Consider the following 115343-nt stretch of genomic DNA (forward strand, 5'->3'; position numbering starts at 1 on the left):
CAACCCTAAACAGAAGCAGCCGTATTGACCATTTTTCAGCTGCATTCGTTCGCTTCATCCCATCCAAAGAAATCACCTCCCACTGGAAGCCCTCGCTTCTTATCTTGTGTGGGACGACCATCAGCGCCACCCCCCGAGCTGCGTTCACATCTGCTCAGACCAAAAAAAGAAGCCACAATAAAAAAGGGACCAGGCCACAGCCTAGTCCCCTTCAACAAGTAGTGGCCAACGCCACATTCGCCAGGCCTCACCCCAGCCTGCACAACTCCATGTTTACCTTGACGAGCTCTGACTCGTGAACCCACCCGAGGGTGGAGTTCGGACCAAACTCGGCGTCATGGACTCCCTTCAACTGCACCCACTCCTGAAACCGCCCCACCACCCGCAAGGTAAAGCCCTTCATCAGGATCATCTTGGGCTTGGTGTCCTCGTACGGCACAGCAGTCTCAAATACCCGCGTGCCTACAAACACCGTACGGTTCTTCACCTCCTTGCTCAGCGGCCGCACGCAAGCCGAAGTCTCCGGCTGTGGTGACTGCGCCCATGCGCCTTGCACCAGCAACGCACACAAAAGGCTGCCAGCTAACAATAGGGCAGGGCAGGTAACTCCCTGGAGGTGCCTAGGAATTGCATTCGTTCCAACATCTTGAACCTGCTTATTTTTTGTTGTCTTCATTGCATATCTCCTTTCCGCGCCAGATCAGCGCCCGTGTTTCTCAACACACTCGATCAAAGCCTTCGCAAAATCTGCCTGCAGGGTCTGCAGCGGAATCCCGCCCCGGCTCTCCGCAAACTCATCCAGGTTCTTGAGGTCGTAGCGCTCGCCCATCTTGTCCACCGCGCACTGACAGGTCTTCTTGCTGCTGCCCCCATCAGTGCAGCCCTTGACCATCATTCGTTCCGTCTTGGAGCCAGAACACCCCACCAAAGCCAGCACGGCACCCAACGTGAGTGCTGTGATCACACCCCTGGACCCACGGATCCAGCTTTGCAGACCCACTAGCTGCGCCCCCGTCATTCCGAATCGCATAACCCCTCCTTGTGTAAAAAAACGCACGCCCAGCCCTCCAGGCGCGCTCATCGTTCTGTTCCCAACTCAAAGCCCCTCACCGCTTTCCACTGTTGGCCATCCCAATCAGCAGCCAGAGCACGATCACTCCCAGCCCGAACCAGAAGCCCAGCGAGGCAAAGAACAGGTAGACCATCAAACACACCAAAATCACCTGTGCCAAAAACGCCATGGTGCTTTCTCCTGTCCAGCCTTAACTGGCCATCACAAACGCCACCATGGCAACGATCAGCAAGCCCCCAATGAACTTGCCCAGTCCTGGCAACACCATCACAGGCCACACCAACCCCTGGCCCAGGTGGTACGCAAAACTTCGGTAGGGCTCATCCCCCCAGTTGTTGGCATAGATCGCATACAGCAGCCCGAACAAGAAATACCCCACCACCACCCAACGACCCCAAGCAAACCGCTTCATGGCAATTCCTCCTAAAGTTGAAGCACTAACCACTCAAAATTCCCACGGAGCGCACAAATAGTGATGCAAACTCCGTAGATGCAAAGAAGGCAAAACCGCATCCTCCTGCGGTGTCTGCCAAACCCACGCCCCCGACCCATCTGCCCGACCCGGGCAACGTGCGCGAAATCCTCGCGTACTGGATTCGGCTACTGCGTGTAGAAAAAGGCTGGTCCCAAGAGCGCCTGGCCCACGAGTGCGAACTCGACCGCACCTACGTCTCTGCCGTAGAGCGCTGCCGCTGGAACATCGCCCTGGCCAATATCGAGCGCCTGGCACAGGCCCTGGGGGTAGAGCCCTGGACCCTGCTCAAACCCCCAGAGCAGGCGCTCAAGCCCGCCCGCAAAACCCCCAGAAAACCCCCTGTCAAGACTTGAGACTGCAGTCGAACGCAGAGGTACACGCACCTTCATTGCGAAGTCACCGGCTTACCGTCCCGCGTGAGCGACCCCTGCTGGTACACAAACTCCACCAGCTTCTGAGCCGCCTTGCGCTGCTCTTCCTCGGGTTCGAACGGCCCCGCAAACCCCAGCATCCGAATGGACAGCTTGGGAGCCATATTGGGCTTGTCCTCGACCACCGCAAACACCCGATCCGAGCAAGACCCAAACTTCGGCGACACCTGCACCCCCTGCGCCGACACCGCCAGCACCTGGAAGAGGGCAGGGCAGGCAGTCCCCGATCCACTTTGCAGCAACAGCACATCCTCTGCACCTACCGGCGCATTGCGCACGATGCGCACGGATTCCTCCTGAGGCGATAGAACGGTTTGCCCGTTTAAAACAACCGAAGAATCTCCCTCCTGCACAGCCACAACCCCAAACCGGGTCTTGACCTGCATCTCAGGCTCCTCCAGCGCAGACTCCACGCGGGCATCTCCCGCGTCAATCATCCCCAGCCAAGCCGACGGCGAAACACTGAACCCCAACTCACCCAAGACCTTGGTGGCCGGTGCCTGACTGTCCAGCGGCCTGGCCCGCACCCCCTCGACCAGACACGGCATGTTCTGCACACACTGCGACAAAAGCCGCTGGCCCAGAGCACTCTTTGGATCGAACACAAACGCCACCAGATCCCCCGTCTCCGGGCTCACCTCGAACACAGCCCCCTGTTCACCACGGCGATCCAGTACCCCAGCGATCTCCAGAAAGCCCGAGACCGTTTGCACCGGCAACTCAGGCGCTTGCACCTCGGCCTCCTTGCGCTGGCAACCGGCCAGCGACCCAGCCAGGCCCAACACCGCTAACGAAACAACCACCAGGCTTGGCGCAAGCCGCACCCTTCTTCTCATGGACTGCATAAAACTCCCTCTCTGTTAGTAAATGATATGTGATGCAAATGCATCAATTGAACGCCAACCAAAGACCATCGGTTGACCGATTGCTGAACGGGCAGGGATGGGGAAGTGGCTGCGAGATCTTTGCCGCAGCTCAGCCGCTACCGTGTGAGATGTTCCATATGGAGCGAGAACATCCCTGCCCGTGACCAGCTTCCCCCGTGGACCTGCACAAACTCCGTTGCCTTGGTACGATCCCAAGCGCACGCAACGAAGACCCCCACCAAGAACAGATCCCCTGAGTGAAGAACCTGAGCGCCTCCATCTCGATGAACCCGTCCACCGCCAGGAACTGCTGCGGCTACTGCCGGGCCACCAGCTACCACCGCGTGCTCGCACGCGATGACGCCGGAGTCATGCGCTACACCGAAGCCCTGCGTTGCACCGGTTGCGGCCGGGAATACGCCAACCTGCAGGTATGGCGCCAGGGCGACACCCAAGACGCCACGACTCCCCCCGTTGCAACTGCCAACTGAGCATTCCTGGGCTCCGGTTCGCGTAGAGTGCTTCCTGTGTCTAAAAGGTCCTCCTTGGACCCAATCACAACACCCCAGCACTCACTCCCAACGCACCCCCATGCCCAGCTACGCCGAACTCCTCGCCCAGAAAAAACTCCTCGACGAACAAATCGCCAACGCCAAGAAGGCCGAGTCCGAACAGGCCCTCCAAACCGTCCTGCAACTCGTTCAGGAATTCGGCTTCACGGCCCAACAGGTCTTCCCCTGGAAGCCCCAGCCCAAGAAGGTCGCTGCCAAGTACCGGGACCCCGACACCGGTGCCACCTGGTCCGGCCGAGGTAAGCCGCCCCAGTGGATTGCAGGCAAGGACCGCACGCCCTTTGTGATTGCCTGATCGGTACGGAATGGGAGCCAGCCAGTGCGGATGCACTGTCTGAGCTCCCGCCAGATCACTGGGGGCTCTGGCCTTTGCCGGGAGACAGTGCGATCGCTGAGAGGACCATCCCGCAGTCCAGGTTGCCCTCCAATGTACGCGCCGACCAAACAGCCCTAAACTCCGCCACCCGCATAGCCGCCTCATGGCGCGGATCGGTTCCAGGAACCAGACTCTGGTTGTGCCCCAATCCCCAGCCAGGATGCACCTGGGTGTCCAAGACCAAGAGGCCGGTAGCCACTGTGCACACCACACTGCCTGATTCATCCCCCACTGGACTCCAAGGCCCCTCCACACCGACCACGAGCATCCAGTGAGGCGCAGGGCTGGGTTGCCTGGTAGCTCCCCGTACCTCCCTGGCAATCGACTGCCAGAGCAGGAGCACCAGGCCACCCAGGTGAACCGCCTCGTGGCACAGCGCCAGCAGGTCCGAAGGCGCTTGCTCCCAGACCAACTGAGCATGGAACCCCGGCAGGAGTCGCTGCGCATGGCGCAACACCCCGGCTGCAATGCTTACAGTTGGTACAGCCACCCGCTGGCCAGTGAGCAAGGCCACTGCTTGCTGAAGTGCCACCCCCCCTGTGCGATGGGGTGGTGCTCGATGCCTCACCAGAATCCCGGGAAGCACCTTGGCGCTTGGTTCTGAATCCGGCCCACTCCGATAGCAAGGCACCGTCTCCATCACCAACCCCACCACATAGCGCCGAACCAGCCCTTCAGGCCCCCGCATGGGAAGCCCCCGGATCACCTGTTGCGATGCCACGCACTCCCAGCGCTTCCTGCTTGCGATGCAGCTTGCCGCGCAGAGAAATCGGCGGAGATGGCTCTCTGGTCCTCCGAGACTCAGAGCCGTCAACATCCCCAGCCCCCGCATGCTCTCCTTCCATGCCAGGCTCAGGATAGAACTCCTCGACAACGCCCACCCCTTCCTCTTCCGACTCCTCGAACTCCCCCAGCGCCAAACCCTGCCGCGCCGCCTCATCCAGCGCCGCCTGATCCAGCCCCAGCGCAGCCTGTTGCTCGCGTTCCTGCCGCGCCAACGCCACGACCTGGGCCAAGCTGCTTCCCGCTCTCAGCGTCAGATCCACGTAGTAGATCGGCGTACGGTGCGACAGCGTGGTGGACTTGCCCCGCAGCCGAAGCTCCAAAGGCAACCCGGCCAGCAACCCACCCGACACCGCAGACAGATACCGCAGTCGGGCTGACAACGTCCGAATGCTGTTGAACCCCGTCGTCCGAAACACAAAGCTGCCCAGTTCATCGCCACTCATATCCGCCATACCCGCTTCGGTATTCCCCTCAGCTTCCACACGCACATGCAGCCGCCCATACGGCTTGCAGTTCCCATCCTGAGCGAGCGGACACACCGCAGGAGAAGGGCAGGGCAGGGACTGCATCCCGGAGATCGTCACCCGCTTGCAGCTGTCTCCATCCCCCACACACAACGGCCTGCCGGTCGCCCGGTCAAACATCGTGTAGTTCGCCCGCAGGCTCAGATCCGGATCGTCAAACAGCAACCGCACCGGAATGCTGCGCAGCTTGGCCCCTGGCTCCTTGCGCAACTGGGCATCCACCGGATGGGGAACCCATCCCTCCTTGTTCTGGACCTGGCTGGTCAGGGTGAACTCATCGTCCTTCTCGGGAAGACGGCGTCCTGCCTTCTCCACCACCCGCCCAATTGCAATGCGCCCGATCACGGGCGGTGTCAAAGCCAAACCTTTGAGCATGTGAATCTCCTTGTTGAATGTGAAAACACCCCTCAAAACACAACGGGCCTCACCGTCACCGATGAAGCCCGTCTGGGGATGCGTGTATGAAAAAATGAATTGAATGAACCTGGGCCCCGATGTCCCCGGCCCACCTCAGGTCTGCACCAGAAACCTCCGACTCCCAGGCTTGGGTACCGTGTAGGCCTTCACGATCTCCGGCTGCTCCTTGGCCAGTCGCGCTGTATCGAGCTGCGTCCCATCCCGGCTGCGTTTGAAGCTCACCTCGCCGTTCTCAAACACCGCCCGGCTGGAGTCCCCCATGCGCTGCTGAATCGCCTGCTTGAGCTGGGCTTCCAGCGCCGTGTTGGTCGCCAACACCTCCCGCACTGCCAGCAGGTCAGAAAACACCGCCCCCATCACCAGGTCATGCTTGAGGTTGAGGGTGAAACCCGTGTCCTTGGGATACAGCGCTCGCAAAGCTCGGTCTGCCGAATCCGACCCATCGGCCGGCGGCGCCTGGCCCCGCTCCACATAGCCCCAGAACTCCCGCTCCAAGGTGATGAGTTGGGCAATCAGCTCCTCATCCCGCTCGATCTGGAAAATCTGCAGTTCCTGACCCCCGAGCAGCACCGCGACATCCGCAGCCTGCTTGCCCGTGACAGCCAACTGGTGCTGCACCTGCAACTGCACATACTCCGGCACCCCATCGCGCCAGAGCCAGGCCCCCTGAATGCCAGCGGTCTTGCATTCCAGCAACTGGACATCCGGGGCCCCCATGACCTCCCGGTCAATATTGGCCAGCATCCAGGGATGCTCGGGATGCTGCAGCACCGCGTTGATGCGCCGTACCCGGTTGCCCGTGCGGCGGGTGTAGTGCGCTGCCACGATGGGTTCCAAGAGCGAGCCCCAGTACATCGGACTCAGATCGTCCGCACCCCCGTCCCCTGGTGGGGCAACAGGGGCACGACCGGTCTTCTCCATCCAGAGCTCCAGCTGCGACTGGTAGGGATTGAGCCCCACAGCAGCCGCAGCATCCGAACTGCCAATGCCTCCCTTGCGCACCTGCAACCACTGATCGCGATCCAGGTCCTGGGTCTTGACAAGTCGAAGGGCAGGGCGGGGTTTGGTGAGGGATGTCCCCACCGGTGAAACAACAGGTTGAACCATGCTGACTCCTTGAATGTGAAAGAAACGAATACCAGCACCGCCCCCAGAAAAACAAAGACCCCGGTCCACTGATGGAGCCGGGGTCTATGCCGTGAAGGGCGATGGCGGTGAATGGATAGAGCGCCGGATGAAAGCCAGGACAAACCGCAACAGCGGCAGACCCAGTCACGACGCCAACTGCAAGGCCTGCTCCAGCGCCCGCTGCTTGAGCGTGGCCCCCTGACCAAACCAGGCACTGTCCAGGCGGTACTCCTGGCTGCGCGCCCGGCGCTCGTGGTCCACGAACTCGGTGACAGCGCACAACAGGCCCCAGGCCGTGCCCTTGGCGGCAGCCAATTCCGCACCCCGGCCCTGGCCCTCGTACATGGCCTGCACCTTCTTGAGGGCGCGCTCATTGGTGAGACCTGCAGACGCATCGGCATGCCCATCCGTCTGGCACAGCACCTTGAGGAAGTAGTTCATGGACTCATGGCTCTTGACCCTGCGCTCAGACAAGGTCTTCATGCGGTACATGAAACCATCCCATTGCGAGACGGCAATGCCCAACTGCTTCTTGACCGCCTGCGCATCGAAGCTGGTGCTGTGGGGCACCTTGATCGCACTCGATGTTCCGGACAGGGCAATGGAGAGGGTGTTGTTGCAGACCACACGCACGGTGGTGGGGGTGGCCGTGGTAGCCAAGGTCCCATCGCAGGACGTGGCCAACAGCAGATAGCCATTGACCACATCGTTGCCCTTGAGGGCTGAGGACTTGCCAGTGCGGGCCAGGGCCCAGAACTTGCGCCCAGCCTTCAGGACTCCGGCAGTCTCCAGCTCATAACCAGAGACTTCCGTCAGATCCCGATAGAACTCCAACACCTGCTTGGGCTGCACGACCTGGTAGCGGGCACTGACCACTGACAGGGGTGCCTTGGTATCACTGCGATAAAGCACCTTCTGATCGGTGAACTCCATGGGTTCGCCATAGAGGTCCGAGACAGAAGACGCAGCACTGGACCCGGAACCGGAACCAGCACCCGCCTGTGTAGCCATGTAGCGCACAGGGGTCTCTTGGATGGTCCAGTCCATGCCTGCTTCACGGGCCCAGACATCGATGGGTTGTTTGGCGGGCAGTTGCTGACCCAGGTTATGCCAGGGGGTCTCACCGACATAGGCCATGGTTTGAACGAGATGTGCCATTGAAATACTCCTTGTAGAAATGGAAGAGAGAACAAGAAAACAAAAAACCGACAACACGAAAACCACCCGCCCACGGCTGCGCCACTGCGCGACTCCAAAGAGCACACAGCTGGAACAAGGAACCGGGGCAGGGGAGTGAGAAAGGGAGAGGGAGAGAGAAACGGAAAGCCAAAGAAGCGCGAGGTCGAGGAACCAGTAGGACGACTACCGCCCATGCACCTCAGTCGCGCGGAGGACCAAAGGTGTGACCGCACTCCAGACAGCGGTAGTTGTCCAGGCAGTTCTGATCGACGGCTTCACCGATCTTGCTGCCGACCTCACAACCGATGGCGCCGCCAACCAGGCCACCGAGGGCGGCACCGGCGAGACCGCCCAGGACGGATCCTGCAGGACCGGCGAATGCGCCGAAAGTAGCGCCCAGTCGGGCACCGCGCAGCGCACTCGCTGCACCGCTGGCAGCTCCTGCGATAGCGCCGACAGCACAGCCGGCATTGCGACCGAGGTCGCGGGATTCCAATCGTGGGGATTGGCATTGGGGACAGGTGAGCATGGAAATCTCCTTGAAAGAACATGCGGGTGAAAGAACCAGAAAACCAAGATAGACAGACCAACAGGCAGCCCCAAAAAGCAAAAGCCCCGGGTGCGTGAACACACGGGGCTGAGAGGGCGCGAGATCGCAAAACCGAGAACCAGAAAGACAGAGAACTCCGACCAGGACGGCATAAAGCCCGGCAACTCGAGATGAGCTTGCCGGGCTTTATGGGCGTTGTGCGACTGCCAAGGGGCAGACGGTGGTCAGGTCACTGGGGTGATATGTGACTGAAGAAATTTAGGATCGGGTACCCGAATTGCATTGAGTCCCACGGGGCACAACCGGAAAGATGTCCGATATGTTTGCATCTGCCCCCCATCTTCTGAAGCAGAATCGTGGCCTCATCAACCCGTGGAGAAACGTATGAAACCAGAACTTGCCGGCTCTGTCAAAGTGACTTACTTACGGCGTGATCGAGATGAAGACGGGGAACTGATAGAGCTCAAGGAAGGGGAGGAGCAATACAGGGGTGAGACGTGTACAGACGTTGTTGATGCCTCCGACTTCGTTTGGGAGAGCGGTGCGGGGCCGCACCTTGACGAGGACGGTACATGGTCGGGTTCCGCGTTGTTCAAAGCGTATTGCGACGGCTATTGCGTCACCTGTGAGATCAATATCGCCACCAAGGATCGTCTGCCCAAAAAGCTCACATTGAACGTCGAGAGTGAAGCGCTGGTCGACTTTGTTTGGGTCGACCAACTCACCGTTGCGTTGGTCCCTACGTCTGGTGTCGGTGCGTTTTAGAAACTCGTCGAGTAGTGACGTCGGGTGAGGCTCCGCGATCGTGCTGGAAACTGGGGTGATCTCGGTTTTTGTGCCGGATCGGAAGGTTATGGAGAAATCTCTTTTTAGAACAACTACTTAGCGTTGCGCAAAGGTGTTCCGCGAGTTCGAAATTCTTCCAGCGTTTTCCCGCGCGCGATGGCTTCGTTCAACCAAGAGGGTCGCCGCCCCTTTCCTGCCCAAGTATTCCCAACTGCATCCTCGTACAGGACAGGTTTGCCGGCTGGGGGTCTCCCGGTCTCTGAGGTCAAAGATTGAATCTTTCTTGCGTTGGCAGTGGTTGCTTCGAACAGATCGGCTGGCTCCAATTCGAACTTGGCGATTACCTCTTTCAACAGTGGAATGATTTCCTCGGCTTCACGGACTTCGCTCATCGCCTCTTCAAGGCGTTTCTTCATTTGAGTGAGTGTCTTGGGCACTGGGATCTCCATAACGGAAGCTTGGACGCAACTTTCTCCATTGTGATGGGGAGCGCCGATGAGAGATAGACCGCCTCTGGCAGTCTTCAACACAGTCTTGCGGTCATGCGTTGGTGTGGCTTTGCGGCGCCTGCAACGTATCCAGGCGGCGCATCAGATCCGCCGTCAGCTGCTGGCGCGCCGCGTCAGCCGCGCTTGTTGCTGCGAGTTGCCGCTCCAGCTCCAGATTGCGCTGAGTGGCCTGAAGCAGATCCGCCTGCAGACGGGCGAGGTCTTGCTCTCGACTCAAGGCCTTCGCAGTCAAATCTTCAAGTTGCTGGGGTACTTCGGCAAGGCCGAGGGCAGTTTGCTGCGCCGCCTGCAGCTGCGTTTCCAGGCTCTGGAGTTGCGACCTGGCCTGACCCAACTCCCGCGCGAGTGCCTGGTTCTGCTGGTGGTCGTTGCGCATCTGCTGCTGATTGGCCGAGACAGCCGCATTGGCCTTAGTCAGTTCCGTCTGCAGGTACTGCAGTTGCTGCTCGTGCTGGCGTAGCTCGCGCTCGCGCTGCTCCTTGGACGCTTCGCGGAAATGCTCCAGAGCCTCCCTGGCATGGGTGTGCTTCTCTTCCAGGGACTGGCTGTGTGCTTGGGCACTCTCAAGCCGGGTCTGCAGCTGGGTCGTTTGCTCGACCAGTTGGGCCTGCTCGATCGCCTTGAGGGCCAACTCCCTGTTGGCGTGCTCGAGGGATTCGCGTTCCCTGGCCAACTCCAGTTGGGTCTGCTCCAGCTGCCGCCTGGCCGCGGCTGTTTCGCTCTTGGAGGTCTCCAGGCTGGCCTTGTACTGCGCTTCCTTGGCGTTGAACTCCTCCATCAGTGCAACGACCCTCGCATTGGCATCAAACTCCAACCTGGTGGACAGGCGGCCTACCAATTCCGCGAGCTCATCGCTGATGCTGATTTTCGGTGCCGTAGCGGCGGCTTCCTCGTCCTCGATTTCCTTGAGGTACCTGTGGATGGTCACCTTGGAGCCGGTATTGCCCAACTCGACGCGCACCGCATCGATGGACGGGTACTTGCCTTGGCTGATCAGCCTATCCCTGGCTCGCAGCACCTCAGACTTGTAGATTCCGGCTCTGGCCATGGCATCCTCCGATTTTTTCGTACCGTATTACATACCATGATATTACATACTGGGTGTGGCAATGAAAAATTGGGATTTCACGAAAAATTCAGACTAGTTAATAAGGGTTTATCTGTTGTGATCACTTCAAAGCCCGCAAAAATGGGGGGGCCGCAGCATGTAACGCGATGGGAGGGGTGGTTTTTCAGTTGCGCGGTCGCGCGTTAAAAATCAGACATGGGGCCGTGGCATGCTATCGATATGAGCATCACATGCGATCTAAGAACCTGGGCAAGGCGGATCAAACGCGATGGAGTGACGCTGTGGTTTGCAGGAAAGAATCCACGCACCCCCTGGTACGCAAAGGCCCTTGGAGTGTTTGTCGTGGCGTACGCGCTCAGCCCGATCGACCTGATTCCGGATTTCATACCAGTGCTGGGGTACTTGGATGATGTATTGCTGCTCCCCGGCCTGATATGGGTCGCTATCAAACTTTTGCCGGCGGACGTCCTGGCTGAATGCAGAACACAAGCCGATGAGTGGATGGCTTCCAAAGCAGCAAAGCCGACCAGCAAAGTCGGCGCAGTCGTTGTTGTACTACTGTGGCTCGCTGCCTGCTTGGGCGCCTGGTATTGGTGGAAGTCGGGCATGACTGGCTGAGGGACGGACTTGCGCGAATCGCCTCGGGAAGGCGCTTGTCCGCCGCAGGCTTTGCGGCATAGGCCTTTGTGAACCTCCGTGGCTACGCTTAGACACAGTGCTGTCAAAACTGTAATGCTGCGGTCAGCGGCATGTGGGTGCCGGATTTCTAGACTTGTCTCCGAGGTGCAAGAAGGTTGTGCCTCCTGAATTCCCACCCGGGCGTTCAGTGCTCAAGGAGACCCCATGAAAGCTCGTTTCGCCCTCATCGCATTCAGCCTGGCAGCCACTGCTACGGCGTCTTTCGCTTCGACCGCGTTTCACACCAGTCCTAGCCAGGAAGAAGGTGCCACTTTCGTGCCATCTCACCTGGGCCGCACCGTCAGCCGTGAAGACGTCCAGCAAAACGTGCTCGTTGCGCAGCAAAACGGTTCGTTGCACTGGATCAGCCGCGGCTACCCCGCCACCTATCCACTGGTCAAAGCACCGGTGTCAAACAAGAGCAGGCAACAGGTTCTGGATGAACTTCAAGCTGCTCAAAAGGGCCCCGCCACTACGAATGGCGTGCGCGACCTGGGCGGCGAGATCGGCTGGGTCGAAGCCCACCAGGCGCCGTGACCGGCTGAGGGCCCTCGGGCCTGGCACACGCAATGCAATCGACTCCGCCCATCCAAGGCACAAATTTTCGCTTCCAACCATTGACCTTAAGGACCAACATGAAACTCAAGACCACCCTCATCATCCTCGCGCTGAGCGCAGCCCCTGCATTCGCTTTCGATGCCAGCCATGGCGCCCAGTCCAAGACACGCGAGGAGGTCAAAGCCGAGCTCTCGCAAGCCCTGCGCAGCGGCGACATCATGGCCGGCGGGGAAATCGGCGCCAAAGTCAGTGAGCTCAACTCCGGTGGCTACCAGTTGAAGACCCCGGTGCTGGGCAAGACCCGGGACCAGGTGCGCGCGGAACTGGAGCAGGCTGTTCGCAGCGGTGACATGCTTGCCGCCGGGGAATCCGGATCACGGCTCAATGAACTGCAGCCCAACCTGTATCCGTCCAAGATGGCGCAAGCAGGCAAGACACGCGAGCAGGTCAAGGAGGAACTGGCAGAGGCTATCCACACCGGGGACCTGATGGCCGCCGGCGAGGACGGCCGCAAGCTCAATGAAATCTACCCTGGCCAATACCACCAGCACCACGCGGGCTCGACGGCCGCGCAATCGGGCCACTCCAATGGCCGCGATCTCTGAACATCAGATCCAGAGCCCAGTCGCGCTGGGCTGGCCCGCCCTCACGCTCCGTGGTGGTGGGCACCAGCGCCGTTCACTCGTGCACACCGGGTGCGACCGGTGAGGTATCTGAATCGGCCGACTTGAGCTCGCCTGTGCTCTAGTTCATCTCACGTTTGACGAGGGCTGCCGAGCAATCCCAAACCTTGACGTAGACCGGCTCTCCAGCAACCACGGCTACATCTGCAGGCAGACGCGCAACGGTCCAGCGCGACCGACCCACCTCTCTCCACTGAACAATGGCGAACCGCTCTTGCGCACGATCTAACTGATCGGCCTTGCACCGGCGCTTGTAGAACGCCAGGTCCTGAGCAGTGGCTTCAACCCTGCTGACTTTGCCCACGCGCCAACCCTCCGCCCACGGTAGGGAGTTTTCATACACGGGGGTGGCGCAGCCGGCGGCGAGCATGGCCACGACACACAGCGCTGGCAGGCGCCACCTGTTTGCCCAGCGCTGTGCAAAGCAGGAACGGAGGGTGGTCGTCCACGCGGAAATCACACGGGTGCTTTCCAGTGATCCGCACCAGCATTCGAAGTGCCGGCGGCAGCCGTACCGCAGGCTTGGGTTTCCAACTGAATGGTGGTGTGGGTGATCTCGAATTGCTTCGCCAGCAACTGGTTGACGGCGGCCAGCATGGTGCCAGGGTCTGCCGCTTGCGGGTTGTACACGACGTGAGCGCTCAGGCTGGTCTTGGCGCTGCTGACCGCCCAGACATGCAGTTCATGCAAGGACACCACCCCTGGCAGGTCCAGGAGCGCACGCTTGAGCTGAGGCAGATCGATGCCTTCGGGGACGCCTTCGAGCAGGATGTTGAGCGTCTCTTTCAGGAGGATCCAGGTGCGCGGCAGCACCCACAAGCCGATGGCCACGGCAATGACGGTGTCGACCCAGTTCCACCCTGTGAACAGAATGACCAGCGCCCCCACGATGACCCCAATCGAGCCGAGCAGGTCGCTCCAGACTTCAAGGTAGGCTCCTTTGACGTTGAGGCTGGAATCCTTGCCTGAGGACAGAAGGCGCATGCTCACGAGGTTGACGATCGTGCCCAGTACAGCGATCACCAGCACCCCAGTGGTCTGGACTGCCGGCGGGTTGCTCCAGCGTTGCCACGCCTCATAAAGGATGTACGCCGCAACGCCAAACAGGAGTAAGGCATTGAACGCGGCGGCCAGGATCTCAAATCGGTGGTAGCCAAAGGTGCGCCGGTCGTCGACATCCCGGCGCCCGACCCGAATGGCCGCCAGCGCAATGGCCAGCGCCGCCACGTCGGTGAACATGTGTGCGGCATCGGACAGCAGAGCCAGGCTGTTGAGCATGACGCCGCCAATGACCTCTGCCAGCATGAAACCGCCGGTGAGCATCAGCGCGTAGCGCAAAGCCTTTTCGTTTCCTGCCGCTGGCAAAGCGTGGTCGGAACCTTTTCCCATGGTCTGTCTCCTCAGATTCAGTCTGGTGATGTCATCGACCGCGTTCAGTCCGCGGTCCTCGTCCGGCCTTGGCGCTCAGTGACGTCGCCGGTGCCGAGGCTTACCCGTGGTCCGGCACTTCAAGCGCGTTATTTGCCGGTCCCTCAGTCTCTTGGCCAGTCGCCGGCTGTACTTGGTTCGAACGTCCATCGGGGGATGGCGCTTGAGCCACATGTGCCGCAGCCGCCAGAACACAAACACAGAGACCAACAAGCTGATCCAGATCCAGAACAGCTTGGCGAAAAGCCCACCCTGGGCCGCCTGCATTGACATGGATCGCTCCTTTTTGCCTCTAAGGGCAAGGACATGCACAGCGCCGAGGGGCGGTACGGACCCGCCACTGCGGTGTCGTTCGCATGGACTGGAGCGATGCTTCGGGCGGCGTTGGTGTTACTTCAGCGTGAAGCGGACCGAGGCGACCGACTTGCCGGCCTTCGAGACGGCGACCACGGCTTTGGTACCGGCGGGGACCTTGAAGCTACCCGCGGCTTCCAACTTGCCCTCACCGGCTTGGAGTTGAACCTCCTGCTTCTCGCTGCCGGCCAGCAGGGTGACCTTGGCGGTCATCCCCGCCACGGCAACGGGTTTTCCGTGGTCGCGCATGAAGAGCTGCAGCTTGTCGGCACTGGCGACGAATTCGTACTCGACGTCCTTGGCTTCCGCCACAGCACCACCATGCATCGGCTTGACGTCGTGGCCGTGGTTGTCAGCCGCGATGGCTGTGCCAGAGATCGATACCGTGAGGGCGAGAAAGAGGTGGGAGAGTTTCATGGCAGTTCCTTTGGGGTTGGAGAAATGGGAAGGTCCCGCGATCAGCGGGACCGCCTTTGACTACACAGGCTTCGGTGCGTCCGGGTGGGAGGGCTCGGCAGACACGTCCTCGGCTTCTTCATCGGGCCTGTGGGCCAGCCGGTAAAGAATCGGCAGCACGAGCAGCGTGAGCAGCGTGGATGAAAGAATTCCACCGATCACCACGGTGGCCAGAGGACGCTGGACTTCCGCGCCGGTGCCTGTGGCGATGGCCATGGGAATGAATCCCAGCGAGGCCACCAGGGCGGTCATCAGCACCGGGCGCAAGCGGGTCAGGGCGCCATCCCTGATCGCTTCGTCCAGGCCGACACCGCCTTCCCTCAGGCTGCGGATGTAGGAAATCATCACCAGGCCGTTGAGCACTGCCACCCCAGAGAGCGCGATGAAGCCAACGGCCGCGGAGATGGACATCGGAATGTCCCGAAGCCACAGCGCCAGGATGCCCCCTGTCAATGCGAATGGGATGCCGGTGAAGACCAGCAAACCGTCCTTGGCATTGCCGAACATCGCGAACAGCAGTCCGAAGACCAGCAGCAGGGAGACCGGTACAACGATCTGCAGGCGCTTGGTGGCTGACTGCAGGTTCTCAAAGGTGCCACCCCAGCTCGTCCAGTAGCCGGTGGGGATCTTGATCTGCGCCAGGCCTTGCTCGGCCTCTGCAACGAACGAGCCCACATCCCGTCCGCGCACGTTGGTGCTCACGACAATGCGGCGCTTGCCGTTCTCTCGGCTGACCTGGTTGGGGCCGGGTGCCAGCTCGAACGATGCGACCTCACCCAATGGGATGAAATTCGTCTTGGCTTCCGTGCCACCGGCAGACCGCGGCAACGGTATGGGTAGCCGCTTCATGCCTTCCAGGTCATTGCGAAGCGCCTCAGGCAGGCGAACCAGGATGTCGAACCGGCGGTCCCCCTCGAACATGGTGCCGGCCTCACGACCACCGATGGCCGTGGCCACGGTGTCCTGGATGTCGGCAACGTTCAGCCCGTAGCGCGCTGCCTTCTGGCGGTCGATGTTCACCGTGAGCATCGGAAGGCCCGTCGTCTGCTCGACCTTGACCTCGGAGGAGCCCTGGATCTTTTGCAGCATGGCGGAGACTTCTTCAGCGGACTTGTTCAACACGTCCATGTCGTCACCGAAAATCTTCACGGCCACGTCACTGCGCACCCCTGAGATCAGCTCGTTGAATCGCAGCTGAATGGGCTGGGAGAACTCGTAGTTGTTGCCGGGGATCTTGCCAATGACTTCCTGGATCGCCGCGAGCAGCTCATCACGGGTCTTTCGAGGCTCGGGCCATTCATCCATCGGCTTGAGCATGATGTACCCGTCCGAAATGTTCGGCGGCATGGGGTCCGAAGCAATCTCCGCAGTACCGGTTCTGGCGAAGATGCGCTCGATTTCGGGGAACTTCGCTTTCAGCGTCTTTTCGATCTGCTGCTGCATCGCCACCGACTGGGAAAGGCTGGTGCCCGGAATGCGCAGTGCCTGGATCGCGAAGTCGCCTTCATTGAGGTTGGGTACAAACTCGCTGCCCATGCGGGTCGCGATCAGTCCGCACAGGACCACGGCAACCGCGGCAATGGTGAGAACCAGCGTTTTGGCGCCCATCACGCGATCAAGCATGGGGCCGTACAGGCGCTTGGCGTGGCCCAGCAAAAAGTTCTCCTTCTCGCTGACCCGATTGCCGATGAAGAGGGCCACAGCTGCCGGGATGAAGGTCACAGAAAGGATCATCGCGCCCACCAAAGCGGCAACCACCGTGAAGGCCATGGGGTGGAACATCTTCCCTTCCACGCCCGTCAGCGCGAAGATGGGCAGGTACACCACCATGATGATGAGCTGTCCGAACAGCAATGGGCGGCGCGACTCCTGGGATGCCAGGAACACTTCATGAAAGCGCTCGGCCCGCGTCAACGGCCGGCCGTGGTGCGCCTGCGCATGGGCGAGCCGCCGAACGCAGTTCTCCACGATCACCACAGCTCCGTCAATGATGATGCCGAAGTCCAGGGCCCCCAGGCTCATCAGGTTGGCACTCACCTTGTAGTGGACCATCCCGGTGAACGTGAAGAGCATCGACAAGGGGATGACCATTGCCGTGATGACTGCGGCCCGGATATTGCCCAGAAAGAGGAACAGGATCACGATCACCAGTACCGCGCCTTCCAGCAAGTTCTTCTTGACGGTATTGATGGCCTTGTCGACGAGCACGGTGCGGTCATAGACCGTCACCGCGTGCACGCCCTCTGGGAGGCTCTTGTTGACCTCCAGCATCTTCTTGTCCACTGCCTGCGAGACGGTCCGGCTGTTTTCTCCGATCAGCATGAACACCGTGCCGAGAACCACCTCGCGCCCGTTGTCGGTTGCGGCACCCGTTCGCAGCTCCCGGCCAATGCCCACGTCGGCCACGTCGCGCACGCGCACAGGAACACCGTTGGCACTGCTGAGGATCACGTTGCCGATGTCCTCCAGCGACTTGACCTGTCCAGGGGCGCGAATCAGGTACTGCTCGCCGCGCTTTTCGATATACCCAGCGCCCACGTTGCCGTTGTTGCGGTCCAGTGCCGTGACGACGTCTTGCAGCGTCACGCCCAGCGAGGCCAGTCGTTCCGGGATGGGGGCGATCTGGTACTCCTTGGCAAAGCCGCCAATGGAGTTGATTTCGGTCACGCCAGGAACGTTTCGCAGCTGCGGCTTGATGATCCAGTCCTGGATCTCGCGCAGGTCGGTCGGGGTGTAGGGACTGCCATCGGGCTTCTTGGCCCCATCCTTGGTTTCGACGGTCCACAGATAGATCTCGCCCAAACCGGTTGAGATGGGCCCCAGGGCTGGCGTGATGCCGGCGGGCAGCCGGTCTCTGGCTTCCTGGATGCGCTCATTGACCAACTGGCGCGCGAAATAGATGTCGGTTCCGTCTTTGAAGATGACGGTCACTTGCGACAGTCCGTACCGTGACAGCGACCTGGTCTGCTCCAGGTTCGGCAGGCCGGCCATGACTGTCTCGATGGGATACGTGACCCGCTGCTCGGTCTCCAGAGGCGAATAACCGGCGGCCTGGGTGTTGATCTGAACCTGGACGTTGGTGATGTCGGGGACCGCGTCGATGGGCAGCTTCTGGTAGCTGAAGACGCCCAGCGCCGCCATGCCCAGGGCCGCCAGCAGCACCAGCCATCGCTGCTCGATCGAGAATCGGATAAGTTTTTCAAACATGTATGGGCTCCGGGATCAGTGCGTGTGTTCGGCAGATCCCTTGCCGAGTTCGGACTTCACGACGAAGCTGCCTGTCGAGGCGTAGGGCATGCCGGGCTTGAGGCCCGACAGGACCTCGATGCGCTTGCCATCGCTTCGGCCCAGCTTCACAGGTTGGGCGATGAAGCCGCCGTCGACCTTGAGGAAGACCACGGGCTTTTCTCCGACGTTCTGGACTGCGTCGGCCGAGATGGTCACAGGCGCTGCCGTTTCTTCGGACACCACCTCGACGTTGACGAACAGGCCGGGGCGCCAGGCGCCCTTGGGGTTATCAAGAACGACGCGGGCCTTGGCGGTACGGGTCTGCTCACCGATCAACGCGCCCACGAAAGCGACAGTACCCGTGGCGGAGGCATCGAAGGCGGTGGCCTTGATGGTGACCTTCTCGCCCACCCGCACCGACGGCAGATCCTTTGCAGGAACATTGATCTCAGCCCACACCGTGGCAAGGTCCGAGATGGTGAACACCGCCGCATCTTCCTTGACGGCCTCGCCAAGACTCAGGTGCTTCTCGATGACGATGCCGTCAAAGGGCGCGCGCAGTTCGATACGGTTCAGTCCGGACTCGGACGAGGTGGACAGGCCCAGCGCACTGAGCTTCTGATTGGCGTTGGCAACAGCGACCTCCGCTTCGCTCAACGCCTGCCTGGCCTGCAGGTAGTCCTGTTCGGCGGAGACCTTCTGCTCCCACAGCTTCTTTTCCCGCTCGTAGGTGGTCTTGGCCAGCGCCAGGCGCTTTTGCGCCGTCTGCAGCTCGCTGCGCTGCTCCGAAGCGGTCGGGCTCGCAATGGCGGCCAGAACCTGCCCCTTTTTGACGACCTGGCCCAGGCTGGCGCTGACACTCTCCACCACACCCGCCAGACGGGGAACCACGTGCGATGTCCGGTCCTCGTTTAGCCGGATCTCGCCGGGCAAAAGCAGCGCCGTCTTGATGTTGGCTGCCGACGCAGAGTCCACCGTAATGGAGGCGGCCTTGATCTGGGCATCGGTCAGTTCGATCTTTCCCTCTTCCTTGCTCATCACGAACATGAAAGGTTCGGTGGCCGTCTGCGCAATGATCTCGATGTCGAACGCGTGGGGTTCGGCGACGATCTCGCGGCTGACCAGGCTGTCCTTTTCTGCGGCAAACGTCAGGTTTTGCTTGTCGTCTGTGGGGCGGGTCACTGTTGCCGTGACCGTTACCGTGTTCAGGGGGAGCGGCTTGTCCTTGTCGGACAGCCAGATCCGCAGCCGAGGCTCGCCACCGTCTTCGGACAGCAATGCTTCCAGGCTGAAGTCGCCTTCCTTGAACACTGTGCCACCGTGGGGGCCCTTGGCCTGGCTCTTTTCATGGTGCTCGCCATCGGCGTGGCCTTTGTCGTCGTCGTGGCCTTTTTCACCGCCTTTGCCGTGGTGTTCTCCATCACCGTGCCCCTTGGCCTCGGTATGGCTGCCGTGGCCGTGGCCATCGCCCTCGGCGGCGACTGCAGTGGGCTTGCCGCCGCCTTGTAGGATGAAGGCTCCTGCCCCGACCCCTAGCGCGAGGACAACGGCAATAGCGATGAGATGCTTTTTGCTGATGGAGGATGTGCTGATGTTCATTGTCATGCTCAGTTGTGCGTTGCGATCAATCCGGAAACCGTGCTGGCCCCAAGCAGGCGGTCGACATCCGCCGCCGCGCGGTGTGCCTCGCCCAGGGCTTTGAGGTACTGGGATTTGGCGGTGAAGTAGGTGCGCTGGGCATCGAGCACCTCCAGGAAGTTGAACTTTCCGTTCTCGAAGCCAATGGTGGCCGCGTCGTAGGCCGACTTCGCGCCGGGCAGAACGTCCTGTTGCAGCGACTGGATCTCCGCAGTGATGGTCGAAAGGCGTTCGCGCGCCTGCGCCACTTCGCTGTGCAGGCGTACCGTGGCCGCTTGCAACTCGTCGCGGGCCTTGTCCTCAAGCTTGAGAGCTTCCAGCAGGTTGCCCTGGTTGCGGTCAAACACAGGCAGAGGCACGGAGACACCAAACAGCAGGACGTTGCGTTGGGTCTCGTTGCTGCGCTGCATGCCGACGCTGACGGTGACATCGGGCACGCGCTTGCTTTGCTCCAGTGCAGTCAGGGCCTGGCGCCGATCCACCTCGATCCGCGCAAGGACAACGCCTGGCGAAGAAGAAATCAAGGGCTGAAGATCGGCGAGGGGCGGTACCGCGGGAAGGTGGTCGGCTTTGCCCTCGAGGACGGTGAACGGCGCGTTGATCTGTCCCAACAGCGCAAACAGGCGAGACAGTGCATTGCGTTGTTCGCTGGCTGCCTGTGCGAGCTCGACGCGAACGCCGGCTTCCGCAACGCGGGCCTTGGACTCTTCCACAGGTGATACCTTGCCAGCGGCTACGCGCTTGGCTACGGTATCCGTTGACGACTTGGCCAATGCCACGCTGTCTTTGGCGAGCGCCAATCGCTCCTGCGCCGTCAGGACGTCGAAGTAGGCTGCGGCCACATTGGCTCGCACGGTGGCCTTCAGCTCAGCGAGCTGGGCCTGTGCCTGCTCGCGTGATTTTTCGGCCGCCTTGGTACGCGCTGCGCGCTTTCCACCCAATTCCACGGGGAGGTTGAGTTGCCAGCTTTGCGTACGTGTTTTGGAGCGTGCGTCTTCCAGCGAATAGGCAAGCTCGGGATTGGGGCGTGAGTGCCCTTGAAGAATCTGCCCTTCTGTTGCCTCCAACTGGCGGGTAGCGGCAGCCACCTCTGGATTCCCGTCCAAGGCCAACTCGATGGCCTTGGCCAGCGACAGAGGCTCAGCGGGAGACACCGCGGCAGTCTGGGGCGCCTGTACTCCACCGACTGTGCCTTGCGACATGCCCTGAGAAGAGGCCCCGCCCGAGAAGGTCAGCAATATGGCCGCGGCACCTGCTGCGAGCCTGAATTTCGTGCGGCCGCCCCATGCGTGCGGCTTTCCTTGAAGGTAAATACCCTTGAACATCCGATTCTCCAGTGATTTCAAAACACGAGGGAATCGGCGGGGTGGCAACCGTGCAGCTGCCTGGCAACTCGTCAGTCAGTGCAGCCGCGACACGCACAACTGCAGCCGCCAAGGGGCGGTCACGACTGACTGAAAGAAGGAGAGATGCCCCCGCCGATCAGGCGAGGACGGGCCACTGTGGGCGGTCGGGAGGTGTGGGCGTTACAGCCGCCAGGCGCTCGCCCGACGGTGAGTCCACGCGGCTGTCATGGGAGACGCGATGTTTGGCGCAGGACCAGTTGAGGGCCCCGATGCCGGCACCATGGCAAACCGAGCAGTCGACATCGGACATGTCGGTGCCTTGGCTGGTCTTGTCGGCTTGGCCGACCCCGCTTTTGGCTTCGTGCTTGTGCTCGTGATGCCCAAGGTGCTGGGCCTGGTCGGTCGAGTTCTCGTGCATGCAATAAGCAGCCACCGCGGACCAGCTGAACTGGAACGGGAGCAATGCAAGCATAAAAACGACGATCAGGCGGCGCATTTTTTGAGTCTAGCACGCGGTCAAGAAGACTTCGTGTGCCGATCAGCCGCCCGCGCCGTACAGTTCCTGGTTGCGCTGCTTCTCAGCGGCTGACATGTTCAGGTACTCCTGCTGCACCTGCTCACGCGTCTTGGAGCCACCCGTTGCTTTGACAGGCAGTGCACCACCGCGAGACAAGATCGCCAGCGTACCGTCCTTGCGCGCGGCTTCTACAGACTGAAGCACTTCGCCACGGGACACGTTGCTTTGGACGTGGTCGGGATGGGTGGTCATTCCCACTTCGCCACCGGCTGGATGGTAGAGCGCCGAAGCAGATGCCAAGCCTGGGGCCGCAATGGCCAGGGCAATCAGGGAGAGTGCGAGGGGTTTGCGAACGGTCATGGTGTGGTCCCTTGATTCGAATGAGCCAGCGGCGATCTACCGCGGCTATGCCTTTCGACACAGGGGGTACTGTAAAAATCGGACCTCGACAAGGCGCCAACAGCCAGATGACAAATTCGTAATCTACGAACAGGCGGCATTCTTCGAGAATGGCACCATGAAAATTCTGCTCATTGAAGACGAGGTCAAGCTGGCCGAGTACCTGCGCAAGGGCCTCGGAGAGGTCGGTTATGTGGTGGACGTCGCCCATAACGGGGTGGACGGCCTACACATGGCCCTTGAAGGCGGCCACGATCTGCTGGTGCTGGACGCGATGCTCCCAGGGATCGACGGCTTCAGCCTGCTGACGGCCTTTCGCAAGACCAGGCAGACCCCTGTCTTGATGCTCACAGCCAGGGTCAGTGTCGAGGATCGGGTGCTCGGACTTCAGACGGGTGCGGATGACTATCTGGTCAAGCCCTTTGCGTTTTCCGAGTTGAGCGCCCGCATCCAGGTTCTGCTCAGGCGCACCCAAGGTGCGCGGGTCGCGGCAGAGCCCACGCAACTGCGTTTGGCCGACCTGGATGTCGACCTGGTGCGGCGCAAGGCGTCCCGAGGCGGTCAGCGCTTGGAGTTAACTGCCAAGGAGTTCCTGCTGTTGACCCTTTTTCTGAGAAGGAAGGGAGAAGTGCTGTCCCGCACGGAGATCGCCGAGCAGGTCTGGGACATGAACTTCGACAGCGATACCAACGTGGTGGAGGTCGCCATACGGCGCCTGCGTACCAAGATCGATGTGCCCTTTGACACCGCGCTTCTGCACACCATCCGCGGTATGGGGTACGTCATGGAAGAGCGCAACGGATGAAGGCCCTGATCCAACATCGCTCATTGCGCCAGCGGTTGTCGTGGTGGCTGGCACTTCAGAGCTTTGCCGGGCTCGGGCTGGTCTGTCTGGCCGTCTACCTGGTGACCGAATTCAACTTCCGAGATCGACAGGAGGAAACGCTGGCGCAAAAGGAAAACGTCATCCGGCACTTGCTGGTGGACGGCAAGGAGCACGGGGATTCGGAAGACCTTGCTCACAAGCTCGATGATTTCCTGGTAGGGCACGGAGATCTTTCGCTTGAAGTCGCGCAGGCCGATGGGGCCATCCTCTACGCCCATACCCGCAACCAGAATGCGAAGACGGTCTGGCGCCAGCGGCAGTTCGAAGTGGCACTGGCTTCGGGCCAGACGGCCTCAAAGAGTTTGCGCGTCCAGCTGTCGCTGGACATCCAGACCGACAACCAGTTGCTGCACCGTCTTGCAGTCACATTGCTGGTGGCAGCCATTGGCGGGGCCGTCGTGGTTTCGCTGGGCGGCTTCTCCCTGGTCAACCTGGGCCTGGCGCCCGTTCGAAGACTGGCCAGCCAGACGCGCGCCGTTTCGGCGGACAACCTCCACCAGCGGCTCGATGGCGCGGAGCAGCCCCTTGAACTCGTGCCGCTGATCGACCAGTTCAATGCACTCCTGGCTCGCATTGAAAAGGCCTACTCCCAGATGGAGGGCTTCAATGCGGACGTGGCGCACGAGTTGTGCACGCCTTTGGCCACGCTCATTGCCAACAATGAACTGGCGCTGCGGCGCCCCGAGCAAGCGGATATTCGCGAGGTGCTGGCGTCCAATCTGGAGGAGCTGCATCGCCTGACCGGTATCGTTAACGACATGTTGTTCCTGTCCCAGGCAGATCGGGGCGTGGGAGCGCGTCGCGCGCCCGTGGCTAGCCTGGCATCGGTGGCGGCCGACGTGCTGGACTACCACGAGGCAGCGCTGGCCGAGGCGGGTCTCACCGCGAAAGTGGTCGGCGATGCGCATGGCACCTTCGATGTGCCGTTGTTGCGCCGGGCATTGTCCAACCTGCTGGGAAACGCAACCCGCTACGCGAGCACCGGCTCCATCGTTCAGATCAACTTGAGAACTGGTGACGAGGACCGCGTGTTGATCAGCGTCACCAACTACGGCAACACCATCGATCCCGAAATACTTCCCCAGCTGTTTGACCGGTTTTTCCGGGCAGATCCTGCTCGCAGCCATGGGCAGAGCAACCACGGCCTGGGTCTGGCCATCGTGGGCGCGATTGCCCGCATGCACCAGGGCAAGCCGGTGGCCAAGTCAGAGAATGGGGTGACAAGTGTCGGGTTAGAAATTCGCGCTCACTGAAAATCAGCGTCGTTTGTTGGCCCGCTGCCTCGGAGCCACGCCAATATCATGATGAGCACCTGGCGGGTGGGCCTCGCTGGGCTGCATGTGATTGTGTTGAAGTGCCGCAGTGGCCAAGCCGCCCAAGATGCCGCACTCACCGGCGAGGTGGCCTGGTGAGCACTGCTGCTGCAAGCTGCGCAATTCCGACTCCAGTGCCTGGAGTTCCCGGATGCGAGACACCACGTGCCCGATGTGCTCCTGAAGAAGTGCGTCCACCGCGCCGCAGTTTTCATCCGGAGCGTCCTTGAAATGCAACAGCACCCTGATCTCATCGAGGGTCATATCCAGGCATCGGCAATGGCGGATGAAGGCCAGACGCTCGACATGACTGCTGTCGTAGACCCTGTAGTTGCTTTCTGTGCGCATCGCGATCGGCAGCAGGTTCTCGCGCTCGTAGTAGCGGATGGTCTCAGTCTGCGTGCCGGTGGCCTTGGCAAGTTCGCCGATTTTCATAAAGCGTCCTTTGCAAAATCTGGTTTCCGTAGGACAAGGCGGCGAGATTTGGGGAGTCGCTTGACTTTAAGGTCACTACAGGGTTTCCAATTAGGCCATGAAATCAGAAACCAGCACTTCCTCTAGCGTTAATGACACCTGCTGCTCCTCGGGCTGCTCCAGTACCGTTGCCTCGCCTCCTGCCGCCGCAAGCAGCCCAGGCAAAGGCACGCTGTTGCGCATCGCCACCATGGACTGCAGCGCCGAGGAGTCAGAGATCCGCCGGGCGCTGGAACCTCTAGAGGGAGTCCGGTCATTGGGCTTCCAACTGGGCGCGCGCACGCTGAAGATCGATGCAGAGGATGGTGTCTTGCCCTTGGCGCTGGATGCCATCCGCAAGGCGGGTTTCGATCCACAGCCGGTGTCTACTGCGGCACACACTCAGGGTGGCCAGGGCCGGGTGTTTCGCATAGCGACCATGGACTGCAGTGCCGAGGAGGCGGAGATTCGCCGGGCGCTGGAACCTCTGGGTGGAATCCGCTCCCTGGGTTTTCAGCTGGGCGCACGGACGCTGAAGATCGACGCAGAGGAAAGCACCTTCCCGTTGGCACTCGACGCTATCCGGAAAGCGGGCTTCGATCCGCAGCCTGTGGCCAGCTCCGAGGGTGGACAGGCGGGCGGAGCAGCCGACGACCACGACCATGGACATGGTTTTGCAGGTGGCATTACCCGGTTGGTGGCTGCGCTGGTGTTCGCGACTGGGGCAGAGGTCTTGTCGTTCTTTGCACCGGACCAAATGGTCTGGAAGGTGGCGGGCATGGCCATCGCCGCCGTGGCGATCTGGCTGGCGGGGATCGACACCTACAAAAAAGGCATTGCGGCACTTTTGCGCGGCAAGCTCAACATCAATGCGCTGATGTCGGTGGCAGTCACCGGGGCATTCCTGATCGGTCAGTGGCCCGAGGCCGCCATGGTGATGGCCCTGTATGCGATTGCCGAACTCATCGAGGCCAAGGCAGTGGACCGGGCCCGCAACGCCATCAAGGGCTTGCTGGAACTGGCGCCGGAAGAGGCACTGGTTCTGGGAGCAAATGGGTCGTGGTCTGCTACACCGGTGGCTTCGGTGGCCATTGGAGCAACCGTGCGCATCAAGCCAGGCGAGAGGGTGCCCCTGGACGGCAAGGTGACCAAGGGCAACGGGGCCATCAACCAGGCGCCGGTGACTGGAGAGAGCATTCCAGTGGACAAAGCGCCTGGCGACCAGGTGTTCGCAGGGACCATCAACGAAACTGGTGAACTGGAGTTTGAGGTTACTGCCTTGTCCAGCAACACCACCCTGGCCAGGATCATCCAGGCCGTGGAGCAGGCGCAGGGCACGCGTGCACCGACGCAGCGCTTCGTCGACCGCTTTGCCTCGATCTACACCCCGGCTGTCTTCGCCATTGCCGTGGCGGTAGCGGTGCTGACCCCTTTCCTGATGGGCCTGACCTGGCTGGAGGCGCTCTATAAGGCCTTGGTGCTGCTGGTGATCGCCTGTCCATGTGCTCTGGTCATTTCCACACCCGTCACAGTGGTCAGCGGATTGGCCGCGGGAGCGCGCCGCGGGATCCTGATCAAGGGCGGAACCTACCTGGAAGACGCCCGGCTCCTGAAGGCCGTTGCGCTGGACAAGACGGGCACCATCACCGAGGGCAAACCCAAGTTGGTGAAGTGGCAGGTGTGGGGTGCCGGCGATGAGTCCGCAATCCAGCTGATGGCGGCCAGCCTGGCGGCCCGATCCGATCACCCGGTCTCGAAGGCGATTGTTCAGGGCCTGGAGGCGCAAGGCCCAGAGGCTGAGAGCTTCAAGGCCTTGCCGGGGCGCGGTGTCGAGGGCTGGGTCAATGGTGCGCGCCTGGTGCTGGGCAATCACCGGCTGATTCACGAGCAGGGATTGTGCGGGCCGGAACTGGAGGCGGAGCTGGCCATCCACGAAAAGCAAGGTCGCACGGTCACCCTTCTTGCAGACGAATCGCGCGTCCTGGCGCTCTTCGCGGTAGCGGACACCATTCGCGAGACCTCAAAACAGGCCATCGCCGATCTCAAGGCACTGGGAGTGACTTCGGTCATGCTGACAGGCGATAACACGGCCACTGCAAAGGCCATCGCAGCGCAGGCCGGCATTGATGATGCCCGCGGAGATCTGCTGCCCGAAGCCAAGCTTGATGCTATCAAGGAGATGCAAAAGCGCTATGGCGCCACCGGTATGACCGGCGATGGCATCAATGACGCGCCGGCGCTGGCGCAGGCCGACATCGGCTTTGCCATGGGCGGTGCGGGAACCGACACAGCGATGGAAGCGGCCGACGTGGTCATCATGAACGATGACCTGCAGCGCGTCGCCGAGACCGTGCGCCTGTCCAAGCGCACCCATGCCGTTCTCTGGCAGAACATCACCTTGGCGCTGGGTATCAAGAGCGTTTTTCTGGTGATGGCGGTGGTGGGCACTGCGACCATGTGGATGGCCGTTTTTGCGGACATGGGGGCCAGCTTGCTGGTCGTGGGCAATGGACTGCGCCTGCTTCGCGGCACGCGGGTCGAGCCTGCCGCCAAGGCCCAGCCTGCGCAGCCCAAGGAGCATGCCCATTCCCACTAGCGATTACCCGGGACGCACGATGCCTATTTGCCCGCCTTGGAGACCTCCTGGGCTACCAGCTCAGCCAGTTGCTTGGCGCCAAAGCTGGGCAATGGCCGCCCATTCACAAAGAAGGTCGGGGTCTTGTCGACCTTGAGGGCAGTCAGGTCCTGCACATCCTGCTGCAGCATCGCTTCCAGCGTGGGCGATGCCATGTCGGCCCGAGCTCTCGCCATGTCCAGACCTGCCTGCTCGGCCGCACTGTAGGCCAATGCCAGATTGGGACTTCCATGGTCTGCCCACTGTGGCTGTGCCGCCAGCAGGGACTCCAAGACCAGGAGGTACTTGTCCTGCCGCCGGGCGGACTCCAGCAGCTTGACCACCTCTCCCGAGCCCTGGTGAAACGGCGCATACCGAATGACCAACCGTACCCGGGTAGGATACTGCTTCATGAGATCTTTCACGACCGGATAGAAAGCGCGGCAGGTTTCACACGCGGGATCGAAGAATTCGACAATTGTCACGGGCGCCTCGCGGGGACCGATGACCGGCGAATGCATGCGCACCAGCCGCTCAGACTGCTCGGAGGCCTGCTGCTCTTGCTTGCTGTGCACACGGCTCTGGTAGAGACTCGCACCTACCCCGAAGGCGGCAAGTGCGACGCCCAGCACGAGGGCGATGATGTATTTGCGGTGGATCATTTTGCTGTTTTGCGCAGATAAAGGCAGAGTGAAACGGCGATAACAATGAACGCCGTCAAGGAAAGCCAGGGCAGTTCAATGCCATAGAAAAAGTCGAGCTTCTGATCGGCGCAGGACACTCCTACAGCGCATGGAACCCATGCCCTGGGAACCAGGCCTGCAGCCAGAAGGCTGTGGTACCCCGCTACGGCCGCGCCTGCAATCGCCAGGGGCAAGGCATAGACCGCTCCCCGGCGGTCATCGCTGTAAAAGGCCATGCCCAGCACCAATGCCAAGGGGAACATGGCAATGCGCTGATACCAACACAGCACGCAGGGGGCCATGCCCATCACCTCGCCGATGAACAGCGCGCAGCCAGTTGCCACAACAGCGGTCAACCAGGCGGCTAGAAGCAGCAATGAGGTCCTTTTCATCGGTGCCTCCATTGCATCCTCAGGGGAGTGCAGCAAGGGGGTGTCGCAGGACTACTTGCGGTGGTTTGCGGGCCAGGCGGCCCAATGGCTATGGACATGAAGAGATCCCGAAGGCATGCGTCAAGGCCGGCCCACAGGGGGCGGCACGCTTGGCAGGGATCGCAGTGGATTGCTGGGCGATACCCTGGTCAGGCCAGGGCGTGCCACTGAGGACGTTCGGGACGGCTGGCAGGCACTGGGGACCAGCGCGCTCTGATAGAAATGCCAAAGTGCTCCTGCCCGACGGCCGCGCAAACGCCGCGCCGCGCGGGCAGCGCCTCTGGACCCTGGGCGTGGCATGTGCCGCACTCCACTTCGATAGCGGCAGTGCCCATTCGAGCTGACTCCCGAGCCCGCTTCTCGTCGGCCGCAGCCAGGCCCATTTGGTGGTGTTCGCACAAGTGCCGTGCTGTCATGAGCGAAACCCCGTACTCCGGCGCGCTGTCGTGCGGCCCCACTGCAGCCCAGACCAATTGCAGCGGCAAAAGCACCAGCAAAAGAACAAGCAGTGGGGAGCGCATCCAGAAAATTGTACTGGCGTCTCGAACGCAGTCGGCACGCGCGCAAGCATGCAGGCGCGCCGGCCGTGCGGGTGCAAGGCCTGCGGGGCGACTACCGCTACGACGGCCGCGACCACCGCCTGACAATCGACAACCTGGAGCTGGCCCAGGGGCGCTACACCGCCAGCGCCACGCTGCAGGCAGACGCCCCCATGACACTGGCCGCCACGGTGGACGGCACCGTGCAGGCCACCGTGCCCGGCGATGGCGCCGCACTGCAGCTGGGCGCACAGGCCACGCTGCAAGGCACGCTGGCCACCGCCACGGCACAGCTCGCATTGCAGGCGCGCATCCACCCTGCGGCGGCAGCCGTGGCACCACCCGCCGCAACGCCGGCCGGCCCCATGCAGGCCGACCTCACGGCCACCATCACGCCGTGGGCCGCCCAGCCCCTGCGGGCCGCCACCGCCGCGCTGCGCGCCCTGGACCTGGCCGCGCTCTGGCCCCAGGCACCCCACACAGAGCTGCACGGCACGGTGAAGGCTGGGCCCGCTCCCGCAGGCACGGCGGCAGGCCATGCCCCCGCCCCCGGCTGGACGCTGCAGGCCCAGCTGCGCAACGACCTGCCGGGCCCCTGGGACCAGGGCCGGTTGCCCCTGTCCGCGCTGCAGGCCGATGCCGGCTACGACGGCACGCGCTGGACCGTGCCCCGCGCCGTGGCCAGCGCGGGCCCCGGCACCGCCACGCTGCAAGGGCACTACACCCCCTCCACCCAGGCCCTGGAAGGCCAGGCCGAACTGCGCAACCTGCGCCCCGACCTGCTGCACACCGCCATGGCCGCCACGCCACTGGCGGGCCGCGTCAGCGCGCAGACACAGGGCGATACGCTGCGCTTCAGCGCAGACATCCGTGCCGCGGGCGCGGCCGCAGCACGCGCACGGGCCACCCCAGGCCGCCCAGCGCCACTCAGCATCCAGGCCCTGGTGGCCCAGGGCAGTTGGCAACCGGGCACACCCGCCGGTGCACACCAGGCAGGCGCCCAGGCCGATGGCGGCACGGTGCAGCTGGACCGCCTGCTGGTGGACGCGCTGCAGGCGCGCGCCGAAGCCACCGGCCTGCGCATCGCCCTGGCCGGCCCCGCCGTGCAAGGCCAGCTCGCCGTGACGGTGCCGGGCGCCACGGCCCGGGCGCAAGGCAGCATCGCCCCAGCCAGCGGCGCGGGCGACCTGCAGCTGCAATGGACCGACACCGAGGCCACCCAACGCTGGCTGACCCGCCTGCCAGTGGCCGGCAGCGCCGCACAGGCCGCGCTGCAGGGCGCCACGGCCAAGGGTGCGGTGTCGGCCACCGCGCGCTGGAAAGGCGGCTGGCAGACACTGGCGCGCCAGTTGCAGGCCACGCACCCGGGCAGCACCCTGCCCACGGCCAAGGACAGCTTCGAGCTGCAGGCCACGCTGGCCACCTCGCAGCTCGACCTTGTGCTGCCGCCCGCCCAGGACGCGGGCAGCCGGCCCACGGCGGTGCAGTTGCGCGGCGTGAAGGCCGAGCTGTCAGGCAACCTGCTGCAGGCCACCGTGTCGGTGGACGGTGAAGCGCGCCTGAACGCCCGCCAGGCACCACAGATGCAGCGCGCCACCCTGCAGGCCCGCCTGTCCGGCGGCCTGGCAGCGCCCGCGCAGTGGCGGGCGCAGATCAGCGAACTGCGCCTGCTGGCACAGGACGCGCAACGCCCCGGCCCGTGGTCGCTGCAACTGGCCGAGCCCCTGGCCCTTACCGTGAACACAGCGGCCAGCACAGGCCCCGCCGCCGGCGCGCCAAACCACCGCACCGGCAACAGCAAAGACAACAAAAACAGCAGCGCCCCGCCGCCCCAGCCCGCGCCCTCGCTGACCCTCCAGGCCTCCGCAGGCCAGGCCCGCCTGAGCGGCCCACAACCCGGCACCGCCGTGCTGCGCTGGCAGCCCCTGCGCGTGGTCACAGGCCCCACCCTGCAACTGCAGACCCAGGGCACCCTGCAGGGCCTGCCCATGGCCTGGGTGGACGCGCTGGGCCTCGGCGGCACACCGGCAGCGGCGGGCCGCCCAGAACAGCCGCTGCTGGCCCGCATGGGCCTGGCCAGCAGCCTGGTGCTGGAGGGGCAGTGGAACCTGGACACCACCGGCCCCCTGCGTGCCAGCGCCAGCCTGCGGCGCGCCAGCGGCGACCTGCGCATCCTGGCGGGCGACCCCACGGCCGTCACCGCCGTTCAAAGCAGCGGCCAGGGCGCGGGCGCAGGCGCCACCACCGTCATCGCCACCGAGGCCACCGGCACAGCCACCACCATGGGCACACCGGCCGGAGTGCGCCAGGCAGAAGCCTCCGTGGAGCTGGAAGGCGACGCCCTGCGCGCGCGCCTGGTCTGGGCCAGCGACCGCGCCGGCGAGATCGACGCCAGCGCCAGCACACGGCTTACCCTCGCCGGTGGCGGCGCGGGCACCGACCTTGCCGCCATCACCTGGGCAGCCGATGCCCCCCTGGCCGGCACGCTGCGCGCCCGCCTGCCGGACGTGGGCGTGTGGTCCGCCCTGGCACCGCCTGGCTGGCGCGTGCGCGGCACGCTGGATGCCAGCGCCACACTGTCGGGCACACGCGATGCCCCGCGCTGGGCCGGCACGCTGGGCGCCGACGACCTGGCCGTGCGCTCCGTGGTCGACGGCGTGGACCTGCAGGGCGGCCGCCTGCGCGCCACGCTGCACGGCAACCAGCTCGACATCACCGAATTCCGCCTGCAGGGCGGGCGCGGCAGCGGGGCCCGCATCGCGGGTTTCAGCGGCAACCGCACCGCCGCGCCGCAAGACGGCGGCACGCTCACCGGCTCGGGCCGCATCACCTGGGGCCCGGCGGACCATGGCATGTCCGGCATCGCCATGGCCCTGCAGGCCGAAGCCCGGGCCCTGCAGGTGCTGGTGCGCGCCGACCGGCAGATCAGCGTGTCGGGCCAGTTGCAGGCGCAGCTGCAGCAAGGCCAGATCAGCCTGCGCGGCAAGCTCACCACCGACCGCGCCACCATCATCCTGCCCGACGAAACCGCGCCCAGCCTGGGCTCGGACGTGGTGGTGCGCTCCGCCGCCAAGGACAAGCAAGACCAGGCCAGGGCCGAGGCGGCCGCCCGCGCCAGCCAGGCGGCCGCCCAGGCCGAAACCGCCAAGCCCCCGGACATCGCCATCACCCTCAACCTGGGCCGCGACTTCGCGCTGCACGGCCACGGCATCACCACGCGCCTGACGGGCGAAGTGGACATCCGCAGCAGCGCCGTGCCCGGCGCCCCGCCCCGGGTGACCGGCGAGGTGCGCACCGAAGAAGGCCGCTACCGCGCCTGGGGCCAGATGCTGGACGTGGAGACCGGCCTCATCCGCTTCAACGGCCCGTACAACAACCCCTCGCTCGACATCCTGGCGCTGCGCCCCAACATCAGCGTGCGGGCAGGGGTGCAGGTCACCGGCAGCGCCCAGGCCCCGCGCGTGCGCCTGGTTTCCGACCCCGAACTGCCCGACGCCGAAAAGCTCTCATGGGTGGTGCTGGGCCGCAGCGCCGCCGCCGGTGGCGCCGAAGCCGCCGTGCTGCAACAGGCCGCGCTCGCACTGCTGGGCCGTGGCGGTGGAGGAGGCGGCAGCGGCACCGCCGCCCACGTGGCCAACCGCCTGGGCCTGGACGAAATCGGCTTCAAGGGCCCTGGTGCGGGCGAAGACGCCACGGGCGCCGCCCTCACCTTCGGCAAACGCCTGTCCAAGGATTTGTACGTGACCTACGAGCGCAGCCTGTCGGGCACCCTGGGCACGCTGTACATCTTCTACGACCTGTCGCGCCGCCTCACCCTGCGCGGCCAGACCGGCGAGAAGAGCGCGGTGGACCTGATCTATACCGTGAAGTACGACTGAGCAAGCATGGCCGGCCACGCCCGGGAGCCCCCTGCGCAGCCCCTACAATGCGCGGTTGCTCTCCTCATAGTTCAATGGATAGAACGAGTGCCTCCTAAGCGCTAGATGCAGGTTCGATTCCTGCTGAGGGGACCAGAGACCGGTTCCTCAAAGCAAAGGCAGACCGGCGCAGCCAACGGCAGCCTGCGTCAAGCGGCCACAGGCTCTCGCGCTACCGACTGGCCCCGCCCCGCCGTCATCGCCGTCCCCATCGACGCCGACACGATCAGGCCGATGGCCAGCCACTGGTGGACGCTCAGGTGCTCCCCCAGCAGGCCCATGGCCAGAACGGCGGCCACAGCGGGTTCCATGCTGATCATGATGCCGAACGCCTCCTTGGGCAGGCGCTTCAGGGCCATCATCTCCAACGAAATGGGGATGGCGCTGGAAACGGCCGCCACCCCCAGCCCCACCAGCAACACGGCAGGCGTCAGCAGCGCGGCCCCCGCATGCGCCACGCCCACAGGCACCACCACGATGGCGGCCACGAGCAGGCCCAACGACACGGAATGCCCCGCGTGCAGGTGCCCGGCGCGTTTGCCGAACACGATATACAGCGCCCAGAACACGGCAGCCGCCAGCGCATAGACAACGCCCAGGGGGTCCAGCATGCTGCCGTTGAGGCCCAGCGGCAGCAGCATGCCCAGCCCCGCGATGGCCAGGGCCACCCAAACAAAGTCCACCGCGCGGCGCGACGACCAGATCGCCACGGCCAGCGGGCCCGCGAACTCGATGGCCACGGCCAGGCCAAAGGGCAGCGTGCGCAGCGACATATAGAACATCAGGTTCATGCCGCCCAGCGCCGCGCCATAGCTGGCGATGGCCAGGGCGTCCGCACGCGCGAGGCGCCACCGCCAGGGGCGCCACAGCAGCAGCATGAGCACCGCCGACAAACCCACGCGCACGGCCGTGGTGCCCTGCGCGCCCACTGCGGGGAACAGGATCTGCTTGGCCCACGAGGTGCCGATGCCCAGCGCCGTGACGGAGCCCAGCACGGCCAGGAAAGGAATAAAACGGTGGAATCGGGACGCGGTCATGCGTAAAAATATAGTTCGATCACCGCGTGTTTTTGCCTCTGATTTGGCGCCATCCACGCAACTTTCGCTCACCCGCCACTGGCCACCCGACATGTCCCACCTGCCCGCCATGCCTGCCTCGCAAGGCCTTGACCGCTTTGACCTGGCCATCCTGGAGATCCTGCAGACCGACAACACCACGCCCCAGCGGGTGATTGCGCAGGCCGTGAACCTGTCGGCCCCCGCTGTGCAGCGGCGCATCAAGCGGCTGCAGGACAGCGGCGTGATCCGCGCCAACGTGGCGGTGCTTGACCCGGTGAAGGTGGGCATGCCGCTGACCATCGTGCTGGAGGTGCACCTGGAAAACGAGCGCCCCGACCGCACAGCCCCGCTGCGCGCGCGCATTGCGGCGGAAGACGCGGTGCAGCAGTGCTACAGCGTGACCGGCGAAGCCGACTACCTGCTGGTGGTGACCGTGGCGTCGATGGCGGACTACGAGGCGCTCACGCGGCGGCTGTTCGAGGGCGACGACAACGTGCGGCGCTTTCGCACATCGGTGTCGCTGGGCTGCCTCAAGGCGGGGCTTAGGGTGCCACTAAAGAATGCGCCTGCCTCACCGCTTGTAGGTTGAGCTTAGCCCAGAAGGCGCAATTTAAACGTGGCGGGAACGGAATGCACCAAACCATGCACAGCGCTTCCCATACGACCCTCCGCAGCTGACCAGCCTTGCTGGCCTAGCTGCGCGTGGCCGCATAACGGTCGTTGTACAGCACAAAACCCAGGACTATCAATACGAGGAGAAGAACAACCAAACCCATAAGCTGAGGAATGAAAGCCCCTCGAAAAAGATAGAGTGGCGCCTCAGCGTAGAACATATGCACGGATCCCAGGGAGAGAAGATGCAGGGGTTCGGAGAAGTTGAGGTCTTCAAAACTGTAGGAAAAAAACAAAAAATGCAATAACACTGCACCCACGGCAGCAATGAAAAGTTTTTGTTTCTTGATCAACATATTGAGAGTCGTGGTGATGCGATGAAGCCCAATTGTCGCGCCACTTCTACAAACTTTGACTTGCAACGTCTTACGACGTTGCATCGCATTGGTCATCTTTTGAACGCTCCACGCAATCAAATTACCAATACCTTGCGCATCTGCGCGCCACTGAGGCGCTGGCGCGGGCCATGGAGCAGCTCGCACATCCGGGCGTTCAGCGGCGCGGCCATGCCGTGTTCGGCAGCCAGGCGCACCACCGCGCCGCTGAGCGCGTCGATTTCGGTCACACGCCCCGCCTCCAGGTCGTCCCACATGGAGGACCGCGCCTTGGCGTCGATCTGCAGCATGCGCCGGGCCAGGCGCGTGAACAGCCAGTTGGGCAGGCGCAGCACGCGCGGCAGCATGTGCGGCGACACTGCGGTGACCTGGGCCGGGCGGATGCCGGCGCGGGCCATCACGCCCAGCGCCTCGGTCTGCAGCGCGGCAAACACCTGGCGGCAGTCGCGGTCCAGCAGCTCCTCGCGCAGCGGCAGGTTCGACAAGGCGTTGACCGGGTTGTTGAGATTGAGCATCAGCTTGCCCCACTGCACCGCCCGGATGTCGGGGGGCAGCACCGTGGCCAGGCCGGCGGCGTTGAACAGGGGCGCGAGGTTGTCGGTGAGCGCATCCCGCTGCAACTGCAGGTGGCCCGCCGTGGCGCGGTGCACATGGGCGCCGCGCAGCACCACGTTGTAGGGCACCATGCCGGCCAGCACCCGCAGGGTGGGCGCATGCGCCTCCAACAAGGCCACGTTGTCTACACCGTTCTGCAGCGAGATGACCGACGTGCCCGGCACACAGCAGGCCGCCAGTTCGCGTGCGGCGGATTCCGTGGCACCGCTCTTCACGCACAGCAGCACCACGCTGTCTGCTGCTGGTGCAGCCTCCGCCAGGGTGGTGGCCACGCGGAACGCGGTGGGCGGCACCAGCTGGTCAAACCCTTCCAGGTCCGTCACCCGCAGCCCGCCTTGCACGATGGGCGCGAGCGCCCCGGGCCGCCCCACCAGGCACACGCGATGGCCTTGCGCGGCCAGCCGCCCGCCCACATAGCAGCCAATGGCACCCGCCCCCAAAACAATGAAGTCCATGTGTTGCCCCTCTCTGTATCGCCAGTTGATTTTTGACAGCCCCGCGATGGCGCCGACCAGCCCCCGCTACAGCTGAAACCCCACGGACCGCACGACCCCCTCGGCCACGTCGCGCACCCAGGTGGGCTTGCGCGCATGGTAAGGCTGGGCTCGCGCGATCTGTGCGTCGCACCAGTGGGAAAGCCAGCGCAGCTCCTCTGCACCATAGAAGGCCGCCATGGCCTCGTAGTTCAGGAACAGGCTGCGCGCATCCAGGTTCAGCGACCCTGCCAGCGCAAGGTCGTCGTCCATGAGCACCGCCTTGGCGTGCACCATGCCTGGCGCAAGCCACACCTGGGCGCCCGCCGCCGCCAGCTCGCGCAAGGCCCGCTCGCGGGCCCAGTCGGCCAGGCGGTGGTTGGAACGGCGGGGCACCAGCAACTGGACCTGCACGCCACGCCGGCAGGCCAGGCACCAGGCCGCCAGCAAGGCGTCGTCGGGCACAAAGTACGGGGTGACGGCGACGATGCGCCGCCGTGCGTGGTAGGCCCCTGCGAGCAGCAAGGTGTGCACCGTGTCATCGGCATGGTCCGGCCCGCTGGGTACCCATTGCGCCCAGGCCGACCCTGCAGCGCCGGACGGCGCCGCCGCCGTGGCCTGCGCGGGCCCATGCACCGGCGCGGGGGGCATCGGGTCCGTGCGGCCGCTGGCGGCCAGCCAGTCTCCGGCAAACTGCGCGGCCGCCTGCTCCGCCAGCGGTCCGTGGACTTCAAAGCTCAGATCCACCCACGCGGCCTGCCCGGGTGCGCCGGTGAAATACTCGGCCGCCAGATTCCGGCCGCCGCTCCACAAGGACCGCCGATCGGCCAGCACCAGCTTGCGGTGGTTGCGCAGGTTGGTGCGCCCCCGCATGGGGTTGTGGAGCAGGGGCATGAAACGCTGCACCTGCACGCCGCCCTCCCGCAGTTGCCGCAGCATGCGGCGGGACGCATGCAGGCTGCCCACGGCATCCACCAGCAGGCGCACCGCCACGCGCCGCTGCACCGCACGCAGCAGGGCCTGCGCCACCTGCTCGCCCACGGCATCGCTGGCAAACACAAAGGTGCAGACATCCAGGCTGTGCGTTGCAGAGGCGATGGTGCGCATCAGGCCGCGCAGCGCTTCATCGCCATCGGCATGCCAAAGAATGGTGTTGTTGGGCACGGCGGGTGCCAGCTCCATGCAGGCCAGCAGCTGGGTGGCCCATGCCGCGCCGCTGATCGGCTCTGGGCCCGGCGGGATGGCGGCCCAGGCACCCCGGGGGCGCCGCACGGGGCGCACGAACTTCCGCGTGCCGATAAGCAGAAACAGCGGCAGCGCGACATACGGAAACCCCACCATGGCCACCACCCAGCCCGCTGCGGCCGAGGGGTGGCGGCGCTGGTGCCCGATCCGCGTCGCCAGCACATAGACCAGCAGGCCCGCCGTGGCCAGTGCCGCATGCCCCAGGCCAGAAAGTACGGCGAGCCAGTTCATGCGGCCGCGCCCTCCGGGAACTGCACCTCCACCCGCAACCCGCCCAGGCGCGGCGAGGCGCCCAGCACCACCGTGGCGCCGTGCGCCTGGGCAATGGTCTGCACGATGGCCAGGCCCAGGCCACTGCCGGGGGCCGCGTCGGCCGTCTCCCGCACAAAACGCTGCATCACGCGGGCGCGGTGGGCCTCGGCAATGCCAGGGCCGCTGTCTTCCACCGTGAGCAGCACCGCGCCCGGCCCGCCCGCACTGCCGCCCGTACTACCGCCCGCGCGCCGGATCTGCAGGTCCACCTGGCCGCCCCGGGGCGTGTATTTGATGGCGTTGTCGAGCAGGTTGCGCACCAGCATGCGCAGCGCCTCGGCATTGCCAGGCACTGAAGCGGAATCGGATGCAAGCAGCCCCAGGTCCATGGCGCGGGCCTGGGCCGCAGGCGCCACATCGGCCAGCGCCAACTGCGCCACGGCCCGCAGGTCCACGGGTTCGCTGCGCGCGGCGAGGCTGCTGGCACTCGCCTCCTGCCGGGCCAGGGTCAGGAGCTGCTCCACCAGCCGGGTGGCGCGGTCGATGCCGGCGGACAGGCGCTCGATGGCCGCCGCGCGCGCCGTGTCGTCACCCGCGCGCTGCAGGCCCTGCAGCTGCAGGCGCAGCGCGGCCAGCGGCGAGCGCAGCTCGTGGGCCGCGTCGGCCACGAAGTGCTGCTGCGCATCGAACGCGCGTTGCACGCGCTCGAACAGCAGATTGAGTTCGCTCACCAGGGGCTGCACCTCGTCGGGCAGCTGGGCATCGCTGACGGGTGAAAGGTCGTCCGCCTGGCGCTGCGCCAGTTGGCGGCGCACGCGCTCGACCGGTGCCAGCGAGCGGCTCACGCCCCACCACACGGCCAGCACCAGCAGCGGCGCCATGAAGGCCAGGGGCGCGAGCGTGCGCAGCGCCAGGGTGCGGGCCATGTCCCGGCGCACCGCCATGTTCTGCGCCACCTGGATGACCTGCGAGCGCGTCTGCATCGAGAACACGCGGTAGGTGCCGCCCCGCGCCTGCACGTTGGTGAAGCCCAGCACGGCAATCTGGGGCAGCGCCGCACCCACGGCGGATTCAAAAATGCGCAGGCCTTCGTTGGTCCAGACCTGCACGATGAATTCGTGGTTCTCGTCCTCGGGGTCCAGCCCCGGGCCCAGGCCCTGCGCGTCCACCGGCAGGCCCGAGCGCAGCGCGAGCGCCGTCTGCTGCATGTGGTAGTCGAACAGGGTGTCGGCCTCGGCCAGCGCCCCCCGGTAGGCCAGCGCGCCCTGCACCGCCCCGGCCAGCACAATGGCCGCCAGCAGAAAGATCAGCAACTGCATGCGCAGCGAGCGCGGCAGCAGGGCGCGCAGGGCCTCGGTGATTTTTTCCGTCATCCTAGAAACCGCAGTTGGATGCACCCGGCAGTGCCGCGATCGGTGTGCCAGGCAAGGCGCGAGGACGCAGCGGGCTCCTGCCCGCAAGGACGAGTAACGCCGCATGGCGCGCCGAGCGTGGTGCTGCCGGGTGCATAGCGCCCTCACCCAACAGGTGAGCGCGATCGAAGCCGGAAAATGCTGTGTTCATAAGCACTTATGAAGCTAAACGAGCGGTCAACTGCGGTTTCTAGGATCATGCCTTGGGAACGAGATAACCGACGCCGCGCACGTTGAGCAGCAAGTCTGCCCCCAGCTTCTTGCGCAGGCCGTGGATGTAGACCTCCACCGCATTGCTGCTGACCTCGTCGCCCCAGCCATAGAGCTTGTCTTCGAGCTGCTGGCGCGACAGCACCATGCCGGGCCGGGCAATCAGCGGCTCCAGCACCGCCCATTCTCTGCCCGACAACACCACGGGCACACCCTGCACCGTGGCCTCGCGCGTGGCGGGGTGGATGCACACGCCCTTGTGTTCGTACACCGGCTCGGCGCGGCCGGCGGCGCGGCGCAGCAAGGCCCGGATGCGCGCCAGCAGTTCATCCAGGTCGTAGGGCTTGAGCAGGTAGTCGTCGGCACCGGCGTCGAGCCCTTCGATGCGCTGGGCCACGGCATCCCGGGCGGTGGCCACCAGCACGGGGGTGCGGTTCTTGCGGGCCCGCAGGTTGCGCAGCACGGCCAGGCCATCGCGCTGGGGCAGGCCCAGGTCGAGCAGCACCAGGTCGTAGGGCTGGGTGCGCAGGGCAGAGTCGGCTGCATCGCCGTCACGCGCCCAGTCCACCGCGTAGTGCTCCGCGCGCAGCAGGTCCAGCACGGCTTCGCCGATCATGGGGTCGTCTTCAACAAGCAGGAGGCGCATGGCAACGGGCTCAAAAGATCGGGGGAATGTACTCCGCCGAGGATAGCGGTGGCACCACGGCCCGATGCGAAAGGGGCCGCATCGGGCACGCATCGCTGGTCACAGCACTGCCACAATCAACGGGCGTTGGGCGAACGCCCCGACCCCCGTGTCGGGCCACAACAACAGAACGTAAGGAGCAAGATCGATGGCATTCCAACAAACCCGGTTCATTGCTGCGGCGGCCGCGCTGGCGGCCCTGTCTGCAGGTGCACAGGCACAAGGCGTGGTCAATGCGCTGTGCAGCACCGACGCCCCTTGGTGCGAAGCAGCCGCCAAGGAGTTCACCCGCAAGACCGGCATCAAGGTCAACCAGGCGCACAAGGGCACGGGCGAAATCGCGGCCCAGTTGCGTGCCGAGGCCAACAATCCCAAGACCGATATCTGGTGGGGTGGCACCGGGGACCCGTTCCTTCAAGTGGCCGAGCAAGGCCTGCTGGCCGAATACCGCCCGGGCTATCTCCAGGATCTGCACGGCTGGAGCGTGCGCCAGTACGCGATGTCGGGGAACCAGGTGGGAGGTTTCTACAGTTCGGCCATCGGCTTTGGCTACAACACCGATACCCTCAAGAAAAAGAAACTGCCCGAACCCCAATGCTGGGCCGACGTGATCAAGCCCGCGTACAAGGGCGAGGTGGAAATCTCGCACCCCGCCTCCAGCGGCACGGCCTACACCGTGATTGCGGGCCTGGTGCAGTTGATGGGCGAAGACAAGGCGTTCGACTACCTCAAGGCCCTGCACAAGAACACCACCACCTACACCCGCAGCGGCCAGGCGCAAGCGCCCAACGTGGCCAAGGGCGAGGTGGGCGTGGGCATCACCTTCATGTTCAACTTCGAAAAGTGGAAGGCCGACAAGTACCCGATCAAGACCCAGGCCCCTTGCGAAGGCACCAGCTACGAGATCGGTGGCATTGCCCTGGTCAAGGGTGCGCGCAACATGGAGAACGCCAAAAAATACTACGACTGGCTGATGAGCCCCGAAGGCCAGGCCGTGGGCGCCCAGGTGGGCAGCTACCAGGTGCCGGCCAACAAGAGCTTCAAGATGGACCCGCGCATTCCCACGCTGGACAACGTCAAGCTCATCAAATACGACTTTGAAAAATACGGCAAAGCCGCCGAGCGCAGGCGCCTGATCGACCGCTGGACCAAGGAAGTGGAGCCGTTGCCGCGCTGATGGGAGCCGCCCGCCGCACAGGCCTTGCCAACGGCGGGCGCTCCCCACGGCTTACCCCAGGCGCACCGGCACAAAGATCTTGTCGCCATTGCGCTCGATCAGCAGCGCCACCGACTTGCCCGCCTTGGCCATGGCCGTGCGCACCTGCTCGATGTTCTTTGCGGGTGCACCGTTGATGGCCAGCAGCACGTCGCCCGGCTGCACACCGGCTGCCGCTGCAGGGCCACGCGCCTGTTCGATCACCAGGCCCTCGGCCACGCCCACCTCGCGGCGCTCCTGCGGGTCCAGTGGGCGCAGCGACAGGCCCAACTGGCCCTTGCCCACGGCGTCGTCATTGCGCGCTTGTTTGATGGCCTTGTCGCTGGCGTCGCCCAGGGTCGCGGTCAGCTCCAGCGGCTTGCCCTGGCGCCACACCGACAGGCGCGCCTGCTGCCCGGGCTGGGCCTGGCCCACCCAGGCCGGCAGGTCGCCCGAGGCCACGATGGCCTGGCCGTCCACCTGGCGGATCACGTCACCCGCCTGCAGGCCCGCCTTCTCGGCCGGGCTGCCCTTGCTGACGCTGGCCACCAGCGCGCCCTCGGGTTTGTCGAGCGCAAACGATTCGGCAAACGCCTGGTTCACCTCCTGCACCGCCACCCCCAGTTGCGCGTGGCGCACCTTGCCGGTGGCGACGATCTGGTCCTTGATCTTGGCGGCCAGCTCGATGGGAATGGAGAACGACACGCCCTGGTAGCCGCCCGAGCGGCTGTAGATCTGCGAATTGATGCCCACCACCTCGCCGTGCGCATTGAACAGCGGCCCACCCGAGTTGCCGGGGTTCACCGCCACATCGGTCTGGATGAAAGGCACCAGGCTGTCGTCGGGCAGCGAGCGGCCCTTGGCGCTGACCACGCCGGCCGTCACGCTGTTCTCGAAGCCGAAGGGTGAACCGATGGCCAGCACCCATTCGCCCACCTGCAGGTCGCGCGTGCTGCCCAGGCGCACCGTGGGCAGGTTCTTGGCGTCGATCTTGAGCACCGCCACGTCGGTCTTGGGGTCGGCGCCCAGCACCTTGGCGCGGAACTCGCGCCGGTCGGTGAGCTTGACGGTCACATCGGTCGCGCCCTTGACCACATGGGCATTGGTCAGCACCAGCCCATCGGCGCTCACGATAAAGCCCGAGCCCTGGCCATGTGTGGGCACATTGGGCTGGCCCTGCATGCCCGCGCCGGGGATGCCGAACTGGCGAAAGAACTCGTAGAACGGGTCGCTCGGGTCCATCTGCGGGCCCCGGCGCTGGCGCGCGGAGGCTTGCCCTTCATCGTCGTCCTCATCGCCGGCCATCGCCGTCTTGGTGCTGCCCGTGACGCTGATGTTGACCACGGCCGGGCCGTTCTGCGCCGTGATCTGGGCAAAGCTGGGCAGCGCACCGCCGGGGGCTGCCGGGGCCTGTGCCACGAGGGGTGCGGTGGGCGCCAGGGCCCGGGCCGGGTGCCCCGTGATGAGGCCCGCGCCCAGGGCGCCCACCGCGCCTGCGGCCACCAGGGCCAGGATGATGCGGCGGGGGGTGGATGTCAGCGTCGTCGTGTTCATGGGGTTCTGCCTTCCAGTCGGGTTGCGATGGAAGGCAGTGTGGGCACGCACACTTAGACGAAACTTAGGCGCGCGGCAGGTGGCCGCGCCATCCCCTCACTACCTACGCCGCCCCGCGCCCCTTCTGGCTCTCGAAGTACACCACCTTGCGGGCACGCATCACGTCGCCCAGCGGGCGGTGTGCCGCCAGGGCCTGCCAGGGGTCGAACACGGCGGCCTCCACCTGGCGCGCCAGCTCCGGGTCGGTGGCAGGGTCCTGCCGGGGCAAGGTCAGCCGGGCCACGGTGGTGTAGGGCGTAGGCCAGTCCACGCTGGCGTCTTCGATGGGGGTCGTGGCCTCGTCCACAAAGGGCTGCAGCTGCAAGTCCCAGTGCAGGTCCTGCTGGCGCAGGCGGGCCGCGAACTCGGCGTCCCAGTCCTCCTGCACCTGGGTCACCGGTGCGCCATTGGACGCATGGGGCACCAGGCGCACGCGCACCGCATACGGCCCGCACGCAATGGGCGCGGCGCTGTGGACGGCATGGGCCGCAAAACCCCCAAACGGCCGGCCAAAGGTCTTGACCGTCTTGCCGATCTGCTTGAGGGCCCCCAGCACCCCGTGACGCTGGACCAGGAACTTGATCAGGGCCCCGCCGCCATGCGAGGCCGCCACCACAAAGTCCACGAACTCGGCGCTTTGCGGAAAGGCGAACTTCTCCTGGTTGATGAGCAGGAAGTCCTGGCTCCTGGCAGGCCCGTTGCCCAGCGCCGAATCGCCTTGCACGCCCAGCACGCTGAACGCAAAACCCCGGATGTCGGGCTTGCGGTCGGAGGCCTTGTCCATGCCGCCATTGCTCAGGCGCACCCACACCTCGTACTGCCCGGGCTGGGCAAACAGCCCGTGCGCCGCAAAGGCAGGTAAGTCACCCAGCACCTGCAGCTGGCCCCGCGCGGCCGTGAGCTGCTTGCGGTGCAGGCCCCGGCCCGCTCCGTATTTCTGCGACTTGCGCGCCTGCAGTTCGGCAAACTGGCGCGCGTATCCGGCAAAACGCTGCTCTTCATCGGCAGCCACGACTTCCTTCCAGCTTGTGCTGGGCACGCAGGGTGTGTTCATCGAAGGCCTCTCTCTGATCGCAAAACGGCATGGTAGCGCGCAAGCCCCTCCTGCGGGTGCCGCGGGGCGGACAGCGCCTAAGGGTGGTGAAAGCGGTACACGATGGCCCCTTGCACCACCGCCCCGGGCGCCAACCAGCGCACGGGAAAGGCTGCGTGGTTGGGCGCATCGGGGTACGCCATGGGCTCCAGGCAGATGCCGTCGCCCGGCTGCCAGAGCCAGCCGCCCTGTTGCGCGCCCCGGCCCCGGTCCCGCACCGGATCGGCCTTGAGTCCATGGCCCGCATACACCTGCACGCCGGGGGCGGTGCTCCAGACCTCCATCGCGCGGCCGCTCTGGGGCTCGCTCAGCAGCGCCGCCAGGCGCAGGCCGGGCGGGGTGATGGCAGAGGCAGGCGGCGCATGCTGCGGCCCCTGCTCGTCCAGCACCAGGTAGTGGTCCAGCCCCCCCGCCAACGCCAGCTGCTCATGGGGCATGGCCACGGCCTCGCCCACACAGCGGGCCTCGCGGAAATCAAAGGGCGTGCCCTGCACAGCCGCCAGCACACCCGTGGGGCACACATCGGCCGCCAGCGGCACGTAGCGGCTGGCAGGCACCTGCAAGCGGTGGCCGTGCGTGCTGCCCCGCCCTGCGAGGTTGAAGAATGCGTGACCGGTGAGGTTGAGCACGGTGGGTGCATCCAGTGCCTCGGCCGTCCAGGCCATGTGCAGCGCGTTGTCGGCCGTGACCTGCAAGTGCAGCCGCAGCCGCACCGTTCCGGGCACGCCGTCGTCTTCGGTGCGAAAAGTGTGGCCCAGGACGAGTGCATCGGTCTGCACGTCTTCGACCACAAAGACCTGGAAACGGCTGCCCCGGGGCCCGCCGTGGTGGTGGTGCAGGCCGCTGTTGGTGGGCAGTTGGCGCTGCGCGCCATCGGGCAGGGTGAGCCTGCCGCCGCGCAGGCGCCCGGCCCAGCGGCCGATCAGCGCGCCCATGGAAAGCTGGCCGTCCAGGTAGCCCTGCAGGCTGTCGTAGCCCAGCGCCACATCGGCCAAGCCACCCTGCCCGTCGGGCACCGCCACCTGCACCAGGCGCGCACCATAGTTGCTCACGGCCACCTGCAGGCCGCCCGCGCTGCGCAGGGTGAAAAGGTCGGTGCGCTGACCGTGCAACTCTTGTTGAAACGCTTCGCGCGAAAGGGAATGGGCCATGGCAGCGAGTCTATGCGGCCAGCGGCGCCCTGCAGGAGGCCATGGCGCGGGCAGGCCCCGCCAGGTTCATCAGGTCACCGGCGCGGGGTTGAACAGCACCAGCGCGTTGTGCAGCTTCCACTGCTCAGCCCAGGTTTGCTTGCGGCCGCTGGCCACGTCAAGCAGCAGGTGGAACATCTCCCAGCCCAGCTCCTCGATGCTGGCTTCGCCGTCGGCGATCTTGCCGGCATTGATGTCCATCAGGTCGTGCCAGCGGCGCGCCAGGTCGCTGCGCGTGGCCACCTTGACCACCGGGCATTCGGCCAGGCCATAGGGCGTGCCCCGGCCGGTGGTGAACACGTGCAGGTTCATGCCGGCGGCCAGCTGCAGCGTGCCGCAGATGAAGTCGCTGGCGGGCGTGGCGGCATAGACCAGGCCGCGCTGGTCGGGGCGCAGCTTCTCGCCCGGCGCCAGCACATGCGCGATGGGCGCGGTGCCGCTCTTGATGATGGAGCCCATGGCCTTCTCGGCGATGTTGGACAACCCGCCCGCCTTGTTGCCCGGCGTGGTGTTGGCCGCGCGGTCCACGCGGCCGCGGTCCAGGTACTGGTCGTACCAACCCAGTTCGCGCACGATGGCCTGGGCCACCTCGGGCGTGGCGGCGCGGCTGGTGAGCTGCTCCACGGCGTCGCGCACCTCGGTGTTCTCGCTGAACATCACGGTGGCGCCAGCGCGCACCAGCAGGTCGGCGCAGAAACCCACGGCCGGGTTGGCGGTGACGCCCGAGAACGCATCGCTGCCGCCGCACTGCACGCCCAGCACCAGCTCGCTGGCCGGAACGGTCTCGCGGCGGCGCGCGTTCAGGCGCGTGAGGTGGGGCCGGGCGCTTTGCACGATGTCGTCCAGCATCGACATGAAGCCCACATGGTGGTCGGCCTGCAGGCACACCGTCTCGGGGCCCAGCGCGGCATCGCGCTCGTCGGTGATGGGGAAGCTGCCCGGCGGCAGCAGGCGGTCGGGCTGCAATTTTTCGCAGCCCAGGCTCACCACCATCACCTCGCCGCCAAAGTTGGGGTTGAGGCTGATGTTGCGCAGCGTGCGGATGGGAATGATGGCGTCCGGCGCATCAATGGCCACGCCGCAGCCGTAGGTGTGCTCCAGGCCGATCACGTCATCGACGTGCGGGTACAAAGGCAGCAGCTCGTCCTTGATGCGGCGCACCGCCAAGGCCACCACGCCCGCCACACACTGCACCGTGGTGGTGATGGCCAGGATGTTGCGCGTGCCCACCGAGCCGTCGGCGTTGCGGTAGCCCTCGAAGGTGTAGCCCGTGAGGGGTTCGAGCACGGGGGGCTTCACCGTGGCCATGGGCAGGCCCTGCAGCGCGCGGGCCGAGGGCATCTGCAGCAGGCGCTCGTGCACCCAGCTGCCGGCCGGGATGGCTTTCAGCGCATAGCCGATGGGCACGTTGTAGCGGCGCACCACGGCGCCTTCAGCGATGTCTGCCAGCGCCACCTTGTGGCCCTGCGGCACCTTGTCGCGCAGCGTGGTGCCGGCGCCAGGCACGCCTTGCGGCAGCACCGTGCCCGCCTGCAGGCCGCCGTCGTTGGCGACGATGGCCACGTTGTCTTCCGCATGCATGCGGATGGTGAGGGGGTCTCGCATGGGGTCCGTTCACTTCACTGTGGGTACATATCTCTCATCATCACGGGCAGGGCCCTGCGACTCAGCCGCCCTTGAGCACCAGGTCCGGTAGCCACATCGAGAACTGGGGCACATAGGTCACCAGCATCAGCGCGACGATGAGCGCGCCGTAGAACGGCCAGATGGTCTTCATCACCTCGCCCACCGACACGCCGCCGATGGTGCAGCCGATGAACTGCGTGGTGCCCACAGGGGGCGTGTTCAGGCCCAGTGCGCAGTTGATGAGCATGACGATGCCAAACTGCTCGGTGCTCATGCCGAACTGCTGGCAGATGGGCAAAAAGATCGGCGTGCAGATCAGGATGGTGGCCGCCATGTCGAGGAAGGTGCCGAGCACGAACAGGATGATGTTCACCGACAGGAAGATCACCCAGGGCGAGGTGCTCATGGACTTGAGCGCATCGCCCGTGAGTTCCGCCACGCCGTACAGCCCGATCAGGTAGCCGAACATGGACGAGATGCCGATCAAGAGCAGCACGGTGCCCGTGGTCTTGACGGCCTTGGAGGCGGCCTTGAGGAACTGCTCGCGCGTGAGCCGCTTGTAGACGAACACCGACAGGATCAGCGCCCACAGCACCGCGACCGAGGCCGACTCGGTGGCCGTGAAGGCCCCCGACAGAATGCCCGCGATGATGATCACCACCACGGCCAGGCCGGGGATGGACGCGCGGAACGAGATCCACACGATCTCCCAGCCGGGGAAGGTGCCCGCAGGGTAGCCGCGCTTGACGGCCACAAAGTACGCGGCCGCCAGGTTGCAGATGGTCAGCAGCAGGGCCGGCACGATGCCCGCGAGGATCAACGCGGCGATGCTCACCTTGCCGCCGGCAGCCAGCGTGAAGATGATGAGGTTGTGCGAGGTGGGCATGAGCGCGCCCACCAGCGAGGCGTGTGTGGTCACGTTCACCGCGTAGTCGGCGTGGTAGCCCTCTTTCTTCATCTGCGGGATGAGCACCGCGCCCATGGCGGACACGTCGGCCACGGGCGAGCCCGAGACGCCGCCGAACAGCGTGCAGGCCAGCACGTTGCTCATGCCCAGGCCGCCGCGCACATGGCCGGCCACGCTCTTGGCAAAGTCCACGATCTTGTCGGCGATGCCGCCGTACATCATGATTTCGCCGGCGAAGATGAAGAACGGAATCGCCAGGAACGAGAACGGGTTCATGCCCGAAATCATCTGCTGGAAGCCCACGGCCAGGGGCAGGCCTTCGTAGAGGATGGTGGCCAGCGAGGACAGGCCGATCGAGAAGGCCACGGGCACGCCCAGCAGCAACAGCAGCGTGAAGCTCACGCACAGGATGGTCAACGCCATGATGGTGGAATCTTTATGAGGACGTGAAGGTGCGGTGGTGTGCTGCGGCGCGCTCAATGCCAGGCGGGCTCGACCTCGGTGCCGTGGAGCAGCGCGATGATGTGCTCCAGCGAGAACATGGCCACCAGCACACCGGCGAGCGCGGGCGGCACGTACTTGAAGGCTTCGGAGATGCCCAGCGTGGGGATCTTGTAGGGCGCCACCGATTCGGCCAGCACGCCGCAGTTCCAGGCCATGACCAGGCCGAACACCAGCACCAGCGCGTGGATCAGCAACTCGAGCTTGGTGCGCAGCCCGTCGGGCGCCAGCACCAGGAAGGATTCGAGGCCGATGTGGCCCGCATCGCGCACGCCCACGGCCATGCCCAGCATGGTCACGTACAGCACCAGCAGCACGGCGCCGCTTTCGGCCCAGGTGGGCGTGTCGTTGAAGATGTAGCGGCCGATGACCTGGTAGAGCACGGCGCAGACCAGCAGCACCAGCCCCGCCACACCCAGCTGAAGGCAAGAGCGCGCAATGAAGGCACACAGACGCGTATACATGGTGGACATCCTGAAGACGGAAAGAAGTGGCCGGCTGGGCACCACGGTGCGCCCGCCGGCCGGGGTGGTTTACTGCACCGCGTCGATGCGCTTGACCATGTCCTGCAGCTTGGGGTCTTTCAGGAACTTGTCGTACACGGGTTTCATGGCGGTCTTGAACGCGACCTTGTCGATCTCCACGACCTGCGCGCCGCCGGCCTTGACGGTGGCCAGGGACTTTTCTTCGCGCTCGTCCCAGATCTTGCGCATGAAGCCCACCGACTCCTTGGCGGCGGCGCGGATGGCCTTCTGCTCATCAGCGCTCAGCGTGTCCCACACGCGCTTGCTGAACAGCAGGATCTCGGGCGCCATGGAATGCTCGGTCTTGTTGAAGAACTTGGCGACCTCGAAGTGGCGCGAGCTTTCGTAGCTGGGGTAGTTGTTCTCGGCAGCATCCACCAGGCCGGTCTTGAGCGCGGTGTAGACCTCGCCAAACGGCATGGGGGTGGCGTTGGCGCCCATGGCTTCGAGCAGGGACACCCACAGGTCGCTTTGCTGCACACGCACCTTCAGGCCCTTGACGTCGGCCAGGGTCTTGACGGGCTTCTTCACGGTGTAGATCGAACGCGCGCCGCTGTCGTAGAACGCCAGGCCCACGAAGCCCTGCGATTCGCAGTCCTTGAGGATCTCGTCGCCGATGGCGCCGTCCAGCACCTTGCGCATGTGCTCCTTGTCGCGGAACAGGAAGGGCATGGTGGGCACCATGGTCGCGGGGCAGATGTTGTTCATGGGCGCCACGTTCACGCGCGTCATCGCGATCGCGCCCAGCTTGGTCTGCTCAATGGTGTCCTTCTCGATGCCCAGGGCCCCCTTGGCATAGACCTTGATGCCATGCTTGCCGCCGGTGGCCTTGTTCAGGGTCTCGCCCATGTGGCGCACGGCCAGCACGGTGGGGTAGTCCTCGGGGTGGATGTCGGACGAGCGGAACTCGGTGGCCTGCGCGGCCAGGCCGCCGAGCAGCACGCTAGCAGCGATGGCCACGCGGCCAAAAAGGTGTGGAACGTTCATGGTGCGTTGTCTCCTGGGTTGAATGGGGGTGGGGCGCCGCGCTCAGGCGGGCAGGTACGGGGCTTCTGCGAGCCCTCGGGTGCCGGGGCGGGCCACGAAGACCGCACCGCCGTGCGCCATGTCGTTGCCCTGGGGCTGGCCCGGGCGGATGGAGGTGATGAACAGCAGGTCGAGGTCGGGCCCGCCGAAGCTGCACATCGAGGGCTTGCTCACTGGCACGGCCAGCGAGCGGTCGAGCACGCCCGCGGGGGTGAAGCGGTGCACCAGGCCGGCATCGTTGGCACAGATCCAGTAGCAGCCCTCAGCATCGATGGCCGCGCCATCGGGCCGACCGGGCAGCGCGCGCATGTCCACGAACGGGCGGCGCGGGCCCAGGCTGCCGTCGCCATGCAGGTCCAGCGCCCAGACCTGCTGCACGCTGGGGTGGCTGTCGCTCAGGTACAGGGTGGCGCCATCGGGGCTGAAGGCCAGGCCGTTCTGGGTAACCAGGCTCTGGACCTGGGGGGCGGACAGGCCGCGCGCGTCCTGCCGGTACAGGCTGCCCACAGGGCGGGCGAGCGCCATGTCGCGCACCATGGTGCCGGCCCAGAAGCGGCCCTGGCGGTCGCAGCGTCCGTCGTTAAAGCGCATGCCCTCCTCGGGGTGCTGCACGGCCGAGATGAGGGTGCTGGCCAGCGTGCCGTCATCGGCCGGGCGCAGGTGGAAGAGGCCCGTGTCCATGCCCGCGATGAGGCCGCCACCAGCATGCAGGGCGATGCAGGCCAGGCGCTCGGGCGTGGCCCAGCTGGTGAGCTGCCGGTCGGCCCAGCGCAGGCGGCGCAGGGCGCGGCCTTCGATGTCCACCCAGTACAGGGCCTGTTCGGTGGCAGACCACAGGGGGCTTTCGCCCACCTGGTCGCGGTGGTCGGGCAGCAGCAGGTCCATGGCGGGAGGGCTCACTCGAAAGGACCGGTGCGCACGAAGGGGCCACCCTGGTAGATGACGGCGGGGTCGGCCATGTCGGGCGCGGGGTCGGCCGCCTCCACCTTGGCGCGGAATTGCTCGGAGCTGTCCTCTGGCCGGTAGCCGATGTGGCGCGCCAGCGTGTTGTCCCACCAGGTGGTGGTGTTGTCGCCCATGCCGTAGATGGTGCTGTGGCCCACCACGGGGGCGGTGAGGCTGGCGACGACCAGGCGCTCCAGGTCGTCGTAGCTCATCCAGGTGGCGAGCATGCGGCGGTTGCGCGGCTCGGGAAAGGAGGATCCGATGCGCAGGCACACGGTCTCGATGCCGTAGCGGTCGAAGTAAAAGCGCGACAGGTCTTCGCCGAAGGCCTTGGAGACGCCGTACAGGCCGTCGGGGCGCGCCGGGTCGCGCAGGCCCACGACCTCGTCCTGGCGGTAGAAGCCGGTGACATGGTTGCTGCTGGCAAAAATCACGCGCTTGACGCCCTGCTTGCGCGCGGCCTCGTACAGGTTGTACACGCCGACGATGTTGGCGGGCAGGATGGCGTCCCAGGGCTGCTCGGTGGACACGCCGCCCAGGTGCACCACGGCGTCCACGCCGGCCAGCAGCGCATGGATGGCGGCGGCGTCTTCCAGCTGGGCAGGGCACACCTCTTCACCGGCGGCCTCGGCCCCCAGGTCGGCGATGTCGGACAGACGCAAGGTGGTGCAGTACGCCTTGAGGCGCTGGCGCAGTTCACGGCCCAGGCCGCCTGCAGCGCCGGTGAGCAGCAATCGGTGGAAGCGGATCGGGGTCGGGTGGCAGGGCATGGAAATTGGGAAGGTTCTTGGTACAGTGGCGGTATGCGCCGTTGAACGTCATCAGTTGTCGTACAACGAAAAGCAATGTACTCCCATGAGCCCCTTCGATACATAGGGATAACACCAAGAAATGAACACCGCCATCGCCCTTCGCCGCAAGCCCCGCACCCTGGCCCTGGAACTGGTTGAATCCCTGGGCGACCGCATCCGCGATGGCCGGCTGGCGCTGGGCGACAAGCTGCCCACCGAGGCGGCGATCATGGCCGAGTTCGAGGTGAGCCGCACCGTGGTGCGCGAGGCCATCTCCAAGCTGCAGGCCTCGGGACTGGTGGAGACGCGCCACGGCATCGGCACCTTCGTGCTGGGCCTGGGCCAGGCGCCGGGCTTCAAGATCACCCCCGACCAGTTCAGCACCCTGCGCGACGTGATCGCGGTGCTGGAGTTGCGCATCGGCGTGGAGACCGAAGCCGCAGCCCTGGCCGCGCAGCGCCGCACCGACGCCAACATCGCCGCCATGCGCGTGGCGCTGGACGCCGTGACCAAGGCCGTGGACGAGGGGCGCGATGCCGTGGCCTCGGACTTCCAGTTCCACCTCGAAATCGCGCGCGCCACGCAGAACAGCCACTTTGCGGAGCTGATGGGCACGCTGGGCAGCATGATCATTCCGCGCGCCCGCCTGGACACCGGCGAAGGCCCCCACGATGACCTGCGCCAGTACCTGCGCCGCGTGAACGGCGAGCACGAAAGCATCTACGACGCCATCGTGGGCCAGGACCCCGATGCCGCCCGCGCCGCCATGCGCACCCACCTGGCCAACAGCCGCGAGCGCCGCCGCCGCGCCCAGGCCGAGGCGGGCTGAGGCGCGAGGCGCGCACCCCACCCAACGGCGCCACCGCGCCGCCCCTCCCCGCCAAGCCACGGGACGACGGTCTGGCTGGCACCCTCTGCCATCCGTAGAAACCGCCATGCACAATACCGGCAATTGTTGTACGATGACATACAACAAACCCCAGCCGCAGCGTGATCGGGCATACGCCTTGAGCCCCCGTTCCAGATGAACAGAAGGCTTGGCCGCTCCCGCGCGATCTGATCCCGACGCAGCCCGCAAAGGCTTGCAGGCAATGGCTTCGGGAGGTTATCGTTCAGTGTTTACTACATTTATTGCCACCGTGACCCCAGCCAGCGCAGCGGACTCTGCGCGCCGGGAGCCCCCCCCACCCTGACACCGTTTTCCTCTCCTCTTCTTTTCAACCCGGCCTACCACCATGCACGCAAACCTGATCGACGGAACCTGGACCGAAGGCGTCCGCAGCTACCGCAACACCAACCCTTCGGACACGCGCGACGTGATCGGCGACTACGCCGTGGCGAGCCGCGAGCAGGCGCTGACGGCCGTGGCCGCTGCGCACGCGGCCTTCCCGGCCTGGAGCCTGTCCACCCCCCAGCAGCGCTTTGACATTCTGGACGCCGTGGGCAACGAAATCATCGCGCGCAAGGCCGAACTCGGCGACCTGCTGGCCCGCGAAGAGGGCAAGACCCTGCCCGAGGCGATTGGCGAAGTGGGCCGCGCGGCCGCCATCTTCAAATTCTTCGCCGGCGAGGCGCTGCGCCCGGGCGGCGAGGTGCTGCCCTCGGTGCGCCCCGGCGTGGGCATCGAGATCACGCGCGAGCCGCTGGGCACCATCGGCATCATCACGCCGTGGAACTTCCCCATCGCCATCCCGGCCTGGAAGATCGCGCCGGCCCTGGCCTATGGCAATTGCGTGGTGTTCAAGCCCGCCGAGGTGGTGCCCGGCTCTGCCTGGGCGCTGGCCGACATCCTGCACCGCGCGGGCCTGCCGGCCGGCGTGTTCAATCTGGTGATGGGCCGCGGCTCGGACGTGGGCCAGGTGCTGCTGGAGGACGAGCGCATCGCGGGCGTAAGCTTCACCGGGTCGGTGGGCACGGGCCAGCGCGTGGCCGCTGCCTGCGTGCCGCGCGGCGCCAAGGTGCAGCTGGAGATGGGCGGCAAGAACCCGTTCGTGGTGCTGGACGATGCCGACCTGGCCGTGGCCGTGGGCGCTGCCGTGAACAGCGGCTTCTTCTCCACCGGCCAGCGCTGCACGGCCAGCAGCCGCGTGATCGTGACCGAAGGCATCCACGACCGCTTCGTGGCCGCCATGGTCGAGAAGATGAAGACCCTGAAGGTGGACGACGCACGCAAGGCCGGCACCGACATCGGCCCCGTGGTGGACGACCGCCAGTTGGCGCAGGACCTGGAGTACATCGGTATCGGCCAGCAGGAAGGCGCCAAACTCGCCTTTGGCGGCGAAGCGCTGGAAAAGAACGCCGACGGCGCCCCCGGCTACTACCTGCGCCCCGCCCTGTTCACCGAGACCACGCCCGGCATGCGCATCAACCGCGAAGAAATCTTCGGCCCCGTGGTGAGCGTGCAGCGCGCCAAGAACTACGAGGAAGCGCTGGCCCTGGCCAACGACACGCCCTTCGGCCTGGCCAGCGGCATCGCCACCACCAGCCTCAAGCACGCCACGCATTTCAAGCGCCACGCCCAGGCCGGCATGGTGATGGTGAACCTGCCCACGGCCGGCGTGGACTACCACGTGCCGTTCGGCGGCCGCAAGAGCAGCAGCTACGGCCCGCGCGAGCAAGGCCGCTATGCCGCCGAGTTCTACACCACGGTGAAGACCGCCTACACGCAAGCCTGATGCGATGGCACCCCGGGCGCGGATGAACGCCCCGCCCGGCGGCGCCCCCATCGCACCATCGGCCCACCACGGCCCCGGCCACCGGCTTGATGGAGCGCAAACAAGGCGAACACCCGCCCGCGTCCGCAGGCGGCCCAAGCCGCCCGTGGGGCGCGGCACGCGCCTTGCGCGCTATCATCGCGCCCCATGACCGCCCCCCGACGAACCTTCTCTGCGCTGCGCCTGTGGGTGCTCGCATGGTTCGTGGCGTCGATGGCGGTGGCCATTGCATCACCGCTGGTGCACCCGCAATCGTTCGAGGTGATCTGCTCGGGCACGGGCGCCATCAAGCTGCTGGTGCAGACCGACGACGGCACCGTGGAAATGGGCGCCATGGGCATGGACTGCCCCTTGTGCTCGACCCCCAGCGCGCCGCCGCCCACGCCGGTAGCCGCCACACTGCCCACCCATCCCCTGGCCCATGCGCTGCAGCCCGTCGAGGCCGCCCGCATTGCGGCCGCCACTGCCGCCCCGCTGCCGGCGCGCGGCCCGCCATCCCGCTCTTGATCTGAAGCCTGTTCGCAGCGCCCGAAACCTGGAGGGCGGGTGCTGCGCGTTTCCTTTTTCCGCTGGTTTCAAGACAGCGCCGCCCTGCGTGTTCTCCACGCGGGCCTGGCTGCGCTGTCGCTTCAAGACAAGAGCGTTTCCATGTCCCGTTCCTCCTCCTCCTCTGCTTCTTCGCGCGGCGCTGCGGCCTTTCCGCGCCTGCCTCTTTCCCCTCTGTGCCTGGGCGTTCTTGCCACCTGTGCCCTGTCTTCGGTGGTCGCCCATGCACAGCCCACAAGCACCGCCCCCACGCTGCAGGCCGTGGATGTGGTGGACGCCGCTGCATCGCCCAACGGCAAGCTGAGCCTGGACACCCCCGTGGACACCGGCAGCCGCCTGGGCCTGACGGCGCGCGAGAACCCGGCCTCCGTCACGGTGGTGGACCGCGCCACCATCGACGCACGCGGTGCGCAGGACACGCAGGAAATCCTGCGCGCCGTGCCCGGCGTGGTGGCGCACAACGCGCCGGGTTCGATGGCCGCGCACTACCGGGGCTTCACGTCCAACTCGGTGGCGCAGCTCTACAACGGCATCAACCCGCAGTACGGCAGCGCCACACGCGCGGTCGATAGCTGGATCTACGACCGCGTCGAGGCCATTGGCGGGGCGTCGAGCTTTCTGTATGGCTCGGGCGGCGTGGGCGGCTCGATCAACTACATCACCAAGACGGCCGAGCGCAGCAACTTTGCCGAAGGCCAGCTGCGCCTGGGCGCCTACGACCTGAAGGAAATGTCCGTGGGCCTGAACCGCCGCATTGCGGGCGGCGACGGCAGTGCGGCCCCGGCGCACTATGCGCGCATCGACCTCAACCACCGCAACGCAGGCAGCTGGACCGAGGGCACCAAAACGCAGTCCACCCAACTGGCGACCTCGCTGCTGTCGGACCTGGGTGGCGGCTTCAGCCACACCCTGGCCTACGAGGTCCAGAAGGACCATGTGGACCGCCCCTACTGGGGCACGCCGGTGCTCAACCCCGCCGTGGGCGCGCTGACCATCGACCCGGCCACGCGCTTCCAAAACTACAACAGCGCCGACGGCATGTACGAGCACCGCGTGCAGTGGTTGCGCTCGGTGGCGCAGTGGCGCGTGTCCGACGCGCTGCAGCTCAGGAACACGCTGTACGCCTACGACGCGCTGCGCGACTACCGCAACGTGGAGGTCTACACCTTCAACACGGCCAACACGGCGGTCACGCGCGCATCCCCGCTGTTGCAGCGCCACGACCAGCAACTGGTGGGCAACCGGCTCGAAGGCACCTACCAGGGCCAGCTGGCAGGCCGCAAGAGCGACTGGGCCTTTGGCCTGGATGTGAGCGTGAACAGGCAGACGCGCTTCCCGCTGTCGTCCTCCGCCACTGTAAGCACGGTCAATCCCTACAACTTCTCCACCGAAAACTTCTTCGACATCCCGGGCATGGCGCCCGTGTGGAACCCGGACAAGAACAACAAGATCCGCAACACTGCGCTGTACCTGGAAAACCGCACGGCCGTGGTGCCGGGCGTGAACCTGGTCACCGCGCTGCGGCACGAGCGCATTGACCTGGACCTGGTGAACCGCCGTGCCATCACGGCCACCGCGCCCGCCACCTTCAGCCGCAGCTACCACCCCACCACCGGCCGCCTGGGCGTGGTGTGGGACATTGCGCCCGGCGCCAACCTGTATGCGCAGGCCTCCAACGCGGCCGACCCGCCATCGGGCTCGCTGGCCTCGGCCTCGTTTGCCGACGTGCGCAACAACAGCGACCTGACCACGGGCCGCCAGGTCGAGGTGGGCAGCAAGTTCGACTTCTGGGACGGCAAGGGCAGCGCCACGGTGGCGGTGTTTGACATTCGCCGCAAGAACATCGCGTCACAAGACCCGTCCAACCCCAACCTCACGGTGCTGGTGGGCGAGCAATCGTCCAAGGGCATCGAGCTGTCGGCCGGCATCCGCCCCACGCCACAGTGGCAGCTGCAGGGCAACCTGTCGCTGATCCGCGCACGCTATGAGAACTTTGTGCAGGGCGGCGTCTCGCGCGCAGGCAACGTGCCGCAGCTGGTGCCGCAGCAGGTGGCCAACCTGTGGGCCTCGTATGCGATCACGCCCACCGTCACGGCCAGCGCGGGTGTGCGGCACGTGGGCAAGGTCTATGGCAACGCGGCCAACACCAAGTTCTGGCCGTCGTACACGCTGCTGGACCTGGGCCTGGCCTGGAAGGTCAACCAAACGACCACCCTCACCACCCGCGTGCGCAACGCCACCGACCGCATCTACGCGGCCGAGACGCGCGACCAGGTCTACCTGGGCGCCCCACGCACGCTGGACGTGACGCTGCACACCGCGTTCTGATCGACCCACCGGCCGGAGCCTGCTCGCCATGCTGCCACACGCCAAACGCTGGCTGTACCTCGTCCACCGCTGGCTGGGCGTGCTGCTGTGCGCCTTTTTTGCCATGTGGTTCCTCTCGGGCGTGGTGATGATGTACGTGGGCTACCCCAAGCTCACCCCGGCCGAGCGCCTGGCCCATCTGCCGCCGCTGCGCCCCGCCACGCAAGGGCCCGAGCGCCTGCTGGAGCCCGCCGAGGCCCTGCAGCACGCCGGCCTTGCGGGCCCACTGCAGGACCTGCGGCTGGCGGTGGCCAGCGGGGGGCGAGCCGTGTACCTGGCCGTGCCCGCAGCACCGTCAGGGGACGCAGCCCCGCGCCCACGCAGGGCACCTGCGGCTGTTGTCATCGACGCCGTCCAAGGCGAGCGGCTGCAGCGCGTGGACGCAGAACGGGCCATCGCATCGGCCCGCGCGTTTGCGCAGGACGCCGATCCGCCCATCGCGTACCAGGGCCCGATCGACGAAGACGCCTTCACCCATTCACGCGCCCTGGATGCGCACCGACCGTTGCACCGCCTGCACCTGGGCGACGGCGCGGGCACCATCGTCTACGTGTCGGGCACCACCGGCGAGGTGGTGCGCGATGCGCCGCTGCAGGAACGGGTGTGGAACTACGCGGGCGCCTGGATCCACTGGCTGTACCCCTTGCGGGGCAATATGTTCAACGCCTACTGGACGGACATCGTCATCGGTCTGTCGATTGCAGGCATCGCACTCGCGCTGACCGGCACGGTGGTGGGTGTGCTGCGCTGGCGCTTCAAGGGCCGGTACAAGACCGGGGCGCGCACGCCCTACCGGGGCTTCGTGATGCGCTGGCACCATGTGTTCGGACTGGTGTTCGCGGCCACCACCTTCACCTGGGTCTTCAGCGGCCTCATGTCCATGAACCCCTGGAAGATTTTTGACAGCGGCGCCGCGCCGCTGCACCTGGAAGCCATGCACGGCGGCCCGCTGGTGCTGCCCGCACAGGCCGCCACCGTGCAGGCGCTGCTGTCGGCCGCATCGCCCAACACGCGCGAGCTGCGCTGGGTGCGCACCGCAGGCCACACGCTGGTGCTCGCGCACAGCCCCACAGGCGCCCCAGCGCTGCTCGACGCCGCCACGGCAGCACCGCACACCTGGACCGCCGGCCATGTGGCCAAGGCCGCGGCGGGCCTGCTGCCCCACGCCGTGGCGCGCACCGAGACCCTGGCGGCCTACGACCTGCACTACTACGACCGTACCCCCCACACCATGACAGGCGGCAGCGAAAAACCCCTGCCCGCGCTGCGCGTGGTGTTTGCCGACCCGCATGCCACCTGGGTCCACATCGACCCCCACACCGGCGCCGTGCTGGGCCACACCGACAGCCACCGCCGTACCAGCCGCTGGCTGTTTGCGATGCTGCACAGCTGGGACGCGCTGCCGCTGCTGGAACGCCGCCCGCTGTGGGACATGCTGCTCATCGTGCTGAGCCTGGGCGGCGCGGTGCTGAGCGTGAGCGGGGTGGTGATGGGCTGGCGCAGGCTGGGAGCCAAGTTGCGGCCCGCGCGGTCCGGCGCCGCATGAGCCAAAAAAGGGTTCCCGCACATGTTTCCAATCGCTACACTCAATTGGCCTGAGGTCCTCGCGCACTGCCTGGATGTCACGGCTTTGCCCCCCCCACCGGCCTGAAAACACCCCATGAAAACCACCCTCACCTTCACCACCGCCCTGTTGGCCCTGGTCGCCAGCGGAGCCGCCCTGGCCCAAGGCGGATACAACCGCCCCCCCGCAGGCGACATTCAGTACGCGCAATGCCTGGTGTATGCCGACCGCCTGTACGAAGGCGGCAACGAACCCAGCCCCGTGCGCGGCCAGACCAAAGCCCAGGCCTGGTGCACCTGCATGTGGAACGAGACGCCCGACGATTTCAAGGGCAATCTCGTGCGGTTCGCAGAGACCCGCAAGGGCAAGGACACCAACAGGCTGTGCGAAAAGCACTCCGACTGGAGCGAGTGAGCGCCGCAGCGGCATTCACCGCCGCCTGCGCACCCAGCCGCCGCAAGGCGGTTTTTTTGCGCCCGCCACCGCAAAGGCGCGCCCAGGGCGCAGAGGGCAACCCCGCTACCGGCTACGCAAGGTCCGGCTCAGCAGAATCACCGGCACCAGCCCCACGGCCACCAACGCCAAGGACGGCAGCGCGGCCTCGCCCAGGCGCTCGTCGCGCGCGAGCTGGTAGGCCACCACGGCCAGGGTGTCGCTGTTGAAGGGGCGCAGCACCATGGTGGCGGGCAGCTCCTTCATCACGTCCACAAACACCAGCAGCGCGGCCGCTGCGGTGGAGCGCTTGAGCAGCGGCCAATGCACGCGCGCCAGCAGGCCCGCACTGCCCGTGCCCAGCATGCGGGCCGAGTCGTCCAGGCTGAGCGGAATGCGCGCGTAGCCGCTTTGCATGGACTGCAGGGCCACGGCACAAAAACGCACCAGGTAGGCCCACACAATGCCCAGCGCCGTGGCCGTGACCAGCGCGCCCACCCCCCATTGCGGCATCGTCGCCTGCAGCCAGCCCACGGGCAGCAGCAGGCCCACCACGATGACGGCGCCCGGCACGGCGTAGCCCACGCTGGCCAGTTGCACCACGCCGCGCGTCACGGCATCGGGCTGGCGGCGCACCGCAAAGGCCAGGGCCAGCGCAATGGCCACGGCCAGCACGGCGGTGATGCCGCCCAGGCGCACGCTGTGCCAGGCCCATTCCATGAACCGCTCCCAGGGCAGCACCGACCAGTCGGCCGCCAGCGGGCGCAGCATGAAGACCACCGGCGCCACAAAGCCCATGAGCACCGGCACCGCACACACCGCCCAGGCGGCCCAGAGGCGCGCGCCCCGCAGCGCCAGCGGCTGCGCCTCGGCCGAGCCCGCGCGCCCGCCGCCGGTGGCAAAACGCATGCGCTTTTGTGCACGCTGCTCCAGGTGCAGCAGCGCCACCACCACCACCAGCAGCATGGTGGCCAGCTGCGCGGCCGCCAGGCGGTTGTCCATCGAGAGCCAGGCCTTGTAGATGCCCGTGGTGAAGGTCTGGATGCCGAAATAGCTGGCCACGCCGAAGTCGGCCAGGGTCTCCATCAGCACCAGCGCCACGCCGGCCGCCACCGCCGGGCGCGCCAGCGGCAGGGCCACGGCGCGGATGCGGCGCGGCAACGGTGCACCCAGCAGGCGCGCGGCCTCCATCAGGTGCGCGGCGCGCTCACCCAGGGCCGTGCGCGCCAACAAATACACATAGGGGTACAGCGAAAAGATGAACACCCACACGGCCCCGCCCAGGCTGCGCACCTCGGGCAGCAGGCGGCCTTCGAGGCCCAAGGTGTTGCGCAGCCCCACCTGCAGCGGGCCGCTGAACTGCAGAAAATCGGTGTACGCATACGCCGTCACATAAGCGGGCATGGCCAGGGGCAGCAGCAGCAGCCATTCAAAGGTGCGGCGGCCCGGAAAATCGAACAGCGTCACGGCTGCGGCCGCCAGGGTGCCCACCACGGCCGCGCCCAGGGCCACCAGCACGCTCAGCTGCAAGGTGGTCCACACATAGCCGGGCAGCACGGTGGCCGCCATCTCGCGCAGGATGGCGCCCGCCTGGGCATCGCCCTGCCCCGTGGGCGACCACGGCAGCCAGGAGGCGAGCACCGCCAGCACGGGCAAGGCCAGAAAGCCTGCAAACAGGATCAGGGGAAGGGTGCGAAAGGCGAAAGGCGTGCGGCGCAAGGCAATGGGCTCGGCAAAGGGAGGAAGCGCACGCCCACCGCCGGGCTCGGCCCCGACAACGCTCAGGAATGCAAATGCGAATTTTAAGCATTCGCCCCCGCCCGCCTAGAATCAAGGCATGTTTCTTGAGGTCTCCCAACTCGAAGTGCGCTACGCAGGCCGCGCACAAGCCGCCGTCCAGGGCGTCACGCTCAGCCTGAAAGCCGGTGACATCGGGGTCTTGATCGGCCCCTCGGGCTGCGGCAAGACGACGCTGCTGCGCGCGGTGGCAGGGCTGGAGCCCGTGACCGGCGGCGAGATCCGCCTGACCAAACACCTGGTCAGCAGCGCCCACCTGAGCGTGCCACCCGAAGAGCGGCGCATTGGCATGGTGTTCCAGGACTACGCACTGTTCCCGCACCTTTCGGTGGGCCGCAATGTGGCGTTTGGCATCCACCAGCTGCCCCGGGCCGAGCAGGCTGCGCGCGTGGCCGAGGTGCTGCAGCTGGTGGGCCTGGAAGGCAGCGAGCACCGCTACCCGCACGAGCTCTCGGGCGGCCAGCAGCAGCGCGTGGCCCTGGCGCGCGCGCTGGCGCCGCGCCCCCAGCTCATGCTGCTGGACGAGCCGTTTTCCAACCTCGATGTGGACCTGCGCGAGCGCCTGGCGCACGAGGTGCGCGGCATCCTCAAGGCGGCAGGCGCCACGGCCCTGTTCGTGACGCACGACCAGTTCGAGGCGTTTGCGATTGGCGACGTGATCGGCGTGATGCACGAAGGCCACCTGCACCAGTGGGATGACGCCTACACGCTCTACCACCGCCCGGCCACGCGTTTTGTGGCCGACTTCATTGGCCACGGCGTTTTCGCCCCCGCCACGCTGGAGCAGCGCGGCGACAACGTGGTGGCGCAAACCCCCCTGGGCGCGCTGACCGACCTGGACGAATGCCCGCTGCCCAGCAGCTACCCCGGCGGCGACTGCGATGTGCTGCTGCGCGCCGACGACATCGTGCACGACGACGCAGCCCCCGTGCAGGCGCAGATCGTGCGCAAGTCGTTCCGGGGTTCGGAGTTTTTGTACACCCTGCGCCTGGCCAGCGGCCACACCCTGCTGGCCCATGTGCCCAGCCACCACGACCACGCGCTGGGCGAATGGATCGGCATCCGCGCCCAGGTGGACCATGTGGTCACCTTCCCCCGGGAATCCGCACCCGAAGTGGGATAAAAGGGGGCCTGCTGCTTGTCCATCAAGCGGTAGTAGCTATCATTTTTGAAGCAACCCAGGGCGTGGCTCCTGGTCCAGAAACCGCGCCGCATGCTCGGGCGCAGGCAGCATGCAGGTGCTGGAGCGGCCCCAAATCCGGTAGCGGTTGCGCGCCACCCAGCGGTACAGCAGATCGCGCAGCGGGGCCGGCACCAGCCAGCCCACCCAGGCCAGCCGCCAGGGCCCGCCCAGCGCATGCAGCACGCGCAGGATGGCGGCGGTGTGCAGCCAGCTGCGATCGCCATCAATGACCAGCAGGGTCTGCAGCCCCTCGACCTGGAGCCCCGCCTGCGCCAGCAATTGCTGCCCCGCAGCGCCCTGGATGGACGCAAACCGGATGCGCTGCGCGCGGTCATGCCGCAGCAGAAACTGCACCCAACCATTGCAGAGCAGGCACTGGCCGTCAAACACCACGATCATGCGAGCGCCCCCGCCACGGTGGCCCCCGGTGGCACCAGCAGGTGCCCCCGGTAGCTGACCACCCGCCCCACGCCGGGCACGGTGGCCCGCACGCAAAAGTGCAGCGCGTCGCCCACCCCGGTTTCCTCGGCCACCACCTGCGGACGCAGCCACGCGGGGCAGGGAATGCCGCAGAAATGCAGCTGCTGCAACTGCATCACCAGCCGCCCTTCGGCCTCGTGCAACACAAAGGTCAGCCGCGCGGCCCCCAGGTGTTCCACCACCCGGCCTGCGGCCTCGTGCAGGGTGGACTGCATGGTTTGTGCCGGAAAGCGGCGGGTCCACAGCTCGACCTCGGGGCGCGCATCCAGCTCGAAGGTGATGGCCCCTTGCGCCGCGCTCTGGGGCGCGCCCAGGGCCCAGGCCAGCACACGCCCCGGCCAGGTGGCGGGCGCCTCGACCTGCACCTGGCCCGACAGCCGGTGCGGACCCGAGAGGCGATGGAACCGTGCCAGCGCGGGCGCCAGCCGCTGGTAGGCGGGGCCCAGGGCGCGTTGGTACAAGGACAGGGGTGGCATGGGATAGATAAGGAGCGATGAATGGCCAAAGCCAGTCTATCGCCCGCCACCCCAGCCAGAGACCACAGGCAGCAAAGAAAAAGGCCGACATCCGTCGGCCTTCCAGAGCGAAACCGCCGCCCCCTGTGGGCTCAGGACTTGCCCTTGCGCTGCAGGCTCTCCAGCCCGTTGAGGTCCACCTGCGACATCAGACCCTGCAGCTCCTTCACACCGATCTTGTCGCCTTCAATGCTGACCACCAGGCCGTTCTTCAGGATGGTCTTGAACTCGGCATGGCTGCCGTCCTTCTCGTAGCGGGTGTGCAGCGTGCGGCCACCTTCTTGCCAGGTCTTCTCGGCGCTGGTCTGGTCTTCTTTTTCGCCCTGGGCCATGCCCATGGCCATCGCCGCCATCTGGCCTAGGCCGCCAATGTCCACGATCTCCAGGCGCAGTTGCTTGTCATTGTTGCCATACTGCGCACTGGCCTGGCTGGTGGGCAAGCCCAGGGCCGCGCCGTCCTGCACGTCAAAGCCGGTGCGGGGCAGGCCCGCCAGCTTCTCGGGCAGGGCCGCCTTGAGCGCCTGCGCCGCAATGGCCTGGCCGCCACCCAGCAGGCCCGCTGCGGCCTTGGCAGCGTCGCCGGTGGCGGCGGCGATGGCGGCGGGGTCCTGGCTCTTCTGGGCCGCTTCCATCTTGCGGGCGGCTTCTTCCATCTTCTTGCCTGCGGCCTCCAGGCCGGCCATGTCGACGGACACCTTGCCGCCGGGCGTGTTCATGGTGATCGCAGGAGCCCCCGCACCACCAAACAACGCAGCACTGCGCGGCATGAACAGCGCGCTGACGGCACCGATGACGACGCCCATCACAATGGCGGCAATGATGACCACCACCGTGTAGCCCACCGACTTCTCGGGCGCGCTGCGCATGAGCACGGGCAGGCCGGTGTAGAGCAGGTAGATGGAATACAGCGCCGCCAGCAGCCCCAGCATGGCCAGCGAGGGCAGCAGGCTGAAGATGCCGCCCAGCAAAGCAGCGGTGCTGGCATAGACAGCCACCTTCAGCGCCTGGATGGAGTTCTTCTGGCCGCCGAAGGTGGGCGCCAGCGCATCGATGATCAGGCCCAGCATGAAGATGCCGACCAGGCTGAGCACATACGAGACGACCATGTTCATCAGGCCCGAGACCAAGGGCACGCGGATGGTGACGCCAAAGCCCCCGAAGCCGATCAGCGACATGCCGATGAAACCGCAGACCGCCGGGATGGCGGCCAGGATCATCGCGTAGCGGGTGAACAGGGTGGCCACATCGGTGTTTTCGGCATCGATGGTGGCCCAGGTGTCCTGGGGTTGCAGAAGAATGCTCTTGGCGCGTTCGATCAGGTTCATGGTGCCCTCCCGGCGGTGTGGACACGGATGCGCGTTCGATGCATCCCATCCGTTCAGGCGGAGCGTGAACGGACGGAGATTCACGAATGCAGATCCGTGCAAGGGGCCTGCCGACGCATCTGCATGCACGGCCAGGCCGAAAGACGCGGACGATACGGGAAATTGCGTGGCGTTGAAATCAGATGCGCAGCCCACGCGGCCGCAAACGTGGAATATGCACGCTTTTGCGCACCAAAGCCATCCTTCGCAGGGGTCGATTGGCCTGGAAAGGCGGCCTCAAGGCCCAAGCGCTAGCCTCAGAACCTGTTCAGGATCTCAGGCTTTTCGCAACTGATCGACCGTGTCGTGCAGGTGCTGCGTCCAGGTGCGCCGGTCGCGCTCGCCCGCCAGCTCGGGCAGGCCGTAGTGCACCACGGCCTCGATGGGCGGGGCGCTCAGCGTGCGCCAGATCGAGCCCACCAGGGTTTCGTCGCCGATGTAGCTGGGCGCAAAACTGGTAGTGCCTGTGGCCTGGTCGGCAAAGCGCAGGCCCACGGGCTGCACCGGTGCCTGCGCGGCCACGGCAGCCTGCAGCAGGTTGGCATGGAAGGGCAGCATCTCGCGGCCGTCGCCCGTGGTGCCTTCGGGGAACACGGCCAGCACCTCGCCGCGCGCCAGCGCCTCCTGCATGGACCGCACCATGCGCAGCGCATCGCGGCGCGAGCTGCGTTCGATGTAGAGTGTGCCGGCGGCCGTGGCCAGGGTGCCGATCAGCGGCCAGCCCTGCACGTCCGACTTGGACACAAAACGGCAATGGCGCGCCGCATGCATCACCGGGATGTCGAGCCACGAGATGTGGTTGGCCACCAGCATCACCGGCCCGGCGACGGGCGGCTGGCCCAGGATGCGCAGGCGGATGCCCGCGTGTGAGAGCAGCTCCAGCGACCACGCCTGCACGCGGGCGTGCTGCTGGTCGGGCGACAGCGCAGGAAACCGCAGCGCCACGATGGCCAGCCCCTTGGCGATGTGGCCAAGCAAGCGCAGCAGGCGCCAGCAGGCACGCAAGGACTTCACCGCAGGGCCTCGCCGCGTCGCACTACCTCAACCTCGGTCAAAAGCGATCTGGCCGCCGACCAGCGTCATGCGCACGCGGCCCGGCAGTTCGTAGCCGGAGAATGGCGTGTGTTTGCCCTGGCTGCGCAGTGCGTCGTCCTGCACGGTCCACGCGGCCTGCAGGTCCAAAATGCACAGGTCGCCCACGCCGCCTTCCACGATCTGGCCCACGCTGGCCTGCAGCGTGCCCAGGGCGCTGCCAAGCACGCGTGCGGGTTCGGACGTGACGGTGGCCAGCGCACGCTGCAGGGGCACCCCGCTGTCCCGCGACCACTTGAGCGCGAGCGACAGCAACAGCTCCAGGCCCGTGGCGCCGGGCTCGGCCTCGGCAAACGGCAGGGTCTTGGCGTCTTCATCGACCGGGTTGTGGTCTGACACCAGGGCGTCGAGGGTGCCGTCGGCCAGCGCGGCGTTCAGCGCATCGCGGTCGCGCTGCTGGCGCAGCGGCGGCGACAGGCGCGCGCGGCTGTCAAAGAAGCCAATGTCCACGTCGGTGAGGTGCAGCGAGTTGATGCTCACATCGGCCGTGACCTTGAGGCCCTCGGCCTTGGCGCGGCGCAGCAGCTCGACACCCGCAGCGCTGCTGATGCGGCACAGGTGCACGCGGGCGCCGGTGGTTTTGAGCAGTTCAAAAATGGTGTGCAGCGCAATCGTTTCGGCCGCCACGGGCACGCCCGACAGGCCCAGGCGCGTGGCCAGCGGGCCGCTGGCGGCCACGCCCTTGCCCAGGTGCATCTCTTGCGGGCGCAGCCAGACGGTGTAGCCAAAGGTGGCGGCGTACTGCAGCGCGCGCTGCAGCACCTGGGTGCTGGCCAGCGGCACCTCGGCCTGGCCAAAGCCCACGCAGCCGGACTCGGTCAGCTCGGCCATCTCGGTCAGCACCTCGCCCGCCAGATTGCGGGTGAGTGCGCCCAGCGGGAACAGGCGCGACTGGTGCAGCTTCTCGGCGCGGAACTTGAGCATTTCCACCAGACCGGGCTCGTCGAGCACGGGGTCGGTGTCGGGCGGGCACACGAGGCTGGTCACGCCCCCGGCCACGGCGGCCGCCATTTCGGATTCGAGCATGCCTTCGTGCTCGTGGCCGGGCTCGCGCAGGCGCGCGGCCAGGTCCACCAGGCCCGGCAGCACGATGCAGCCGGCGGCGTCCACCACGCGCTTGGGCGCAAAGTCGGGCGGCACGCGGTTCACGCCCACGATGCGGCCCGCAGCGATGGCGATGTCGCAGGTCTGGTCGAGGCCCGAAGCGGGGTCGATGACGCGGCCGTTCTGGATCAGGATTTTCATGATTTCAAGCCAAATTGGCTGCTAGCGCGCATCTGGCATGCGCTAGCAGCTATGAAAACAGGAGCATTCATTCCAAGCATCATGCCTCGTTACCAGCAACGATGGACATGACGGCCATGCGCACGGCGATGCCGAAGGTCACCTGCGGCAGGATCACGCTCTGCTTGCCATCGACCACGGCGGAGTCGATCTCCACGCCGCGGTTGATGGGGCCGGGGTGCATCACGATGGCATCGGGCTTGGCCAGCTGCAGCTTTTCCTGCGTGAGGCCGAAGCTCTTGAAATACTCCTGGCTCGACGGCAGCAGCGCGCCACTCATGCGCTCGTTCTGCAGGCGCAGCATGATGACCACGTCGGCGTCCTTGATGCCTTCTTCGAGCGTGTGGCACACGCGCACGCCCATCTGCGCCATGTCCGACGGCACCAGGGTGCGCGGGCCCACCACGCGCACCTCGGCGCAGCCCAGCGTGGTGAGGCCGTGGATGTCCGAGCGCGCCACGCGCGAGTGCAGCACGTCGCCCACGATGGCCACGGTGAGGTTGCTGAAGTCCTTCTTGTAGTGGCGGATGGTGTACATGTCCAACAGCCCCTGCGTGGGGTGGGCATGCCGGCCGTCGCCCGCATTGATCACGTGCACATGGGGTGCCACATGCTGCGCAATGAGGTAGGGCGCGCCCGACTCGCTGTGCCGCACCACGAACAGGTCGGCCGCCATGGCCGAGAGGTTGGCGATGGTGTCGAGCAGCGACTCGCCCTTGCTGGCCGAGCTGCGCGCAATGTCGAGGTTGAGCACGTCGGCCGACAGGCGCTTGGCCGCGATCTCGAAGGTGGTGCGCGTGCGCGTGCTGTTCTCGAAGAACAGGTTGAACACGCTCTTGCCGCGCAAGAGGGGCACCTTCTTGACCTCGCGGTCGTTCACGCTCACGAAGTTGGCGGCCGTGTCGAGGATGTGCGTGACGATGTCGCGCGGCAGGCCCTCGATGGACAGCAGGTGGATGAGTTCGCCGTTGCCGTTGAGTTGGGGGTTGCGCTTGTGCAGCACGGTCAGGCCTCTTTGACTTGGAATTGGAAGGTGCCACTGTCGCCGCGCGCCAGGGCCAGCGACTGGGCTGCAGGCAGCGCCACGCGCGCGGCGGCGAAGTCGGCCTGCACCGGCAGCTCGCGCCCGCCCCGGTCCACCAGCACGGCCAGGCGCACGCTGGCAGGGCGACCGTAGTCGAACAGTTCGTTGAGCACGGCGCGGATGGTGCGGCCGGTGTAGAGCACGTCGTCGAGCACCAGCACGTCAGCGCCGTTCACGTCGAACGGCAGCGTGGTCTGCGCGCCGGCCGACAGGCCGCGCTGGGCGAAGTCGTCACGGTGCATCACCGACGAGAGCACGCCGGGCGCGCCATCGAGGCCCAGGTCTTTTTGCAGGCGCTCGGCCAGCCAAGCACCGCCGGAGGCAATGCCTGCCAGGCGCGTGGTGGGGGTGAGCATGCTGCGCACACCGCGCAGCAGTTCGCGGTACAGCGCTTCGGCATCGAGCACGAGGCTGCCGGAGGCCGCAGGGGATGGATGGCTCATGGGAGATTCCTCAAAAACTGTTCCAGGATGATGCAGGCCGAGGCGGCGTCGGCATCCTTGGCACCACCGGCGATGGCCTCGGTGGTGCTGTAGCGCTCGTCCACCTCGAACACCTGCAAACCAAAGCGCCCGCGCAGCTGGCGGCCGAACTTGAGCGCGCGCTCGGTGTTCTCGTGGCTGGCGCCGTCGGGGTGGTAGGGCACGCCGATCACCAAGGCGTCGGGCTGCCATTCCTTGATGCGCTGGGCCACCTGCTCGAAGCGAGCGTCCGCGCCCTCGGCCTTGATGGTCTGCTGCGGGCTGGCGCTGCGCAGCATGCGGTTGCCTGTGGCCACGCCCGTGCGCTTGACCCCGAAATCAAAAGCAAGAAAGGTCTGGAAATGCGCAGGAACGGCCGGCTGAGCGGGCAAGCCGGTCATGCGTGCCCCGCCTCGGGCGACAGCATCCAGGCCTTGAGGCCCAGCAGCGACAGGGCCCGGTCGTAGCGCTCGGGCACGGGGGTGTCGAAGATCACCGACAGGTCGGCCGCCACGGTGAGCCAGGCGTTTTCGGCCAGTTCGGTCTCCAACTGCCCCTCGCCCCAGGACGAATAGCCCAGCGTGATGAGCACGCGGCGCGGCCCGGCGCCAGTGGACAGTGCTTCGAGCACGTCCTTGGAGGTGGTCATCTCCAGCCCGCCCGGGATGGTCATGGTGGAGGCATAGGCCGACTCGTCGGTTTCGGCCTTGTCCATGAGCATGGGCTCGTGCAGCACAAAGCCGCGCTCGGTCTGCACCGGGCCGCCCTGGAACACGGGCTCCTGGGTGAGGTCTTCCCGCCGCAGCGACAGGTCCACCTTGTCAAACAGGCTTTTGAGGGTGATGTCCGAAGGCTTGTTGATGATGAGCCCGAGTGCGCCGCGTTCGCTGTGCTCGCACAGGTAGACCACACTGCGCGCAAAAGACTCATCTTCCAGGCCAGGCATCGCGATCAGGAAGTGATGCGTCAGGTTGATGGGCGCAGAATCGAAAGACATCCCTCAATTTTAACGGTGAACATGGCGTCCCCTTCCGAGCCCCCGTACCCCAGCGGTCTTGTCTGGTTCCGGCGCGACCTGCGCACAGAAGACCAGGCCGCCCTGTACCGGGCGCTGACGCAATGCGAGCAGGTGTACTGCGCCTTTGTCTTTGACCGCGAGATCCTCGACACCCTGCCCCAGATGGACCGGCGCGTGGCGTTCATCCGCGAATCGCTGGTGGAGCTGGATGCGTCGTTGCGCGCACTCTCGGGGCAAGGGCAGGCCGGGCTGATCGTGCTGCATGCGGTGGCCAGCGAGGCGATCCCGGCCCTGGCGCGCCACCTGAACGTACAGGCCGTGTTTGCCAACCACGATGACGAGCCCCAGGCGCTGGCGCGCGACGGCCTGGTGCGCACCCGGCTGGCCGCTATGGGCAGGGCGTTCCACACCTTCAAGGACCACACTCTGCTGGAACGCAGCGAGGTGCTGACGCAGACCGGCAGCCCCTACAGCGTGTTCACGCCCTACAAAAACGCCTGGCTCAGGAAGATCGACGCCTTCCAGCTCCAAAGCTACCCCGTGGAGCGCCACGCGCACCGCCTGGCGCCGCGCCCGCAAGAACACTGCCAGCCTGTTCCCAGGCTGGCCGCGCTGGGGTTCGAGGCCAGCGCATCGCCATCGCCCCGGCTGCCGGCCGGTGCCCATGGTGCGCAGCAGCTGTTCGATGACTTTCTGGGGCGCATCGGACGCTACGACCATGCGCGCGATTTTCCCGCCGTGAAGGGCCCCAGCTACCTCAGCGTGCACCTGCGCTTTGGCACCATCTCGCCGCGGGTGCTGGCGCGCACCGCGCACGGACTGATGCAGGCTGGCAACCCCGGCGCCACCACCTGGCTGAGCGAGCTGATCTGGCGCGACTTTTACTTTCAGATCCTGCACCACCACCCCCACGTGGTGGGCCACAGCTTCAAACCGGCCTACGACGCCATCCAGTGGGAAACCGGCCCCGAAGCCGACGCCCTGTTTGCTGCCTGGTGCGAGGGCCGCACGGGCTACCCGCTGGTGGATGCGGCCATGGCACAAATCAACCAGACGGGCTACATGCACAACCGCCTGCGCATGGTGGTGGCGAGTTTTCTGGTGAAGGATCTGGGCATCGACTGGCGCCGGGGCGAAGCCTACTTTGCCACCCACCTCAATGACTTCGACCTGGCCGCCAACAACGGCGGCTGGCAGTGGGCCAGCTCCAGCGGGTGCGATGCGCAGCCCTACTTCCGCATCTTCAACCCCGTGAGCCAGAGCCAGAAATTCGACCCCGACGGCAAATTCATCCGGCGCTACCTGCCCCAGCTGTCGCGTTTGCCAAACGCGGCCCTGCACGCCCCCTGGCTGGCCCGCCCGCTGGAGCTGCAGGAGGCCGGAGTGCAGCTGGGCACCCACTACCCCCTGCCCGTGGTGGAGCATGACGCCGCACGCCAGCGCACGCTGGAACGGTACGCGGTGGTGAAGGCCGCCAGCTAGCCTCGACCGGCCTCAGGCACCGGGCTCGAGATCGTCCTCGCGCATGTGCATGCCCTCCGCTCCCAAAGAGGCGCCTGCCGCCAGGCGCAGGCGCAGGCTCACATCGGTGCGGTTGTCGGCATTGGCAATGGCCTCTTCGGGGGCGATCAGGCCGGCCTCCACCATGGCCAGCAGGGACTGGTCAAAGCTGCACATCCCTTGTTCGCCGCTGCGGGTGATGGCGGTCTTGAGTTCGTCGATCTGGCCTTTCTGGATCAGCTCGGCCACATAGGGAGTGAGCAGCATGATCTCGGTGGCCGGCACCAGCCCCCCTGCCCGCCGGGACACCAGCCGCAGCGCCACCACCGCGCGCAGGTTGAGCGACAGGTCCATGAGCAACTGGCGGTGGGCATCCTCGGGGAAGAAATTCAGGATGCGCTGCACCGCCTGGTTGGCATTGTTGGCGTGCAGGGTGGACACGCACAGGTGCCCGGACTCGGCATAGTGCAGCGCGTGCTGCATGGTGGCCCGGTCGCGGATCTCGCCGATCATGATCACATTGGGCGCCTCCCGCATCGCCCGGCGCAAAGCCTCGTCATAGGACAGCGTATCCAGCCCCACTTCACGCTGCGTGACCAGCGACTGCTTGTGGGTGTGCAGGTACTCGATGGGGTCTTCCACGGTCAGGATATGCCCGCCCGCATGGGTGTTGCGGTGGTCCAGCAGCGCGGCCAGCGTGGTGGTCTTGCCCGAGCCCGCCGCCCCGACCGTCAGCACCAGCCCTCCTTTGAGAAAAGCCAGCTGCTGGAGCACCGGCGGCAGGCCCAGCTCCTGCAGGCCCGGAATCCGTGCCACGACATGGCGGATCACCATGCCCACCAGCCCCCGCTGCCGGTGCACGTTGACGCGAAAACGCTCACCGTCGGGGGTCTGGAGCGAGAGGTCGCACTCCATGGTGGTCTCGAACTCGTGCCGCTGCGCATCGCGCAGGATGGAGTGGGCCATCTGCCGCACGTCTTCGGCCGACAGCACCTGCTGCGCAATCGGCGCAAACGCGCCCTGCCGCTTGATGGTGGGCGGTGCCCCCACCAGAAGGAAAAGATCGGAAGCCTGCTCCCGGGCGACGAAGGCCAGGCACGCCAGCAGGCGGGGGTCGGCTGAAGGGAGCGCGACCGGGTCCATCACCAACAATCCCCCAACCGCAGGCCCGAGGCGGGTGGCCAAGGATCAGCCCCCGCCCCCACCCCCTCGTCAGCGCCCGCCACAGAAACAGGCGCCTCCAAAAAACCACAGCCCCGCCAGGGGGAGGCGGGGCTGTGGGTGCTGCGCATGTTCGCTCAGGCCTCGGTGGCCGCCGCTGCCGCAGCGGCAATGCGCGCGTAATGCTGGATCAGGCTCAGCAACTCTTCGTCCGAATAGGGCTTGCCCAGGTAGTGGTTCACACCCAGCTCCATCGCATGCTCACGGTGCTTCTCGGCGATGCGCGACGTGATCATGATGATGGGCAGGTCGCGCAGCGCACCGTCCGCACGGATGTTGCGCGCCAGGTCGAAGCCGTCCATGCGGGGCATTTCGATGTCGGACAGCACCACGGTCGGGCGCTCTTCCTGCAGCCGCTCCAGGGCCTGCAGGCCATCGGCAGCCAGCGCCACCCGGTAGCCTTCGCGCTGCAGCAGGCGCTGCGTGACGCGGCGCACCGTGATGGAGTCGTCCACCACCAGCACCAGCGGCACCTGGCTGGGGCCGGCCAGCTGGGCCGACACCACCGGCTTGCCGGTGCCTGCGGCACCATCCACGCCTGGAGCCGGCGCCAGGCCAGCACTTGCGGCACGCACCTGGTCGCCATACACCGTGGCCAGCGCCACGGGGTTGTAGATCAGCACCACCGCCCCCGACGCCAGCACCGACATCCCCGCCAGGCCCGGCAGGCGAGACAGCTGGGGCCCCAGGTTCTTCACCACGACTTCCTGGTTGCCCAGCACTTCGTCCACATGCATGGCCACCCGCTGCGCCGCGCTGCGGAAGATCACCACGGGGCGGGTCTTGCCCGCAGGCTCATGGCTGCGTGCGGACGCCTGCAGCAGTGCACCGGACCAGAAGAACGGCACCTTCTCCATGCCGTCGTCAAACACGCCCGTGCGGTAGGCCTCTTCCAGGTCGGCCGCCGAGGTGCGGCGCACGATTTCCACCACGTTGGCGGGCACGCCCACGGCCAGGTCGCCAGTGCGCAGCATCACCACCTGCGTCACAGCCGTCGTCAGGGGCAGCACCATGCGGAACGCCGCACCCTTGCCCGCTTCGGTCGTGGTCTCGATGCGACCGCCCAGGGCGTTGATTTCAGAACGCACCACGTCCATGCCGATGCCACGCCCCGCCAGGCCCGTCACCTCCGACGCCGTGGAGAACCCGGGCATGAAGATCAGGTTGGCCGCATCGGTGTCGCTGAGCGCCACGCCGGGCTCCACGATGCCCTGCGCCAGAGCCTTCTCGCGGATGCGCGGCAGGTTCAGGCCCGCCCCGTCGTCGCGGAACTCGACCGACACGTCATTGCCTTCGTGGTGCAGGTCCACGGTGATGGTGCCAGAGGCTGGCTTGCCGGCTGCCACGCGCACCTCGGCATCCTCGATGCCGTGGGCCACGCAGTTGCGCAGCAGATGCTCGAACGCCGGGGTCATGCGGTCCAGCACGCCACGGTCCATCTCGATGGAGCCGCCAGTGATGTCCAGCTTGATCTGCTTGCCAGTTTCCTTGGAGGCCTGGCGCACCACGGCGTACAGGCGCTCGGCAATGCCCTCGAACTCCACCATGCGGGTACGCAGCAGGTCGCGCTGCAGCTCCCGGGCCTGGCGGCCCTGGGCGATCAGATCGTCTTCGGCGCCTTCCATGGCACGCTGCAGGTTGCGCTGCACCGTGGCCACGTCGTTCACTGATTCGGCCATCATGCGCGTGAGTTCCTGCACGCGCGTGAAGCGGTCGAACTCCAGCGGGTCGAAGCCTGCGGCCGAGTCCTTGGACAGGGCCAGGCGCGACTGCATCTGCGATTCGGCCTGCACTTCGATGTCGCGCAGTTGCTGGCGCAGCCTGTCGAGGTTGCCCGACAGGTCGGTGAGCGAGCTGCGGAACTGCCCCAGGCGCACATCCAGGCGCGAGCGGCTGATCATCACCTCGCCCGCCTGGTTCACCAGGCGGTCCAGCAGCTGTGCACGCACGCGCACCGACTGGCTGGCGGCCACACGCAAAGGCGCCAGCTGCGACGGGCCGGGCAGGCGGACCGCAGGCGCCGCCGATGTTGCCGCAACAGCATCCGCCGCCACGGCGGCAGGCGCGGAGGCCTCGGCCGCATCGGTGCGGCCCCGCACGGCTTCGATGGGCAAGGTGACCACCGTGTCGGCCGGCCCCTGGCCAATGGCGCGCAAGGCGTCGAAGTTCGCCTGCAGGCCGTCAAAACTGCCTTGCAAGGGGTCAATCTGGTCGGCCGTGACCGTCTCGGCATCGAGCTGCTCGATGGCGGACTCCAACCGGTGGGCCATTTCGCCCAGGCGCATGGCTCCCGCCAGGCGCGAGCTGCCCTTGAGCGTGTGCAAGGCACGCAGCACTTCGCTGCGGGCGCCCAGGTTGTCGGGCCGCGCAGCCCATTGGCGCAAGGCACCGCCCAGTTGGGGCAGCAACTCTGCGGCCTCTTCCTCGAAGATCGGGAACAGGTCGGGGTCGATGACGTCGATCGCATCGATGTCGTCGTCCACATCCGAAGACAGCGCCACGGCATGGGCAATCGCGTCGTCGATCAGTTGGTCCTGGTCGTGGGCCACCACCGACAGTGCAGGCGCCACATGGCCTTGCGGGATGATGAGCGGCGCGGGCTCCAGGGTCGCCTCGGCGAAAGCCTCGGGCTCGTCGATCGCTTCCGGGGCGGGCTCGGGCTCTGCGACAGGCTCGTGCTCGGGCTCGGCGGCCACGGGCTCCACCATCTCGATCGGGAAGGCTGCAGCGGCATCTTCCTCGGGGGGAGACAAGGTGGTAATCACCTCGGCTTCCAGAATCTGGCGCAGTTGCTCCAGCACCTCTTCGTTGGGCTCCTTGAGGAAGCCCGCCGCAAATTGGTGCAGCAGGCGGCGGATGTCCTCGGCGGCCCCCATGAAGGCCTGGGCCTGTTCCTGCGTGCCGCCGGATTGCAGCTGCACATGCTGCATGGCATGTTCCAGCGCCCGCGCCAACTCCGACAGGGCCGTGAAACCGACCGTTGCAGAACTGCCCGCCAGCGAATGCGCCAGGGCCGCCGCCATATCGGGCAGAGGCTCGTGCAACTCCAGCGACCATTCCTGCAGGCAGGTCACCAGACGGCGCGACCATTCGTCGGCCTCGTTCAGGTACACGTTGTACAGCGGGATGCTGATGCGCAGGGTGTCAATCACCTTGACGGCATCGTCGCTGGAGCTGTCCTCTTGCGGCAATGCTTCCAGAAGCTCGGCCACTTCTGGCGCAGGCGCGGCTTCGACACCCCCGTGCACCTCGGCGGCCACCGGGGCCTCGGGCGCAGCGGATTCGGCCTCCAGCAACTGCTCCAGGGCTTCGACATCCAGGGATGCCAGGGCATCGTCGTCCAGCGCCTGCGGCGCTTCTGCCTCCACCGGCACCACCGCTTCGAGGGCAGGGCTGGGGCTGGCTTCAGCGTCAGTTTCTGGCACAAGCTCTGCCACAAGCGGTTCTTCGACCGGAAGATCCACCACAGGCTCGGCGGCGACAGCGGCAACGGGCTCCACGTCGGACAGGTCCAGATCGGGCAGCTCCAGGTCGAGCACGAAGTCGGCGCTGGACGGGTCCACCGCTGGCAGCGGGGCCGATTCAGCGTTCAGCGCCGCCGTGAACACCGAGAAGTCGATGTCTTCGGCCACTTCGGGCATTGCGGGCGCCTGGACTTCTGCAGGCAGCTCGGCAGGCTGCTCGGGCACATGCTCCGAAATCTCGGTGGCCTGGAAGTCCAGCAGGCCCAGGTCGTCTTCCTCGGCCTCGGCGCCATCGGCAACCCCCACGCTGGCCGATGCGGGCAAGGCAGGCTCTTGCGGCGCCAGCTCCGCCACGGGCTCGATCTCTGGAACAGCCGCCCCGGGGGGCACGCCAGCGCCAGCAGGCACCCGCAGAGGCAGCAGCGTGCCATCCAGGCGCATGGCATCCGCAGATTGGCGGAAGGACTCAGGGTCCCAGCCCGTCGCACGGCCCGCCGCAATGTCGTCGGCCCAGCGGCCAAACGCCAGCAAGGCGTCCGAGGACAGCTGCAACAAGCCTGGCTGCATGGGCTTTTGCTCGGCCAGCCAGACGTTCAGCATCTGCTCCATCGACCAGGCCGCTTCGCCAAAATCGTTGAGGCCCACCATGCGCGAACTGCCCTTGAGCGTGTGGAATGCACGGCGCAATGTGGTCTGCTCGCTCAGGTTGCCGGGTTCATCCCTCAGCAGGTCGATGGCAGCGAGTCCATTGACCACCACCTCGCGCGCTTCCTCCAGGAACACGTCCAGCAATTCGTCTTCCACATCCGGCACCACGGCCTGGGCGGCAGACGCAGCGCCGACCGCCTCGGCGGCAGAAGGCGCAGCTTCCATGGCGTCCGTGGCGGGCACGGGCACCTCAAAGGAGATGTCCGGGGCCAGGACTGCGGGCTCGGCCTGGGCCGGCGCTTCACTGGCGAAGGAGGGTTCGAGGTCCAGGAAGGGAGCGAAATCCGTGGGTTCGCTGACAGGCTCCTGCACGGGAAAGCGCGGCAGCACATCGGGCACAGGGACTGCGCGCTCCTCCAGCTTGGCCGGCGCCTCGTCCATGGCATCGGATGCACGTGGGCGGGTCTTGCCCATGAGGATGCGCAACTCACCCAGGTCCTCGTCATAGACGAAGAGCTTGCGCGCCATGGTGCGCTGGTAGCCCAGCATGTCGATCAGGAAGCCCAGCGCCCCCAGGCTGTTGCCGAGCTTCTCGAAAACCCCTTGGCGCCCCTCTGCGGGCACTTCGTTGATCAACAGGCGCTCCACCATGTCGCGCATGCGGACCACCGCCAGGGAGGCCTGGTCCAGCCCAAGCACCGACAACACGCCGCGCATCTGCGCGAGATGCCCCGGCACGGTGGCCAGGACACCCGTGTCTTGGGGGTTGCGGAAAAACTGGTCCAGGGCCTTCTCGGCCTCGCCCAAAGTCACCCGCAGCTCGTCCACCACGCTGCCCATGGTCTGGTTGTCGCTGACCCTGCGGTACAGCTCCTCCATCCACTGCTCCAGAGGCTCGGGCTCTGCGCCGGCGCTCACGGCATCGAGGCGTTCAGCCAGCCGGGTGGCACGGGCCTCCATTTGGTCGTCGGCGGCATCCAGCTCTTCAAACGCGGCCTGCAGATACAGCACCGAGGTGGCCACCTCCATCGCCAACGCGGCGGCCGGCGGTTCCCCCGAGCGGGTGGTGGAATCCACCGCGCGCGTCAGCGCCTGCGCCAGGTTTTCGCTGCCGGGGTGCAGCTTGCGCAGCGAATCACACACCAGGCTGAACTGGTCTGCCGCCGGCTTGAGCTTGTTGCGGTCACCACCGGCCAGCGCGGACCAGGTCTCGGTGGCCGAGGCGATGCGCTTGCGCGCCTGCGCCAGCATGGCCGGGTCGAAGCGCCCGAAGCGGGCGGTCTCGTAGTCCACGGGCTTGAAGCGGTCCAGGGAAAATGCCTGGCGCACCGCGCGCAGCGAGGGCGCGGCATCGTCGGGCAGTTCGGAGGCCCGGGCTTGCGAGCAAAAGAACAGCAGGTCCTGAACCAGGCGGTCTGCAATGGTCGGATCGCCCTTGGCCAGCGTGGCGTACTGCATGAGCACCCGCGAGGCCACGCGCTTGACGTAGACATCGGGAGGCAGCAAGCCAGAACCAAACGCCTCGAAGAAACCAGCACAGATCTTCCAGAACGCACGCGCCTGGCGGTCTGTCTGCGCCGCCACGAAACCAAGGCAGGTATCGCGCAGGTTCAGCGAAGCCCGCAGATCACCCGACTTGACAATGCGCAGCACGGCCGCATCCAGGCGTGCACGCGCCTCGGCACCGTAGGGCAGGGGCGGCAGGGCCACGGTCCCTTCGGGCTCGCGGAAGCGGCGCTCCACGGGCCAGAGGTCTGCGGGATGCACGCGGTCGGCGCCCGCCAGGGCCTGCGCATCGCGGTACTGGGGGAACAGGGCCACGGGCGAAACCGCCTTGCCCGCCAGCACGGTCTCCAGGTATTCGATCAGCGCAAAACTTGCGCGCTCGATCACGGCAGCCGCTTCGTCGCTGCAGGTCTCGGGGCGTTGAACAAACTTCTGGACGGCCGACTCCATCGACCGAAGCACGAGCGCCGGAGGGCCCATGCCCACCATTTCCAACGCACCGCAAGCCTGGTGCAGCTGCTGGCGCGCAATGCGCAAGGCGCCCGCATCGAGCGCCGCCAGATCGGATTCTCGGGCGACTTCGGCGTCGCGCACGAAGCGGCGCATGGCCTTGACCGCGCCGTCGAGTGACTTCCGCAGCTCGTCAAGCACCCAAGCCAAAGGACCCAGGTCCTGATCTCCCTGGGTCCCTTCTGCGGCCGGTGCATTGTTGGCATCAATAGATGACATGGATTTGTCCCCGGCTGCAATGAGCCAGCTGGTTGATGACTACGGCTGTCAGGCGATCTTGAAACGGGCCACCGATTGGCGCAGTTCTTCGGCCATGTGCGACAACTCGCGCACCTGTTGTGCCGTGGTGCGGGTGCCCTCACCCGTCTGCTCGGTCACCGCAAAAATATGCTGGATGTTGTCGGCCACTTCGTTGGCCAGCACGGCTTCCTTGGACGTCGAGGACGAGATCTGCTCGATCAGCTCGGCCAGGCGGCGCGACACGCGGTCGATTTCGGTCAGCGCGGTACCGGCGCTGTCGGACAGTCGGGCCCCTTCCACCACACCCTGCGTGGAACGCTCCATAGCGGCCACGGCATCCTGCGTGTCGGTCTGAATGGCTTTCACGAGGGCCGAGATCTGGCGCGTAGCGTCTGCGGAGCGTTCAGCAAGGCGCTGCACTTCTTCCGCCACCACCGAGAAGCCGCGGCCGGCTTCACCGGCGGACGCGGCCTGGATGGCGGCGTTCAGGGCCAGCACGTTCGTCTGTTCGGTAATGTCGGAAATCAGTTCGGTGATTTCACCGATCTCCTGCGACGATTCGCCCAGGCGCTTGATGCGCTTGGAGGTGTCCTGAATCTGGTCGCGGATGGAGTTCATACCGCCGATGGCGTTCTGCACGGCCTGCAGGCCGGAGTCGGCCGCTTGCAGCGATTGGCGGGCCACCGTGGCGGACTCTTGGGCCTGCGTGGACACTTCGTTGATTCGGGTCGCCATGTCGAGCACCGAGCGGCCGGTTTCACGAATTTCGCGCAGCTGCTCGGTCGATGCGGCCAGCAGTTCGGTCGAGGTGTTGTCCACCTGCGCCGTCGTCTGGGCCACGCGGGTGGCCGTGTTTTGCACGCTGCCCACCAGCTGGCGCAACTCTTCCACCGTGTAGTTCACCGAGTCGGCGATGGCGCCCGTGATGTCCTCGGTCACCGTGGCTTCTTGCGTCAGGTCGCCTTCAGCGACCGACTGCAGTTCGTTCATCAAACGCAAAATGGCGGCCTGGTTGGCGTCGTTGACGCGCTTGGCTTCCTGCTCCTGGCGCTTGGCGTCTTTTTGCTGCGTTTCGGCAGCGGCCTGGCGTCCCCGGCTGTCCAGCAGCTGAACACGCGAAATGCCGATACCGCACAGCAGCACAAACAGGCCTGCCAGCGCCAGGGCGGCAAACTGGCCAGCACCCAGGCCGGTCTGGGCCGACAGCTTGGTCTGCAGGCCTTCCAGTTGGCGGCGCAGCGGTTCGCTGTCGGCAATGATGGCCGATTGCGCTTCGCGGGCAGACACCAGGCCTTGCAGGTTGCCCAGAATGGCGCTGGCCTGGGTGCGGGTCTGCTCATAGAGCTTGACCAGGGCTTCGAGTTGCTCGCGGGTCTGGGCGTCCTTGGTGGCGGCCAGGCGCAGCTCCGGGCTGCCATCCAGCAGGCCCTGGGCGATTTCCTTGAAGGAGTTCAAGTCCTTGCCCAGCAGGAACACAGCCTCGGGGCTCACGCCTTCCATGGTCTGGAATTCGTTGGCAGACTTGCCGATGCGCTGGGTCAGCATCACGAGCTGGCCGGCGGCAGAGATTTCGGCAGCCGGGGCGTTCTGCTGGAGCTTCAGCGAGGACACGGTTTCGGCGATTTCCAGCAGGTCGGACGATTGGCGGTTGATGGTGCGCAGAGCGTCGCCCACCTGGGTCAGGATCTTCTGCTGGCCCATCACCACGCTGGCGTTGCGCTCGGCGCGCTCCATCAGGGGGTTGACAGCGTCCAGGTCCGGCTTGAACGGCTCGCCCAGCGATTGCACGCCCAACTCGTTGTCGCCGGCGTTCAGAGCACGCACGTTGCGCGCCAGCACGCCCGAGCTTTCCACCACATCGGGAAAGGCCTGGGGGCTGCCCACCAGCGCCTGCGACACCGACTTGGCCAGGCGTTGCGACTGCATCAGCGACTGGCCGGTAGCAGCGAGTTGCTGTGCCGAGCGGTCCGCCTGCTGCAGCACCCAGAACGCAATGGCGCCCAGCACCAGCACGCCCACGGCCAGCAAGGCCAGCAGGCGGCGCTGGTGGCCGGCGGCGGTCGAGCGGCCCAGCAGCGGCAGGGAGATCAGGTCTTCGTCCGTTTCAGGCGCCGTCAGTTCGGGGGTGTAACCATCGGGATCGCCCTGGACACTGTTCATGGCTTCGGCCTGGTAGGAGTCGCGCAGTTGCGAGCCATCCAGCGCGCCCGTGGCCAGGACATCCTGCCCATCGTCAGCCGTGCCGGTGGCCAGGCCCGTATCCGGCGCGGCGGGTTTCCGGTTGAACAGTTTTCCAAATTGATTGACGACGGACATGGTGCAGCCTTACAGAAAAACTCAAGCACTGATGCTCAGGAATGCGGGATGTTGGGACAGGATCTGCAGGTTCAGTTCCTGCCAGCGTGTGCCGCTGGAATCGATATAGGTGGTGCCGAAGAAACTGGGCGCATCCTCGGCAGGCGGCTCGGACGACACAAAGGCATCGGTTCCGCGCAGGCCCGCGAGGCGGTCCACCAGCAGCGCGGCATTGACATCCAGCGCAGCGTTGAAGGCCAGCAGGCTGGACTCGGCCAGGGCCTGCTCGGTGCGGGGCGCCGCAGAGCCCAGCAGGCCCGCCAGATCCACAACGCCCACCAAGCCGCCACGCAGGTTGGCGACGCCAAGAAACCAGCTTTGGGTGTAGGGCACGGCCTGGACGGCGACCCAGGGGAAAATCTCCCCGGACTGCCCCAGGGGCAGCAAGTAGAAACTCCCGGCGGACTCCACAGCCAGCCAGGATGACACCGACGTACCTTCGGTTTTTGCCGCCTGAAGGCGGCTGGCAAGTCGGGTCTGGAGCTCTCGTAGGGCTTCGCGGTTGGCCATGAGCGCGCCGCAGCCTCAGTTCAGAGCGTCGATTTTGGCCTGCAATTCGGCGGGGTCCACCGGCTTGGTGATGTAGCCGCGCGCACCCTGACGCATGCCCCAGACACGGTCTGTTTCCTGGTTCTTGCTGGTGCACATGATGATGGGCACATCGGCGTACAGCGGGTCACGGGTAATGGCGCGCGTGAGCTGGAAACCGTTCTGGCCGGGCATGACCACGTCCATCAAGATCAGGTCGGGCTTTTCTTCAGCGAGGCGGCGGAATGCTTCGTCGGCATTTTCTGCAGTACGGACTTGCATGCCTTTTTTCTGAAGCAGGTCCGTCAAAAACATCAACTCGGTCTTCGAGTCGTCGACGACCAATACTTTCTGAATGGGCATTACATGGCTCCTTGTTGGGAATTGCCAAACTGTTGAACTGCCTGCAACAGCTGGTCTTTGGTAAATGGCTTGGTGAGATATTCCTGGCAGCCGACCATGCGCCCACGCGCCTTGTCGAACACGCCGTCCTTGGAGGACAGCATCACCACCGGAGTATCTGCAAAACGGGCGTTGCGCTTAATGATGGCGCAGGTCTGGTACCCGTCGAGCTTGGGCATGAGGATGTCGCAGAAAATCAGCTGAGGCTGGTAATCATTGACTTTGGCCAAAGCATCAAAGCCGTCGTCGGCCAACAAGACTTCATGCCCCCCCTGCTTGAGAAAAATCTCGGCGCTTCGACGGATGGTGTTGCTGTCATCCACCACGAGCACTTTGAAAGATGCGCCTGTTGTAGTCAATTGTCACTGCTCCCGATGGAGAAAATAAACAACGCTGCAGCAAGTGGTGCTGGAGCGCCTCAGATCTGGACCATCTCGAAATCTTCCTTGCGGGCGCCACATTCAGGGCAGGTCCAATTCATCGGAACCTGGTCCCAGGGCGTATTGGGTGCAATGCCGTGCTCAGGGGACCCCTCTGCCTCGTCATAAATCCAGCCGCAAATCAAACACATCCAAGTTTTAAAGTCGGTCACAGCTTAAAGGGCCTTCACATAGAATGCAACGATTGTATCTAGTGATCTCCGCGGCCTGCAGCTTCCGTGCCACCCCTCCAGCAGGATCTGGTCCATGACCACCAAAGCACCTCTTCCCCCCTCAGAAACCATGGATCTTGAAGATGACGGCGCGGAGGAAGCGAGCCCGGCCTGTGTGCTCGTGTTCAATGCCAGCGACCCCAGCGGTGCCGGCGGATTGACGGCCGACATCACGGCCATTGCCTCGGTGGGCGGGCACCCGATTGCCGTGGTCACCGGCGCCTATGCCCGCGACACCGCTGAGATTTTTGACCACTTCAGCTTCGACGATGAAGCCGTCGCCGAACAGGCGCGGGCGGTGCTCGAAGACCTGCCCGTGCAGGCCATCAAGGTCGGCTTTGTGGGCAGCCCCGAGAACATCAGCACCATTGCCGAGATCACGACCGACTACGACGAAGTCCCCGTGATCGCCTACATGCCGAACCTGTCCTGGTGGCGCGACGAGCTGATCGACGAGTACCTGGACGCCTTCCGCGAATTGTTGTTGCCGCAGACTTCGGTGTTGGTAGGAAACCACAGCACGCTGTGGCGCTGGCTGCTGCCGGACTGGAGCGGCGAGCGCAGCCCCACCGCGCGCGACATCGCCCGCGCGGCCTCCGAGATGGGCGTGCCCTACACCCTGGTCACCGGCATCCCCCTGCCCGAGCAGTTTGTCGAGAACGTGCTGGCCTCCCCGCAGACGGTGCTGGGCAGCGGCAAGTTCGAGCTGTTCGACGCCACGTTCTCCGGCGCGGGCGACACGCTGTCGGCCGCGCTCACCGCCCTGGTGGCGAGCGGCAACGACCTGGGCGAAGCCACCAGCGAAGCCCTGGGCTACCTGGACCGCTGCCTGGACGCCGGCTTTCGCCCCGGCATGGGCCACATCGTGCCCGACCGCATGTTCTGGGCCCAGCCCGACGACGATGACACCGAAGGTGACGAAGAAGAACCCGCGATTGACGAAACACAGGCCCTCGAAGGCTTTGTGATGCCTCCCCATGACACCAAGCACTGATCTCAACATCCCCCTGTTCGAACGCGCCAAGGCGCTCATCCCTGGCGGCGTGAATTCGCCTGTGCGGGCCTTCAAGGCCGTGGGCGGCACGCCCCGCTTCGTCAAGCGCGCGCAAGGCGCCTACTTCTGGGACGCCAACGACCAACGCTTCATCGACTACATCGGCTCCTGGGGCCCGATGATCCTGGGCCACGGCCACCCGGCCGTGCTCGAAGCGGTGCAGAGCGCCGCGCTCGAAGGCTTCAGCTTTGGCGCACCCACCGAGCGCGAGGTCGAACTGGCCGAGGAGATCCTGAGCCTTGTCCCTTCGATGGAGATGATCCGCCTCGTCAGCTCCGGCACCGAGGCCGGCATGAGCGCGATCCGCCTCGCGCGCGGCGCCACGGGCCGCAGCAAGTTCATCAAGTTCGAGGGCTGCTACCACGGCCACGCGGATTCGCTGCTGGTCAAGGCGGGCTCGGGCCTGGCCACTTTCGGCAACGCCACCAGCGCGGGCGTACCGCCCGAGGTGGTGCAGCACACCCTGGTGCTCGAATACAACAACATCCCCCAGCTCGAAGAAGCCTTTGCGCTGCACGGCAAAGAACTGGCCTGCGTGATGATCGAGCCCATCGCGGGCAACATGAACCTGGTGCGCGCGAGCGTGCCTTTCATGCGCCGCTGCCGCGAGCTGTGCACGCAGTACGGCGCGCTGCTGGTGCTCGACGAGGTGATGACAGGCTTCCGCGTGGCGCTGGGCAGCGCGCAAAGCGTGTACGCCCAAAGCATCCCCGGCTTCAAGCCCGACCTCACGGTGCTGGGCAAGGTGATTGGCGGCGGCATGCCGCTGGCCGCCTTTGGCGGGCCGCGCGCCATCATGGAACACCTCGCGCCCCTGGGTGGGGTCTACCAGGCCGGCACGCTGTCGGGCAACCCCGTGGCCACCGCCTGTGGCCTGGCCACGCTGCGCGAGATCAAGAAGCCCGGCTTCTTCGATGCGCTCTCGGCCCGCACCCGCTCCCTGGTCGATGGCCTGGCCGCTGCGGCCCAGGCAGAAGGCGTGCCTTTCAGCACCGACTGCGAAGGCGGCATGTTCGGTTTCTTCCTGCTGCCCGAGCTGCCCCAGAACTACGCCCAAGTGCTCCAAACCGACAACGCGCGCTTCAACACGTTGTTTCACGGCCTGCTGGACCGCGGCATCTACATCGCCCCCGCGCTGTACGAGGCCGGCTTTGTGAGCGCCGCCCACACGGCCGACGACATCGCGGCCACCGTGGCAGCTGCGCGCGAAGTCTTCAAGACACTATAAAAACAATAGCTACTTGCGCTTATCCATAGCGCGGTAACGGCGCTTTTCTTCATATCCCGTGCGGGCCGTCACAACAGCCCGCGCAGCTCACGGGCTGCCTCCTGCAGCAGCGGCAGCAGATCACGCTGCAGGCTCCCTTCATCAATCTGCTTGGGCGACGCCACCACATTGAGGGCCGCCACCGTGTGGCCCTGCAGGTTGCGCAGCGGCACGGCCAGTGCATGCACGCCCAACTCGTGCTCCTCCACCGCCAGGCAATAGTCGTCGCGCCGCGCTTTGGCGATCACCTGCCGCAGCGGGCCCACCTGGGTGATGGTGTGGGGCGTGAGGCGCTGCAGCGAGCAGCCCTTGAGCCACTGCGTGAGTTCTGCCGGTGGCAGCGCCGCCAGCAGCACCCGCCCCGTGGACGTGGGATGCGCCGGCAGCCGTGCGCCCAGGTGCAGACCATAGGCCAGCACGCGGGATGGCGCGCCATACACCCCGCTGCGCGCCACGATCACCACCTCGCTGCCATCCAGCACCACGGCCGAGAACGACTGCTGCGTCTGCGCCGCCAGCCGGTTGAGCGTGGGCTGCAGCACGCGCGGCAGGCGCGCCGACGCAAGGTAGCTGCCCGAAAAGCGCAGCACCTTGGGCGCCAGCCAGAAATAGCTGCCGTCCGTCTCCAGGTAGCCCAGGTGCGCGAGCGTGAGCAAGTGCCGCCGCGCCGCCGCGCGCGTGAGCCCGGTGCGCTGTGCGGCCAGCGTGGCGTTCAGGCGCTGGCGTTCGGTGTCAAAACTCTCCAGCACGGCCAGGCCCTTGGCCATGCCTTCGATGAAATCTGCCTTGGCGATGGAGATGCGGGTCATGGTGGCGGTGGAAGTGATGGAACAGGGCCATGTGCGGCCTGCACGAGCGGGGCCATAGCGCACGTCCGCCTCACCCCCGAACCTTCGGGACCGCCGGGAAGCACGGCACCTTGACCCGGATCATGCCTGCCTGCGCGATCATCGCACAAAGCATCTATCTATCGCGCGCTACCGCAGTGCAGGCATCCTCATTTGACGCAGATCAACCTACGCTAGGGGCCATCTCCAGCGCGTTGTCCGCCCCCACGGCACCACGCTGGCCCCTGTCCTCCCACGCCTTCACGAGGTTGCCCCCATGCGTACCCAGGTTGCCATCATTGGCGCCGGCCCTGCCGGCCTGCTGCTCGGTCAGTTGCTCTACCAGTCCGGCATCGACGCCGTCATCATCGAACAGCGCAGTCCCGACTACGTGCTGGGCCGCATCCGCGCCGGCGTGCTGGAGCAGGTCAGCATGGACCTGCTGGACCAGGCCGGTGTGGGCGCCCGCGCCCATGCCGAGGGCCTGCCCCACGACGGCATCGAGCTGCTGTTCAAGGGCGCGCGGCACCGCATCGACCTGCACGACCTGACCGGCGGCAGCCGCGTGACGGTGTACGGCCAGACCGAAGTGACCCGCGACCTGATGGACGCCCGCGCCGCCGAAGGGCTGACCACGGTGTACAACGCCCAGAACGTGAGCGTGCACGACTTCGACGGCCAGCAGCCGCGCGTGACGTATGAGAAGGACGGCCAGACCCACGAGGTGCTGTGCGACTTCATTGCGGGCTGCGACGGCTACCACGGCGTGTGCCGCGCCAGCGTGCCGGCCGATGCGCTGCGCACTTACGAGCGCGTCTACCCCTTCGGCTGGCTGGGCGTGCTGGCCGACGTGAAGCCGGTGTCGCACGAGCTGATCTACGCCAACACCGAGCGCGGCTTTGCGCTGTGCAGCATGCGCAGCGCCACGCGCAGCCGCTACTACCTGCAGGTGCCGTCCACCGACAAGGTGGAGCAGTGGAGCATCGACCAGTTCTGGACCGAACTCGGCCAGCGCCTGGACCCCGAGGCCCGCGAGAACCTGGTCACCGGCCCCGCGCTGGAGATGAGCATCGCCCCGCTGCGCAGCTTCGTGGCCGAGCCCATGCGTTTTGGCCGCCTGTTCCTGGCGGGCGATGCGGCCCACATCGTGCCCCCCACCGGCGCCAAGGGCCTGAACCTGGCCGCGAGCGACGTGGGCTACCTGTGGAACGCGTTCTCGGACTACTACCGCGACAAGTCCAGCGCGGGCATCGACACGTATTCGGACCGCTGCCTGCGCCGCGTGTGGCGCGCCGAGCGCTTCTCGTGGTGGTTCACCTCGCTGATGCACCGCTTTCCGGACACAGGGGAGTTCGGCCAGAAGATGCAGGAGTCCGAGCTGGACTACCTGGTCCATTCGCGCGCGGCGTCCACCGCGCTGGCCGAGAACTACGTGGGTCTGCCGATGGATTTCGGCGCCTGAGGCCCACGGCCCATTGAAAAAGGCCAGGGCCTGGAGTCACCTCCAGGCCCTGGCCTTTTGTTGTATTGCAGCGCACGCCCGGGAAGCCTGCGGCTTCCCGCTGCCATCAATGCCGGAAGTGGCGCACGCCGCTGAACACCATGGCCACGCCGCGCTCGTTGGCAGCGTCAATCACTTCGTTGTCGCGCATCGAACCGCCGGGCTGGATCACGCAGGTCGCGCCCGCATCCACCACCACATCCAGGCCGTCGCGGAAGGGGAAGAATGCGTCGCTGGCCACCACGGTGCCCTGCAGCGACAGGTTGGCGTGGCCGGCCTTGATGCTGGCAATGCGGGCCGAATCGAGGCGGCTCATCTGGCCAGCGCCCACGCCCATGGTCATGCCACCCTTGCAGAAGACGATGGCGTTGCTCTTGACGTACTTGGCCACCTTCCAGGCAAACAGCAGGTCTTCCATCTCTTCCAGCGTGGGCTGCTTTTGCGTCACGACCTTGAGGTCGATGAGCGAGAGCTCGTGGTTGTCGGCGGTCTGCAGCAGCAGGCCCGAGCCGATGCGCTTGGCGTCCATGGCGTTGCGGCCGCGCTCCCAATCGGTGGCACCACCATGGGCAGGCAACGCGATCTTGAGCAGGCGCACATTGGCCTTGGCCTTGAAGATCTCGAGCGCCTCGGCCGTGAAGTCGGGCGCCATCAGCACTTCGACAAACTGCTTGCTGACCTGTGCAGCGGCCTGGCCGTCCACCACGCGGTTGAACGCGATGATGCCGCCGAAGGCGCTGGTGGGGTCGGTCTGAAAGGCCTTGCTGTAGGCGCTCAGCGCGTCCAGACCCACGGCCACGCCGCAGGGGTTGGCGTGCTTGACGATCACACAGGCGGCGGCCTCGAAGCTCTTCACGCATTCCCAGGCCGCGTCTGCGTCGGCGATGTTGTTGTAGCTCAGCTCCTTGCCCTGCAGCTGCACGCCAGTGACCAGCGAACCGGGCGCGGGGTGCAGGTCGCGGTACAGCGCGGCCTGCTGGTGGCTGTTTTCGCCGTAGCGCAGGTCCTGCACCTTGGTGAAGATGCCGTTGCTCTGGCCGGGGAACTGGGCGCGCGTAGGCACATAGGTTTCCGACAGTTTTTCTTCTTCGAACGTCACCGACGAGAGGTAGTCGCTGATCGCGCCGTCGTACTGGGCGATGCGGTTGAATGCGGCCACCGACAGCGCAAAACGCAGCTTGTCAGACAGCTTGCCGCCCGCCTTCAGTTCTGCCAGCACGGCCTCGTACTGGTCGGCCGAGGTGATCACGCCCACATCCTGCCAGTTCTTGGCGGCGCTGCGCACCATGGCGGGGCCGCCGATGTCGATGTTTTCGATCGCGTCGGCCAGCGTGCAACCGGCCTTGGCCACGGTGGCTTCAAAGGGGTAGAGGTTGACCACCAGCAGGTCGATGGTGTCGATGCCGTGCTCCTTGAGCGCCGCCATGTGTTCGGGCAACTCGCGGCGCGCCAGCAGGCCGCCGTGCACCTTGGGGTGCAGCGTCTTCACACGGCCGTCCAGCATCTCGGGGAACTGGGTGACCTCGGCCACCTCGGTCACGGGCAGGCCCTTGTCGGCCAGCAGCTTGGCGGTGCCGCCGGTGGACAGGAGCTTGATGCCCAGCGCGTGCAGGGCTTGCGCGAATTCGACGATGCCGGTCTTGTCGGAGACGGAGAGGAGTGCGTTCATGGTGGTGGGGAGGTTTTGAATAAAAACGGTCTGTAGCGCTTATCCATCCAGCGCAAGCAGCTACAAATTAGATAGCAAATACTTTCAGGCAAGCCGTCACAGCAGCTTGTGCTCGACCAGTTTCTTGCGCAGGGTGTTGCGGTTCAGGCCCAGCCATTCGGCGGCGCGCGACTGGTTGTTGTCGGCATGGGTCATCACCACTTCCAGCAGCGGTTTTTCGACCACGCGCACCAGCATGTCGTACATGCCATCGGGCGTCTCGCCGCCCAGGTCGCGAAAGTAGCCTTGCAGGCTCTCGCGCACGCATTCTTCTATGTGTTTCTTGCTCATGCAGCCAATCCCTCTTGTTCTTCTGGTTCTGCGTCCACGCCACTGGCGGCGGGCAGCCGATCCATCTGCTGCCCCAGAGCATCCAGGTAGTCGGCCACGGCCTGCCACTGCGTGGTGCAGTCTTCGATCGTATTGATGTGTGCCCGCAAGGCCTCGCCGCCCGGCAGCGCACGCAGGTACCAGGCAATGTGCTTGCGCGCACTGCGCACCCCGGTCAGCTCGCCATACAGGCGGTAGTGGTCTTGCAGGTGGTCCAGCAGCAGGCGCCGCACCTCGGCCACCAGCGGCGGCGCCAGGTGTTCGCCCGTGGCCAGGAAGTGGCCGATCTCGCGGAAGATCCACGGACGGCCCTGGGCGGCGCGGCCAATCATGATCGCGTCGGCCCCGGTGGCAGCCAGCACATCGCGCGCCTTCTCGGGCGACGTGATGTCGCCATTGGCCACCACGGGCACTTTCACGGCCGCCTTGACGGCCGCGATGGTGTCGTACTCTGCCTGGCCCTTGTAGCCCTGCTCGCGCGTGCGGCCGTGCACCGTGAGCATCTTTATGCCCACGCCTTCGAACGCGCGCGCCAGGGCCACGGCGTTCTTGTGCTCCTGGCACCAGCCGGTGCGCATCTTCAGCGTGACGGGCACGTTGAAGGGCGCGCAGGCCTCGACCACCGCAGCGGCGATCTCCACCGCCAGCGCCTCGTTCTGCATCAGCGCGGAGCCCGCCCACTTGTTGCAGACCTTCTTGGCCGGGCAGCCCATGTTGATGTCGATGATCTGCGCGCCGCGTTCCACGTTGTAGACCGCAGCCTCGGCCATCATCGGCGCCTCGGTGCCGGCGATCTGCACGGCAATGGGCCCCGGCTCCCCTTCATGGTTGGCCCGGCGCGAGGTCTTGAGGCTGTTCCACAGGTCCTTGCGCGAGGTCACCATCTCGCTCACCGCATAGCCCGCGCCCAGCGCCTTGCACAGCTGGCGAAACGGCCGGTCCGTGACGCCCGCCATCGGGGCGACGAACAACCGGTTCGCCAAAGGAATGTGGCCAATGTGCATGGGAGGGGTGCGGGAGGGGGCGACAGCGAATGCTGAAAAAGGAGGCGGGATTGTACCTGCTCAAAATTTCAGCAAATGAAATGTTCTGGCATGGGTGGCTATCCCCACGCAGCCTCCCATTGGCAATGCGCAAATTCCCCGGGTCCGGCAGGCTGCCAACCCCATGGCATGCCCGGGCCGCGCCCTACACTCCCCCCATGGAAATCTGGATGCACCAGCTGCTGGAATGGCTGGCCCTGCCACAGTTCGGCCTGAGCACGGTCTTTGTCGTTTCGTTCATCTCGGCCACGCTGCTGCCAATGGGCTCGGAGCCCGCCGTGTTTGGCCTCATCAAACTCAACCCCGAGCTGTTCTGGCCCACCATTGCCGTGGCCACCATCGGCAACACGCTGGGCGGTGGCGTGAGCTGGTGGATGGGCCTGGGTGCGCACCGGGCGGTGGACCGGGCACGCGGCAATGCCACCGAGCTGCGGGCGCTGAACTGGCTCCAGCGCTTTGGCCCCCGCGCCTGCCTGCTGAGCTGGCTGCCGGTGGTGGGCGACCCGCTGTGCGCCGTGGCCGGCTGGCTCAAACTGCCCTTCTGGCCCTGCCTGGCCTACATGGCCGTGGGCAAGTTCCTGCGCTACCTGGTCATGACGGGGGTGCTGCTGTATTTGATGCCGGGGCATGTGGGGCTGTAGGCGCTGAAGGCACCCAGGGCCCGGGGCCCCGCCCTCGGACGGGCTACAGGAACGCGTGGCCGCTGTGCTCGGACAACAGGGAGTCGCCCTTGGCGATGGGCTCCTCCACCACCACCTGGTTGCGGCCGCCCTCCTTGGCCATGTACATCGCCGTGTCCGCGCGCGAGAAGAACTCCAGCACCGACTCGCCCAGCACGTACTGCGTCACGCCGATCGACACCGTCACACGGCCCTTGAGCAGGCCGCTCCAGGCATGGGTCTCCACCTGGGCGCGGATCCGCTCGCAGGTATTGAGCGAGGGCAGCAGCGATGTCGCGGGGAAGATCAGCAAGAACTCCTCGCCGCCGTAGCGCCCGAACAGATCGCCCCCGCGCACGCCCTGCTCCGCGATGCGCGCAAAGGTGCGCAGCACCTCGTCCCCACCCAGGTGGCCCAGCTCGTCGTTGATGCGCTTGAAGTGGTCAATGTCGAGCACGGCCAGGCACAGCGGGATACCGCTTTCGTCGGCGAGTTGTTTCTGCTCCTCCAGGGCCGCCAGGATGTAGCGGCGATTGAAGCAACCCAGCAGCGTGTCGCGCTGCGCGTCCTCCTGGATGTTCTTGATCTTGCGGCTGGCCCGGTACAGGCTGCGGTACAGGTGCTGCACCCGCCCCATGAGCACGATGAACGCTGGCACCGACACCGCCAGTGCCAGCAGGTGCAGCAACTCCAGGCGCAACAGCGCAGCGTTGTGCTGCCCGGCGTGGTGCAGCCCGATCACCGCCGCATAGGCCCCCAGCACCACGGCCGTCAGGGCCAGCAGGGTGCGGCGGGGCACGGTGAAAATCCCGTAGGCCACCGCCACAAAGGTAAAGGGCGCAAAAAGGATCTGCGTGACCGGGGCCAGATAGAACACCACCAGCATGCCGCCGATCGACGTGGACACGATGGCCAGCTGCAGGTGCCGCAGCCGGATCTGCTGGCCCAGGTCGGCGCGCAGCACGGCCCAGAAGGCCACAAACCCCACGGCCACCATTGTGGCCAACACCGCCAGGGCATCGCCCGCCACCATGTCCAGGGCATAAAAACCGCCCAGGGCCAGGGCATAGAGGCTGATCAGCCCCCCAACGGTCCACCACTTCTTGCGCTCATTCCAGCCCCCCCGGGGGCCCAGGCCATCCAGGGCCCGGCGCCCTGGCCGCACGGCTGCCGAGGCCGAAGACGATGAGTCATCGAACTCCAGAACGACATCGGACAAGGGAAAGGCATCCGTCGCCGAGAACAGGTTTTTGCGTGCAAAGAACATGCGGGGGCAGGCACAGGCCTGGGTTTGTTCGGGGTTCAGCGGGCCAGATGGGATCGGCCGCAGGTGCACAGCGCTGTGCCGACAACCCCGCCAAGCCGCGGGCGATCTTACGTGGAACTGACGCAAGCAATCTGCGCGTTTTCCAGTAGCACCGCCGCCCGCCTTGCCCGGCTCAGGCGGCCACCACGCGCTGGCGCATCCACCATCCCTCCAGGCTGTAGACCACCAGCGCCCCCCAGATCAAGACAAAGCCCACCAGGCGCGCTGGCTCGAAGGCCTCGTGAAAAATCCACACCCCCAGGGCGAACTGCAGGCTGGGCGAGATGTACTGCAGGATGCCCAGCGTAGACATCGGAATCAGCCGTGCACCGGCCGCGAACAGCAGCAAAGGCACGGCCGTCATCGGCCCGGCCAGCACCAGCCAGCCGATGGTGGCCGTATCGCCCTGGACCAGCGCCCCCTGGCCTTGCCAGACCCACCAGCCCAGCACCATGGCCGCCACCGGCGCGAGCATCAGGGTCTCCAGCGCCAGGCCTTCCAGCGCGCCCAGCACCGCCACCTTGCGCAGCAGGCCATAAAACCCAAAGCTGAGCGCCAGCACCAGCGCGATCCAGGGCAGGCGCCCCGCCTGCAGCGTGAGCCAGAGCACGCCAACCGCCGCCACGGCCACGGCCAGCCACTGGCCCGGGCGGGGGCGCTCATGCAGGAACACAAAGCCCAGCGCCACATTCACCAGCGGCAAGATGAAATAGCCCAGGCTGGCATCCACCACATGCTGGTTCTGCACCGCCCACACATAGGTCAGCCAGTTGCCGGACAGCAGCACGGCCGACAGTGCAAAAGCCCCCAGCACCCGGGGCTGGCGCACCACGGCGGCCAGCCAGGCCCAGTGCCTGCGCACGGCCAGCAGCACCAGCACCACCCCCAGCGACCACAGCGTGCGGTGCATCACGACCTCCAGCGAGGGCACATCCGCCACCTGCCGGAAATACAGGGGAAACAGGCCCCAGGCGACGTAAGCCAGTGCGGCGTAGAGGATTCCGGTGTTCATGGGCAGCCCGCTGAAAAAAGGGTAGACGAAAAAAATCCCTGCCAGCCAGCGGCCGGACAGGGACGGGGCCATGGACCCGGTGACAGGTCCACAGGCAGGTCAGATGGGGGTCACACGTTGAACAGAAAGTTCAACACATCGCCATCTTTCACCACATATTCCTTGCCTTCGGCGCGCATCTTGCCTGCATCCTTGGCGCCCTGCTCGCCCTTGAGTGCGATGAAGTCGTCAAAGGCAATGGTCTGCGCACGGATGAAGCCGCGCTCGAAGTCGCCGTGGATCACGCCGGCCGCCTGGGGCGCCGTGTCGCCGATGTGGATGGTCCAGGCACGCACTTCCTTCACGCCGGCGGTGAAGTAGGTCTGCAGGCCCAAGAGCTTGAAGGCGCCACGGATCAGGCGGGCCAGGCCCGGCTCGCTCTGACCCATCTCGGCCAGGAACATGTCGCGGTCTTCGTCGCTCATCTCGGCCATTTCGGCTTCCATCTTGGCGCAGATGGCCACCACAGGGGCGTTCTGGCTGGCGGCGTATTCCTTCAGGCGGTCGAGGAAAGGGTTGTTCTCAAAGCCGTCCTCGCTCACGTTGCCCACGAACATCGCGGGCTTGGCCGTGATCAGGCACAGGGACTTGAGCAGGGGCTGCTCTTCCTTGGTGATCTCGACCGAGCGGGCGGGCTTGCCTTCGTTGAGTGCGGCCTGGATGCGCGTGAGCAGCGCCACCAGCTTGGCGGCATCTTTGTCGTTGCCCGACTTGGCGGCCTTGCTGTAGCGGTTGAGCGCCTTCTCCACGGTGCCCATGTCGGCCAGGCACAGCTCGGTCTGGATGACTTCGATGTCGGAGATCGGGTCCACGCGGCCAGCCACGTGGATCACGTTGTCGTCTTCGAAGCAGCGCACCACGTTCACGATGGCATCGGTTTCGCGGATATGGGCCAGGAACTGGTTGCCCAGGCCTTCGCCCTGGCTGGCACCCGCCACCAGGCCCGCGATGTCCACAAACTCGACGATGGCCGGCACGATGCGCTCGGGCGTGATGATCTCGGCCAGCTGCTTGAGGCGGGGGTCGGGTACTTCCACCACGCCCACGTTGGGCTCAATGGTGCAGAAGGGGTAGTTTTCGGCGGCGATGCCGGCCTTGGTCAGCGCGTTGAAGAGGGTGGACTTGCCGACGTTGGGCAGGCCCACGATGCCGCATTGGAGGCTCATGGCAGGGCTTTCTGGAATTCGGAGACAAACCACCGATTTTACGGGCCGCAGCGCACGCCCTCTTTCACAGGCCCCGCAAGCCCTCAATCGAAGCGCAAATCGGCGGCCACGCGCTGCCCCACGCGCAGCACCTGGCCCGCCCCCTGGCGCACGATGGCGTTCATGCCAAAGGTGATGGCGCCGTCCACGCGCGGGTCCTGGCGGTAGGTGCGCAGGGTGTCGCCCACCTCCGGGCTGGAGGTCGCCGTGGCCGGGTCGATGTCGGGAATGGGGCAACGCGCGCAGGGCTTGACAGGCTGCAGGTGGACTTCGCCGTCCGTGCCGCCGTCCACGCGCACCAGGTCCACCCGGTCTTCGTCATGGGCATCGACGCCTGCCAGCACCACGTTGGGCCGGAAGCGCTCAATGCCCACCGGGGCATGGCCCGCAGCGGCCAGCCGCCCATTGAGCTCCGCCATCGAGGCCTCGCTGGCCACCAGGATGGGGAAGCCGTCCGCAAACTGGTTGGGCGCCTCCACCCCATCCGTCCACTCCAGGCTCGACAAACGCCGGTGTTCGGGGTCAAACCGCACCAGGCGGCAGGGTTGACCCAGGAAGTCGGTGAACCACTGGGCCGCGACGGCCCCCATGTCCCAGGCGGGCACCGTGTCGCGCCACACCGTCACGGTGGCCGGGGCCTCGACGGCGTCCACTGCCACATGCAGGGCCAGCATGCCGGGCGCGCGCAGCACCATTTCGTCGCTCTTGAGCTGGGGGCGGATCAGCGCCATGCGGGGCAAGGCGCGCTGGGTCAGGAACAGGCCGTCGGCATCCACCACCATCCAGGCGCGGTCCAGGTCCAGCCCGGTGTCCGTGAGCAGGGCCTCCTGCACCTCGATGCCGGCACAGGATTTGATGGGGTACACAAACAGCCGCGCAATGGTGCCGGACAGATCGGAATCGGGGTTGAAACTCACGGCCAGGGGTTCCTCATGAAATGGGCAACAGGGCAGAAGCCGCAATTCTGCCTTGCGGCATCGGGGCGCAAGAGCCCTCCTACAATGGCCCTCATGGCCCAAACCTTTGATATCTGTATACGCGGCGCCGGCATTGTGGGCAGGACCTTGGCATTGTTGTTGGCCCGCGAGCGGCTGAAAGTGGCCCTGGTGCCGGCCCCCGCCCCGGTCAGCCCTGCCGTGGCCGACGTCAGGGCCTATGCCCTGAATACCGCGTCACGCCAGTTGCTCGAATCCCTGCGCAGTTGGCCCGATGCCGAGCACGCGACGGCCGTCCGGCAAATGCAGGTGCTGGGAGACCAGGGCGGCGCCGTGGTGTTTGACGCCGACCCGCAGGGCGTTGACGCGCTGGCCTGGATCGTGGATGTGCCCGCCCTCGAAGCCCGCCTCGCCGAGGCCGTGCGCTTTCAACCCCAGGTCGAAGTGGTGGAGGCCCCGGTGGCGGCGCCACTGACCGTGGTCTGTGAAGGCCGCGCCAGCAGCACGCGGGCCGAGTTCGGCGCCAGCTTCCAGGTCACGCCCTACGCCCAGCACGCGATTGCCACCCGCGTGCGCTGCGAACACCCCCATGGCCAGGTGGCCCGCCAGTGGTTCCTGCCCGGCGGCATCCTGGCTTTTTTGCCCCTGGATGGCGCCGAGGGGAACTCTGTGGCCGTTGTGTGGTCCGTCCCACAGGAGCAGGTAGCGTCCTTGATGGCCCTGACCCCCGAAGACTTCAGCCAAGCGCTGCAAACCGCCAGCCAGCAGGCGCTGGGCACACTGACCCTGTGCGCAGACCGTGCCGCCTGGCCTTTGCAGTTGGCAAAGGCAGACCGCTGGTGCGGCAGTGCACCCGCCGCGGGGGCCGCCCCCCGCAGTTGGGTGCTGGCAGGCGATGCCGCCCACAACGTGCATCCCCTGGCGGGACAAGGCCTCAACCTGGGGCTGGCCGATGTGCAGGCCCTGGCCGAGGTGCTGCGCACGCGCGACTACTGGCGCAGCGTGGCCGACTTGAGGCTGCTGCGGCGCTACGAACGCGAGCGCAAGGCGGCCCTGGTCGCCATGGGCTTGGCCACGGACGGACTGCAGCAGTTGTTTGCACGCCAGGAAGCCCCCTGGCAGGCGCTGCGCAACTGGGGCATGAAGGGTTTTGAACGCAGCGGCCCCCTGAAGGATTTTGTGACCCGCCGGGCGATGGGGATGCGCTGAAGACGCGACGAAGCGCCCCGCGCCCTGCAAGGTATTGAGATTGAACGAGAACACCATGAAACTGACCACCCGCCTGCTGGCCATCGCTGCCATGACCCTGAGCCTGAGCGCGACCGCGCAGGAGGCCACCATCCGCAAGGCTTTGGCCGAGCGCATCCCCCAGATGGACAAGATCGACGAGGTCCGGCCCACGCCCATGGCGGGGCTGTTTGAAGTGCGCATCGGCACCGATCTGTTCTACACCGACGCCAAGGGCAACTACGTGATCCAGGGCGAGCTGATCGACACCAAGGCGCGCCGCAACCTCACGGAAGACCGCATCGCCAAGCTCACTGCCGTCGATTTCTCGGCTCTGCCGCTCAAGGACGCCTTCACCATCGTGCGTGGCGACGGCAAGCGCAAGGTGGCGGTGTTTGAAGACCCCAACTGCGGCTACTGCAAGCGCTTCGAGCGCGACATGCAGAAGGTGGACAACGTGACGGTGTACTTGTTCCTGTACCCCATCCTGAGCCCCGATTCCGCCGAAAAATCACGCAACATCTGGTGCGCCAAGGACCAGGCCGGCGCCTGGCAAGACCAAATGGTGCGCGACAAGCCCGTGGCCTCGGCCAGCTGCGACACCAGCGCAGTGCAGCGCAACCTGGCATTCGGCAAGAAGCACAAGATCACCGGCACCCCGACGCTGATCTTTGCCAATGGCTCCCGCGTGCCCGGCGCGATTGGCGCCCAGGAAGTGGAAAAACGCCTGGCCGAGGCCAGCAGCGAGGCCTCGGGCACCAACAACTGATTCCGCGCCGTCCGCCCCGCTGCCCACGCCCCTGCCATACGCCCCCATGCCTTCTCCACGCAACACCCAGCCCGCAGAGGTCCACTACCGCATCACGCCCTCCGACCTGCATGCGCACCTGTTCAGCGTGTCGTTGACCATCGCCCGCCCGGCGGCGCTGCAGGAGCTGTCCCTGCCCGTCTGGATCCCGGGCAGCTACCTGGTGCGCGAGTTCTCCAAAAACCTGCAGGGGCTGACCGCGCGGCAGGGCCGGCGTGCGCTGCCCCTGGCCCAGCTCGACAAGCACCGCTGGCAGGTGGCCTGCACGCCGGGCAAGCCCCTGGAGCTGGCCTACACCGTCTGCGCCTACGACAACTCGGTGCGCACGGCATGGCTGGACGCCGCACGTGGCTTCTTCAACGGCACCAGCCTGTGCCTGCAGGTGCATGGCCAGGAAAAGCAGCGCCACACGCTGGACATGGCCCGCACCGCCGCCACCGCGCAGTGGTCCGTGGCCACGGGGCTCCAGGCGCTGGCCACCGACAAGCAGGGCTTTGGCCTGTATGGCGCGGCCGACTACGACGAGCTGGTGGACTGCCCCGTGGAACTGGGCCCGTTCTGGGTGGGCCGCTTCAAGGCCTGCGGCGTTCCCCACCAGTTTGTGGTGGCCGGCGCGGCCCCTTCCTTTGACGGCCAACGGCTGCTCGCCGACACCCAGAAGATCTGCGAAACCGCCATCCGCTTCTGGCATGGCGCCGAGGGCAAGGCGCCGTTCAAAAGCTATCTGTTCATGCTCAATGCCGTGGCCGACGGCTACGGCGGGCTGGAGCACCGCAACTCCACGGCCCTGATCTGCGGCCGCCGCGACCTGCCCCGCCAGGGCGAGCCCCGGACCAGCGAGGGCTACACCACGCTGCTCGGGCTGATCAGCCACGAATACTTCCACACCTGGAACGTCAAGCGCCTGCGCCCCGCCGAGTTCGCCGCTTACGACTACACCCAGGAGAACTACACCGAGCTGCTGTGGTTCTTCGAAGGCTTCACCAGCTACTACGACGACCTGCTGCTGCGCCGCGCCGGGCTGATCGACGACGCCGCCTACCTGAAGCTCATCACCAAGACCATCAACCAGGTGCTGCAAACCCCGGGCAGGACGGTACAAACGGTGGCCCAGGCCAGCTTCGACGCCTGGGTCAAGTACTACCGCCAGGACGAAAACACGCCCAACGCCACGGTGAGCTACTACACCAAGGGATCGCTCGTGGCCCTGTGCCTGGACCTCGCCCTGCGCCACGAAGGCAAGACCACGCTCGACGCCGTGATGCGCGCCCTGTGGGCCCGCACGGCAGGCGGCCCGATGGCCGAGGCCGACCTGCGCACCGTGCTGGCGCAATTGGCCGGCCGCCCCTTCGACGCGGAACTGGCGCAATGGGTGCACAGCACCGCCGATTTACCCTTGGCCGAGTTGCTGGCCGTCCACGGCCTGGCCCTCAAGGCCGAAGCCCCCCAACTGGCCCAGCGTCTGGGCCTGCGCGTGGCCGAGAACCACAGCGTGCAGATCAAGGCGGTATTACGCGGCGGTGCGGCCGAAAAAGCCGGCATGGCGGCGGGCGACGAATGGCTGGGCCTGGAAGTGCAGGGGCAGGGCTGGCGCATCGGCAAGCTCGACGACGTTGCGTTTTATGCTGGCGCCGAGACGGCCTTGACCGCCATCGTGGCCCGGGACGGGCGCCTGCTGCGGCTGCCTTTGGCGCTGCCCTCACCCGCCGGCAGCAAGGCTGGCGCGGTCACCACCGCCAAGACGCGCGGCAAAGCCGCCCCTGCGCAACGGGCCCAGCCTGCAGCAGACACCATCAGCCTCACCCCCACCGACGCGGCGGCGCTGGGACGCTGGCTCGCCTGACGGCGTGGCCGGGTTGGGTATATTCCCTGCGCTGTCATAACAAACCACACACTCAGGAGATTTCATGGCCTACGAAACCATCGAGGTTCGCGTTGAAGCGGACAAGGTCGGCATCATCACGCTCAACCGTCCCAAGCAGCTCAACGCGCTGAACGACCAGCTGATGAACGAACTGGGCACAGCCCTCAAGGCCTTTGATGCGGACGACAACATCGGCTGCATGATCGTCACGGGCAGCGAAAAGGCCTTTGCAGCGGGTGCCGACATCGGCGCGATGGCCAAGTACAGCTTTGCCGATACCTACAAGGGCGACTACATCACCCGCAACTGGGAAACGATCCGTTCCATCCGCAAGCCCGTGATCGCGGCCGTGAGCGGCTTTGCGCTGGGTGGCGGCTGCGAGCTGGCCATGATGTGCGACTTCATCATCGCTGCCGACAACGCCCGGTTCGGCCAGCCCGAAATCAAGCTGGGCGTGATCCCCGGCGCTGGCGGCACGCAGCGCCTGCCGCGTGCCGTGGGCAAGTCCAAGGCCATGGACATGGCCCTGACCGGCCGCATGATGGACGCCGCCGAAGCCGAGCGCGCCGGCCTGGTCAGCCGCGTGGTGCCTTACGACAAGCTCATGGACGAGGCCCTGGGCGCCGCCATCATCGTGGCGGGCTTCTCCCAACTGGCCGTGATGGCCGCCAAGGAGTCGGTGAACCGGGCGTTTGAAGGCACGCTGTCGGATGGTGTGATGTTCGAGCGCCGCCTGTTCCACGCGCTGTTTGCCACCCAGGACCAGAAGGAAGGCATGGACGCGTTCATGAACAAACGCGCCGCGAACTTCACACACCAATAATTTTTGTTTTATAATATTGGTCTTGCGGTCGTATAGCTCAGTTGGTTAGAGCGCAGCATTCATAATGCTGATGTCGGTGGTTCAAGTCCACCTACGACCACCATATCGAAACCCACAGTGCGGCAACGCACTGTGGGTTTTTTCTTTGAGGCACCTGCTGCGCAGGCCCGCCCGCCCCTGCGGGGACCACCCGCGCGGGGCCTCCCCTAAAATCGTGACTTCAGCCCCTGGATGTAAACCATGAACCGCTGCACCACCGCCTCCACACCCGCCCCCCAATCACCCCACCGCCATCGGCATGCCTGGCTGGCGGCCCTGGCCTGCAGCGGACTGCTGTCGGTGGCCGCCCTGCCCGCCGCCGCCCAGGTGCAGGCCGGGCTGGGAATGAACCGCCCCTTCCCCGAGGCCGCCTTGCGCGGCACGCTGACCTTCGCGACCACGGCAGAAGCCACGCTCAATGGCCAAACCATCCGCGTTGCGCCCGGCATGCGCCTGTTCAGCCCCCAAAACACCTTGGTCATGGCGCACACGGTGCTGGGCCAGGCCTTCAAGGTCAACTACGTGCTGGAAACCAGCACCGGCATGCTGCACGCCGCCTGGATCCTGACCGAGAGCGAGGCCGCACAGCCGCGCAAGGGCAGCGACGCCATCACCACCAACATCACGACCGGCTCCGGCGCCCTCCTGAAGTAACGCCCTGCGGCGCGGCCCGAACGGCCACGCCCCTGCGACCTCCACAGCCCTTCCCTCCACGCCCCGCCAGCCGGCAGCGGCGTTCGTTTGCTCTTTGCGAAATTGCCATGGCCAAAAAAGTCTTTATCAAAACCTTCGGCTGCCAGATGAACGAGTACGACTCGGACAAGATGGCCGACGTGCTCAATGCCGCGCAGGGCTACGAGCCCACACAGAACGTGGACGAGGCCGACCTCATCCTGTTCAACACCTGTTCCGTGCGCGAAAAGGCGCAAGAGAAAGTCTTCAGCGACCTGGGCCGCATCAAGCACCTGAAGGCGCGGGGCGTGAAGATCGGCGTGGGCGGCTGCGTGGCCAGCCAGGAAGGCGCCGAGATCATCAAGCGCGCGCCCTATGTGGACGTGGTGTTTGGCCCCCAGACCCTGCACCGCCTGCCCGAGATGCTGAACCAGCGCGAGCGGCTGGACAAACCCCAGGTGGACATCAGCTTCCCCGAGATCGAGAAGTTCGACCACCTGCCGCCCGCGCGCGTCGAGGGCGCCAGTGCCTTTGTGTCGATCATGGAAGGTTGCAGCAAATACTGCAGCTACTGCGTGGTGCCCTACACCCGGGGCGAGGAGGTGAGCCGCCCGTTTGACGATGTGCTGGTCGAAGTGGCGGGCCTGGCCGACCAGGGCGTGAAGGAAATCACCCTGCTGGGCCAGAACGTGAACGCTTACCTGGGCAAGATGGGCGGCACGGCGGAGATCGCCGACTTTGCGCTGCTGCTCGAATACGTGTCGGACATCCCGGGCATCGAGCGCATCCGCTACACCACCAGCCACCCCAACGAGTTCACGCCCCGGCTGATCGAGGCCTATGCCAAGCTGCCCAAGCTGGCCAGCCATTTGCACCTGCCCGTGCAGCATGGCAGCGACCGCATCCTGATGGCCATGAAGCGCGGCTACACCGCCATGGAATACAAGAGCACGGTGCGCAAGCTGCGCGCCATCCGCCCCGACCTGGCCATGAGCAGCGACTTCATCGTGGGCTTCCCGGGCGAGACAGAAGACGACTTCAACAAGATGATGAAGCTCATCGACGACATCCACTTCGACAACAGCTTCAGCTTCATCTTCAGCCCCCGCCCCGGCACGCCTGCCGCCGGCCTGCACGACGACACGCCGCACGACGTGAAACTGCGCCGCCTGCAGCACCTGCAGGGCGTCATCAACGCCAACATCAAGTCCATCAGCGAAAGCCGCGTGGGCACGGTGCAGCGCATTTTGGTGGAAGGCGCCTCCAAGCGCGATGCCACCGAGCTGATGGGCCGCACCGAGTGCAACCGCGTGGTCAATTTCGTGGGCCAGCCCCGCCTGGTGGGCCAGATGGTGGATGTGACCATCACCGAGGCCAAGGCCTACACGCTGCGTGGCGAAGTGCTGGTGCGCGAGGCAGCCTTCGCCGCCTGAGGCGGACCGCCTCACGCCGCAGGCCCGGCCGCCCAACAAAAAACCGGCAGCTTGCCGGTTTTTTGTTTGCTCATATTTTTATAGCATCTACCGCTTACTGCACAAGCGCAAGAGGCCGAAACCCTCAAAACATCAGAACGGCATCTTGGGCATGCCGCCACCGCCCAGGCCCTTCATGCCGCCCATGCGCTTCATCATCTTCATGAGGCCGCCGCCCTTCATCTTCTTCATCATGCCCTGCATCTGCTCAAACTCCTTGAGCAGGCGGTTGACCTCCTGCACATGCACCCCCGCTCCGTTGGCGATGCGCTTCTTGCGCGTGGCCTTGATGAGGTCGGGCTTGCGGCGCTCCAGCGGCGTCATGCTCTGGATGATGCCTTCCTTGCGGCGGATGTCCTTCTCGGCCTTGTCCATGTCCACCGCACCGGCCTTGGCCGTGAGCTGGGACGGCAGCTTGTCCATGAGGCTGGACAGCCCCCCCATCTGCTTCATCTGCTGGATCTGGGACAGGAAGTCGTTGAGATCGAAGCCGTCCCCGCTCTTGACCTTGGCGGCCAGCTTCTGCGCGGCCTCCAGGTCCACGCCGGCCGTGACCTGCTCGACCAGCGCCACGATGTCGCCCATGCCCAGGATGCGGCCCGCATGGCGCTCGGCGTCGAAGACCTCCAGGCCGTCGATCTTTTCCGAAACCCCCGCGAACTTGATGGGCGCACCGGTGATCTGTCGCACCGACAGCGCTGCACCGCCGCGCGAGTCGCCGTCAAGCTTGGTGAGCACGATGCCGGTGAGGGGCAGGGCCTCCTTGAAGGCCTTGGCGGTGTTGATCGCGTCCTGGCCCTGCATGGCATCGACCACGAACAAGGTCTCGACCGGGTTCAGGGTGGCGTGCAGGTCCTTGATTTCCTTCATCAAGGCCTCGTCGATGGCCAGGCGGCCGGCGGTGTCGACCAGCAGCACGTCGAAGTAGTGCTTTTTGGCGTAGTCAAGCGCGGCCCGCGCGATGTCCAAGGGCTTCTGGTCCGGCGTGCTGGGGAACCACTCGGCACCCGCCTGCTTCGTGACGGTCTTGAGCTGCTCGATGGCCGCAGGGCGGTACACGTCGCCCGAGACGGTGAGCACCTTCTTCTTGCGCTTCTCGATCAGGTGCTTGGCCAGCTTGGCCGTGGTGGTGGTCTTGCCGGCGCCCTGCAGGCCCGCCATCAGGATGATGGCCGGAGGCTGCGCGGCCAGGTTGATGTCCGAGATGCCCTCCCCCATGGTGGCGGCCAACTCGCGGTTGACGATGGAGACCAGCGTCTGGCCCGGCTTGAGCGAGCCCAGCACCTCCTGGCCCAGCGCCTTGTCCTTCACGCGGGCGATGAAGTCGCGCACCACCGGCAGGGCCACGTCGGCCTCCAGCAACGCCATGCGCACCTCGCGCAGCATGTCCTGCACATTGGATTCGGTAATGCGGGCCTGGCCACGCATCTCCTTGACGAGGCGCGAGAGTTTGTCGGTAAGTGCGGAGGCCATAGGGGGAAGTTCCGGTATTGCCTGCGCACGATCAACACAAGGGCGGCCAAGATCGATGATGTGCAGGCCCGCCAGGGCGCTGGCGGTGGGGGCAAAAGGCTAAACTGTGACCCATGATTTTAGCGAGTAGCTCCCCCCTCAGCTGGCTGCTGGCCCTGACCGCCGCTGTGGCATATGCCGTGCCGGCCGCCGCAGCCCCGCGCCTGGGCGCCGCTGCGGCCCGCAATGCCCTGCTGGCGGCCTGGGTGCTGCACGGCGCAGCGCTGGTGTGGGGCCTGTGGGGCGACATGCCCCGCTTTGGTTTTGCACCGGCCCTGTCGATGACCGCCTGGCTGGTTCTCACGGTGTATGCGGTGGAACGGCAGCTCTTTCCGCAGATGCAGTCCCGCTGGGTGCTAGCAGGCCTGGGCGCGGCAGCCATTGTGCTGGCTGTGCTCTTCCCGGGCCAGCCGCTGCATGTGGCGGCATCGGCCTGGCTGCCGCTGCACCTGGCCCTGGGCATCGCCTGCTATGGCCTGTTCGCAGCGGCCGTGGTGCATGCCTGGCTCATGACCCGCGCCGAGCGCCACATCCGCCAGGCAGAAGACCCCCACAGCGGCATCCCCCTGCTCACCCTGGAACGGCTGACCTTCCGTTTCGTGACCGCCGGTTTTGTGCTGCTTACCGCCACGCTGCTGGCCGGCTGGCTGTTTGGCGAAACGCTGTATGGCCGCGCCTGGCGCTGTGACCACAAGGCGATCTTTTCCCTGCTGTCGTGGCTGACGTTTGCCACCCTGCTGCTGGGCCGCGCGCGCTTTGGCTGGCGCGGGCGCAACGCGGTGCGTGTGCTGTATGCGGGGTCCGCCCTGCTGCTGCTGGCCTATGTGGGCTCGCGGTTTGTTCTGGAAGTGGTTCTGGGCCGCAGCACATGAAATACCTGGTCTTGTTGGTGGTCCTGGCGGTGGCGATCGGCATCTGGCGCAGCCGCCGCGTGCCAGACGATGCGGCCCCCAGGCCCTCGTCGCCCTCTTCACCATCGCCGCGCGCGCTGCCACAGGACATGCTGGCCTGCGCGCATTGCGGCGTGCACATTCCCCAGGCCGAGGCCGTGATGCGCGGCGACCAGGCCTACTGCTGCACCGAACACCGGCAGCTGGGCCCGGCCTGAGCCATGCCGACCCTGCCCGCAGGCAACTACCTGGCCACGGTGGATGCACCGTTTGTGCGCCTGTGGCGGGGGTTCCTGACCGGGCGCCTCATGGTGGCGCTGGCCCTGCTGGTCCTGCAAGGCGCGGGGCAGGTTCTCAGCCAGGTCGCCGAACCCACGGTGCTGGCCGTCTGCGTCGCCTACCTGGCTGCCACCGTGGCCCTGCGTGTGCTGGCCCGGCAAGGCCCCCCGGCACCGGGTGCGGGGCCCCAGTGGCTCCCCTCCATCGGCATCGACCTGGCGGCCATCACGGCCCTGCAACTGCTGCAGTCCAGCGCCATGAACTACACCCCCTTGTTCGGCCTGCCCATCCTGATGGCGGCCGTGCTGGGCACGCTCACGCTGGCGCTGGGCACCACAGCGGGCGTGACCCTGCTGCTGCTGGGCTGGGCCTGGTGGGTGGGCGTGCACACGGGCGGCGACGACGCACCGCGCTACCTGCAAAGCGCGCTCACAGGCACGGGCTACTTCATCGTGAGCTACCTGATGCACCAGTTGGCCACCCGGCTGGCGCGCGAGCAGGAGGTGGCGCAACAGAGCCAGATTGCGGCCCGCGTCCAGACCCAGGTGAGCGCCCTGGTCATCCAGAACCTGACCGATGGCGTGCTGGTGGTGGACGAGAGCGATGCGGTCCGCGTCGCCAATCCGGCCGGACTGCAGCTTCTGGGCGGCAACACCCCCTCCGCACTGCCGTTCTCCCTGCAAACGCTGCCGCCATGGTCCCCCCTGGTCATTCTGGCCCGGCGCACTTTCCGCCGCGAGCAGCCCCAGACGGCCGACATCGACCTGCTGCACCCCGGCCAAAGCCCGACCGGCCTGCATGTGCGCACCTGGCTCACGTCCACGCGCGAGGCCGCGCTCCAGACACACACCGAGCGGCTGTGCGTGATGTTCCTGCACGATCTGCGCGAAATGGAAGCACGCCTGCGCACCGAAAAACTCGCGGCCATGGGCCGCATGTCCGCCGCCGTGGCCCACGAAATCCGCAACCCCCTGGCGGCCATCGTGCAGGCCAATGCGCTGCTGGAAGAGGACCTGCACGACCCGGCGCACAAACGCCTGGCGCACATGGTCCAGCAAAACGCCGACCGGCTGGCCCGCATTGCCGAGGAGGTGCTGGACATCGCGCGCGTGCAGCACCAGATCAGCCACGCACCGGCATCCACGGTGCAGCTGGACGAGGCCATCGCCCAGATCTGGCACGACTGGCAGGCCCAGGACCCCGCACAGCGCCGTGCGGTGGTCACGCTGGACGCCCCCACCGTGCAGGTGGAGTTCGATGCCGAACACCTGCGGCGTGTGCTGGTGAACCTGCTGGACAATGCCCTGCGCTACCGGGGCCAGGAGCCCGACTCATTGTGCGTGGCCACGCGCACCACGCCGACGGGCCAGGTCAGCCTGCAGGTGTGGAGCGATGGAGCCCCCATGGACAAGTCCGTGGAGCGCCACCTGTTCGAACCCTTTTTCTCATCCGAGAGCCGCTCCAGCGGGCTGGGCCTTTATATTTGCCGCGAACTGTGCCAGCGCCACGGGGCGTCCATCAGCTACCAGCGGCTGAACCGCCCCACGCAGCGGGGCGAGACCGGAGGCAACGCGTTCACCGTGGGCTTTCGCCGCACCACCCGCCCCACCGACACCGCCACGCTGTTTGACACCATCGTGGTCTGACCCGCCTTGCCATGAACGCCCCTGCCGCCTCCATCCTCGTTGTCGACGACGAACCCGACCTGCGCACCCTGTACGAACTCACCCTGCTGCGCGAGGGCTACCGGGTGGAGACCGCCTCCAGCGTGCAGGAGGCGCGCGACCAGCTCAAGGCCCACCGCTTTGACGCCGTGATCACCGACATGCGCCTGCCCGATGGCTTTGGCATGGAGCTGCTGCAGGACCTGCGCGACCAGCAGCGCCGTGAGCGCTGCGTGGTCATGACCGCCTACGGCTCGGCAGAAAACGCGGTCGAGGCGCTGCGTGCCGGCGCTTTCGACTACCTGACCAAGCCGGTGGACCTCAAGCAGTTCCGGTCGGTGGTGGCCTCGGCCGTGCAAGGCACCGGCGGCGTGCCCGCGCCCCGCGCACCCCGCCCCCCGGGGCAGCAACGGCAGGCAGCCACACCTGCCGAGACAGGATCGGGCAACACCGCCCTGGACAGGCTGGTGGGCGAATCCGAAGCCATCCGCAACGTCAAGCAGCGCGTGTCCAAGGTTTCGCGGGGCATGGCACCGGTCCTCATCCACGGAGAATCGGGCACCGGCAAGGAACTCGTGGCCCAGGCCCTGCACGCCAGCAGCCAGCGCGCCGATGGCCCCCTGGTGGCGGTGAACTGCGGAGCGATCCCCGAAAACCTGCTCGAAGCCGAGTTTTTTGGGGCCCGCAAGGGCTCGTACACGGGTGCCACGCAGGACCGGGACGGGTACTTCCAGGCTGCACGCGGGGGCACCCTGTTCCTGGACGAGATCGGCGACCTGCCCCTGGCCATGCAGTCCAAGCTGCTGCGCTCCATCCAGGAACGCAGCGTGCGCCCCCTGGGCTCCACCCAGGAAGAAACCGTGGACGTGCGCATCGTGAGCGCCACCCACCGGGATCTGGCGGCCGATGTGTTGGCCGGCCGCTTCCGGCAAGACCTGTACTACCGGCTCAATGTGATCGAGATCGTGATCCCCCCGCTGCGGGAACGGCGCGAGGACCTGCCAGCGCTCTGCACGGCGCTGCTGTCCCGCATCGCCCAGGAATCCGGCCTGCCCGTGCCCGCCCTCACCGAGCGCGCACTTGCCGCCATCGCGGCCCATCCGCTCACCGGCAATGTGCGGGAGCTGGAAAACCTGCTGCACCGTGCGGTGGCGCTCAGCGAGGGCGAGGAGCTGCATGTGGACGGACCCACGGTTACCGCCGACCCACAGGCAGCACGCCTGGCGGCCCCGCCAGTAGGCACCGCCCAGGCGCAGCCCGCCGATGCAGCCGCGCCCCCCCACCACCAGCCCCCGCACACGGCCGCCTGCGCCGCCCCCCTGCCCAGCGACCTGCAGGCCTGGCTGGACCAGCAAGAGCGCGAGATACTGATCCGCGCCCTCAGGGAGGCCGGATTCAACCGCACCGCCACCGCCGCGCGGCTGGGCATCAGCCTGCGCCAGATCCGCTATCGCATCGCGCGCCTGAACATCGCCGTCCCCAACGACCAGGACCCGCATGACGACATGGGATGATGCGTGGCCCGCCACGCCCTGGGAGGGCGGCTGGCACCGCGCCGCGCACCGGCTGGAATCCCCCAACCACGGCGTGCGCCCGGCGGCGGCCCAGGCGATCGATCTGATCGTGGTGCACTCCATCAGCCTGCCGCCCGGCGAGTTCGGCACGGGCGCCGTGCAGCAGTTGTTCACCAACACCCTGGACTGGGATGCCCATCCCTACTACCAGGGCATCCGGGGCCTGCAGGTCTCCGCACATTTTTTCATCGACCGCACGGGCGTGCCATGGCAGTTTGTGGACTGCGATCTGCGCGCCTGGCACGCAGGCCAGTCGTTCTACCGGGGGCGGGCCCAATGCAACGACGACTCCATCGGCATTGAGCTGGAGGGCCTGGAAGGCCTGGGCTTTGAGGCCGTCCAATACCAGACACTCGCCCGGCTGTGCCAGGACATCGCGCAGCGCTATCCCATTGAACATGTGGCCGGGCATGAGCATATTGCCCCTGGGCGCAAACAGGACCCTGGCCCCGGATTTGACTGGGCGCATCTGCGCAGGACGCTGGGCTGGCCCCGCCACCAGTTCCCCCCGGCCCCCCTGCCCGCCACACCGCCGTTTCGCTGACGGGTGCTGTCGCGCCGGAGCGTCAGCCCGGATTTTTTCTTTGTGCATTTGCACAAAATTTTTCATCCAGACACCACGCGCCCCGGCAGGGCAAATCCGCCGCCAGCACCCGCCATTGCGGGGTTTTCGGCATGGATCGCAACGCCCGCAAGGGCTTCCCGCCAGCACCCTCTCCTGCGCTTCAGGGGCCTAACACAGGTTGTTTCGCTTTTTCGGGCCGGTTCAGGCGGTACACTACCGGTAGTGTCTTGAACACACATGACACACCATATATAGTGTGCGACAGACTGAAGTCCGGCGCACCACTTCCACATTGCGGCGGCACCCGAGCCGCCCGCCCACCCCAGACAGCCCATAGAAGAGGACACCCATGCAAGCTGCTTTGAACACGCCTTCCGTCGCCCAGCCAGGCCCCGCTGACGCCCCAGAATCCCAGGCCACCCCTGCGGCAGCGGCCAGCAATCCATTCGCGCACCACCAGATCATTCGCCGCAATGGCGCGGTGGTGCCGTTCGAACCGCAAAAAATCGCGGTGGCAATGATGAAGGCCTTCCTCGCAGTCCACGGCACGCAGGGTGCCGCATCCGCCAGCGTCCGCGAAGTCGTTGACACACTGACCCACAACGTGACCCGGGCACTGGTGCGCTCGCGCCCCGGCGGCGGCACCTTCCACATCGAAGACGTGCAGGACCACGTGGAACTGGGCCTGATGCGCGGCGGCCACCACGAAGTGGCCCGCGCCTATGTGCTGTACCGCGAACGCCGCACCCAGGAACGCGCCCGCCAGACCGAACAGCAGGCCCCCGTCGCATCCACCCCGTTGCTGCACGTGATAGACGGCGACCAGCGCGTCGCACTGGACCTGCGCCGCCTGCAGGCGCTGATCGAGTCGGCCTGCGTGAACCTGGGGGCCGATGTCAAGGCCGACCCCATCGTGGCCGAAACCATGCGCAACCTGTACGACGGCGTCCCCATGGACGAGGTCTACAAGGCCTCCATCCTGGCCGCGCGCACGCTGATCGAAAAAGACCCGGACTACACCTACGCCACGGCCCGCCTGCTGCTGCACACCATCGTGCGCGAGGTCCTGGGCAAGGAGGTGACCCAGGCCGGCATGGGCCAAGCCTATGCAGAGTATTTCCCCCAGTTCATCAAGAAGGGCGTCGAGAACGAACTGCTGGACGAGCGCCTGCTGGAATACAACCTGCAGCGCCTGGGCGCTGCCCTCAAGGCCGACCGTGACCTGAAGTTTGACTACCTGGGCCTGCAGACCCTGTACGACCGCTATTTCCTGCACGTCAAGAAAACCCGCATCGAACTGCCCCAGGCGTTCTTCATGCGCGTGGCCATGGGCCTGGCGCTGAACGAAACCGACCGCGAAGCCCGTGCCATCGAATTCTATGAAGTGCTGTCGTCCTTCGACTTCATGTCGAGCACGCCCACGCTGTTCAACAGCGGCACACTGCGCTCGCAGCTGTCCTCGTGCTACCTGACCACCGTGCCCGACGACCTGGACGGCATCTACGAGTCGATCAAGGAAAACGCCCTGCTGTCCAAGTTCGCCGGCGGCCTGGGCAACGACTGGACCCGCGTGCGCGCCCTGGGCTCGCACATCAAGGGCACCAATGGCGAGTCGCAGGGCGTGGTGCCCTTCCTCAAGGTGGTCAACGACACGGCCGTGGCCGTGAACCAAGGCGGCAAGCGCAAGGGCGCGGTCTGCACTTATCTGGAAACCTGGCACCTGGATATCGAAGAGTTCCTGGAGTTGCGCAAGAACACCGGCGATGACCGCCGCCGCACGCACGACATGAACACGGCCAACTGGATTCCTGACCTCTTCATGCGCCGTGTGATGGAGAAGGGCACCTGGACCCTGTTCTCGCCCTCCAACGTGCCTGATCTGCACGACCTGTTCGGCGCCGACTTCGAGAAGGCCTACGTGGCCTATGAACAGAAGGCCGCGCGCGGCGAGATCAAGCCGGCCAAAACGGTGCAGGCCACCGACATGTGGCGCAAGATGCTGACCATGCTGTTCGAGACCGGCCACCCCTGGATCACGTTCAAGGATGCCTGCAACGTGCGCTCGCCCCAGCAGCACGCCGGCGTGGTGCACTCGTCCAACCTGTGCACCGAGATCACGCTGAACACCAGCGACACCGAAACGGCCGTATGCAATCTGGGCTCGGTCAACCTGCTGCAGCATCTGAAGGACGGCCAGATCGACCACGACAAGCTCAAGAAAACCATCACGGTGGCCATGCGCATGCTGGACAACGTGATCGACATCAACTACTACGCCGTCACCAAGGCGCGCGACTCCAACTTGCGCCACCGCCCCGTGGGCCTGGGCCTGATGGGGTTCCAGGACAGCCTGTATGAGCTGCGCATTCCCTACGCCTCGCAAGAGGCTGTGGAGTTTGCCGACAAGTCGATGGAAGCCATCTGCTACTACGCCTACTGGGCGTCGACGGAACTGGCGCGCGAGCGTGGCCAGTACACGAGCTACAAGGGTTCGCTGTGGGACCGCGGCATCCTGCCTTTCGATACGCTGGACATGCTGTCCGAGGCCCGCGGTGGCTATGTGGAAGTGGACCGCTCCGCCACGCTCGACTGGGATGCCCTGCGCAAGAAGATTGCGCAGGACGGCATGCGCAATTCGAACTGCGTGGCCATCGCCCCCACGGCCACCATCTCCAACATCATCGGCGTGGACGCCTCGATCGAGCCCTCGTTCGGCAACCTGTCGGTCAAGTCCAACCTGTCGGGCGAGTTCACCGTGATCAACGGCGGCCTGGTGCGTGACCTCAAGCGCCTGGGCCTGTGGGACGACGTGATGGTCATGGACCTCAAGCACTTCAAGGGCTCGCTGCACCCCATCGACCGCGTGCCGCAAGACATCAAGGCGCTGTACTCCACGGCCTTCGAAGTGGAACCCCAGTGGCTGGTCGAAGCCGCATCGCGCCGCCAGAAGTGGATCGACCAGGCCCAGAGCCTGAACATCTACATGGCCGGTGCCTCGGGCAAGAAGCTGGACGACACCTACAAGCTCGCATGGATCCGTGGCCTCAAGACCACGTACTACCTGCGCACGCAAAGCGCCACACACGTGGAAATGAGCACCGTGAACACGCGCCAGCTCAACGCCGTGTCCTCGGGCAATGACGGCGGCGCGCCCGCCTCATCAGCCCCCGCGCAAGCCCAGCACAGCGCACTCGAAACGGCGGCTGCCGCAGCCGCTGCACAGTCCGCAGCAGTGCCTGCCACAGACGTGAAGTTCTGCGCCATCGACGATCCTGGCTGCGAAGCCTGCCAATAAGGGCTTCGCGCACAACACCTCGGACTGCTCCGAGGTGTTGTGCCTGTGCTGTGAAGCAACAAAACGTTGCTGCACAACGCTGCAGTGCTTTCCTTTTTGCAGCACTGCTTTCATAATCCGAACACTGGAAAATCTATGTTGTCCTGGGACGAAGAAGTCAAGCCCTCATCGCAAAATCAGCTGGACGGTGGACTGAACAAGAGCCACCCGGCGGAACTGCCGCCCCTGTCTTTCCAGACCCCTTCCCTGCAGGCTGTGCACGCAACGATGACGGCCTCCGCGACGGCCCCGGCGGCCGCAGCCGCAACCACACATCGCCGCGTCAACGCAGCCGACAAGCGCATCATCAACGGCCAGACCGACGTCAATCAGTTGGTGCCGTTCAAGTACAAGTGGGCCTGGGAAAAGTACCTCGCCACCTGCGCCAACCACTGGATGCCGCAGGAAGTGAACATGACGCGCGACATCGCGTTGTGGAAGGACCCGAATGGCCTGACCGAAGACGAGCGCCGCATCATCAAACGCAACCTCGGCTTCTTCGTGACCGCCGACTCGCTGGCCGCCAACAACATCGTGCTGGGCACCTACCGCCACATCACCGCGCCCGAGTGCCGCCAGTTCCTGCTGCGCCAGGCGTTTGAAGAGGCGATCCACACGCACGCCTACCAGTACATCGTAGAGTCGCTGGGCCTGGACGAAGGAGAGATCTTCAGCGCCTACCTGGAAGTCGCTTCGATCCGCGACAAGGACGAGTTCCTGATCCCCTTCATCGAAGCGATCATGGACCCCAACTTCCACACCGGCACCTTCGAGACCGACCAGACGCTGCTCAAGTCGCTGATCGTTTTCGCCTGCCTGATGGAAGGCCTGTTCTTCTACGTCGGCTTCACGCAGATCCTGGCGCTGGGTCGCCAGAACAAGATGACCGGCGCCGCCGAGCAGTACCAGTACATCCTGCGCGACGAGTCGATGCACTGCAATTTCGGCATCGACCTGATCAACCAGCTCAAACTGGAAAACCCCCACCTGTGGACGGCAGAGTTCAAGGCCGAGATCAAGGCACTGTTCCTCAAGGCTGTGGAGCTGGAATACCGCTATGCCGAAGACACCATGCCACGCGGCGTGCTGGGCATGAACGCATCGATGTTCAAGGGTTACCTGCGCTACATCGCCAACCGCCGCGCCACACAGATCGGGCTGGAGACACTGTTCCCCAACGAAGAAAACCCGTTCCCGTGGATGAGCGAAATGATCGACCTGAAGAAGGAACGCAACTTCTTCGAGACCCGGGTTATTGAATACCAGTCCGGTGGTGCGCTGTCCTGGGACTAGGCGCCTGTTCGCATCACACCACCATGGATTTTTTACACCACGCCCCCCACACAGACTGCGCCGCAGAGCGCCGCCGTGGCGGGCGTTCCCGTGTTCATGGGGATGGAGTTCCTCTCCATCCCCATGGATCGCTTTCTGTCCACAGCAGACAGGAAGTGCTCTTTGCAAATTGACCCAAGGAGAACATGATGGCAACTGCGAAAAAACCGGCCGCCAAGAAGGCAGCCCCCGCGAAAAAAGCTGCTGCAGCAGCAAAACCTGTAGCCGCCAAAAAGGCTGCACCCGCCAAGAAGGCAGCAGCACCGGCAAAGAAAGCTGCCGCTCCCGCCAAGAAGGCCGTAGCCGCAAAGGAGGCTGCCCCCGCCAAGAAGGCAGCAGCACCTGCAGCAAAGAAAGCCGCCGCTCCCGCCAAGAAGGCCGTAGCCGCAAAGAAGGCGGCCCCCGCCAAAAAGGCAGCAGCGCCGGCAAAGAAAGCCGCCGCTCCCGCCAAGAAGGCCGTAGCCGCAAAGAAGGCTGCCCCCGCCAAGAAGGCAGCAGCACCGGCAAAGAAAGCCGCCGCTCCCGCCAAGAAGGCCGTAGCCGCAAAGAAGCCTGCAGCCCCCGCCAAGAAGGCCGCGCCTGCCAAGAAGGCAGCAGCACCTGCAAAGAAGGCAACTGCCAAGGCCCCCGCCAAAAAAGCAGCCCCGGCCAAGAAGGCCGCCAAGGCGCCTGCCCCTGCGGCCGCTGCTCCTGCAGCGCAGACCACCCTGAACCCCCAGGCAGCTTGGCCGTTTCCTACGGGCAACAAGCCTTAATCCTGGCGTATCACGCGCTCAACCCGGTGCCTGTGCACCGGGTTTTTTTATGCCTGCCTGCTCCACGAACGATCAACGGGCATTGGTTCCCGCAGAGAGGCCCGGGCGTTACTTGAGCGGGTGCCGCACACCAGCACCCACCATCCATCTCGGCGCCCAGCCTGCACCGAGCCCCCCCCGTCACTCCACCGCAAAGTCCAGCGTGTAGTTCTGCGGTCCACGCTGCGCGATCTTGAGAGCCCCCACGCGGTTGCCCAGTTCGGCACAGCGCGCCAGCGCCCAACCCTTCTCCAGGCCGAACAGCAGCGCACCGCGCCAGGCATCACCACATCCTGTGGGGTCCACCACCCGCACCGGGACCACCGCAGGCACATGGGTCTTCACCCCCTCGACCCACACCTCGCAGCCTTCCGCCCCCAGCGTGACCACCAAGCCCTTTACCTTGCGCGAGATGTCGGCCAGGGTCCAGCCGGTGCGATCGCACAGCATCTTGCCCTCATAGTCGTTGACCGTCACCCAAGAGGCCTGCTCAATGAACTGCGCCAGCTCTTCCCCACTGAACATGGGCAGCCCCTGGCCGGGATCAAACACAAAAGGGATGCCCGCCGCCACAAACTGGGCTGCATGCTGGAGCATCGCATCACGCCCGTCCGGCGCAACAATCCCCACGCTCGCCCGAGTCTCCGCGTCAATGCGGTTCGCATGCGCCTGCATCATGGCGCCCGGGTGGAAGGCCGTGATCTGGTTGTTGTCGCGGTCCGTCATGATCATGGCCTGCGCGGTATAGGTGTCCTGCACTTGGCCCACATGGCGGCAGCTGATGCCCAGCGATTCCAGGCGCTGCAGATAGTCAGCCCCATCGCTGCCCAGCATGGCCATCGGCAAAGGCTCACCACCCAGCAGCTTGAGGCTGTAGGCGATATTGCCCGCACACCCACCAAAATCGCGGCGCAGGGAGGGGACCAGGAACGACACGTTGAGGATGTGCAGTTGGTCGGGCAGGATCTGCTCGGCGAACCGCCCCTCGAAGGTCATGATGGTGTCGAACGCCAGGGAACCGCAAATGAGGGCAGCCATAGAAATGAATCAGTCCGTAGGTTGGTGAAAATTCAGGGATAGAACGCCAGCAGCCGGTACCCCGCCACGCGCGCACCGCCCGTGGTCACGATCACCGACACCGATGTGCTCCACTCGCCGCGCGCCGGCAGCTCTGCGGGTGCGGCCATGTCGGTCGGCAGCAAGACCCGGCGCAGCACCGGCTGGTCCTGGGCGTCGGTCAGGGTCAGCTCCACCGCCGGCATGGCCAGCGGAATGTCGGCCCGGCTCTTCATTGCCAGTGCCAGCTGGTAGCTGTCTCCCCGCGCCTTGTTGAACGAGGAACTGTCGATGACCACATCGGCGATCTGGCGCTGCGGGGCAATCTCGCACTGCAAGGGCTCGCACAGCTGAAGCAGCCATGGCCGGGTGCGTGCATCCATGGCGGCAATGCGGTCGCGCTCCTGGACGGCCAT

Annotated in this window: 103 protein-coding genes and 2 tRNA genes (1 of these 105 running past the window's edge); 41 read left to right on the forward strand and 64 right to left on the reverse strand. The window is 65.9% G+C overall.

What is annotated here, in order from left to right:
* Positions 1-247 precede the first annotated feature (247 nt).
* The 4 genes from DBV10_RS05530 to DBV10_RS05540 all read right to left on the reverse strand — a co-directional run bounded on the left by DBV10_RS05530 (position 248) and on the right by DBV10_RS05540 (position 1484).
* On the reverse strand, positions 248-676 hold the full coding sequence (locus DBV10_RS05530; protein ID WP_124511450.1) for a hypothetical protein: 429 nt from the start codon (positions 674-676) through the stop codon (positions 248-250).
* Positions 677-700: 24 nt separating this feature from the next.
* Entirely contained in the window at positions 701-895 is a 195-nt protein-coding gene (locus DBV10_RS05535) for a hypothetical protein (protein WP_056419652.1), read from the reverse strand.
* A 211-nt stretch (positions 896-1106) separates the two neighbouring features.
* Entirely contained in the window at positions 1107-1241 is a 135-nt protein-coding gene (locus tag DBV10_RS23300; protein ID WP_255409640.1) for a hypothetical protein, read from the reverse strand.
* A gap of 21 nt (positions 1242-1262) precedes the next feature.
* On the reverse strand, positions 1263-1484 hold the full coding sequence (locus DBV10_RS05540) for a hypothetical protein (protein WP_100409567.1): 222 nt from the start codon (positions 1482-1484) through the stop codon (positions 1263-1265).
* 110 nt (positions 1485-1594) lie between these two features.
* Between DBV10_RS05540 and DBV10_RS05545 the strand changes: the two genes are divergently transcribed.
* Positions 1595-1900: a helix-turn-helix domain-containing protein gene (locus tag DBV10_RS05545; protein WP_108625385.1), complete on the forward strand. Its 306-nt coding sequence runs from the start codon at positions 1595-1597 to the stop codon at positions 1898-1900.
* Between the two features lie 32 nt (positions 1901-1932).
* On the opposite strand, the gene DBV10_RS05550 is transcribed toward DBV10_RS05545, so the two are convergent.
* Positions 1933-2823 (reverse strand): hypothetical protein, encoded by an 891-nt coding sequence (locus DBV10_RS05550; protein WP_124511453.1) that lies wholly within the window; start codon positions 2821-2823, stop codon positions 1933-1935.
* Positions 2824-3101: 278 nt separating this feature from the next.
* Between DBV10_RS05550 and DBV10_RS05555 the strand changes: the two genes are divergently transcribed.
* Both DBV10_RS05555 and DBV10_RS05560 read left to right on the forward strand, forming a co-directional pair.
* Positions 3102-3335 (forward strand): hypothetical protein, encoded by a 234-nt coding sequence (locus DBV10_RS05555; protein WP_124511455.1) that lies wholly within the window; start codon positions 3102-3104, stop codon positions 3333-3335.
* A gap of 100 nt (positions 3336-3435) precedes the next feature.
* Positions 3436-3711, forward strand: coding sequence for an H-NS family nucleoid-associated regulatory protein (locus DBV10_RS05560; RefSeq protein ID WP_108625388.1), 276 nt, complete (start codon positions 3436-3438; stop codon positions 3709-3711).
* A gap of 755 nt (positions 3712-4466) precedes the next feature.
* On the opposite strand, the gene DBV10_RS05565 is transcribed toward DBV10_RS05560, so the two are convergent.
* From DBV10_RS05565 to DBV10_RS05580, 4 genes are all read right to left on the reverse strand, one after another.
* A complete protein-coding gene (locus DBV10_RS05565; protein WP_124511457.1) occupies positions 4467-5477 on the reverse strand; it encodes a phage capsid protein in 1011 nt (336 codons plus the stop codon).
* Positions 5478-5612: 135 nt separating this feature from the next.
* A complete protein-coding gene (locus DBV10_RS05570) occupies positions 5613-6626 on the reverse strand; it encodes a YqaJ viral recombinase family protein (protein WP_124511459.1) in 1014 nt (337 codons plus the stop codon).
* 165 nt (positions 6627-6791) lie between these two features.
* Complete coding sequence (locus DBV10_RS05575; protein WP_124511461.1) at positions 6792-7805, reverse strand: DUF932 domain-containing protein; 1014 nt, start codon at positions 7803-7805, stop codon at positions 6792-6794.
* 220 nt (positions 7806-8025) lie between these two features.
* The gene (locus DBV10_RS05580; protein WP_108625390.1) at positions 8026-8355 is read right to left on the reverse strand and encodes a hypothetical protein; all 330 of its coding nucleotides are present in this window, start codon (positions 8353-8355) and stop codon (positions 8026-8028) included.
* Between the two features lie 405 nt (positions 8356-8760).
* Here DBV10_RS05580 and DBV10_RS05585 point away from each other — a divergent pair, with 405 nt between their 5' ends.
* Positions 8761-9141 (forward strand): hypothetical protein, encoded by a 381-nt coding sequence (locus tag DBV10_RS05585; protein ID WP_056419673.1) that lies wholly within the window; start codon positions 8761-8763, stop codon positions 9139-9141.
* Between the two features lie 113 nt (positions 9142-9254).
* Here the strand turns inward: DBV10_RS05585 and DBV10_RS05590 are convergent, their stop codons facing one another.
* A complete protein-coding gene (locus tag DBV10_RS05590; protein WP_082493291.1) occupies positions 9255-9578 on the reverse strand; it encodes an H-NS family nucleoid-associated regulatory protein in 324 nt (107 codons plus the stop codon).
* A 124-nt stretch (positions 9579-9702) separates the two neighbouring features.
* Positions 9703-10719: a DNA-binding protein gene (locus DBV10_RS05595; protein ID WP_082493261.1), complete on the reverse strand. Its 1017-nt coding sequence runs from the start codon at positions 10717-10719 to the stop codon at positions 9703-9705.
* Between the two features lie 240 nt (positions 10720-10959).
* Here DBV10_RS05595 and DBV10_RS05600 point away from each other — a divergent pair, with 240 nt between their 5' ends.
* From DBV10_RS05600 to DBV10_RS05610, 3 genes are all read left to right on the forward strand, one after another.
* Complete coding sequence (locus DBV10_RS05600) at positions 10960-11358, forward strand: YkvA family protein (RefSeq protein ID WP_056419922.1); 399 nt, start codon at positions 10960-10962, stop codon at positions 11356-11358.
* A 225-nt stretch (positions 11359-11583) separates the two neighbouring features.
* Positions 11584-11955, forward strand: coding sequence for a DUF4148 domain-containing protein (locus DBV10_RS05605; RefSeq protein WP_056419676.1), 372 nt, complete (start codon positions 11584-11586; stop codon positions 11953-11955).
* Positions 11956-12053: 98 nt separating this feature from the next.
* The gene (locus DBV10_RS05610) at positions 12054-12581 is read left to right on the forward strand and encodes a DUF4148 domain-containing protein (protein ID WP_056419680.1); all 528 of its coding nucleotides are present in this window, start codon (positions 12054-12056) and stop codon (positions 12579-12581) included.
* Between the two features lie 534 nt (positions 12582-13115).
* Here DBV10_RS05610 and DBV10_RS05615 read toward each other — a convergent pair.
* The 7 genes from DBV10_RS05615 to DBV10_RS05650 all read right to left on the reverse strand — a co-directional run bounded on the left by DBV10_RS05615 (position 13116) and on the right by DBV10_RS05650 (position 21986).
* On the reverse strand, positions 13116-14048 hold the full coding sequence (locus DBV10_RS05615) for a cation diffusion facilitator family transporter (RefSeq protein WP_056419686.1): 933 nt from the start codon (positions 14046-14048) through the stop codon (positions 13116-13118).
* Positions 14049-14477: 429 nt separating this feature from the next.
* On the reverse strand, positions 14478-14858 hold the full coding sequence (locus DBV10_RS05625; protein ID WP_124511463.1) for a hypothetical protein: 381 nt from the start codon (positions 14856-14858) through the stop codon (positions 14478-14480).
* Between the two features lie 60 nt (positions 14859-14918).
* On the reverse strand, positions 14919-18104 hold the full coding sequence (locus tag DBV10_RS05630; RefSeq protein WP_124511465.1) for a CusA/CzcA family heavy metal efflux RND transporter: 3186 nt from the start codon (positions 18102-18104) through the stop codon (positions 14919-14921).
* Between the two features lie 15 nt (positions 18105-18119).
* A complete protein-coding gene (locus tag DBV10_RS05635) occupies positions 18120-19730 on the reverse strand; it encodes an efflux RND transporter periplasmic adaptor subunit (RefSeq protein WP_056419698.1) in 1611 nt (536 codons plus the stop codon).
* 2 nt (positions 19731-19732) lie between these two features.
* Positions 19733-21088, reverse strand: a complete 1356-nt coding sequence (locus tag DBV10_RS05640; protein ID WP_056419702.1) for a TolC family protein — start codon at positions 21086-21088, stop codon at positions 19733-19735.
* A 157-nt stretch (positions 21089-21245) separates the two neighbouring features.
* A complete protein-coding gene (gene czcI, locus DBV10_RS05645; protein WP_056419705.1) occupies positions 21246-21605 on the reverse strand; it encodes a cation efflux protein, CzcI family in 360 nt (119 codons plus the stop codon).
* A gap of 42 nt (positions 21606-21647) precedes the next feature.
* Positions 21648-21986, reverse strand: a complete 339-nt coding sequence (locus tag DBV10_RS05650; RefSeq protein ID WP_056419708.1) for a DUF4148 domain-containing protein — start codon at positions 21984-21986, stop codon at positions 21648-21650.
* Positions 21987-22143: 157 nt separating this feature from the next.
* On the opposite strand from DBV10_RS05650, the gene DBV10_RS05655 reads away from it, so the two are divergent.
* The gene (locus DBV10_RS05655; protein WP_056419925.1) at positions 22144-22830 is read left to right on the forward strand and encodes a heavy metal response regulator transcription factor; all 687 of its coding nucleotides are present in this window, start codon (positions 22144-22146) and stop codon (positions 22828-22830) included.
* Positions 22827-24164 carry a heavy metal sensor histidine kinase gene (locus tag DBV10_RS05660; protein ID WP_082493263.1) on the forward strand — a complete coding sequence of 446 codons (1338 nt, stop codon included), beginning with the start codon at positions 22827-22829 and terminating at the stop codon, positions 24162-24164. The genes DBV10_RS05655 and DBV10_RS05660 overlap by 4 nt, the downstream gene beginning before the upstream one ends.
* A gap of 3 nt (positions 24165-24167) precedes the next feature.
* Here DBV10_RS05660 and cadR read toward each other — a convergent pair whose 3' ends face one another.
* Positions 24168-24659: a Cd(II)/Pb(II)-responsive transcriptional regulator gene (gene cadR, locus DBV10_RS05665; RefSeq protein WP_056419711.1), complete on the reverse strand. Its 492-nt coding sequence runs from the start codon at positions 24657-24659 to the stop codon at positions 24168-24170.
* A gap of 229 nt (positions 24660-24888) precedes the next feature.
* On the opposite strand from cadR, the gene DBV10_RS05670 reads away from it, so the two are divergent.
* Positions 24889-27273, forward strand: coding sequence for a heavy metal translocating P-type ATPase (locus tag DBV10_RS05670; protein ID WP_056419714.1), 2385 nt, complete (start codon positions 24889-24891; stop codon positions 27271-27273).
* A gap of 23 nt (positions 27274-27296) precedes the next feature.
* Here DBV10_RS05670 and DBV10_RS05675 read toward each other — a convergent pair whose 3' ends face one another.
* Complete coding sequence (locus tag DBV10_RS05675; protein WP_116750446.1) at positions 27297-27953, reverse strand: thioredoxin domain-containing protein; 657 nt, start codon at positions 27951-27953, stop codon at positions 27297-27299.
* Entirely contained in the window at positions 27950-28366 is a 417-nt protein-coding gene (locus DBV10_RS05680; protein ID WP_056419932.1) for a disulfide bond formation protein B, read from the reverse strand. Before DBV10_RS05680 ends, DBV10_RS05675 begins: the two co-directional genes overlap by 4 nt.
* A 943-nt stretch (positions 28367-29309) precedes the next feature.
* On the opposite strand from DBV10_RS05680, the gene DBV10_RS05685 reads away from it, so the two are divergent.
* Both DBV10_RS05685 and DBV10_RS05690 read left to right on the forward strand, forming a co-directional pair.
* Positions 29310-32822, forward strand: coding sequence for a translocation/assembly module TamB domain-containing protein (locus tag DBV10_RS05685; RefSeq protein WP_233589825.1), 3513 nt, complete (start codon positions 29310-29312; stop codon positions 32820-32822).
* Positions 32823-32882: 60 nt separating this feature from the next.
* Positions 32883-32957: transfer RNA gene (locus tag DBV10_RS05690), tRNA-Arg, on the forward strand.
* A gap of 53 nt (positions 32958-33010) precedes the next feature.
* Here DBV10_RS05690 and DBV10_RS05695 read toward each other — a convergent pair.
* Positions 33011-33898: an EamA family transporter gene (locus DBV10_RS05695; RefSeq protein WP_124511469.1), complete on the reverse strand. Its 888-nt coding sequence runs from the start codon at positions 33896-33898 to the stop codon at positions 33011-33013.
* A gap of 109 nt (positions 33899-34007) precedes the next feature.
* Between DBV10_RS05695 and DBV10_RS05700 the strand changes: the two genes are divergently transcribed.
* Positions 34008-34508, forward strand: a complete 501-nt coding sequence (locus DBV10_RS05700; RefSeq protein ID WP_124511816.1) for an Lrp/AsnC family transcriptional regulator — start codon at positions 34008-34010, stop codon at positions 34506-34508.
* Between the two features lie 103 nt (positions 34509-34611).
* Here the strand turns inward: DBV10_RS05700 and DBV10_RS05705 are convergent, their stop codons facing one another.
* The 5 genes from DBV10_RS05705 to DBV10_RS05725 all read right to left on the reverse strand — a co-directional run bounded on the left by DBV10_RS05705 (position 34612) and on the right by DBV10_RS05725 (position 39779).
* Positions 34612-34983, reverse strand: a complete 372-nt coding sequence (locus tag DBV10_RS05705; RefSeq protein WP_124511471.1) for a hypothetical protein — start codon at positions 34981-34983, stop codon at positions 34612-34614.
* Between the two features lie 20 nt (positions 34984-35003).
* A complete protein-coding gene (locus DBV10_RS05710) occupies positions 35004-35996 on the reverse strand; it encodes a 2-dehydropantoate 2-reductase (RefSeq protein ID WP_124511473.1) in 993 nt (330 codons plus the stop codon).
* A 66-nt stretch (positions 35997-36062) separates the two neighbouring features.
* Positions 36063-37490 carry a phosphatidylserine/phosphatidylglycerophosphate/cardiolipin synthase family protein gene (locus tag DBV10_RS05715; protein ID WP_124511475.1) on the reverse strand — a complete coding sequence of 476 codons (1428 nt, stop codon included), beginning with the start codon at positions 37488-37490 and terminating at the stop codon, positions 36063-36065.
* The gene (locus tag DBV10_RS05720; protein ID WP_124511477.1) at positions 37487-38884 is read right to left on the reverse strand and encodes an ATP-binding protein; all 1398 of its coding nucleotides are present in this window, start codon (positions 38882-38884) and stop codon (positions 37487-37489) included. The genes DBV10_RS05715 and DBV10_RS05720 overlap by 4 nt, the downstream gene beginning before the upstream one ends.
* Positions 38885-39119: 235 nt before the next feature.
* The gene (locus DBV10_RS05725; RefSeq protein ID WP_124511479.1) at positions 39120-39779 is read right to left on the reverse strand and encodes a response regulator transcription factor; all 660 of its coding nucleotides are present in this window, start codon (positions 39777-39779) and stop codon (positions 39120-39122) included.
* Positions 39780-39966: 187 nt separating this feature from the next.
* Between DBV10_RS05725 and DBV10_RS05730 the strand changes: the two genes are divergently transcribed.
* Positions 39967-40995, forward strand: coding sequence for an ABC transporter substrate-binding protein (locus DBV10_RS05730; protein ID WP_124511481.1), 1029 nt, complete (start codon positions 39967-39969; stop codon positions 40993-40995).
* Between the two features lie 51 nt (positions 40996-41046).
* Here the strand turns inward: DBV10_RS05730 and DBV10_RS05735 are convergent, their stop codons facing one another.
* From DBV10_RS05735 to DBV10_RS05775, 9 genes are all read right to left on the reverse strand, one after another.
* The gene (locus DBV10_RS05735; protein ID WP_124511483.1) at positions 41047-42567 is read right to left on the reverse strand and encodes a DegQ family serine endoprotease; all 1521 of its coding nucleotides are present in this window, start codon (positions 42565-42567) and stop codon (positions 41047-41049) included.
* 103 nt (positions 42568-42670) lie between these two features.
* Positions 42671-43660: a catalase gene (locus DBV10_RS05740; protein WP_124511485.1), complete on the reverse strand. Its 990-nt coding sequence runs from the start codon at positions 43658-43660 to the stop codon at positions 42671-42673.
* A 77-nt stretch (positions 43661-43737) separates the two neighbouring features.
* On the reverse strand, positions 43738-44850 hold the full coding sequence (locus tag DBV10_RS05745; protein ID WP_124511487.1) for an aldose epimerase family protein: 1113 nt from the start codon (positions 44848-44850) through the stop codon (positions 43738-43740).
* Between the two features lie 69 nt (positions 44851-44919).
* Complete coding sequence (garD, locus tag DBV10_RS05750; protein WP_124511489.1) at positions 44920-46494, reverse strand: galactarate dehydratase; 1575 nt, start codon at positions 46492-46494, stop codon at positions 44920-44922.
* 61 nt (positions 46495-46555) lie between these two features.
* A complete protein-coding gene (locus DBV10_RS05755) occupies positions 46556-47845 on the reverse strand; it encodes a TRAP transporter large permease (protein WP_124511491.1) in 1290 nt (429 codons plus the stop codon).
* Positions 47846-47898: 53 nt separating this feature from the next.
* Entirely contained in the window at positions 47899-48387 is a 489-nt protein-coding gene (locus DBV10_RS05760) for a TRAP transporter small permease (RefSeq protein ID WP_124511493.1), read from the reverse strand.
* Between the two features lie 69 nt (positions 48388-48456).
* Positions 48457-49434 (reverse strand): TRAP transporter substrate-binding protein, encoded by a 978-nt coding sequence (locus DBV10_RS05765; protein WP_124511495.1) that lies wholly within the window; start codon positions 49432-49434, stop codon positions 48457-48459.
* A gap of 42 nt (positions 49435-49476) precedes the next feature.
* Complete coding sequence (locus tag DBV10_RS05770; RefSeq protein ID WP_124511497.1) at positions 49477-50358, reverse strand: SMP-30/gluconolactonase/LRE family protein; 882 nt, start codon at positions 50356-50358, stop codon at positions 49477-49479.
* Positions 50359-50369: 11 nt separating this feature from the next.
* Positions 50370-51188 (reverse strand): NAD(P)-dependent oxidoreductase, encoded by an 819-nt coding sequence (locus tag DBV10_RS05775; RefSeq protein ID WP_124511499.1) that lies wholly within the window; start codon positions 51186-51188, stop codon positions 50370-50372.
* A gap of 121 nt (positions 51189-51309) precedes the next feature.
* Between DBV10_RS05775 and DBV10_RS05780 the strand changes: the two genes are divergently transcribed.
* From DBV10_RS05780 to DBV10_RS05805, 6 genes are all read left to right on the forward strand, one after another.
* Positions 51310-52038, forward strand: a complete 729-nt coding sequence (locus tag DBV10_RS05780; protein WP_124511501.1) for a FadR/GntR family transcriptional regulator — start codon at positions 51310-51312, stop codon at positions 52036-52038.
* A 406-nt stretch (positions 52039-52444) separates the two neighbouring features.
* On the forward strand, positions 52445-53884 hold the full coding sequence (locus DBV10_RS05785) for an aldehyde dehydrogenase family protein (RefSeq protein WP_124511502.1): 1440 nt from the start codon (positions 52445-52447) through the stop codon (positions 53882-53884).
* Between the two features lie 186 nt (positions 53885-54070).
* Positions 54071-54430 carry a DUF2946 family protein gene (locus tag DBV10_RS05790; RefSeq protein ID WP_124511504.1) on the forward strand — a complete coding sequence of 120 codons (360 nt, stop codon included), beginning with the start codon at positions 54071-54073 and terminating at the stop codon, positions 54428-54430.
* 141 nt (positions 54431-54571) lie between these two features.
* Complete coding sequence (locus DBV10_RS05795) at positions 54572-56797, forward strand: TonB-dependent siderophore receptor (protein WP_199740046.1); 2226 nt, start codon at positions 54572-54574, stop codon at positions 56795-56797.
* Between the two features lie 28 nt (positions 56798-56825).
* A complete protein-coding gene (locus DBV10_RS05800; RefSeq protein ID WP_199740047.1) occupies positions 56826-58382 on the forward strand; it encodes a PepSY-associated TM helix domain-containing protein in 1557 nt (518 codons plus the stop codon).
* 114 nt (positions 58383-58496) lie between these two features.
* Complete coding sequence (locus DBV10_RS05805; RefSeq protein WP_124511506.1) at positions 58497-58814, forward strand: hypothetical protein; 318 nt, start codon at positions 58497-58499, stop codon at positions 58812-58814.
* A 105-nt stretch (positions 58815-58919) separates the two neighbouring features.
* On the opposite strand, the gene DBV10_RS05810 is transcribed toward DBV10_RS05805, so the two are convergent.
* On the reverse strand, positions 58920-60551 hold the full coding sequence (locus tag DBV10_RS05810; RefSeq protein WP_124511508.1) for an iron ABC transporter permease: 1632 nt from the start codon (positions 60549-60551) through the stop codon (positions 58920-58922).
* Positions 60552-60669: 118 nt separating this feature from the next.
* On the opposite strand from DBV10_RS05810, the gene DBV10_RS05815 reads away from it, so the two are divergent.
* Positions 60670-61752: an ABC transporter ATP-binding protein gene (locus tag DBV10_RS05815; RefSeq protein WP_124511510.1), complete on the forward strand. Its 1083-nt coding sequence runs from the start codon at positions 60670-60672 to the stop codon at positions 61750-61752.
* A 39-nt stretch (positions 61753-61791) separates the two neighbouring features.
* Here DBV10_RS05815 and DBV10_RS05820 read toward each other — a convergent pair whose 3' ends face one another.
* The 9 genes from DBV10_RS05820 to DBV10_RS05860 form a co-directional block, all read right to left on the reverse strand.
* The gene (locus DBV10_RS05820) at positions 61792-62211 is read right to left on the reverse strand and encodes a thiol-disulfide oxidoreductase DCC family protein (RefSeq protein ID WP_124511512.1); all 420 of its coding nucleotides are present in this window, start codon (positions 62209-62211) and stop codon (positions 61792-61794) included.
* Complete coding sequence (locus DBV10_RS05825) at positions 62208-62753, reverse strand: DUF4166 domain-containing protein (protein WP_233589814.1); 546 nt, start codon at positions 62751-62753, stop codon at positions 62208-62210. The genes DBV10_RS05820 and DBV10_RS05825 overlap by 4 nt, the downstream gene beginning before the upstream one ends.
* A 146-nt stretch (positions 62754-62899) precedes the next feature.
* Positions 62900-64132, reverse strand: a complete 1233-nt coding sequence (locus DBV10_RS05830) for a Yip1 family protein (RefSeq protein ID WP_124511516.1) — start codon at positions 64130-64132, stop codon at positions 62900-62902.
* A 315-nt stretch (positions 64133-64447) separates the two neighbouring features.
* On the reverse strand, positions 64448-65185 hold the full coding sequence (locus DBV10_RS05835; RefSeq protein ID WP_124511518.1) for a 1-acyl-sn-glycerol-3-phosphate acyltransferase: 738 nt from the start codon (positions 65183-65185) through the stop codon (positions 64448-64450).
* A 27-nt stretch (positions 65186-65212) separates the two neighbouring features.
* Positions 65213-66508, reverse strand: coding sequence for a dihydroorotase (locus tag DBV10_RS05840; RefSeq protein ID WP_124511520.1), 1296 nt, complete (start codon positions 66506-66508; stop codon positions 65213-65215).
* A gap of 79 nt (positions 66509-66587) precedes the next feature.
* Positions 66588-67550, reverse strand: coding sequence for an aspartate carbamoyltransferase catalytic subunit (locus DBV10_RS05845; protein WP_008903259.1), 963 nt, complete (start codon positions 67548-67550; stop codon positions 66588-66590).
* 2 nt (positions 67551-67552) lie between these two features.
* Entirely contained in the window at positions 67553-68074 is a 522-nt protein-coding gene (gene pyrR / locus DBV10_RS05850; RefSeq protein ID WP_124511522.1) for a bifunctional pyr operon transcriptional regulator/uracil phosphoribosyltransferase PyrR, read from the reverse strand.
* Entirely contained in the window at positions 68071-68493 is a 423-nt protein-coding gene (gene ruvX / locus DBV10_RS05855; RefSeq protein WP_124511524.1) for a Holliday junction resolvase RuvX, read from the reverse strand. Before ruvX ends, pyrR begins: the two co-directional genes overlap by 4 nt.
* Positions 68490-69089, reverse strand: a complete 600-nt coding sequence (locus DBV10_RS05860; RefSeq protein ID WP_124511526.1) for a YqgE/AlgH family protein — start codon at positions 69087-69089, stop codon at positions 68490-68492. Before DBV10_RS05860 ends, ruvX begins: the two co-directional genes overlap by 4 nt.
* 21 nt (positions 69090-69110) lie before the next feature.
* Between DBV10_RS05860 and DBV10_RS05865 the strand changes: the two genes are divergently transcribed.
* A complete protein-coding gene (locus DBV10_RS05865) occupies positions 69111-70592 on the forward strand; it encodes a deoxyribodipyrimidine photo-lyase (RefSeq protein WP_199740048.1) in 1482 nt (493 codons plus the stop codon).
* A 12-nt stretch (positions 70593-70604) separates the two neighbouring features.
* On the opposite strand, the gene DBV10_RS05870 is transcribed toward DBV10_RS05865, so the two are convergent.
* The 7 genes from DBV10_RS05870 to DBV10_RS05900 all read right to left on the reverse strand — a co-directional run bounded on the left by DBV10_RS05870 (position 70605) and on the right by DBV10_RS05900 (position 82076).
* The gene (locus tag DBV10_RS05870; protein WP_124511530.1) at positions 70605-71753 is read right to left on the reverse strand and encodes a PilT/PilU family type 4a pilus ATPase; all 1149 of its coding nucleotides are present in this window, start codon (positions 71751-71753) and stop codon (positions 70605-70607) included.
* 155 nt (positions 71754-71908) lie between these two features.
* Entirely contained in the window at positions 71909-78178 is a 6270-nt protein-coding gene (locus DBV10_RS05875; RefSeq protein ID WP_124511532.1) for an Hpt domain-containing protein, read from the reverse strand.
* 48 nt (positions 78179-78226) lie between these two features.
* Entirely contained in the window at positions 78227-80515 is a 2289-nt protein-coding gene (locus DBV10_RS05880; protein ID WP_124511534.1) for a methyl-accepting chemotaxis protein, read from the reverse strand.
* A gap of 21 nt (positions 80516-80536) precedes the next feature.
* Entirely contained in the window at positions 80537-81064 is a 528-nt protein-coding gene (locus DBV10_RS05885; RefSeq protein ID WP_124511536.1) for a chemotaxis protein CheW, read from the reverse strand.
* A 15-nt stretch (positions 81065-81079) separates the two neighbouring features.
* Positions 81080-81445 (reverse strand): PleD family two-component system response regulator, encoded by a 366-nt coding sequence (locus tag DBV10_RS05890; protein ID WP_010459520.1) that lies wholly within the window; start codon positions 81443-81445, stop codon positions 81080-81082.
* A complete protein-coding gene (locus DBV10_RS05895; protein ID WP_005796099.1) occupies positions 81445-81843 on the reverse strand; it encodes a PleD family two-component system response regulator in 399 nt (132 codons plus the stop codon). The genes DBV10_RS05890 and DBV10_RS05895 overlap by 1 nt, the downstream gene beginning before the upstream one ends.
* A 59-nt stretch (positions 81844-81902) precedes the next feature.
* Complete coding sequence (locus DBV10_RS05900; protein WP_124511538.1) at positions 81903-82076, reverse strand: rubredoxin; 174 nt, start codon at positions 82074-82076, stop codon at positions 81903-81905.
* 94 nt (positions 82077-82170) lie between these two features.
* Between DBV10_RS05900 and DBV10_RS05905 the strand changes: the two genes are divergently transcribed.
* Positions 82171-83130: a bifunctional hydroxymethylpyrimidine kinase/phosphomethylpyrimidine kinase gene (locus tag DBV10_RS05905; RefSeq protein WP_124511540.1), complete on the forward strand. Its 960-nt coding sequence runs from the start codon at positions 82171-82173 to the stop codon at positions 83128-83130.
* Positions 83114-84418: a glutamate-1-semialdehyde 2,1-aminomutase gene (gene hemL, locus DBV10_RS05910; protein WP_124511542.1), complete on the forward strand. Its 1305-nt coding sequence runs from the start codon at positions 83114-83116 to the stop codon at positions 84416-84418. The genes DBV10_RS05905 and hemL overlap by 17 nt, the downstream gene beginning before the upstream one ends.
* 68 nt (positions 84419-84486) lie before the next feature.
* On the opposite strand, the gene DBV10_RS05915 is transcribed toward hemL, so the two are convergent.
* On the reverse strand, positions 84487-85266 hold the full coding sequence (locus DBV10_RS05915; protein ID WP_124511544.1) for an IclR family transcriptional regulator C-terminal domain-containing protein: 780 nt from the start codon (positions 85264-85266) through the stop codon (positions 84487-84489).
* A 295-nt stretch (positions 85267-85561) separates the two neighbouring features.
* On the opposite strand from DBV10_RS05915, the gene pobA reads away from it, so the two are divergent.
* Entirely contained in the window at positions 85562-86746 is a 1185-nt protein-coding gene (pobA, locus tag DBV10_RS05920) for a 4-hydroxybenzoate 3-monooxygenase (protein WP_124511546.1), read from the forward strand.
* Positions 86747-86852: 106 nt separating this feature from the next.
* Here pobA and purH read toward each other — a convergent pair whose 3' ends face one another.
* From purH to dusB, 3 genes are all read right to left on the reverse strand, one after another.
* Positions 86853-88454, reverse strand: coding sequence for a bifunctional phosphoribosylaminoimidazolecarboxamide formyltransferase/IMP cyclohydrolase (purH, locus tag DBV10_RS05925; RefSeq protein ID WP_124511548.1), 1602 nt, complete (start codon positions 88452-88454; stop codon positions 86853-86855).
* A 96-nt stretch (positions 88455-88550) separates the two neighbouring features.
* The gene (locus DBV10_RS05930; protein ID WP_063458953.1) at positions 88551-88784 is read right to left on the reverse strand and encodes a Fis family transcriptional regulator; all 234 of its coding nucleotides are present in this window, start codon (positions 88782-88784) and stop codon (positions 88551-88553) included.
* Complete coding sequence (dusB, locus tag DBV10_RS05935; protein WP_124511550.1) at positions 88781-89827, reverse strand: tRNA dihydrouridine synthase DusB; 1047 nt, start codon at positions 89825-89827, stop codon at positions 88781-88783. Before dusB ends, DBV10_RS05930 begins: the two co-directional genes overlap by 4 nt.
* A gap of 197 nt (positions 89828-90024) precedes the next feature.
* On the opposite strand from dusB, the gene DBV10_RS05940 reads away from it, so the two are divergent.
* Positions 90025-90507, forward strand: coding sequence for a YqaA family protein (locus tag DBV10_RS05940; protein WP_124511552.1), 483 nt, complete (start codon positions 90025-90027; stop codon positions 90505-90507).
* 43 nt (positions 90508-90550) lie between these two features.
* Here the strand turns inward: DBV10_RS05940 and DBV10_RS05945 are convergent, their stop codons facing one another.
* The 4 genes from DBV10_RS05945 to DBV10_RS05960 all read right to left on the reverse strand — a co-directional run bounded on the left by DBV10_RS05945 (position 90551) and on the right by DBV10_RS05960 (position 95004).
* Positions 90551-91744, reverse strand: coding sequence for a diguanylate cyclase (locus DBV10_RS05945; protein ID WP_233589815.1), 1194 nt, complete (start codon positions 91742-91744; stop codon positions 90551-90553).
* Between the two features lie 220 nt (positions 91745-91964).
* Entirely contained in the window at positions 91965-92843 is an 879-nt protein-coding gene (rarD, locus tag DBV10_RS05950; RefSeq protein ID WP_124511556.1) for an EamA family transporter RarD, read from the reverse strand.
* A 110-nt stretch (positions 92844-92953) separates the two neighbouring features.
* Positions 92954-94048 carry a redox-regulated ATPase YchF gene (ychF, locus tag DBV10_RS05955; protein WP_124511558.1) on the reverse strand — a complete coding sequence of 365 codons (1095 nt, stop codon included), beginning with the start codon at positions 94046-94048 and terminating at the stop codon, positions 92954-92956.
* Between the two features lie 83 nt (positions 94049-94131).
* Complete coding sequence (locus DBV10_RS05960; RefSeq protein WP_124511560.1) at positions 94132-95004, reverse strand: MOSC domain-containing protein; 873 nt, start codon at positions 95002-95004, stop codon at positions 94132-94134.
* A gap of 93 nt (positions 95005-95097) precedes the next feature.
* Here DBV10_RS05960 and DBV10_RS05965 point away from each other — a divergent pair, with 93 nt between their 5' ends.
* The 7 genes from DBV10_RS05965 to miaB all read left to right on the forward strand — a co-directional run bounded on the left by DBV10_RS05965 (position 95098) and on the right by miaB (position 101888).
* Positions 95098-96231 (forward strand): FAD-dependent monooxygenase, encoded by a 1134-nt coding sequence (locus DBV10_RS05965; RefSeq protein WP_124511562.1) that lies wholly within the window; start codon positions 95098-95100, stop codon positions 96229-96231.
* A 55-nt stretch (positions 96232-96286) separates the two neighbouring features.
* The gene (locus DBV10_RS05970; RefSeq protein ID WP_124511564.1) at positions 96287-97018 is read left to right on the forward strand and encodes a DsbC family protein; all 732 of its coding nucleotides are present in this window, start codon (positions 96287-96289) and stop codon (positions 97016-97018) included.
* Between the two features lie 46 nt (positions 97019-97064).
* The gene (locus DBV10_RS05975) at positions 97065-98900 is read left to right on the forward strand and encodes a M61 family metallopeptidase (RefSeq protein ID WP_124511566.1); all 1836 of its coding nucleotides are present in this window, start codon (positions 97065-97067) and stop codon (positions 98898-98900) included.
* 64 nt (positions 98901-98964) lie between these two features.
* Entirely contained in the window at positions 98965-99744 is a 780-nt protein-coding gene (locus DBV10_RS05980) for an enoyl-CoA hydratase (RefSeq protein ID WP_124511568.1), read from the forward strand.
* 26 nt (positions 99745-99770) lie between these two features.
* Positions 99771-99847: transfer RNA gene (locus tag DBV10_RS05985), tRNA-Met, on the forward strand.
* Between the two features lie 137 nt (positions 99848-99984).
* Complete coding sequence (locus DBV10_RS05990) at positions 99985-100437, forward strand: hypothetical protein (RefSeq protein ID WP_199740049.1); 453 nt, start codon at positions 99985-99987, stop codon at positions 100435-100437.
* A gap of 107 nt (positions 100438-100544) precedes the next feature.
* Positions 100545-101888, forward strand: coding sequence for a tRNA (N6-isopentenyl adenosine(37)-C2)-methylthiotransferase MiaB (miaB, locus tag DBV10_RS05995; RefSeq protein WP_124511570.1), 1344 nt, complete (start codon positions 100545-100547; stop codon positions 101886-101888).
* Between the two features lie 132 nt (positions 101889-102020).
* Here the strand turns inward: miaB and ffh are convergent, their stop codons facing one another.
* Positions 102021-103400, reverse strand: coding sequence for a signal recognition particle protein (ffh, locus tag DBV10_RS06000; protein ID WP_124511572.1), 1380 nt, complete (start codon positions 103398-103400; stop codon positions 102021-102023).
* Positions 103401-103513: 113 nt separating this feature from the next.
* Between ffh and DBV10_RS06005 the strand changes: the two genes are divergently transcribed.
* The 8 genes from DBV10_RS06005 (at position 103514) to DBV10_RS23070 (ending at position 113832) form a co-directional block, all read left to right on the forward strand.
* Positions 103514-104311, forward strand: coding sequence for an inner membrane protein YpjD (locus DBV10_RS06005; RefSeq protein ID WP_124511574.1), 798 nt, complete (start codon positions 103514-103516; stop codon positions 104309-104311).
* Positions 104308-104547, forward strand: a complete 240-nt coding sequence (locus DBV10_RS06010) for a PP0621 family protein (protein WP_124511576.1) — start codon at positions 104308-104310, stop codon at positions 104545-104547. Before DBV10_RS06005 ends, DBV10_RS06010 begins: the two co-directional genes overlap by 4 nt.
* 3 nt (positions 104548-104550) lie before the next feature.
* Positions 104551-106254, forward strand: coding sequence for a nitrogen regulation protein NR(II) (locus tag DBV10_RS06015; RefSeq protein ID WP_124511578.1), 1704 nt, complete (start codon positions 104551-104553; stop codon positions 106252-106254).
* Positions 106255-106265: 11 nt separating this feature from the next.
* A complete protein-coding gene (locus tag DBV10_RS06020; RefSeq protein WP_124511580.1) occupies positions 106266-107786 on the forward strand; it encodes a sigma-54 dependent transcriptional regulator in 1521 nt (506 codons plus the stop codon).
* Complete coding sequence (ampD, locus tag DBV10_RS06025; protein ID WP_124511582.1) at positions 107770-108390, forward strand: 1,6-anhydro-N-acetylmuramyl-L-alanine amidase AmpD; 621 nt, start codon at positions 107770-107772, stop codon at positions 108388-108390. Before DBV10_RS06020 ends, ampD begins: the two co-directional genes overlap by 17 nt.
* 370 nt (positions 108391-108760) lie before the next feature.
* Complete coding sequence (locus DBV10_RS06030; protein ID WP_124511584.1) at positions 108761-111706, forward strand: ribonucleoside-diphosphate reductase subunit alpha; 2946 nt, start codon at positions 108761-108763, stop codon at positions 111704-111706.
* Between the two features lie 135 nt (positions 111707-111841).
* Complete coding sequence (locus tag DBV10_RS06035; protein WP_124511586.1) at positions 111842-113038, forward strand: ribonucleotide-diphosphate reductase subunit beta; 1197 nt, start codon at positions 111842-111844, stop codon at positions 113036-113038.
* A 188-nt stretch (positions 113039-113226) separates the two neighbouring features.
* Positions 113227-113832, forward strand: coding sequence for a histone (locus DBV10_RS23070; RefSeq protein ID WP_124511588.1), 606 nt, complete (start codon positions 113227-113229; stop codon positions 113830-113832).
* Positions 113833-114012: 180 nt separating this feature from the next.
* On the opposite strand, the gene DBV10_RS06045 is transcribed toward DBV10_RS23070, so the two are convergent.
* Positions 114013-114909 (reverse strand): carbohydrate kinase family protein, encoded by an 897-nt coding sequence (locus tag DBV10_RS06045; protein ID WP_124511590.1) that lies wholly within the window; start codon positions 114907-114909, stop codon positions 114013-114015.
* 32 nt (positions 114910-114941) lie between these two features.
* On the reverse strand, positions 114942-115343 hold the 3' portion of the coding sequence (locus DBV10_RS06050) for a zinc-ribbon and DUF3426 domain-containing protein (RefSeq protein ID WP_124511592.1). The gene runs 1200 nt beyond the window's last position; the window shows 402 of its 1602 coding nt (coding positions 1201-1602); the start codon falls outside the window, past its right edge; it ends in the stop codon at positions 114942-114944.

It is taken from the genome of Acidovorax sp. FJL06 (assembly GCF_003852545.1).
In the GTDB taxonomy this organism is placed as follows: Bacteria; Pseudomonadota; Gammaproteobacteria; order Burkholderiales; family Burkholderiaceae_C; genus Acidovorax.

Coding starts and splice junctions, on each gene's coding strand:
- DBV10_RS05805 (WP_124511506.1), top strand. CDS start 58,497: ATGAAAACCACCCTCACCTTCACCACCGCCCTGTTGGCCCTGGTCGCC.
- DBV10_RS05965 (WP_124511562.1), top strand. CDS start 95,098: ATGGCCCAAACCTTTGATATCTGTATACGCGGCGCCGGCATTGTGGGC.
- DBV10_RS05650 (WP_056419708.1), bottom strand. CDS start 21,986: ATGACCGTTCGCAAACCCCTCGCACTCTCCCTGATTGCCCTGGCCATT.
- DBV10_RS06005 (WP_124511574.1), top strand. CDS start 103,514: ATGATTTTAGCGAGTAGCTCCCCCCTCAGCTGGCTGCTGGCCCTGACC.
- dusB (WP_124511550.1), bottom strand. CDS start 89,827: ATGCACATTGGCCACATTCCTTTGGCGAACCGGTTGTTCGTCGCCCCG.
- DBV10_RS05560 (WP_108625388.1), top strand. CDS start 3,436: ATGCCCAGCTACGCCGAACTCCTCGCCCAGAAAAAACTCCTCGACGAA.
- DBV10_RS05635 (WP_056419698.1), bottom strand. CDS start 19,730: ATGACAATGAACATCAGCACATCCTCCATCAGCAAAAAGCATCTCATC.
- DBV10_RS05570 (WP_124511459.1), bottom strand. CDS start 6,626: ATGGTTCAACCTGTTGTTTCACCGGTGGGGACATCCCTCACCAAACCC.
- DBV10_RS05730 (WP_124511481.1), top strand. CDS start 39,967: ATGGCATTCCAACAAACCCGGTTCATTGCTGCGGCGGCCGCGCTGGCG.
- DBV10_RS05535 (WP_056419652.1), bottom strand. CDS start 895: ATGATGGTCAAGGGCTGCACTGATGGGGGCAGCAGCAAGAAGACCTGT.
- DBV10_RS05695 (WP_124511469.1), bottom strand. CDS start 33,898: ATGACCGCGTCCCGATTCCACCGTTTTATTCCTTTCCTGGCCGTGCTG.
- DBV10_RS05710 (WP_124511473.1), bottom strand. CDS start 35,996: ATGGACTTCATTGTTTTGGGGGCGGGTGCCATTGGCTGCTATGTGGGC.
- DBV10_RS05890 (WP_010459520.1), bottom strand. CDS start 81,445: ATGCCCATTCAGAAAGTATTGGTCGTCGACGACTCGAAGACCGAGTTG.
- DBV10_RS06045 (WP_124511590.1), bottom strand. CDS start 114,909: ATGGCTGCCCTCATTTGCGGTTCCCTGGCGTTCGACACCATCATGACC.
- garD (WP_124511489.1), bottom strand. CDS start 46,494: ATGCGAGACCCCCTCACCATCCGCATGCATGCGGAAGACAACGTGGCC.
- DBV10_RS05790 (WP_124511504.1), top strand. CDS start 54,071: ATGACCGCCCCCCGACGAACCTTCTCTGCGCTGCGCCTGTGGGTGCTC.
- DBV10_RS06020 (WP_124511580.1), top strand. CDS start 106,266: ATGAACGCCCCTGCCGCCTCCATCCTCGTTGTCGACGACGAACCCGAC.
- DBV10_RS05595 (WP_082493261.1), bottom strand. CDS start 10,719: ATGGCCAGAGCCGGAATCTACAAGTCTGAGGTGCTGCGAGCCAGGGAT.
- DBV10_RS05765 (WP_124511495.1), bottom strand. CDS start 49,434: ATGAACGTTCCACACCTTTTTGGCCGCGTGGCCATCGCTGCTAGCGTG.
- DBV10_RS05870 (WP_124511530.1), bottom strand. CDS start 71,753: ATGGACCCGGTCGCGCTCCCTTCAGCCGACCCCCGCCTGCTGGCGTGC.
- DBV10_RS05970 (WP_124511564.1), top strand. CDS start 96,287: ATGAAACTGACCACCCGCCTGCTGGCCATCGCTGCCATGACCCTGAGC.
- DBV10_RS05865 (WP_199740048.1), top strand. CDS start 69,111: ATGGCGTCCCCTTCCGAGCCCCCGTACCCCAGCGGTCTTGTCTGGTTC.
- DBV10_RS05585 (WP_056419673.1), top strand. CDS start 8,761: ATGAAACCAGAACTTGCCGGCTCTGTCAAAGTGACTTACTTACGGCGT.
- DBV10_RS05815 (WP_124511510.1), top strand. CDS start 60,670: ATGTTTCTTGAGGTCTCCCAACTCGAAGTGCGCTACGCAGGCCGCGCA.
- DBV10_RS05660 (WP_082493263.1), top strand. CDS start 22,827: ATGAAGGCCCTGATCCAACATCGCTCATTGCGCCAGCGGTTGTCGTGG.
- DBV10_RS05540 (WP_100409567.1), bottom strand. CDS start 1,484: ATGAAGCGGTTTGCTTGGGGTCGTTGGGTGGTGGTGGGGTATTTCTTG.
- DBV10_RS05885 (WP_124511536.1), bottom strand. CDS start 81,064: ATGGCCAACCGCGAAGCCCTACGAGAGCTCCAGACCCGACTTGCCAGC.
- pobA (WP_124511546.1), top strand. CDS start 85,562: ATGCGTACCCAGGTTGCCATCATTGGCGCCGGCCCTGCCGGCCTGCTG.
- DBV10_RS05590 (WP_082493291.1), bottom strand. CDS start 9,578: ATGAAGAAACGCCTTGAAGAGGCGATGAGCGAAGTCCGTGAAGCCGAG.
- DBV10_RS05685 (WP_233589825.1), top strand. CDS start 29,310: ATGCAGGCCGACCTCACGGCCACCATCACGCCGTGGGCCGCCCAGCCC.
- DBV10_RS06030 (WP_124511584.1), top strand. CDS start 108,761: ATGCAAGCTGCTTTGAACACGCCTTCCGTCGCCCAGCCAGGCCCCGCT.
- DBV10_RS05930 (WP_063458953.1), bottom strand. CDS start 88,784: ATGAGCAAGAAACACATAGAAGAATGCGTGCGCGAGAGCCTGCAAGGC.
- DBV10_RS05800 (WP_199740047.1), top strand. CDS start 56,826: ATGCTGCCACACGCCAAACGCTGGCTGTACCTCGTCCACCGCTGGCTG.
- DBV10_RS05820 (WP_124511512.1), bottom strand. CDS start 62,211: ATGATCGTGGTGTTTGACGGCCAGTGCCTGCTCTGCAATGGTTGGGTG.
- ruvX (WP_124511524.1), bottom strand. CDS start 68,493: ATGACCGGCTTGCCCGCTCAGCCGGCCGTTCCTGCGCATTTCCAGACC.
- DBV10_RS05575 (WP_124511461.1), bottom strand. CDS start 7,805: ATGGCACATCTCGTTCAAACCATGGCCTATGTCGGTGAGACCCCCTGG.
- DBV10_RS05680 (WP_056419932.1), bottom strand. CDS start 28,366: ATGAAAAGGACCTCATTGCTGCTTCTAGCCGCCTGGTTGACCGCTGTT.
- DBV10_RS05940 (WP_124511552.1), top strand. CDS start 90,025: ATGGAAATCTGGATGCACCAGCTGCTGGAATGGCTGGCCCTGCCACAG.
- DBV10_RS06010 (WP_124511576.1), top strand. CDS start 104,308: ATGAAATACCTGGTCTTGTTGGTGGTCCTGGCGGTGGCGATCGGCATC.
- DBV10_RS23070 (WP_124511588.1), top strand. CDS start 113,227: ATGGCAACTGCGAAAAAACCGGCCGCCAAGAAGGCAGCCCCCGCGAAA.
- DBV10_RS05615 (WP_056419686.1), bottom strand. CDS start 14,048: ATGGGAAAAGGTTCCGACCACGCTTTGCCAGCGGCAGGAAACGAAAAG.
- DBV10_RS05770 (WP_124511497.1), bottom strand. CDS start 50,358: ATGGACCTGCTGCTGCCCGACCACCGCGACCAGGTGGGCGAAAGCCCC.
- ychF (WP_124511558.1), bottom strand. CDS start 94,048: ATGAGCCTCCAATGCGGCATCGTGGGCCTGCCCAACGTCGGCAAGTCC.
- DBV10_RS05735 (WP_124511483.1), bottom strand. CDS start 42,567: ATGAACACGACGACGCTGACATCCACCCCCCGCCGCATCATCCTGGCC.
- DBV10_RS05630 (WP_124511465.1), bottom strand. CDS start 18,104: ATGTTTGAAAAACTTATCCGATTCTCGATCGAGCAGCGATGGCTGGTG.
- DBV10_RS23300 (WP_255409640.1), bottom strand. CDS start 1,241: ATGGCGTTTTTGGCACAGGTGATTTTGGTGTGTTTGATGGTCTACCTG.
- purH (WP_124511548.1), bottom strand. CDS start 88,454: ATGAACGCACTCCTCTCCGTCTCCGACAAGACCGGCATCGTCGAATTC.
- DBV10_RS05605 (WP_056419676.1), top strand. CDS start 11,584: ATGAAAGCTCGTTTCGCCCTCATCGCATTCAGCCTGGCAGCCACTGCT.
- hemL (WP_124511542.1), top strand. CDS start 83,114: ATGACACCAAGCACTGATCTCAACATCCCCCTGTTCGAACGCGCCAAG.
- DBV10_RS05975 (WP_124511566.1), top strand. CDS start 97,065: ATGCCTTCTCCACGCAACACCCAGCCCGCAGAGGTCCACTACCGCATC.
- DBV10_RS05915 (WP_124511544.1), bottom strand. CDS start 85,266: ATGACCCGCATCTCCATCGCCAAGGCAGATTTCATCGAAGGCATGGCC.
- DBV10_RS05720 (WP_124511477.1), bottom strand. CDS start 38,884: ATGACGGAAAAAATCACCGAGGCCCTGCGCGCCCTGCTGCCGCGCTCG.
- DBV10_RS05740 (WP_124511485.1), bottom strand. CDS start 43,660: ATGAACACACCCTGCGTGCCCAGCACAAGCTGGAAGGAAGTCGTGGCT.
- DBV10_RS05755 (WP_124511491.1), bottom strand. CDS start 47,845: ATGGCGTTGACCATCCTGTGCGTGAGCTTCACGCTGCTGTTGCTGCTG.
- DBV10_RS05530 (WP_124511450.1), bottom strand. CDS start 676: ATGAAGACAACAAAAAATAAGCAGGTTCAAGATGTTGGAACGAATGCA.
- DBV10_RS05840 (WP_124511520.1), bottom strand. CDS start 66,508: ATGAAAATCCTGATCCAGAACGGCCGCGTCATCGACCCCGCTTCGGGC.
- DBV10_RS05880 (WP_124511534.1), bottom strand. CDS start 80,515: ATGTCCGTCGTCAATCAATTTGGAAAACTGTTCAACCGGAAACCCGCC.
- DBV10_RS05705 (WP_124511471.1), bottom strand. CDS start 34,983: ATGACCAATGCGATGCAACGTCGTAAGACGTTGCAAGTCAAAGTTTGT.
- miaB (WP_124511570.1), top strand. CDS start 100,545: ATGGCCAAAAAAGTCTTTATCAAAACCTTCGGCTGCCAGATGAACGAG.
- DBV10_RS05745 (WP_124511487.1), bottom strand. CDS start 44,850: ATGGCCCATTCCCTTTCGCGCGAAGCGTTTCAACAAGAGTTGCACGGT.
- DBV10_RS05565 (WP_124511457.1), bottom strand. CDS start 5,477: ATGCTCAAAGGTTTGGCTTTGACACCGCCCGTGATCGGGCGCATTGCA.
- DBV10_RS05785 (WP_124511502.1), top strand. CDS start 52,445: ATGCACGCAAACCTGATCGACGGAACCTGGACCGAAGGCGTCCGCAGC.
- czcI (WP_056419705.1), bottom strand. CDS start 21,605: ATGCGCCGCCTGATCGTCGTTTTTATGCTTGCATTGCTCCCGTTCCAG.
- pyrR (WP_124511522.1), bottom strand. CDS start 68,074: ATGAGCCATCCATCCCCTGCGGCCTCCGGCAGCCTCGTGCTCGATGCC.
- DBV10_RS05725 (WP_124511479.1), bottom strand. CDS start 39,779: ATGCGCCTCCTGCTTGTTGAAGACGACCCCATGATCGGCGAAGCCGTG.
- ffh (WP_124511572.1), bottom strand. CDS start 103,400: ATGGCCTCCGCACTTACCGACAAACTCTCGCGCCTCGTCAAGGAGATG.
- DBV10_RS05905 (WP_124511540.1), top strand. CDS start 82,171: ATGACCACCAAAGCACCTCTTCCCCCCTCAGAAACCATGGATCTTGAA.
- DBV10_RS05795 (WP_199740046.1), top strand. CDS start 54,572: ATGTCCCGTTCCTCCTCCTCCTCTGCTTCTTCGCGCGGCGCTGCGGCC.
- DBV10_RS05640 (WP_056419702.1), bottom strand. CDS start 21,088: ATGTTCAAGGGTATTTACCTTCAAGGAAAGCCGCACGCATGGGGCGGC.
- DBV10_RS05610 (WP_056419680.1), top strand. CDS start 12,054: ATGAAACTCAAGACCACCCTCATCATCCTCGCGCTGAGCGCAGCCCCT.
- DBV10_RS05780 (WP_124511501.1), top strand. CDS start 51,310: ATGAACACCGCCATCGCCCTTCGCCGCAAGCCCCGCACCCTGGCCCTG.
- DBV10_RS05980 (WP_124511568.1), top strand. CDS start 98,965: ATGGCCTACGAAACCATCGAGGTTCGCGTTGAAGCGGACAAGGTCGGC.
- DBV10_RS06015 (WP_124511578.1), top strand. CDS start 104,551: ATGCCGACCCTGCCCGCAGGCAACTACCTGGCCACGGTGGATGCACCG.
- DBV10_RS05860 (WP_124511526.1), bottom strand. CDS start 69,089: ATGTCTTTCGATTCTGCGCCCATCAACCTGACGCATCACTTCCTGATC.
- DBV10_RS05830 (WP_124511516.1), bottom strand. CDS start 64,132: ATGAACCTGATCGAACGCGCCAAGAGCATTCTTCTGCAACCCCAGGAC.
- DBV10_RS05625 (WP_124511463.1), bottom strand. CDS start 14,858: ATGAAACTCTCCCACCTCTTTCTCGCCCTCACGGTATCGATCTCTGGC.
- DBV10_RS05700 (WP_124511816.1), top strand. CDS start 34,008: ATGCCTGCCTCGCAAGGCCTTGACCGCTTTGACCTGGCCATCCTGGAG.
- DBV10_RS05675 (WP_116750446.1), bottom strand. CDS start 27,953: ATGATCCACCGCAAATACATCATCGCCCTCGTGCTGGGCGTCGCACTT.
- rarD (WP_124511556.1), bottom strand. CDS start 92,843: ATGAACACCGGAATCCTCTACGCCGCACTGGCTTACGTCGCCTGGGGC.
- DBV10_RS05550 (WP_124511453.1), bottom strand. CDS start 2,823: ATGCAGTCCATGAGAAGAAGGGTGCGGCTTGCGCCAAGCCTGGTGGTT.
- DBV10_RS05760 (WP_124511493.1), bottom strand. CDS start 48,387: ATGTATACGCGTCTGTGTGCCTTCATTGCGCGCTCTTGCCTTCAGCTG.
- DBV10_RS05655 (WP_056419925.1), top strand. CDS start 22,144: ATGAAAATTCTGCTCATTGAAGACGAGGTCAAGCTGGCCGAGTACCTG.
- DBV10_RS05600 (WP_056419922.1), top strand. CDS start 10,960: ATGAGCATCACATGCGATCTAAGAACCTGGGCAAGGCGGATCAAACGC.
- cadR (WP_056419711.1), bottom strand. CDS start 24,659: ATGAAAATCGGCGAACTTGCCAAGGCCACCGGCACGCAGACTGAGACC.
- ampD (WP_124511582.1), top strand. CDS start 107,770: ATGACGACATGGGATGATGCGTGGCCCGCCACGCCCTGGGAGGGCGGC.
- DBV10_RS05670 (WP_056419714.1), top strand. CDS start 24,889: ATGGACTGCAGCGCCGAGGAGTCAGAGATCCGCCGGGCGCTGGAACCT.
- DBV10_RS05775 (WP_124511499.1), bottom strand. CDS start 51,188: ATGCCCTGCCACCCGACCCCGATCCGCTTCCACCGATTGCTGCTCACC.
- DBV10_RS05990 (WP_199740049.1), top strand. CDS start 99,985: ATGAACCGCTGCACCACCGCCTCCACACCCGCCCCCCAATCACCCCAC.
- DBV10_RS05580 (WP_108625390.1), bottom strand. CDS start 8,355: ATGCTCACCTGTCCCCAATGCCAATCCCCACGATTGGAATCCCGCGAC.
- DBV10_RS05715 (WP_124511475.1), bottom strand. CDS start 37,490: ATGAACTGGCTCGCCGTACTTTCTGGCCTGGGGCATGCGGCACTGGCC.
- DBV10_RS06035 (WP_124511586.1), top strand. CDS start 111,842: ATGTTGTCCTGGGACGAAGAAGTCAAGCCCTCATCGCAAAATCAGCTG.
- DBV10_RS05875 (WP_124511532.1), bottom strand. CDS start 78,178: ATGTCATCTATTGATGCCAACAATGCACCGGCCGCAGAAGGGACCCAG.